General features: G+C 68.6%; 87 protein-coding genes, 1 tRNA gene and 2 pseudogenes (1 of these 90 only partly in view). 62 read left to right on the top strand and 28 right to left on the bottom strand.

Annotated features, from left to right (window positions below; translation table 11 throughout):
• The coding region (locus ACI3KY_RS00920; RefSeq protein ID WP_404928319.1) for a M23 family metallopeptidase at positions 1-431 on the top strand (431 nt) is incomplete at its 5' end.
• Positions 432-496: 65 nt separating this feature from the next.
• On the opposite strand, the gene ACI3KY_RS00915 is transcribed toward ACI3KY_RS00920, so the two are convergent.
• Positions 497-1,030 (bottom strand): inorganic diphosphatase, encoded by a 534-nt coding sequence (locus ACI3KY_RS00915; protein ID WP_404928318.1) that lies wholly within the window; start codon positions 1,028-1,030, stop codon positions 497-499.
• 201 nt (positions 1,031-1,231) lie between these two features.
• Here ACI3KY_RS00915 and tilS point away from each other — a divergent pair, with 201 nt between their 5' ends.
• The 14 genes from tilS to ACI3KY_RS00845 all read left to right on the top strand — a co-directional run bounded on the left by tilS (position 1,232) and on the right by ACI3KY_RS00845 (position 16,607).
• The gene (gene tilS / locus ACI3KY_RS00910) at positions 1,232-2,227 is read left to right on the top strand and encodes a tRNA lysidine(34) synthetase TilS (protein ID WP_404928317.1); all 996 of its coding nucleotides are present in this window, start codon (positions 1,232-1,234) and stop codon (positions 2,225-2,227) included.
• A 53-nt stretch (positions 2,228-2,280) separates the two neighbouring features.
• Positions 2,281-2,832, top strand: coding sequence for a hypoxanthine phosphoribosyltransferase (gene hpt, locus ACI3KY_RS00905; protein ID WP_404928315.1), 552 nt, complete (start codon positions 2,281-2,283; stop codon positions 2,830-2,832).
• Positions 2,833-3,067: 235 nt separating this feature from the next.
• Positions 3,068-5,074 carry an ATP-dependent zinc metalloprotease FtsH gene (ftsH, locus tag ACI3KY_RS00900; protein WP_404928313.1) on the top strand — a complete coding sequence of 669 codons (2,007 nt, stop codon included), beginning with the start codon at positions 3,068-3,070 and terminating at the stop codon, positions 5,072-5,074.
• A 9-nt stretch (positions 5,075-5,083) separates the two neighbouring features.
• On the top strand, positions 5,084-5,683 hold the full coding sequence (gene folE, locus ACI3KY_RS00895; RefSeq protein ID WP_404928312.1) for a GTP cyclohydrolase I: 600 nt from the start codon (positions 5,084-5,086) through the stop codon (positions 5,681-5,683).
• On the top strand, positions 5,680-6,534 hold the full coding sequence (gene folP, locus ACI3KY_RS00890; protein ID WP_404928311.1) for a dihydropteroate synthase: 855 nt from the start codon (positions 5,680-5,682) through the stop codon (positions 6,532-6,534). The genes folE and folP overlap by 4 nt, the downstream gene beginning before the upstream one ends.
• Positions 6,534-6,929 (top strand): dihydroneopterin aldolase, encoded by a 396-nt coding sequence (gene folB / locus ACI3KY_RS00885; protein ID WP_404928310.1) that lies wholly within the window; start codon positions 6,534-6,536, stop codon positions 6,927-6,929. The genes folP and folB overlap by 1 nt, the downstream gene beginning before the upstream one ends.
• Positions 6,926-7,486 carry a 2-amino-4-hydroxy-6-hydroxymethyldihydropteridine diphosphokinase gene (gene folK / locus ACI3KY_RS00880; protein ID WP_404928308.1) on the top strand — a complete coding sequence of 187 codons (561 nt, stop codon included), beginning with the start codon at positions 6,926-6,928 and terminating at the stop codon, positions 7,484-7,486. Before folB ends, folK begins: the two co-directional genes overlap by 4 nt.
• The gene (locus ACI3KY_RS00875; protein ID WP_404928307.1) at positions 7,483-7,980 is read left to right on the top strand and encodes a DUF3180 family protein; all 498 of its coding nucleotides are present in this window, start codon (positions 7,483-7,485) and stop codon (positions 7,978-7,980) included. The genes folK and ACI3KY_RS00875 overlap by 4 nt, the downstream gene beginning before the upstream one ends.
• Positions 7,922-8,503: a PH domain-containing protein gene (locus ACI3KY_RS00870; RefSeq protein WP_404928306.1), complete on the top strand. Its 582-nt coding sequence runs from the start codon at positions 7,922-7,924 to the stop codon at positions 8,501-8,503. The genes ACI3KY_RS00875 and ACI3KY_RS00870 overlap by 59 nt, the downstream gene beginning before the upstream one ends.
• Positions 8,500-10,308 carry a PH domain-containing protein gene (locus ACI3KY_RS00865; protein WP_404928305.1) on the top strand — a complete coding sequence of 603 codons (1,809 nt, stop codon included), beginning with the start codon at positions 8,500-8,502 and terminating at the stop codon, positions 10,306-10,308. Before ACI3KY_RS00870 ends, ACI3KY_RS00865 begins: the two co-directional genes overlap by 4 nt.
• Entirely contained in the window at positions 10,305-11,021 is a 717-nt protein-coding gene (locus ACI3KY_RS00860; RefSeq protein ID WP_404928304.1) for a DUF2520 domain-containing protein, read from the top strand. Before ACI3KY_RS00865 ends, ACI3KY_RS00860 begins: the two co-directional genes overlap by 4 nt.
• Positions 11,018-11,863: a pantoate--beta-alanine ligase gene (gene panC, locus ACI3KY_RS00855; protein ID WP_404928303.1), complete on the top strand. Its 846-nt coding sequence runs from the start codon at positions 11,018-11,020 to the stop codon at positions 11,861-11,863. The genes ACI3KY_RS00860 and panC overlap by 4 nt, the downstream gene beginning before the upstream one ends.
• A gap of 150 nt (positions 11,864-12,013) precedes the next feature.
• The gene (lysS, locus tag ACI3KY_RS00850) at positions 12,014-13,561 is read left to right on the top strand and encodes a lysine--tRNA ligase (RefSeq protein WP_404928302.1); all 1,548 of its coding nucleotides are present in this window, start codon (positions 12,014-12,016) and stop codon (positions 13,559-13,561) included.
• 100 nt (positions 13,562-13,661) lie between these two features.
• The gene (locus ACI3KY_RS00845) at positions 13,662-16,607 is read left to right on the top strand and encodes an AAA family ATPase (RefSeq protein WP_404928301.1); all 2,946 of its coding nucleotides are present in this window, start codon (positions 13,662-13,664) and stop codon (positions 16,605-16,607) included.
• Between the two features lie 75 nt (positions 16,608-16,682).
• On the opposite strand, the gene ACI3KY_RS00840 is transcribed toward ACI3KY_RS00845, so the two are convergent.
• Positions 16,683-16,817, bottom strand: a complete 135-nt coding sequence (locus ACI3KY_RS00840; protein WP_404928300.1) for a hypothetical protein — start codon at positions 16,815-16,817, stop codon at positions 16,683-16,685.
• 37 nt (positions 16,818-16,854) lie between these two features.
• On the opposite strand from ACI3KY_RS00840, the gene ACI3KY_RS00835 reads away from it, so the two are divergent.
• Entirely contained in the window at positions 16,855-23,037 is a 6,183-nt protein-coding gene (locus ACI3KY_RS00835; RefSeq protein WP_404928299.1) for a S8 family serine peptidase, read from the top strand.
• Between the two features lie 85 nt (positions 23,038-23,122).
• Here ACI3KY_RS00835 and ACI3KY_RS00830 read toward each other — a convergent pair whose 3' ends face one another.
• Positions 23,123-24,490, bottom strand: a complete 1,368-nt coding sequence (locus ACI3KY_RS00830; protein WP_404928298.1) for a DUF4192 family protein — start codon at positions 24,488-24,490, stop codon at positions 23,123-23,125.
• 272 nt (positions 24,491-24,762) lie between these two features.
• Here ACI3KY_RS00830 and ACI3KY_RS00825 point away from each other — a divergent pair, with 272 nt between their 5' ends.
• The 4 genes from ACI3KY_RS00825 (at position 24,763) to ACI3KY_RS00810 (ending at position 28,841) form a co-directional block, all read left to right on the top strand.
• A complete protein-coding gene (locus tag ACI3KY_RS00825; protein ID WP_194414835.1) occupies positions 24,763-24,951 on the top strand; it encodes a hypothetical protein in 189 nt (62 codons plus the stop codon).
• A gap of 272 nt (positions 24,952-25,223) precedes the next feature.
• Positions 25,224-26,690, top strand: a complete 1,467-nt coding sequence (gene cls / locus ACI3KY_RS00820; RefSeq protein WP_404928297.1) for a cardiolipin synthase — start codon at positions 25,224-25,226, stop codon at positions 26,688-26,690.
• A gap of 126 nt (positions 26,691-26,816) precedes the next feature.
• Entirely contained in the window at positions 26,817-27,554 is a 738-nt protein-coding gene (locus ACI3KY_RS00815) for a hypothetical protein (RefSeq protein WP_404928295.1), read from the top strand.
• A 558-nt stretch (positions 27,555-28,112) separates the two neighbouring features.
• Positions 28,113-28,841 carry an endonuclease domain-containing protein gene (locus ACI3KY_RS00810; protein ID WP_404928294.1) on the top strand — a complete coding sequence of 243 codons (729 nt, stop codon included), beginning with the start codon at positions 28,113-28,115 and terminating at the stop codon, positions 28,839-28,841.
• A 159-nt stretch (positions 28,842-29,000) separates the two neighbouring features.
• Here the strand turns inward: ACI3KY_RS00810 and ACI3KY_RS00805 are convergent, their stop codons facing one another.
• The 3 genes from ACI3KY_RS00805 to ACI3KY_RS00795 are packed head-to-tail and all read right to left on the bottom strand — an operon-like array spanning position 29,001 to position 30,462.
• Positions 29,001-29,231: a helix-turn-helix domain-containing protein gene (locus ACI3KY_RS00805; RefSeq protein ID WP_404928293.1), complete on the bottom strand. Its 231-nt coding sequence runs from the start codon at positions 29,229-29,231 to the stop codon at positions 29,001-29,003.
• The gene (locus ACI3KY_RS00800; RefSeq protein ID WP_404928292.1) at positions 29,228-29,836 is read right to left on the bottom strand and encodes a hypothetical protein; all 609 of its coding nucleotides are present in this window, start codon (positions 29,834-29,836) and stop codon (positions 29,228-29,230) included. Before ACI3KY_RS00800 ends, ACI3KY_RS00805 begins: the two co-directional genes overlap by 4 nt.
• Positions 29,836-30,462, bottom strand: a complete 627-nt coding sequence (locus ACI3KY_RS00795; RefSeq protein WP_404928291.1) for a hypothetical protein — start codon at positions 30,460-30,462, stop codon at positions 29,836-29,838. The genes ACI3KY_RS00800 and ACI3KY_RS00795 overlap by 1 nt, the downstream gene beginning before the upstream one ends.
• Before the next feature lie 208 nt (positions 30,463-30,670).
• On the opposite strand from ACI3KY_RS00795, the gene ACI3KY_RS00790 reads away from it, so the two are divergent.
• The 3 genes from ACI3KY_RS00790 to ACI3KY_RS00780 all read left to right on the top strand — a co-directional run bounded on the left by ACI3KY_RS00790 (position 30,671) and on the right by ACI3KY_RS00780 (position 34,697).
• A complete protein-coding gene (locus ACI3KY_RS00790; protein WP_404928323.1) occupies positions 30,671-33,196 on the top strand; it encodes an ATP-dependent Clp protease ATP-binding subunit in 2,526 nt (841 codons plus the stop codon).
• A gap of 209 nt (positions 33,197-33,405) precedes the next feature.
• Positions 33,406-33,909: an amino-acid N-acetyltransferase gene (locus tag ACI3KY_RS00785; protein ID WP_404928290.1), complete on the top strand. Its 504-nt coding sequence runs from the start codon at positions 33,406-33,408 to the stop codon at positions 33,907-33,909.
• Between the two features lie 86 nt (positions 33,910-33,995).
• A complete protein-coding gene (locus tag ACI3KY_RS00780) occupies positions 33,996-34,697 on the top strand; it encodes a hypothetical protein (RefSeq protein ID WP_404928289.1) in 702 nt (233 codons plus the stop codon).
• Positions 34,698-34,846: 149 nt separating this feature from the next.
• Here ACI3KY_RS00780 and ACI3KY_RS00775 read toward each other — a convergent pair whose 3' ends face one another.
• A complete protein-coding gene (locus tag ACI3KY_RS00775; RefSeq protein WP_404928288.1) occupies positions 34,847-35,011 on the bottom strand; it encodes a hypothetical protein in 165 nt (54 codons plus the stop codon).
• Positions 35,012-35,638: 627 nt separating this feature from the next.
• Positions 35,639-37,207, bottom strand: a complete 1,569-nt coding sequence (locus tag ACI3KY_RS00770) for an amino acid permease (RefSeq protein WP_404928287.1) — start codon at positions 37,205-37,207, stop codon at positions 35,639-35,641.
• Between the two features lie 187 nt (positions 37,208-37,394).
• On the opposite strand from ACI3KY_RS00770, the gene ACI3KY_RS00765 reads away from it, so the two are divergent.
• From ACI3KY_RS00765 to ACI3KY_RS00740, 6 genes and pseudogenes are all read left to right on the top strand, one after another.
• The gene (locus ACI3KY_RS00765; protein WP_404928286.1) at positions 37,395-38,750 is read left to right on the top strand and encodes a glutamine synthetase family protein; all 1,356 of its coding nucleotides are present in this window, start codon (positions 37,395-37,397) and stop codon (positions 38,748-38,750) included.
• Positions 38,731-39,477, top strand: a pseudogene (locus tag ACI3KY_RS00760) (gamma-glutamyl-gamma-aminobutyrate hydrolase family protein); the annotation flags it as partial. The gene ACI3KY_RS00765 and the pseudogene ACI3KY_RS00760, both read left to right, overlap by 20 nt.
• A 236-nt stretch (positions 39,478-39,713) precedes the next feature.
• The gene (locus ACI3KY_RS00755; RefSeq protein ID WP_404928285.1) at positions 39,714-41,090 is read left to right on the top strand and encodes an aldehyde dehydrogenase family protein; all 1,377 of its coding nucleotides are present in this window, start codon (positions 39,714-39,716) and stop codon (positions 41,088-41,090) included.
• A 10-nt stretch (positions 41,091-41,100) separates the two neighbouring features.
• Positions 41,101-41,874: a 3-oxoacyl-ACP reductase gene (locus ACI3KY_RS00750; RefSeq protein ID WP_404928284.1), complete on the top strand. Its 774-nt coding sequence runs from the start codon at positions 41,101-41,103 to the stop codon at positions 41,872-41,874.
• A 139-nt stretch (positions 41,875-42,013) separates the two neighbouring features.
• Positions 42,014-42,730, top strand: coding sequence for a FadR/GntR family transcriptional regulator (locus ACI3KY_RS00745; protein WP_404928283.1), 717 nt, complete (start codon positions 42,014-42,016; stop codon positions 42,728-42,730).
• 64 nt (positions 42,731-42,794) lie between these two features.
• A complete protein-coding gene (locus tag ACI3KY_RS00740; protein WP_404928282.1) occupies positions 42,795-43,205 on the top strand; it encodes a dehydrogenase in 411 nt (136 codons plus the stop codon).
• A gap of 309 nt (positions 43,206-43,514) precedes the next feature.
• Here ACI3KY_RS00740 and radA read toward each other — a convergent pair whose 3' ends face one another.
• The 3 genes from radA to ACI3KY_RS00725 all read right to left on the bottom strand — a co-directional run bounded on the left by radA (position 43,515) and on the right by ACI3KY_RS00725 (position 47,484).
• Positions 43,515-44,885, bottom strand: coding sequence for a DNA repair protein RadA (radA, locus tag ACI3KY_RS00735; protein ID WP_404928281.1), 1,371 nt, complete (start codon positions 44,883-44,885; stop codon positions 43,515-43,517).
• 207 nt (positions 44,886-45,092) lie between these two features.
• Positions 45,093-46,046: an L-lactate dehydrogenase gene (locus ACI3KY_RS00730; RefSeq protein WP_404928280.1), complete on the bottom strand. Its 954-nt coding sequence runs from the start codon at positions 46,044-46,046 to the stop codon at positions 45,093-45,095.
• Positions 46,047-46,113: 67 nt separating this feature from the next.
• A complete protein-coding gene (locus ACI3KY_RS00725; protein WP_404928322.1) occupies positions 46,114-47,484 on the bottom strand; it encodes an MFS transporter in 1,371 nt (456 codons plus the stop codon).
• Between the two features lie 191 nt (positions 47,485-47,675).
• On the opposite strand from ACI3KY_RS00725, the gene ACI3KY_RS00720 reads away from it, so the two are divergent.
• From ACI3KY_RS00720 to ACI3KY_RS00710, 3 genes are all read left to right on the top strand, one after another.
• The gene (locus tag ACI3KY_RS00720; RefSeq protein ID WP_404928279.1) at positions 47,676-48,521 is read left to right on the top strand and encodes a class II glutamine amidotransferase; all 846 of its coding nucleotides are present in this window, start codon (positions 47,676-47,678) and stop codon (positions 48,519-48,521) included.
• 59 nt (positions 48,522-48,580) lie between these two features.
• On the top strand, positions 48,581-49,441 hold the full coding sequence (locus ACI3KY_RS00715) for an LLM class F420-dependent oxidoreductase (protein WP_404928278.1): 861 nt from the start codon (positions 48,581-48,583) through the stop codon (positions 49,439-49,441).
• A gap of 57 nt (positions 49,442-49,498) precedes the next feature.
• A tRNA-Ser gene (locus ACI3KY_RS00710) sits at positions 49,499-49,589 on the top strand.
• A gap of 400 nt (positions 49,590-49,989) precedes the next feature.
• Here the strand turns inward: ACI3KY_RS00710 and ACI3KY_RS00705 are convergent.
• A complete protein-coding gene (locus ACI3KY_RS00705; RefSeq protein WP_310292995.1) occupies positions 49,990-50,979 on the bottom strand; it encodes a Gfo/Idh/MocA family oxidoreductase in 990 nt (329 codons plus the stop codon).
• Positions 50,980-50,987: 8 nt separating this feature from the next.
• The gene (locus ACI3KY_RS00700; RefSeq protein ID WP_310292998.1) at positions 50,988-51,932 is read right to left on the bottom strand and encodes a LacI family DNA-binding transcriptional regulator; all 945 of its coding nucleotides are present in this window, start codon (positions 51,930-51,932) and stop codon (positions 50,988-50,990) included.
• A 173-nt stretch (positions 51,933-52,105) separates the two neighbouring features.
• Between ACI3KY_RS00700 and ACI3KY_RS00695 the strand changes: the two genes are divergently transcribed.
• The 5 genes from ACI3KY_RS00695 to ACI3KY_RS00675 are packed head-to-tail and all read left to right on the top strand — an operon-like array spanning position 52,106 to position 61,005.
• The gene (locus tag ACI3KY_RS00695) at positions 52,106-53,455 is read left to right on the top strand and encodes an MFS transporter (RefSeq protein WP_404928277.1); all 1,350 of its coding nucleotides are present in this window, start codon (positions 52,106-52,108) and stop codon (positions 53,453-53,455) included.
• Between the two features lie 51 nt (positions 53,456-53,506).
• Positions 53,507-55,963, top strand: coding sequence for a glycoside hydrolase family 2 TIM barrel-domain containing protein (locus ACI3KY_RS00690; RefSeq protein ID WP_404928276.1), 2,457 nt, complete (start codon positions 53,507-53,509; stop codon positions 55,961-55,963).
• Positions 55,960-57,453 (top strand): family 43 glycosylhydrolase, encoded by a 1,494-nt coding sequence (locus ACI3KY_RS00685; RefSeq protein ID WP_404928275.1) that lies wholly within the window; start codon positions 55,960-55,962, stop codon positions 57,451-57,453. Before ACI3KY_RS00690 ends, ACI3KY_RS00685 begins: the two co-directional genes overlap by 4 nt.
• A gap of 37 nt (positions 57,454-57,490) precedes the next feature.
• Positions 57,491-59,761 carry a glycoside hydrolase family 3 N-terminal domain-containing protein gene (locus ACI3KY_RS00680; protein WP_404928274.1) on the top strand — a complete coding sequence of 757 codons (2,271 nt, stop codon included), beginning with the start codon at positions 57,491-57,493 and terminating at the stop codon, positions 59,759-59,761.
• Between the two features lie 44 nt (positions 59,762-59,805).
• Positions 59,806-61,005: a family 1 glycosylhydrolase gene (locus ACI3KY_RS00675; RefSeq protein WP_404928273.1), complete on the top strand. Its 1,200-nt coding sequence runs from the start codon at positions 59,806-59,808 to the stop codon at positions 61,003-61,005.
• A 997-nt stretch (positions 61,006-62,002) separates the two neighbouring features.
• On the opposite strand, the gene ACI3KY_RS00670 is transcribed toward ACI3KY_RS00675, so the two are convergent.
• Positions 62,003-63,622, bottom strand: a complete 1,620-nt coding sequence (locus tag ACI3KY_RS00670) for a class I adenylate-forming enzyme family protein (RefSeq protein ID WP_404928272.1) — start codon at positions 63,620-63,622, stop codon at positions 62,003-62,005.
• Between the two features lie 90 nt (positions 63,623-63,712).
• Here ACI3KY_RS00670 and ACI3KY_RS00665 point away from each other — a divergent pair, with 90 nt between their 5' ends.
• From ACI3KY_RS00665 to ACI3KY_RS00650, 4 genes are read left to right on the top strand one after another with little or no spacing between them, the layout of a single operon-like run.
• On the top strand, positions 63,713-64,606 hold the full coding sequence (locus ACI3KY_RS00665; protein WP_404928271.1) for a branched-chain amino acid ABC transporter permease: 894 nt from the start codon (positions 63,713-63,715) through the stop codon (positions 64,604-64,606).
• A 1-nt stretch (position 64,607) separates the two neighbouring features.
• A complete protein-coding gene (locus ACI3KY_RS00660; RefSeq protein WP_404928270.1) occupies positions 64,608-66,482 on the top strand; it encodes an ABC transporter permease subunit in 1,875 nt (624 codons plus the stop codon).
• A complete protein-coding gene (locus ACI3KY_RS00655) occupies positions 66,482-67,174 on the top strand; it encodes an ABC transporter ATP-binding protein (RefSeq protein ID WP_404928269.1) in 693 nt (230 codons plus the stop codon). Before ACI3KY_RS00660 ends, ACI3KY_RS00655 begins: the two co-directional genes overlap by 1 nt.
• A gap of 28 nt (positions 67,175-67,202) precedes the next feature.
• Positions 67,203-68,429, top strand: a complete 1,227-nt coding sequence (locus ACI3KY_RS00650; protein WP_404928268.1) for an ABC transporter substrate-binding protein — start codon at positions 67,203-67,205, stop codon at positions 68,427-68,429.
• A gap of 55 nt (positions 68,430-68,484) precedes the next feature.
• Here ACI3KY_RS00650 and ACI3KY_RS00645 read toward each other — a convergent pair whose 3' ends face one another.
• From ACI3KY_RS00645 to ACI3KY_RS00630, 4 genes and pseudogenes are all read right to left on the bottom strand, one after another.
• On the bottom strand, positions 68,485-69,249 hold the full coding sequence (locus ACI3KY_RS00645) for an SDR family NAD(P)-dependent oxidoreductase (protein ID WP_404928267.1): 765 nt from the start codon (positions 69,247-69,249) through the stop codon (positions 68,485-68,487).
• A 137-nt stretch (positions 69,250-69,386) separates the two neighbouring features.
• Positions 69,387-70,067: pseudogene (locus ACI3KY_RS00640) on the bottom strand (SDR family NAD(P)-dependent oxidoreductase); the annotation flags it as partial.
• A 2-nt stretch (positions 70,068-70,069) separates the two neighbouring features.
• On the bottom strand, positions 70,070-70,876 hold the full coding sequence (locus tag ACI3KY_RS00635) for an enoyl-CoA hydratase/isomerase family protein (RefSeq protein ID WP_404928266.1): 807 nt from the start codon (positions 70,874-70,876) through the stop codon (positions 70,070-70,072).
• Positions 70,873-71,868: an NAD(P)H-dependent flavin oxidoreductase gene (locus tag ACI3KY_RS00630; protein ID WP_404928265.1), complete on the bottom strand. Its 996-nt coding sequence runs from the start codon at positions 71,866-71,868 to the stop codon at positions 70,873-70,875. Before ACI3KY_RS00630 ends, ACI3KY_RS00635 begins: the two co-directional genes overlap by 4 nt.
• A gap of 58 nt (positions 71,869-71,926) precedes the next feature.
• Here ACI3KY_RS00630 and ACI3KY_RS00625 point away from each other — a divergent pair, with 58 nt between their 5' ends.
• Positions 71,927-72,682, top strand: coding sequence for an enoyl-CoA hydratase-related protein (locus ACI3KY_RS00625; protein ID WP_404928264.1), 756 nt, complete (start codon positions 71,927-71,929; stop codon positions 72,680-72,682).
• On the opposite strand, the gene ACI3KY_RS00620 is transcribed toward ACI3KY_RS00625, so the two are convergent.
• The 3 genes from ACI3KY_RS00620 to ACI3KY_RS00610 are packed head-to-tail and all read right to left on the bottom strand — an operon-like array spanning position 72,655 to position 75,634.
• Positions 72,655-73,485 (bottom strand): SDR family NAD(P)-dependent oxidoreductase, encoded by an 831-nt coding sequence (locus tag ACI3KY_RS00620; protein WP_404928263.1) that lies wholly within the window; start codon positions 73,483-73,485, stop codon positions 72,655-72,657. The genes ACI3KY_RS00625 and ACI3KY_RS00620 overlap by 28 nt on opposite strands.
• Before the next feature lie 2 nt (positions 73,486-73,487).
• The gene (locus ACI3KY_RS00615; RefSeq protein WP_404928262.1) at positions 73,488-74,591 is read right to left on the bottom strand and encodes an acyl-CoA dehydrogenase family protein; all 1,104 of its coding nucleotides are present in this window, start codon (positions 74,589-74,591) and stop codon (positions 73,488-73,490) included.
• Complete coding sequence (locus tag ACI3KY_RS00610) at positions 74,588-75,634, bottom strand: acyl-CoA dehydrogenase family protein (RefSeq protein ID WP_404928261.1); 1,047 nt, start codon at positions 75,632-75,634, stop codon at positions 74,588-74,590. Before ACI3KY_RS00610 ends, ACI3KY_RS00615 begins: the two co-directional genes overlap by 4 nt.
• Before the next feature lie 111 nt (positions 75,635-75,745).
• Between ACI3KY_RS00610 and ACI3KY_RS00605 the strand changes: the two genes are divergently transcribed.
• The 3 genes from ACI3KY_RS00605 to ACI3KY_RS00595 all read left to right on the top strand — a co-directional run bounded on the left by ACI3KY_RS00605 (position 75,746) and on the right by ACI3KY_RS00595 (position 78,745).
• Positions 75,746-76,894, top strand: a complete 1,149-nt coding sequence (locus ACI3KY_RS00605; RefSeq protein WP_404928260.1) for an acyl-CoA dehydrogenase family protein — start codon at positions 75,746-75,748, stop codon at positions 76,892-76,894.
• Positions 76,891-77,862, top strand: coding sequence for an acyl-CoA dehydrogenase family protein (locus ACI3KY_RS00600; protein WP_404928259.1), 972 nt, complete (start codon positions 76,891-76,893; stop codon positions 77,860-77,862). Before ACI3KY_RS00605 ends, ACI3KY_RS00600 begins: the two co-directional genes overlap by 4 nt.
• A 76-nt stretch (positions 77,863-77,938) precedes the next feature.
• A complete protein-coding gene (locus ACI3KY_RS00595; RefSeq protein ID WP_206687653.1) occupies positions 77,939-78,745 on the top strand; it encodes an FCD domain-containing protein in 807 nt (268 codons plus the stop codon).
• A 1-nt stretch (position 78,746) separates the two neighbouring features.
• On the opposite strand, the gene ACI3KY_RS00590 is transcribed toward ACI3KY_RS00595, so the two are convergent.
• The 4 genes from ACI3KY_RS00590 to ACI3KY_RS00575 are packed head-to-tail and all read right to left on the bottom strand — an operon-like array spanning position 78,747 to position 81,729.
• Entirely contained in the window at positions 78,747-79,601 is an 855-nt protein-coding gene (locus ACI3KY_RS00590) for an SDR family oxidoreductase (RefSeq protein ID WP_404928258.1), read from the bottom strand.
• Positions 79,598-80,368, bottom strand: coding sequence for an enoyl-CoA hydratase/isomerase family protein (locus tag ACI3KY_RS00585; RefSeq protein WP_404928257.1), 771 nt, complete (start codon positions 80,366-80,368; stop codon positions 79,598-79,600). Before ACI3KY_RS00585 ends, ACI3KY_RS00590 begins: the two co-directional genes overlap by 4 nt.
• Complete coding sequence (locus ACI3KY_RS00580) at positions 80,369-81,127, bottom strand: SDR family NAD(P)-dependent oxidoreductase (RefSeq protein WP_404928256.1); 759 nt, start codon at positions 81,125-81,127, stop codon at positions 80,369-80,371. It lies immediately after the preceding gene.
• Positions 81,124-81,729, bottom strand: coding sequence for a TetR/AcrR family transcriptional regulator (locus ACI3KY_RS00575; RefSeq protein ID WP_404928255.1), 606 nt, complete (start codon positions 81,727-81,729; stop codon positions 81,124-81,126). The genes ACI3KY_RS00580 and ACI3KY_RS00575 overlap by 4 nt, the downstream gene beginning before the upstream one ends.
• A gap of 75 nt (positions 81,730-81,804) precedes the next feature.
• Between ACI3KY_RS00575 and ACI3KY_RS00570 the strand changes: the two genes are divergently transcribed.
• From ACI3KY_RS00570 to ACI3KY_RS00530, 9 genes are all read left to right on the top strand, one after another.
• Complete coding sequence (locus tag ACI3KY_RS00570; RefSeq protein WP_404928254.1) at positions 81,805-82,956, top strand: acyl-CoA dehydrogenase family protein; 1,152 nt, start codon at positions 81,805-81,807, stop codon at positions 82,954-82,956.
• Positions 82,957-82,973: 17 nt separating this feature from the next.
• Complete coding sequence (locus ACI3KY_RS00565) at positions 82,974-84,149, top strand: thiolase family protein (protein WP_404928253.1); 1,176 nt, start codon at positions 82,974-82,976, stop codon at positions 84,147-84,149.
• Positions 84,150-84,344: 195 nt separating this feature from the next.
• A complete protein-coding gene (locus ACI3KY_RS00560; protein WP_404928321.1) occupies positions 84,345-85,007 on the top strand; it encodes a helix-turn-helix domain-containing protein in 663 nt (220 codons plus the stop codon).
• Between the two features lie 1,363 nt (positions 85,008-86,370).
• Positions 86,371-87,276, top strand: a complete 906-nt coding sequence (locus tag ACI3KY_RS00555; protein ID WP_194414795.1) for a nucleoside hydrolase — start codon at positions 86,371-86,373, stop codon at positions 87,274-87,276.
• A gap of 36 nt (positions 87,277-87,312) precedes the next feature.
• A complete protein-coding gene (locus tag ACI3KY_RS00550; RefSeq protein WP_404928252.1) occupies positions 87,313-88,617 on the top strand; it encodes an extracellular solute-binding protein in 1,305 nt (434 codons plus the stop codon).
• A gap of 124 nt (positions 88,618-88,741) precedes the next feature.
• On the top strand, positions 88,742-89,584 hold the full coding sequence (locus tag ACI3KY_RS00545; RefSeq protein WP_404928251.1) for a carbohydrate ABC transporter permease: 843 nt from the start codon (positions 88,742-88,744) through the stop codon (positions 89,582-89,584).
• Entirely contained in the window at positions 89,581-90,417 is an 837-nt protein-coding gene (locus ACI3KY_RS00540) for a carbohydrate ABC transporter permease (protein WP_194414793.1), read from the top strand. Before ACI3KY_RS00545 ends, ACI3KY_RS00540 begins: the two co-directional genes overlap by 4 nt.
• Positions 90,414-91,343, top strand: a complete 930-nt coding sequence (locus ACI3KY_RS00535; protein WP_404928250.1) for a ribokinase — start codon at positions 90,414-90,416, stop codon at positions 91,341-91,343. Before ACI3KY_RS00540 ends, ACI3KY_RS00535 begins: the two co-directional genes overlap by 4 nt.
• Entirely contained in the window at positions 91,340-92,467 is a 1,128-nt protein-coding gene (locus ACI3KY_RS00530; RefSeq protein WP_404928249.1) for a hypothetical protein, read from the top strand. The genes ACI3KY_RS00535 and ACI3KY_RS00530 overlap by 4 nt, the downstream gene beginning before the upstream one ends.
• Before the next feature lie 51 nt (positions 92,468-92,518).
• Here the strand turns inward: ACI3KY_RS00530 and ACI3KY_RS00525 are convergent, their stop codons facing one another.
• Together ACI3KY_RS00525 and ACI3KY_RS00520 are read right to left on the bottom strand one after the other, a co-directional pair.
• Positions 92,519-93,541, bottom strand: a complete 1,023-nt coding sequence (locus ACI3KY_RS00525; RefSeq protein ID WP_404928248.1) for a LacI family DNA-binding transcriptional regulator — start codon at positions 93,539-93,541, stop codon at positions 92,519-92,521.
• Positions 93,542-93,643: 102 nt separating this feature from the next.
• The gene (locus tag ACI3KY_RS00520) at positions 93,644-94,786 is read right to left on the bottom strand and encodes a hypothetical protein (protein ID WP_404928247.1); all 1,143 of its coding nucleotides are present in this window, start codon (positions 94,784-94,786) and stop codon (positions 93,644-93,646) included.
• 118 nt (positions 94,787-94,904) lie between these two features.
• Here ACI3KY_RS00520 and ACI3KY_RS00515 point away from each other — a divergent pair, with 118 nt between their 5' ends.
• On the top strand, positions 94,905-95,939 hold the full coding sequence (locus tag ACI3KY_RS00515) for a hypothetical protein (RefSeq protein WP_404928246.1): 1,035 nt from the start codon (positions 94,905-94,907) through the stop codon (positions 95,937-95,939).
• Between the two features lie 918 nt (positions 95,940-96,857).
• Here ACI3KY_RS00515 and ACI3KY_RS00510 read toward each other — a convergent pair.
• Positions 96,858-97,904 carry a LacI family DNA-binding transcriptional regulator gene (locus ACI3KY_RS00510; RefSeq protein WP_404928245.1) on the bottom strand — a complete coding sequence of 349 codons (1,047 nt, stop codon included), beginning with the start codon at positions 97,902-97,904 and terminating at the stop codon, positions 96,858-96,860.
• 325 nt (positions 97,905-98,229) lie between these two features.
• Between ACI3KY_RS00510 and ACI3KY_RS00505 the strand changes: the two genes are divergently transcribed.
• The 7 genes in view from ACI3KY_RS00505 to ACI3KY_RS00475 are tightly spaced (at most 55 nt apart) and all read left to right on the top strand, a layout consistent with a single transcriptional unit that may run on beyond the window.
• The gene (locus tag ACI3KY_RS00505) at positions 98,230-99,507 is read left to right on the top strand and encodes an ABC transporter substrate-binding protein (RefSeq protein WP_404928244.1); all 1,278 of its coding nucleotides are present in this window, start codon (positions 98,230-98,232) and stop codon (positions 99,505-99,507) included.
• A 55-nt stretch (positions 99,508-99,562) separates the two neighbouring features.
• Positions 99,563-100,516 (top strand): carbohydrate ABC transporter permease, encoded by a 954-nt coding sequence (locus tag ACI3KY_RS00500; RefSeq protein WP_404928243.1) that lies wholly within the window; start codon positions 99,563-99,565, stop codon positions 100,514-100,516.
• Positions 100,513-101,427, top strand: a complete 915-nt coding sequence (locus ACI3KY_RS00495; RefSeq protein WP_404928242.1) for a carbohydrate ABC transporter permease — start codon at positions 100,513-100,515, stop codon at positions 101,425-101,427. Before ACI3KY_RS00500 ends, ACI3KY_RS00495 begins: the two co-directional genes overlap by 4 nt.
• A 5-nt stretch (positions 101,428-101,432) precedes the next feature.
• Positions 101,433-102,710, top strand: coding sequence for a family 1 glycosylhydrolase (locus tag ACI3KY_RS00490; protein WP_404928241.1), 1,278 nt, complete (start codon positions 101,433-101,435; stop codon positions 102,708-102,710).
• The gene (locus ACI3KY_RS00485; RefSeq protein WP_404928240.1) at positions 102,707-103,741 is read left to right on the top strand and encodes a glycoside hydrolase family 43 protein; all 1,035 of its coding nucleotides are present in this window, start codon (positions 102,707-102,709) and stop codon (positions 103,739-103,741) included. Before ACI3KY_RS00490 ends, ACI3KY_RS00485 begins: the two co-directional genes overlap by 4 nt.
• 2 nt (positions 103,742-103,743) lie before the next feature.
• The gene (locus tag ACI3KY_RS00480; RefSeq protein WP_404928239.1) at positions 103,744-104,928 is read left to right on the top strand and encodes a hypothetical protein; all 1,185 of its coding nucleotides are present in this window, start codon (positions 103,744-103,746) and stop codon (positions 104,926-104,928) included.
• Positions 104,925-105,539, top strand: the start of a protein-coding gene (locus ACI3KY_RS00475; RefSeq protein ID WP_404928238.1) for an alpha-N-arabinofuranosidase. The gene runs 927 nt beyond the window's last position; the window shows 615 of its 1,542 coding nt (coding positions 1-615); its start codon is at positions 104,925-104,927; its stop codon lies off the right edge, out of view. The genes ACI3KY_RS00480 and ACI3KY_RS00475 overlap by 4 nt, the downstream gene beginning before the upstream one ends.

Here is a 105,539-nt window from a genome sequence, read left to right as displayed (position 1 = left end):
GAGCCGTCGTGGGCACCGGCTGGGCTCGACCCTCCTCAGGCTGGCGAAGCTCGGGCTACGGCCCCCGCACCGTGCAGTGCGGCACCAGCTACTGCTCGAGCGGATTCCACCATGGCGTCGACCTCGCGGCCGGTTGCGGCTCGGGCATCTACGCGGCATCCGCGGGGCGCGTCGTCTACGCGGGCCCGAACGGCGGGTACGGCAACTACATCAAGATCGACCACGGCGGCGGCATCGGCACCGGCTACGGTCACATCCGCAACGGCGGCATCTTCGTCGGCGTCGGCCAATGGGTCGGCGCGGGCCAGTTGATCGCGAGCGAGGGAAACACCGGTAACTCGTTCGGCTGCCACCTGCACTTCGAGACGTACGTCAACGGTCGCGACGTCAACCCGATCTACTTCATGGCCGATCGCGGGATCTCGGTCTGAGCCGTACACCCTGAAACGACGAAGAGCGGATGCCGACGGCATCCGCTCTTCGTATGAGACAGCTGTCAGAGCGTGTTCGGCGCGACGCCCTCACCCTGGGTGGCGGTCTGGCCCTCGTGCTCCTTGAAGCGGTCGAACGCCTCGCCGACGAGACGCTCGGCCTCGGCCGCGCCCGCCCACTCGTCGACCTTCACCCACTTGTTGGGCTCGAGGTCCTTGTAGTGCTCGAAGAAGTGCTCGATCTCCTTGCGGGTGAACTCCGGGATGTCGTTCACGTCCTGGATGTGCGCCCAGCGGGGGTCCTTGCCGAGCACCGCGACGACCTTGTCGTCGCCGCCGGCCTCGTCGCTCATCTTGAGCACGCCGACGGGTCGGACGCTGGCGAGCACTCCGGGCGCGAGGTCGAAGTCGAGCAGCACCAGCACGTCGAGGGGGTCGCCGTCCTCGCCGAGCGTGTTCTCGAAGAACCCGTAGTTGGTCGGGTATCCGAACGCGGTGTAGAGGATGCGGTCGAGGAACACCCGGCCGGTGCCGTGGTCGACCTCGTACTTCACGCGGCTGCCGCGCGGGATCTCGATGACGGCGTCGTACGCGCCCATAGTGAAGCTCCTTCGGAAAGACGGTGGGATGCCGCGACAAGCCTAGTCCGGAGGCTCCCGCCGTACCGTTCTCAGGACCCGACCGACCTGCCGCCCGGCGCAACCGGATGATTCCGGCCTCTCAGGGCGAGAACGGGTCCGCCGATCCTGAGAACGGTACGGGCGGGGTCCGAGAAAGGCTCCCGCGGGTACGGTGGGCGGGTGGATGAGCGCCGACCCGGACTGGCCCCCGCCGTCGCCGAAGTGCGGCTGGCCGTACGGCGCGCCCTCGCGTCGCTCGAACCCGGAGCGACCGTGCTCGTGGCGCTGTCCGGCGGCGCCGATTCGCTCGCGCTCGCTGCGGCGACGGCGTTCGAGGCCTCGAAGCTCGGACTGCGTGCCGCGTCGGTGACCGTCGACCACGGACTGCAGGACGGATCGACGGATGCCGCGGCCGCCGCGGCGGCGAAGGCCCGGGCCCTCGGGCTCGATGCCGTCGTGACACGCGTCGAGGTCGGCGCATCCGGCGGGCCTGAGGCGGCGGCACGCGACGCGCGCTACCGCGCGCTCCGCGACGCGGCCCGCGACGCGGGCGCGGCGGCGATCCTCCTCGGCCATACCCTCGACGACCAGGCCGAGACGGTGCTGCTCGGCCTGGCGCGGGGAGCGGGCGCGGCCAGCCTGCAGGGCATGGCCGAGGCCGCCGAACTTGACGGCGTCGCTCTCCTGCGGCCTCTGCTGGGAGTGCGGCGGTCCACCACCCGTGCGGCGTGTGCCGCCGAGGGCCTCCAGCCGTGGGACGACCCGCAGAACGCCGACCGCCGCTTCGCGCGGGTGCGCGTGCGCGAGAGGGTGCTGCCCGTGCTCGAGGCCGACCTCGGCCCCGGCATCGCCGAGGCGCTCGCGCGCACCGCGGCGCAGCTGCGCGAGGACGCCGAGGCCTTCGACGAGATGATCGAGGAGACGATCGAGGACATCGTCGAGCACGCCGAAGCAGGGATCTCCGTCTCTGCGCCGGCCCTCGCCGCCAACCCCGCGGCGCTTCGCCACCGCATCATCCGACACGTCGTCGCGAGCGAGTTCCACGAGAGCCTCACGCGGTCGCAGACCCTCGAGGTGGCGCGGCTGGTGACGGACTGGTCAGGTCAGGGTCCCATCGACCTTCCGGGATGCCGCGCGCGCCGCGTCGGCGGACGCATCGAGTTCACGGCACGCTGAGTCGCAGACGGCGCCCGGCCGGGTGAAAGGCGGCGCCCCTCTAGACTCTTCCCATGCGCGCGGCCGACGTCTCCAGCGACCTCAACGAAGTCCTCGTCACCGAAGAGGAGATCCGAGCCAAGCTCGACGAGATCGCCGCGCGGGTCGACGAAGACTACGCCGATGAGGATCTCCTGCTGGTCGGCGTGCTCAAGGGCGCGGTCATGGTCATGGCGGACTTCTCCCGGGCGCTGAAGAAGCACATCACGATGGACTGGATGGCGGTCTCCTCGTATGGGGCCGGCACGAAGTCCAGCGGCGTGGTCCAGATCCGCAAAGACCTCGACACCGACATCCTCGGCAAGCACGTGCTCATCGTCGAGGACATCATCGACTCCGGCCTGACCCTGAGCTGGCTGCTGGAGAACTTCGCGGCCCGCGGCGCGGCATCCGTGGAGGTGTTCGCGCTGCTGCGCAAGCCCGAGGCCGCCAAGGTCGAGGTGCGCTGCAAGTACGTGGGCTTCGACATCCCGACGGAGTTCGTCGTCGGCTACGGCCTCGACTACGCCGAGAAGTACCGCAACCTGCGAGACGTCGCCGTCCTCGCGCCTCACGTCTACTCGTAGCCCGATCCGCGAGAGTGCACCTGGCGGACGAGGGTGAGGCAGGTTCCCTACCGCTCGTCCGCCAGATGCACTCTCGCCGGTGCACTCTCCCGACCCGACCCGACCTGGGATTACGCCCGGGGCGAATGCACAGTCGACGCCTAGGAAGCGCGCGATACCCTGATTCAACCGTCGACGGGCGCACTCCTGTCCGCGATGGCACGTCGACGAAAGGGGTCGGGCTCTCGCCCGCGCCATGGACTTCAAGAAGATCACCCGCAACCCGCTCTTCTACGTCCTGCTGATCGGGGTCTTCCTCATCGTGGGGTTCTCGCTCATCTCGAGCCTGAACGGTGCGAAGCAGATCTCCACGCAGGAGGGTCTCGAGCTGCTCTCCGGCGAGACCGTCACCGAGGTGGTCAACACCGACGGCGATCAGCGTGTCGACATGAAGCTCTCGAAGGAGTACGAGGGCGCGACGGACGTCCAGTTCTACTACGTCACCGCACGTGCCTCCGAGGTCGTCGACGCGGTCAACGCCGCCGACCCGAAGGACGGCTTCAACGACGCCGTGCCGCGCGCGACCTGGTTCGACGGGTTCCTCTCGCTCCTCCTGCCGATCCTGCTGCTGGGTCTGCTGTTCTGGTTCCTGATGTCGAGCGCGCAGGGCGGCGGCAGCAAGGTCATGCAGTTCGGCAAGTCCCGGGCGAAGCTCGTGACCAAGGAGATGCCGCAGGTCACGTTCCAGGATGTCGCGGGCTCCGACGAGGCGATCGAAGAGCTCGAGGAGATCAAGGACTTCCTGAAGGACCCGTCGAAGTTCCAGGCGGTCGGCGCCCGCATCCCGAAGGGCGTGCTGCTGTACGGCCCTCCCGGAACCGGCAAGACCCTCCTCGCGCGCGCCGTCGCGGGCGAGGCCGGCGTGCCGTTCTACTCGATCTCGGGCTCTGACTTCGTCGAGATGTTCGTCGGCGTCGGCGCGAGCCGCGTGCGCGACCTCTTCAACACGGCCAAGGACAACTCTCCGGCCATCATCTTCATCGACGAGATCGATGCGGTCGGCCGCCATCGCGGCGCCGGCATGGGCGGCGGCCACGACGAGCGCGAGCAGACGCTCAACCAGATGCTCGTCGAGATGGACGGCTTCGACCCGAAGGTCAACGTCATCGTGATCGCGGCCACCAACCGCCCCGACATCCTCGACCCGGCGCTGCTGCGCCCGGGCCGCTTCGACCGCCAGATCGGTGTGGACGCGCCCGACTTCCGCGGTCGCACCAAGATCCTCGAGGTGCACGGCCGCGGCAAGCCGCTGGCGGACGGCGTCGACCTCGAGGTCGTCGCCCGCAAGACGCCCGGCTTCACCGGCGCCGACCTCGCCAACGTTCTGAACGAGGCCGCCCTTCTCACCGCGCGCTCGAACGCGCAGCTGATCGACAACCGCGCGCTCGATGAGGCCATCGACCGCGTGATCGCCGGCCCGCAGCGCCGCACCCGCGTGATGAAGGACAAGGAGAAGCTCATCACCGCGTACCACGAGGGCGGTCACGCGCTCGCGGCGGCGGCGATGAACCACACCGACCCCGTCACGAAGGTCACGATCCTCCCGCGCGGCAAGGCGCTCGGCTACACGATGGTGCTGCCGCTCGACGACAAGTACTCCGTCACCCGCAACGAGCTGCAGGATCAGCTCACCTACGCGATGGGCGGCCGCGTCGCCGAAGAGATCGTGTTCCACGACCCGACCACGGGTGCGTCGAACGACATCGAGAAGGCGACGAGCATCGCCCGCAAGATGGTCACCGAATACGGCATGACCGGCGACATCGGCCCGGTCAAGCTGGGCCAGTCCTCGGGCGAGGTCTTCATGGGCCGCGACATGGGTCACGGCCGCGAGTTCTCGGAGCGCATCGCGGAGCGCGTCGACACGCAGGTGCGCGGCCTCATCGAGCAGGCCCACAACGAGGCCTACGAGGTCATCAACGCCAACCGCGCGGTGCTCGACAAGCTCGCCCTCGAGCTTCTCGAGAAGGAGACGCTCGACCACCTGGAGCTCGCCGAGATCTTCAAGGACGTCAAGCGTCTGCCCCCGCGTCCGCAGTGGCTGTCGAGCGAGCAGCGCCCGCCGTCGACGCTGCCCCCGATCGACGTGCCGAAGCGCCGCGACGAGGCAGGGCTCGCCGCGAGCGTCGAGGCCGAGCAGCCGGCCGCTGAGAAGGCGCCCAAGCGTCGTGCCACCGGACAGGCGCGGCCCGCGACCGCGTAGGCTCGGCCCGTGGCCGTCGATCGTGAGCGTATCGCCGCGCTCGTACGCGAACTGCTGGAGGCGATCGGCGAAGACCCCGAGCGCCCCGGACTGAGGCAGACGCCCGAGCGCGTCGCCGACGCGTACGCCGAGTTCTTCGCCGGAGTGGGAGAGGATGCCGCGGCCCCGCTCGCCCGCACCATCTCGGTGTCGCGCGGGCCGGCGCCCGACACGCTCCCGTCGGGCGCGGTCATGCTGCGCGACATCCTGTTCCGCTCGGTGTGCGAGCACCATCTGCTGCCGTTCCGCGGTCATGCGCACCTCGCCTATCTGCCCGGCGAGCAGGTCGTCGGGCTGGGGGCGCTGCCGAAGGTCGTCGAGATCCTGGCGTCGCGACCTCAGGTGCAGGAGCGCCTCGCGGAGCAGATCGCCGACGTGATCGCGGCATCCCTCGACGCGCGCGGGGTGCTGGTCGTGCTGGAGGCGACGCACGAGTGCGTGACGATGCGCGGCGGCCGGCAGCCCGATGCCTCGACCGTCACGATCGCCGCTCGCGGCGAACTGGCCGAGCCGGCGGCACGAGCCGAGCTGGTCGCCCTGATCGGTGCGTCGCGGGGGATGCGCGCATGACGCTCATCATGGGTGTCGTCAACGTGACGCCCGACTCGTTCAGCGACGGCGGACGGCATGCGGATGCCGAGGCCGCCGTCGCCCACGGACTGGCGCTGCGCGCGCAGGGCGCCGACATCCTCGATATCGGCGGCGAGTCGACGAGGCCCGGCGCCGAGCGTGTCGATCCGCGCGTGGAGCAGCAGCGCGTGCTGCCCGTCGTAGAGGCCCTCGCCGACGCCGGCGTCGTCGTGAGCATCGACACCATGAACGCCTCCACGGCGCTCGCCGCCGTGACGGCCGGCGCGCGCATCGTCAACGATGTGTCGGGCGGCATGGCCGACCCCGACATGCTGCCGGCCGTCGCATCGACCGATGCCGATGTCGTGCTCCAGCACTGGCGAGGCCACTCCGCCGACATGTACGCCCGCGCTGTGTACGACGACGTCGTGTCGGAAGTCGTCCGCGAGCTCCGCGCGCGCGTCGAGGCCGCCGCGGTGGCGGGGATCGCGCCCGATCGGGTGATCGTCGACCCGGGCATCGGCTTCGGCAAGCTCGGTGAGCAGAATTGGCAGACGCTGCGCGGGCTCGAGCGCTTCGTCGCGATGGGTCCGCGGGTGCTGATCGGCACGAGTCGCAAGCGTTTCCTCGCGGACGCCCTCGTCGCCGACCGCGGCGACCTCGCCGGCGCCGCCGAGGCAACCGAGGCCAGGCGCGACCTGGCGACGGCCGTGACCAGTGTGCTGGCCGCGCAGGCGGGCGTCTGGGGGGTGCGCGTCCACGATGTCGCCGCCACGCGCGATGCTCTCGTCATCGCGGAGCGCTGGACCGGCGTGCGGCAGGCCGACCGATCGGGCAGCCGGGAGGGCTGATGGACTTCATGGACGAGATCACGCTGACCGGGGTGCGCGCATTCGGGTACCACGGCGTGTTCGCCGAAGAGCGACGCGAGGGGCAGGAGTTCGTCGTCGACGCGACCCTCTACGTGAGCACGGCGCAGGCGGCGGAGTCCGACGACGTCGCCGACACGGTCCACTACGGCGAGGTCGCCGAGCGCATCGTCGAGCTGGTCGGCGCCGAGCCGCTGAACCTCATCGAGGGTGTGGCAGCGCGCATCGCCGACGACCTGCTCGCGCGCGACGGCGTGAAGATGGTCGCCGTCACCGTGCACAAGCCCCAGGCGCCCATCACCGTGCCGTTCGCCGACGTGTCGGTGACGATCCGGCGGGCCCGGCGTGAAGAGCTCGTCGAGACGGAGGTCGCGTGAACCGCCGCCTCGCGCAGGGCTTCGACCGCGATGTCGAGCGCCATCCGCGCGGCCCCGTGGAAGCCGTCGTCGCCCTCGGTGCGAACCTCGGCGATCGCGCCGAGACCATGACGGCGGCCATCACCGACCTCGCCCGGGTGCCCCTGGTCGACGCCGTCCGCGTGTCGGAGCCGATCGAGTCGGTCGCGATGAAGCCGGACGGACCGGATGCCGCGGCCCCGGCGTATCTGAACGCCGTGGCGATCCTCACCACGCGCCTCGCGCCGTCCGTGCTGCTGGGCTACCTCCATGCCATCGAGCAGCGGCACGGCCGGGTGCGCTCCGCCGCCCGCTCCGCGAGCGAGGCCGGGTGGGAGGATCGCACGCTCGACCTCGACCTCATCGCGTACGGCGATGTCGTCAGCGACGACCCTCGGCTGGTGCTGCCGCACCCCCGCGCCGCCGCCCGCGACTTCGTGCTGGGGCCGTGGCTGACGGTCGACCCTGATGCGGTGCTCCCCGGCGCGGGTCGCGTCGATGAGATCCTTCGCCGACTGGGCGAGGCGGGGCAGCGATGAAGCGCACCGGTGCCGGCGTTCTGGCCATCTCGGCGATCCTCGGCGTCGCCGCGGGGTTCCTCGTCGACCAGTTGCTCACGTCAGCCGGACGCCCCACGTTCACCCCCGCAGTGACGCTGCCGATCCTCCTCGTCCTGCTGGGCGCGCTGGCGATCGCGCTCGCCATCCCGATCCGACGCGCCACGCGCGGCACCTCGACGGCGAAGGTCGACCCCTTCCGCGCCGTGCGCGTCGCGATGCTCGCCAAAGCCTCCAGCATCGTCGGCGCCGCGGTCGGCGGCGTCGGAGCCGGGCTGTGGGTCTTCCTGGCGACCCGGCCGGTCACGCCCTCGCTAGGCTCGTTGGGAGCGGTCATCGCGACGACGGTGAGTGGCGCCCTGCTGGTCGCCGCGGGCCTCGTCGCGGAGCACCTCTGCACCATCCGGAAGGACGATGATGACGAACAGCCCGGAGGCGAAGACCCCGGACTCGAACCCCGCCTCCACGACCACTGAGGCCGGGAGCGGGTTCGACGGCATCGTCGAGCCGCGGTCCGAGAATCGGCTGGTGCTTCAGGGCGGGGTGTGGCACCAGATCTCGCCGAAGTACGTGACGGTGCAGCTGATCTCGACCGGCTCGTTCCTGGTGCTCGTCATCGCGGCCACCCTCGTGCTCGCATTGCTGATGCACCAGCTGTGGGCATGGATCCCGGGCGGCATCCTGACGGTGATCCTCGCCTGGACCCTCGTGATCCTCCCGCGCCAGGCCCGCTCGATCGGCTACCAGCTGCGCGACGACGACCTGGTCTTCCGGCGCGGAATCCTGTGGCAGCGGTTCGTCGCCGTGCCGTACGGGCGCATGCAGCTGATCGACATCACCCATGGACCGCTGGACCGGGGCTTCGGCATCGCGCAGCTCAAGTTCGTCACCGCCGCCGCGGCGACCGGCGTCGTCATCCCAGGACTCGAGCAGACCACCGCCGAGACGCTGCGCGACCACCTGGTCGGAGTCGCCGAGAGCCGGCGCACAGGTCTATGACGTCGACCCCTGAACCCGTCGGAGGATCCGGTACGTCGACCGGCGTGCCCGGCGCTCCGCCCCCGCAGCTGGTGCGGTCACCGCTCAGCGACGGTGAATGGCATCGCCTGCACCCGCTGACGCCGCTCCTGCGCGGCGGGCTGTTCCTCATCGTCGTGATCGGCATCGTGTTCGCGAACCTCCGCGATCGCCTGGTCTTCATCTTCCTGCCGTGGCTCGCGCCCGGCATCGAGGACGAGGTCGGCGAGTGGGAGGGAGCCGGGGGCGACCCGATCGACTTCATCATCGCGAACAACCTCTACGTGCTCGCCGGGCTCGCGGTGCTCGGGGTGCTGATCGTGCTCGTGGCCGTGTTCTACACGTCCTGGCGCTTCCACACCTTCCGGATCACCGGCGACGACGTCGAGGTGCGCAGCGGCATCCTGTTCCGCACCCAGCGCCGTGCCCCCCTCGACCGCGTGCAGGGCGTCAATCTCACCCGGCCGATGATCGCGCGACTGCTGGGCATGGCGAAGCTCGAGGTCGTCGGGGCGGGAGCGGACGCGAACGTCAAGCTCGAGTACCTCTCGACGGCGAATGCCGAGGCGGTACGCGCCGATATCCTGCGGCTCGCGTCCGGCCGTCGTCTCGGCATGACGTCCGGCGCCGCCGCCCCACGGCCGGTGGGGAGGGCCGCGATGCTGAGCCAGACGGTGGGGCGCGAGATCACCGGCCTCATCGAGGGCCCTGAGGCGCCGGTGGCCGAGCTCGAGTCCGTCGTGCACATCCCGGTCGGCCGGCTCGTGGCATCCCACATTCTCAGCATGTCGACACTGGGACTGCTCGTCGCGGTCGTGGCGATCGTGATCGGCGTCAGTCAGGGCATCACCTGGCTGCTGTTCGGCTTCGTTCCCGCCATCATCGGCTACGGCGCCTACTGGCTGCGGTCGATCGTCCGATCGCTGCGGTACGCGATCGCGCCGACCCCCGACGGCGTGCGCATCACCTTCGGCCTGTTCACGACGATCACCGAGATCGTGCCGCCCGGACGCGTGCACGCCGTCGAGGTGACGCAGCCGATCCTGTGGCGCCCCGCGGGCTGGTGGGCCGTCCGCATCAACCGGCTCACCGGTCGCAGCGTCGCCGACAGCAGCACCGACCAGTTCACGACGGCCCTGCCGGTCGGCACCGCCGCCGACGTCGAGAGGGTGCTGCGGCTGCTCCAGCCTGCTCTGCCCGACGACGAGCGGGCGCTCGTCGTGCAGCAGGGCATGTTCGGGCCGGGGGAGGGCGACACCTTCACGAACACGCCGAAGCGCGCGTGGTGGATCCGTCCGCTGTCGTATCGCCGCAACGGATTCCGGCTCACGGGCGACGTCCTGCTGATGCGGCGCGGCGTCGTGTGGCGCAAGCTCGTGATCCTGCCGCTCGCACGCCTGCAGAGCCTCGGGCTGTACCAGGGCCCGCTCGACCGGGCGTCGGGCGTGACCAACGTGCGCGCGCACGTGGTGACGGGCCCGGTGTCGCCGTTCCTGGCGGCGGTCGACCGTGACAGCGCGCTCGCGCTGTTCGACGATGTCGCGCGCGGCGCGGTGCGCGAAGCGCTCGCCGACCGCACGCATCGGTGGGCGCGGGACGAGACGGATGCCGCACCCGTCGCATCCGCCGGATCCACCGCAGCGGACGAGGCCGGCGACGTGTCGTCTGGCTTCGCTCGCTCAACGACCGAACCTCTGATTCCGGTCGTTGAGCGACCGAGCGCCGGCGAGCGAGACGAAACGCGCCGAGCCTCCGAAAGCACGCCGAGCGAGGAGGACCGCGCATGACCCGTGACGGGCGACTCGGAGTCGGGATCATCGGGGCCGGCCGTGTCGGGCCGGTGCTCGGTGCCGCGCTCGGCGGTGCCGGCCACGCGCTGGTCGGGATCACGCAGGGCTCCGACCCGGAGCGGGTGCAGGCGATCCTGCCGGGCGTGCCGGTGCTGGACGCGACGGAAGTCGCGCGGCGGAGCGAGCTGGTGATCGTCGCCGTGCCCCACGATCAGCTCGAGGGACTCGTGGCGGGTCTGGCCGAGGTCGGCGCCTGGCAGCCCGGGCAGCTCGTGCTGCACACGGACCCGGCCTGGGGTGCCGGCATCCTGTCCCCTGCCGTCGCCAAGGGAGTCATTCCGCTCGCCGTCCATCCCGCGATCGAGTTCAGCGGCACATCCATGGATCTGCGGGCCCTCGCGAGCGCGTACGCTGCCGTCACCGCGCCCGGGCCGGTGCTCCCGATCGCGCAGGCGCTCGCGGTGGAGCTCGGCTGCGAGCCGGTCGTCGTCGACGAATCGGCGCGGCCCGCGTACGGCGAGGCCATCGCGACGGCGCGTGTCTTCTCGCGGTCGATCGTGCACCAGGCGGCGGCGCTCCTCGCCGAGGCGGGGGTGCCGTACCCGGGGTCCTTCCTCTCCGCCCTGGCGCACACCACGCTCGACCACGCGCTCGCCGAGGCCGGCTCTGGTCCGGTGAGCGGCGAGCCCCCCGCTACGATCCAAGGATGATCAGCACCATCGACGGGCTTCGTGCTCGGCTCGCCGAGGTCCGCGCGACGGCACCCGAGGCACGCGTCGCCCTCATCTCGACGATCGGCTCCCTGCACGACGGCCACATCGACCTGGTGCACCGCGCCCGTGAGCTCGCCGACATCGTGGTCGTCTCCGTGTTCGTCAACCCGCTGCGCTTCGCCTCGCCGGCCGACTTCGCCGCGTATCCCCGGACCCCCGACGAAGACGCGCGACTGCTCGAGTCCCTAGGGGTCGACGTCGTCTTCGCGCCGGAGACGAAGGAGCTGCTGCCCGACGGCTCGGCGACGACGAAGGTCACCGCGGGCGACCTCGGCCTGCGCTACGAAGGACGCTCGCGCCCGTTCTACTTCGACGGCCTCCTCACGGTCGAGGCGAAGCTGTTGCACCTCGTCCGGCCCGACGTCGCCGTCTACGGCGAGCGCGACCGGCAGCGCGTCTTCCTCGTGCGGCGCATGGTCCGCGACCTGTTCTTCGACGTCGAGGTGGCGACGGTGGACACGGTACGCGGCGACGACGGCCTGCCGATCTCGACCCGCGTCGGAATGCTCGAGGACCGCGACCTCGCCGCTGCAGCCCTCCTCCCGGCGGCTCTGGATGCCGCCGCCGCGAACGCCGACCGCGGCATCGACGCGTGCATCGCCGCGGCGCAGTCCGCGCTCATGGGCGAGTCGCGCATCCGCCTGGAATACCTGAGCGTCGTCGACCCGACGACGTTCCTCCCGGTCGACGAGGGCACTACCGGTCCGGCGCTCGCGCTCATCGCCGCGACGGTGGCAGGCCACCGCCTCATCGACAACGCCGAGATCTACCTCGGCTGACAGTGCCGCGACGCCGGCGGTGGCCGGCGGCGCAGGCCGCGGCATCCGCTCACCGGCAGAGCTGTTCAGCAAGGCCGGAGACGCCCGCCGATAGAATGGCGAGTCCGTGTTGTGCGGAGCATCCCCCACGGAGCACCTGCCGCAGCGCACATGCCATTCAAGGAGCCCATTCCCGTGACCGACACGACCTCGCCTGCCGAGACCGACGAGCCCACCGAAGAGGAAGTCTTCGAGCAGAAGGCCGTGCGGCTGGCCAAGCGCGAGCGGCTGATCGCGGAGCGCACGGATGCCGCGGGCGGGGCGTACCCGGTCAGCCTGCCGATCACCGACACCATCCCGGCGCTGCGTGAGCGCTTCGCCGAGCTGGAGGCCGGAGCCGAGACGGGCGTCACCGCCGCCGTCGCCGGTCGTGTCGTCCTCAGCCGCAACGGCGGCAAGCTCTGCTTCGCGACGTTGCAGGCGGGCGACGGCAGCCGCATCCAGGCCATGGTGTCGCTCGCCGCCGTCGGGGACGAGTCGCTGCAGGCGTGGAAGGAGCTCGTCGACCTCGGCGACCACGTGTTCGTCAGCGGCGAGGTCATCTCGAGCCGCCGCGGCGAGCTGTCGATCATGGTCTCCGAGTGGGCGATCGCGGCGAAGGCCGTCCTGCCCCTGCCGAACCTGCACAAGGAGCTCAGCGAGGAGAACCGCGTCCGCAGCCGGTTCCTCGATCTCATCGTGCGCGATCGCGCCCGCGAGACGGTCGTCGCGCGGGCCAAGGTCAACGCGAGCCTGCGAGCGACGTTCGCCTCGCACGACTTCATCGAGGTCGAGACCCCGATGCTGCAGGTGCAGCACGGCGGCGCCTCTGCCCGGCCGTTCATCACGAACTCGAACGCCTTCGACGCCGAGCTCTACCTGCGCATCGCCCCCGAGCTCTTCCTGAAGCGCGCCGTGGTGGGCGGCATCGACCGGGTCTTCGAGATCAACCGCAACTTCCGCAACGAGGGCGCCGACTCCACGCACAGCCCCGAGTTCGCGATGCTCGAGGCCTACCAGGCCTACAGCGACTATCACGGCATCGCCGACCTCACCCAGGAGCTCATCCAGAACGCCGCCATCGCCGTGGCCGGCTCGACCACGGTCACCTGGGCCGACGGCACCGAGTACGAGCTCGGCGGCCAGTGGGACCGCCTGTCGATGTACGGGTCGCTGTCGGAGGCGGCCGGTCGCACGATCACGCCCGAGACGCCGTTCGACGAGCTCGTCGCGCTCGCGGAGGCGGAGGGCGTCGACCTGCCGCCGCACGCGATCCACGGCAAGCTCGTCGAGGAGCTGTGGGAGCACTTCGTCAAGCCGGGCCTCACCCGCCCGACCTTCGTCATGGACTTCCCGCTCGACACCAGCCCGCTCGTGCGCGAGCACCGCTCGATCGGCGGCGTCGTCGAGAAGTGGGACCTCTACGTGCGTGGCTTCGAGCTCGCGACCGGCTACTCCGAGCTCGTCGACCCGGTCATCCAGCGTGAGCGATTCGTCGAGCAGGCCAAGCTCGCGGCCCGCGGCGACCTCGAGGCGATGCGCATCGACGAGGAGTTCCTGCGCGCGCTGGAGCACGGCATGCCGCCGACCGGGGGCATGGGTATGGGCATCGACCGTCTGCTCATGGCGATCACCGGGCTCGGCATCCGCGAGACGATCCTCTTCCCGCTCGTCAAGTAGCGGGGACAGTCCGGGCGACGGAACACCGCCGCCCGCACGAGCGCGTACTCCCACGAAGGGGCGGTTCGACGCCCGAGGGTGCCAGGTGAGACCATCTCGCATGGCCAACCGCTCGGACGCGACCTCTCCCGTGATCTCCACGCCGCACTTCGTCGGTCGCGATCACGAGCTGGCCGCCCTGCGCGACGCCGTCTCCCGGCCGCCCGCGATCGTGCTCGTGGAGGGTGAGGCGGGGATCGGGAAGAGCCGGCTGCTGCAGGAGTGGCTCGCCGGAGCGCCCACCCTCACCGCCCTGGTGTCGGTGTGCCCGCCGTTGCGGGAGTCGCTGACCTTGGGCCCGATCGTCGATGCGTTCCGGGGGATCGACCGACTCGTGGCGGGTCTAGGGCTCACCGACCTCGCCGGCGCCCTGCGGCCGCTCTTCCCGGAGTGGTCCGGCGACCTGCCGCCCGCCCTCGAGCCTCTCGACGACGCGAAGGCGGCGCGGCATCGCCTGTTCCGCGCACTCGACGAGCTGCTGCGGGCGCTGGGCGTGGACGTCCTCGTCTTGGAGGACGCGCACTGGGCGGACGAGGTGACGCTGGAGTTCCTCCTGTTCCTCACCTCCCGGCAGCGGTCGGACGGACCGAGCCTGGTGATCTCGTATCGTCCGGAGGAGGTCGACGCAGGGTCGCTGCTGCTGCGGCTGACGTCCCGGCTGCCCGTCGGCGTCACCGGCGCGCGGATCGCCCTCGGGTCCGTGGACCGCGACGAGACGGCGTCGCTGGTGTCGTCGATGCTGGGCGGGGAGCCGATATCGGACGCCTTCCGCACCTTCCTGCACGAGCGGACCGGGGGTGTACCCCTGGCGATCGAGGAGTCGGTCCGGCTGATGTGCGATCGCGCCGACATCGTCTTCCGTGACGGACAGTGGGTCCGCCTGGCCCTCACTGAGCTGCAGGTGCCTCCGACCGTCCGCGACTCCATCCGGGAGCGGGTCGACCGACTGGCACCCGCAGCGCAGCAGACGCTGCGTGCCGCAGCGGTCCTGGCCGAGTGGGCGTCGGAGGCCGCGATCGCCGCGACCGCCGGGCTCCCGCCCGAGGAAGCGCGCGCGGGCATCGCCGAGGCGGCCGACGCCAGGATCCTGTCCGGCGACGACCGCGGCCGGTGGCGGTTCCGTCACATGCTGGTCGCCACGGCGGTCTACGAGGCCGTCGCGCGCACCGATCGAGGGCTCCTGCACCGCAGAGCCGGCGAGGCTCTGGAGTCCGTCGATCCGCCGCCCGTCGCGCGCCTGGCCCACCACTTCCGCGAGGCCGGCGAGACCGGGTCGTGGGCGCGGTACGCCGAACAGGCGGCGGCGCAGTCGCTGGCGTCGGGCGACAACACCGCGGCCGTCCTCATGATCGTCGACCTGCTGACGGAGACGGCCCTCCCGCCGGCCGACCGTGCACGACTCGCGCGGACGGCAGGACTCGCGGCTCTGGGGCGGCGGGAGCCGGTCGACGAGGTCTACCACCGCGTCGTGCGCGGCCTGCGCGCGGTGCTCGACAGCCCCGGCCTGTCCGCGCGTGAGCAGGCTGAGGTCCGCAACCCCCTGGGCCGCCTTCTGATCACCGGCGGCGAGGCGGCCGCCGCGCGCATGGAGCTCGAACGGGCGGTGGCGGACCTCGGCCACGACCCCGCCGAGGCGGCCAAGGCCATGACGTACCTGGGCTGGGCCTACGGGTCGCCGTGGCCGGCGTCGACCCATCGACGCTGGCTGCGTCGTGCCGCCGATCTCGCCGCCGATATCGAGTCGCCCGCGGTCCGACTGAATCTGACGGGCAACCGGGCGGCCGCGTTCCTCATGCTCGGCGACGACGAGGCCTGGGAGGTCGTCGCCGAACTGCCGTTCGACGGCGAGAGCGCGCCGGAGCGGCTCGATGTCGCCCGCATCCACACCAACATCGGGACGGGGGCGGTGATGTGGGGCCGGTACGCCGACGCGGAGCGGCACCTCGCCGTCGCCCTGCGGCTCGCCGACGCCGAGGAATCATCGAGGCTGCGCTACAACGTCCAGCTCGAACTCGCCAACCTGGACTGGTTCCGCGGACGGTGGGAGGGTCTGGCGGAACGCAGCGCTGCGCTCGCGGAGGCCAACGCGGATCGGCCGGCGATCCACCTGGCCGGCGTCCGCCTGACCGCACGGCTGGCGGCTGCGGCCGGGCGCCGCCGCGAGGCGGAGGAGCAGTTCCGGTACGTCCTCGAGGAGGCGACGCGGCTCGGAGCCGCCGACGACGTGACCGAGCCCGCCGCCGAGCTGGCGCGCCTGTGGCTGGCGGACGGCGATATCGAGCGGGCGCTGCAGATCACGGATGCGCCGCTTCGGACCGTCCGAGAGAAGGGCATCTGGCTGTGGGCGACCGACGTCGCGCCCGCGCGGGTCGAGACGCTGTTCGCGGCGGGGGATGCGGACGCAGCGAGAGCGCTGACCGAGGAGTTCGGGCGGGGGCTGCGCGGCCACACCGCCCCGGCGCCCCGTGCCGCGCTGGCGCTGTGCCGGGCGCACGTGGCCGCCGCAGGCGACGACCCGGCCGAGGCTGCTTCCGCGTATGCGCGGGCGGCCCGGGCGTGGGGTGCACTGCCGCGGCCGTACGACGCCCTGCGTGCCCGCGAGAGCCAGGCGGTGGCGCTCCTGGCCGCGGGCCAGGTGGCCGAGGGGCGGCAGCTGCTGTCCGTGCAGTACGAAGAACTCTTCCGGCTCGGCGCCCGGGGGGATGCCGACCGGGTCGCCCAGCGGCTGCGTGAGCATGGCGGGGACGTGCCCCGGCTGTGGCGCGGTGGCCGGAAGGGGTACGGCGACCGGCTCTCTCCCCGCGAGCTGGAAGTGGTCCGGCTGGTCGTCGACGGCAGGACGAACCGGCAGATCAGCGAGATCCTCGCCAAGTCGCCGGCGACGGTCGACCAGCAGCTGAGGTCCGCCATGCGCAAGGTCGACGTGACGTCGCGGACCGCCCTCGCCGTCAAGGTGACGGAGGCGGGCATGCTCGACGACGATGACCCCGGAGCCACGCTCTCGTAAAGATTGACGTATTCGCTGGATAGCGACATGCGGGCCGTGTGCCGAAACATGAGCTGCATGTCCCACGTCCCGGAGTCAGCCGCGCGCCGCGATATCGCCGCGCATGACGACTCGAGCACCGAGCCAGATCTGCCCCAGCCGGTTGCCGCACGCCCCACCGACGACTCCGTCGACCCCGACGGTGCCGCCGAGCGCCAGCGCCGCAGCCACGACCCTTACCAACCGCTGTAGACCGGAGGCCCCGCCCATGAGACTTACCGCCATAGTCACGTCGCTCGCCGTCATGGCCGGCCTGAGCATGGGTGCGCCGCTTCCGGCGGCCGCCACGCCGGATGATGCTGCCCCGGACGCCAAGATCGCCACCGACCTCAAGGACCGCTTCGACGAGGAGCCGGTCGCCGACTTCTGGATCACGTTCAGCGTCAACGCCGACCTGGCCCCCGCCAAGGAGATCACCGACTGGGACGAGCGCGGCCAGTTCGTCTACGACGCGCTCAAGAAGTCGGCCAAGGCCTCCGAGGCGGCTGTGGCCGCCGAGCTCGAGGCAGCGGGCGTGAAGTACACGTCCTATCCGCTCGTCAACGCGGTGCTCGTCAAGGGCGGCACGCAGGACCTCGCGCTCGACGTCGCCTCGGTGGGGCAGGTCGCCGAGATCCACGCGACACCCCAAGTCGCACTCGTCGAACCCGTCGACGAGGAGACGCCGACCGAGGAAGGCGTCCGCCCCGACGCCACCGTGGCCGGCGACGCGGGCGTCAACGCGTGGGGCGTGGACGCCATCCGCGCTCCCGAGGCCTGGGCGATGGGAGCCACTGGCGCAGGTATCACGGTGGCCAACCTCGACTCGGGCGTTCAGTTCGACCACCCGGCGCTGGTGTCCAAGTACCGGGGTGCCAAGGCGGACGGCACGTTCGACCACGACTACAACTGGATGGCCACCCGGAGCACCTGCTCCAACGCGCCGTGCGATGACAACGGTCACGGAACGCACACCATGGGCACGATGGTCGGTGACGACGGCACCGAGCACGTCGGCGTCGCCCCGGGCGCGAACTGGATCGCGACCGACGGCTGCTGCAGCAGCTCCGGCGCCGAGTCGCTGCTGGAGTCCGGCTGGTGGCTGCTCGCCCCCACCGACCTGCAGGGCAACAACCCGGATCCCTCCAAGCGCCCGCACATCATCAACAACTCGTGGGGTCAGGACACCGAGCACGACTTCCACAGCTTCTTCAACGCGATCGACGAGGCGTGGACGGCCGCAGGCATCTTCAGCGTCTGGTCGTCGGGCAACACCTCTCCGTTCGCGGCCTGTGACACCGTCTCCTCTCCGGGGGCGGCCCCGAGCGCCTACTCCGTCGGCGCCTACGACGTGAGCGGCAACCTGGCGTCCTTCTCGCGCAAGGGCGAGGGCGAGAACGGCCAGATCAAGCCTGAGATCTCCGCTCCGGGTGTGAGCGTGCGCTCGTCGTATCCGGGTAACCAGTACGTCGAGATGTCCGGCACGTCGATGGCCGCACCGCATGTCGCCGGCGCCATCGCGGACCTGTGGAGCTACGACCCGACGCTCATCGGCCAGGTCGACGAGACCCGCCGCCTGCTCGGCCAGTCGGCCGTCGACGTCGACGACACGTCGTGCGGCGGGACCGCCGGTTTCAACAACATGTATGGCGAGGGCCGGCTCGACCTCCCGCGCCTGCTCGAACTCGCGCCGCGTCAGGGCGGCACGCTGACCGGAGTGGTCACCGCGAACGGCGAGCCCGTCGTCGGCGCGGACGTGACGATCAGCGGACCGTTCACCCGCTCCGTCGGTACCGACGTGGAGGGCCGGTTCTCGGTCAACCTTCCCGTCGGCGACTACCGGCTGAGCTCGAAGGTCTTCGGGTATCTGCCCGCGACCGCCGACGTCTCGATCGCACTCGGTGAGGAGTCCTCCGTCGACCTCGCGCTCGCGGCCGCCCCGAGGCACGATATCCGCGGCACGGTGGTCGACGACGACGGCGAACCCGTCGCGAACGCGGATGTCTCGCTCAGAGGCACGCCGCTCACGCCTGTCCGCACGGACGCCGACGGTGCGTTCGCGCTCGCCGATGTGCCCGAGGGTCAGTACGGCGTCGCCGTCACGCCCAACGCATGCTTCTCGCCCACGTCCGTCCCGCTGACGGTCGCGGCTGAGAACGAGCGGCTGGAGATCGCGGTCGGGGTCATCGTCGACGAGGGCGGCTACAGCTGCGCCGTCACCGAGGGGGAGCACCTGCGCGGCACCGACCCCGTCGCCTTCACGGAGGGCGTCTGGGCGACGGTGGAGCTGCCGTTCCCGATCGCGCTCTACAACGGGAGCCACGACACGCTGGGCATCGGCCTGCGCGGTGTCATCTCGCCCGTCGACTCCACAGGACCGGGCTACGGCGGTGCCGGCGCCTTCCCGTTGGCGGTCGAGACCCCGGTCGAGTTCGCTCCGGGCGGTGGCGTGTTCACAGCGGCGACGAAGCTGGACGGCGAGGACGCGTTCGTCGTCGAGTACCGCGGCGCCAAGCTCTGGTCCTACCCCATCAGGTCGGACTACACCGAGCCGGTCGACTTCTCGGCGACGTTCACCCGCTCGGGCAAGATCGTCTTCGGATACGGCGACGGCATCGGCACCGACGACCCGGTGACGGGCGGCGCCCGCGCCATCACGGGCATCCAGGGCTGGGCCGGCGTGGACGGCATCCGGTTCTCCGACAACGCGCCGGTGCTCGAGGACGGGATGATCGTCACGTACGACCTGCCCGACTGGGGCTATCTCGATGCCACCGTCGTAGACAAGAACGACGGACTGCCGGTGTCCGGGGCGACGGTGTCGTTCACGGACGAGGACGGACTCGTGGAGCGCGTCACGACCAACGGGACGGGTGTGGTGCACCGTCAGCTTCCTGTCGCGGACTACACGATGACCGTCGAGGCGCCGAACTACGTCACCGGGTCGTACGACTTCACCCTCGACGAGCTCTACGCGAAGGCGAAGATCGACGCGCGCCTGACCACCGGCGCCGCCGACCTGAAGGCCGACGGTCTGGACGTCCTGATGGGGACGGACCAGAACGGGGTGGGCTCGCTCACGCTGACCAACACCGGCTCCGCCCCGCTCACGTACGATCTGGGCGAGGTCGAACGCCATCCCGAACTCGATGCTCCCCGCGCCACGACCCGCACGGGGACCGGGGCGGACAGCACGATCGACCTCACCGCCTGGAACGCCGGTGAGAGCGAGATGAAGCCCTCGAACGTCGACGGCGAGGTGCAGGCGTCCGCTGCCGCGGAGGAGACCGCGGCCGCCAAGGTCGGCGCGACGGCCGGCGGAGAGGTGATCACGCGCATCGAGATCCCGGGCACCATCGCGGAGAAGGAGCCCAGCGGTGTCGGCTACGACGGAGACGTGTGGATCCACGACTACGTCAAGCGGATCAACACCGCCTACACGGTGACGGGCAAGCCCACCGGCAAGGTGTTCGACGCGTCGTGGAACCCCGACTACCGGGCGTTCGACATGGCACTCGACACCGAGACGGGCGACATGTGCCAGATGGAGGACAGCCCCGACAGCTACATCCACTGCTTCGACCGGGAGACGGGTGAGAAGACCCGGGAGATCAAGGGCGACTGGTCGACGCTGCCCCTGACCGGACTGGCCTACAACCCCGCCGAGGACGTGTTCTACGTCGGCGGCCGGAGCAACGGCATGATCGGGACGGTCGCGGGCACGTCCCACGAGAACGCCGGCGCACTCCTGTCGTTCTGCGCCCCGCCGCTTCCGGAGATCATGGGCCTGGCCTACAACCAGGCGTCGGACACCCTCTGGTACACGGACCTCACCTCCAACCGCCCCACCCGCCTGCTGCAGGTCGACCCCGAGGACTGCTCGCTCGTGAACGCGTGGTGGTTCCCCGGCATGAAGGTGGGCGCGGGCGGGGGTCTCGAGACGGACTCGACCGGCGCGCTGTGGGCAGTCGACCAGATGAGCGACGAAGTCCTGCTCGTCGACGTCGAGGACGACCTGTTCACCGACCTGCCCTGGCTGTCGCTTTCTTCCAACGGTGGGACCCTCGCCCCGGGCGAGTCGACCACGGTCAAGGTCTCGATCACCTCGAAGGATCTTGACCCGGGCATGCGGGGGGCGAACATCGTCGTGCGGTCGGACTCCGGACGGCAGCCGAAGACCTACATCCCGGTGACGCTCACCACGAGCGCATACCAGGTGGCGGTCGAGGCCGGCGGACCCTCGTTCACCGATGCCACCGGCTTCACCTGGGCTGCCGACCAGGCGGCAGGCGAGGGTACGTGGGGCTTCCAGGGCAAGGACAAGGCGACGTCCACCCGCGCCTCGATCGCGGGCACCGAGGACGACGCTCTGTTCCAGTCGCAGCGCACCACGCCTGACAGCGAGCTGGTCTACACGTTCCCCGACGCGCCGAAGGGCACCTACAACGTCGACCTCGGGTTCGCAGAGACCGAGAAGGCGGACGCGGGCAAGCGGGTGTTCGACGTCCTCATCGACGGCGAACTGGCGCAGTACGCCTACGACGCGGCATCCGCCGTCGGCCCCGACGCGGCCGACTGGCACACCGCGGTCGTGCAGCACGAGGGCGGCCCGCTGACCGTCGAGTTGCGCGGCGCGAAGGGCCTGCGGGCTCCGAGCATCGCGGCGCTGCGCGTCACACTCGACCCGCGTGCGGCGGAGGCCGAGCCGGAGCCTCAGCCCGAGCAGCCGGAACCGGGCCCCGTGCCCGTGGCGCCGGCGGGCCGCTCGTACTCGATGCAGGTGACCGAGGGGCTCTACCGGCAGGGCACCACGGACTCCGAGTGGCACGGCGACGACCTCTGCGGCGTCCTCTGGTTCGACTCCAGCTTCGTGTTCCCGTTCTACGACACGGCCTGGGACGGCGTGTGCGTGACGACGAACGGATCGCTGGTGTTCGACCGGGCGAGCACCCAGGGGAACAACGCGGCGCTGCCGTCGTGGAGCCCGGTCGACGCCATCTATCCGCTGTGGGACGACCTGCTCGTCGACGACGAGGCCGGCATCTACTTCGGGAAGACGGAGGTGGACGGCATCGCCGCCGAGGTCATCGAGTGGCGCAATGCCACCTTCTACAGCGACCGGACAGCCAGGGTGAGCTTCTCCGTCACCCTGATCGCGGACGGCCGGATCCAGATCGGGTACGGCGACGGCGTCGGCGGTGAGGAGCCCCTCACCCGGGGTTCGTCGGCGACCGTCGGCGTGGAGAGCCTGACGCGCAATCCCGCGAGTCAGTACTCCTTCAACGAGCCGGTGCTGACAGAAGGGCTGGGGCTGGAGTACACGCTCCCGGCATCGGGCACGATCGAGGGGACAGTCACCGACAAGAACGACGGCATGCCGATCGCCGGTGCCCTCATCACGCTGCACGGGCCGGCCGGCGACCGGGTCATCACGGCCGACGAGCTGGGCAGGTGGAAGGCTCAGGCGCTGGTGGGCGAGAACACCGTGGAGGTCTGGGCGCCGAACTACGTCACGGCCGGCCAGCCGGTGACCATCGCCGAGAAGGACCAGGCCGAGGTGGTCGACACCGCCCTGACCACCGGCATCGCGACGGTCACCCGGGGCGACCTCGATTGGCTGCTCGGCCAGGGCCGGACGGCGACGGCCGACGTCACCGTCACGAACACGGGCTCCGCCCCGCTCCAGGTCGAGCTGAGCGAGCAGGGGCGCACCGACGACGGCGGGCACGAGGCCGCCGACCTGCCGTGGCTGACCCTCACGGGCAAGGCCGCGGGCGCCACGGTCGAGCTCGGGGTCGGCGAGTCGACCACGGTCACCGCGAAGGTCGACAACGCCGGCGTCGCGCCCGGCGTGCTCGTCGGGGACGTGCTCGTCGCGTCCAACGCCGGCAAGGACGGGTCGCAGTTCCAGCCCGTGCGAATGGCGACCTCTGCCTACTGGCTGGGTGTCGACGCCGGCGGGTCCGGGTTCGTCGGGGCGGACGGCTTCGTCTGGTCGCCCGACCGCGGGCTGGGCTCGGAGTCGTGGGGGTACGTCGGCGGTGCCGAGCGCAGCACCAAGGCCGACATCGGCGGCACCGACGACGACGACTTGTACCGCACCCAGCGGGCGGGCAAGACGTTCAGCTACGTCTTCAAGGACGTCCCTGCCGGGACGTACCGGATCGGGCTCGACTTCGCGGAGATCGACAAGGTCAAGGCGGGCATGCGGGCGTTCGACGTCCTGGTGAACGGAAACCCCGTCCTCCACGATCACGACGTCCAGGCCACCGTGGGGGCGCTCACGGCGGACGCGCAGGAGGTTACCGTCGAGCACGCCGGTGGCGATCTGACGATCGATTTCCGCGGCGAGATCAGCGAGCGCGATCCGATCCTGAATGCGGTCAGCGTGCGCGAGGACCCGCGCCTCTGACCTCGTGATGGGCCTTCGGCCCGTGTCGGAGCCTCCCCCGGTCGTGAACCGCCCGGGGGAGGCTCCGTCGCGACCGGGCACCCGGTCACCGTCTGCTCGCACGCCGGAACGCCCAGTCGGGCAGGTGCCCGGCACTCACGAACGAGAGGACGATCTGCGACAGACCGTGTTCGGCCTCGATCCGGCAGGCGCGCTCGGCGTATGCCGCAGCATGGGTCGAGCGCCCGAGCGCCCATGACAGCCAGGCGCACATGGCGAGGGCGCCCGGCTGCGACGCGCGCGGCGAGAGGGCGGCGGCGTGCCGCGACAGGGCGAGCGCCGCCTCGAGCCGTGACACCTGCGGCTGCTCGCCCTCGCCCCACATGCGCATCGCGAGGTGCGCCGGATACTCCTCGCCGGCCTCCCAGCGCAGCTGTGCGTCGAACGCCTCGTCGCCCTGGGCAAGGTTGCCGCTCCACTGCACGAGCGCGACGTCCCGCAATGCGGGGCGTGCGAGGCACCACACCAGAGCCGCCATGCCGTACACATCTCCGGCTTCGAGCTGCCCGGAGAGGGCGTCTTCGAAGAACTGCGGCAGGTCGTCCAGCCGGCAGACCGTCGCGAGCGCCTGCGGGTCGACGCGCGACGACGCATCGCTGTCGGATGCCTCGTGCTCGGCGGCCCCCGACACCGGAGCCGGAACGGGTCCGAGGTCGCTCGCCCCGGTGCGCGGTGCGGCGCTGCTGGCCGCACCACTCGCCGTTCGGGCGACCGGCCGCCCGAACGAGTCCCGATCGTAGGCCGGCGTCGCGGAAGCCCGTGGCGCCGCGGAAGACCCGTCGCGATGGGGTGCGGCCGGGCGCGGCCGCCGCACTGATCGACCCGAGCCGCCCGCGCCGGCATCCGGCCCACACAGCACCGTGACTGCGTCGCCCAGAGCGGTCATGGCCTTCGCCACGTGCGCCCGTTCCTCGGCCGAGCACGCGGGGAGTTCGGCGCCGGTGGCCTGGTCGCCGTCCGGCGCGGGGACGTCTTCCGAGCCGGCCCAGGTCAACTCATCGAGGGGCCGGCCGGCCGCCGGACGGTCCTCGTCCAGGAACGACGCCCATCCGTCGGCGGCGACGCACAGCAGGTCGGTGACGCGCAGCCCGCACGCGTCGGCGCGGCGCTCGAGCGCGGCGAAGAGCTCGAGGTGCGGCATCCGTGCCTCGTCGTGGAACCGTGCGTCCGTGTACGCGATCGCGGCGATGGCATCGGCCTCCGGCAGGCGGCAGGCCATGCCGGTCACGGTCGCCGCGGTGCGGTCGAGGGATTCGCCGTCGCCCTCGGGCAGGTCGAAGCGCATCGCTCCGAGACTGCTTCCGCCATGGAACGGGATCACCACCAGACTGCGGGTCGGGTGGTAGCCCAGCATGCGCGGGACGACGGACAGGAACTGCGCGGCATCCGCGGCTTTGACGACGGTGGGGGTCATGGACGATGAGCCTCGCGGCGCGTGCAGCCGCACCGGAACCCCTGTGGATGGATCGGGCACGCATGGCTCCCGAAACGGTGCCTGGGGAGGAGAGGCGGGTCCCGCGTAACGGCGGACCTGGGAGGGAATGCGAGTCCCGCCCGACATGCCTGGGAAGGAGAGGCGGGTCCCGCGCGACCGCAGACCTGGGGAAGAGATGCGATTCCCGCGACAACCGGGACCTGGGGAGGAGCCGGCGGCGGAGGGATACCCGCACCGCGTATCCTGGAGACATGGATTACTGGGTCGCGGCGCTGTGGACGCTCCTGCCGACCGTCCTCGTGTCGCTGATCTTCTTCTTCGTGCTGCGCAGCATCGTCCGCGCGGACCGCACCGAGCGGCGGGTCTACGCGAAGATCCAGGCCGAAGAACGCGCCAAGCGCGGACTCCCTCCGGTCGCCCCCGGTCCTGCCGACGGCTGACGTTCACCGCTCTGCGCGCCGGCCCCCACGGCAACTGCGCGCCGGCCCCCACGGCAACTGCGCGCCGGCCCCCACGGCAACTGCGCGCCGACCCCCATCGCCCTGCGCGCCGACCCCATCGCAACTGCGCGGCGGCCTGCTGAGCCGCTGATTGGCCGGCGTCGGCCGCCGCCGCGACATCACCGCCTGCGCGGAGGCGTCGGTCGCCCCCGATAGTGTGAGCAGATCGCCGCCCTTCCGCTCCGTCCGACCCTGTCGAGAGGCACCGCTCGATGATCACCATCACGTTCGATGCGACGTGGTGGGTGGTGCTCGTCTTCGTCCTCGACCTCGTGATCCGTGTGGCGGCGATCATCATCGTCCCGCGCAACCGTCGCCCGACGGCGGCGATGGCGTGGCTGCTGGCGATCTACTTCATCCCGATCATCGGGGTGTTCCTGTTCCTGCTGATCGGCAACCCCCGGCTCCCGCGCAAGCGGCGGCGCAAGCAGGAGCGCATCAACGACTACATCCACGACACCAGCACGTCGCTCGACTTCGGCACGCTGCGGCCGCACGCGCCGGCCTGGTTCACGTCGCTGGTCACGCTGAACCGCAATCTCGGTGCCATGCCCCTCGCGGGCGACAATGCCGCACATCTGATCCCGGACTACCAGGAGAGCCTCGACGCGATGGCTGACGCCATCCGCCAGGCGGAGCGCTTCGTGCATGTCGAGTTCTACATCCTGCAGACGGATGCCGCGACCGACAACTTCTTCCGTGCGCTCGAGGAGGTCGCGGCCCGCGGTGTGACCGTGCGCGTGCTCCTCGATCACTGGGCGAACCGCGGCAAGCCGTTCTACAAGCGGACGCTCAGGCGCCTCACCGACATGGGCGCCGAGTGGCAGCTGATGCTGCCGGTGCAGCCGCTGCGCGGGAAGTACCAGCGTCCGGACCTGCGCAATCACCGCAAGCTCCTCGTGGTCGACGGCCGCGTCGCGTTCACCGGATCGCAGAACGTCACCGACTCGACCTACAACCTCCGCAAGAACATCAGGCGTGGCCTGCACTGGGTCGACCTCATGGCCCGGATCGAAGGCCCGGTCGTGGCATCCGTCAATGCCGTGTTCCTCAGCGACTGGTACAGCGAGACCGATGAGGTGCTCACCGAGCAGATCGACCTCTTCGATGTGACGAGCGGACCGGGCGACCTCGACTGCCAGATCGTGCCGTCGGGACCGGGGTTCGAATTCCAGAACAACCTCAAGCTGTTCGCCGGGCTGCTCTACGCCGCACAGCGCAAGATCATCGTGGTCAGCCCCTACTTCGTGCCCGACGAGGCGCTGCTGCTCGCGATCACGACGGCCTGTCAGCGCGGCATCCATGTCGAGCTCTTCGTGTCGGAGGAGGGCGATCAGGCGATCGTCTACCACGCACAGCGCAGCTACTACGAGGCGCTGCTGCGGGCGGGCGTCAAGATCTGGATGTACAAGAAGCCGTACATCCTGCACACCAAGAGCCTCACCATCGACGACGAGGTCGCGATCATCGGCTCGAGCAACATGGACATGCGCTCCTTCGGTCTCAACATGGAGATCTCGCTGTTCGTGCGGGGCGAGGAGTTCGTGCGCCAGATGCGGACCGTCGAAGACAGGTACCGCTCGCTCAGCCGCGAGCTCACGCTCGCAGAGTGGGAGAAGCAGCCGTTGCGCTCGACCGTGCTCGACAACCTCGCCCGGCTCACCTCCGCCCTGCAGTGAGGCATTCTCCCGGCGGATCGTGACAACTGCGTGACCGTCGGTACTGAGATTTCGGCGCCGGTTGCGACACCATAGGGATGACGGATGCCGCGGGGGATGGCATCCGAGAACCTCAGGAGGCCTCGCATGCCCGTCCGCTCCCGTTCACTCATCGTTGCTGCCGGAATCGCGCTCCTCGCCGCCGGCCTTCTGACAGCCTGTGCCACTCCCGCCGGTTCCGGTGGGACACCCTCGTCGTCCGCCACCACCCAGGGCGACGACAGCGACGAGCAGGAGGTCGGAGCGGCCTGGCTCGACGGCGGCCGCATGATCGGCATCGTCACGCAGGGCAGCTCCACGTGCGTGCCCACCGCCGAGGAGGCCACGTACTCGAACGGCGTGATGAAGGTCACCCTCGTGGAAGCGGCGGGAACCACGGCCTGCACGCGCGACCTCGTCCCGCGCGTCTCGCTCGTCGGGACCCCCGAGGGCGTCGACCCCGCCGACGGTGTCGAGATCGAGGTGACCACCGCGGAGGGCATGCACGGCGACACCGACCTCGAGGGCGTCCCGGATCTCGCCGTCGGCGGCGAGACCGACTACCTGCCGAGCGCCGGCTGGACCGACGTCGACGGCCAGTTCGTGATCCTGTCGTGGGGCTCGTCGACGTGCGCACCCGTGATCGAGAACACCGAGGCGACCGGCGCGAACGAGGTCACCGTGACGTTCGTCACGCCCCCCGCGAGCCAGGTCTGCACGATGGACATGGCGCCGCGCGGCGTCGTCACGGCGGTGAACGGCCTCGAGGACGAGGACGCCGATACCTTCGCGATCCTCACCGGTGCCGAGTTCGACAACGTCCGCATCCCGATCTACCCCAACTGACGCGTGTGATTCCGGATGCCGCGCCCCGCGGCATCCGGAACCAGTCAGTCAGCGCCCACCCGCGCGCCCGCCCGCGCTGCCCTTCTGCTCACCCGTCACGAAGTGTCGCACCGCACGGCACATCGTGACAGGTGAGGCGCTCCCTGCCCGCTGTCTCTCTGCTCGCCTGTCACGAACTGTCGAGGGAACGCGCACATAGCGACAGCCGAACCGGTCGCGGCGGGGTCCGCGGCGGTTCCTCCACCAGTGCAGGCGTGCTGGGCCCTATCCACAGAACTGGCCGGGCGGAGTGATGCCGGCGAGGTGGGGGTACACGCTCGTCGTGTGACGCGACCTCTTCCTGAGCACCTAGGGCCTCGCTTCTCCGTCCACCAGGCGAAGGCTGCCGGAGTAGCGAAGGGACGACTCCGCCGCGGCGATATGGACCGTCCATTCCATGGGGTGCGGGTTCTCCGCGAGGTCGCGCTGCCGGCGAGGCTCGAGACCGATCGCTGCGGGCGCCCTCTTGGCGATGCCGAGCGAGCGCATCTCGCTTCAGCCCTCGCATACGCTCCCCGGATGTCCGAGGGCGAGTTCTTCAGTCACATCACGGCTGCGGTCATTCTCGGAATTCCCCTCCCGTACCGGCTTGTCGCACGGTCGCTGTTGCACGTGTCGGTGTTCCATCCGCGACGACTCCCGCGAAGCACGGGCGTGCGAGGCCATGAGGCGAAGCCGTCACTGGTGGCCATGATGCGCGACGAGCGCACGGGCCTGCGCGTCGCGACGCCGGCGGCGACATGGGCGGGCCTCGGCGCATCTCTCGCGCACCCCTACTACCTTGTTGCAGCCGGAGATGCGATCGTCCGCACGTGGCGGGTGGGTTCACCTCTCGCCACGCTCGCGGATCTTCGGTCCGCGGTCTTCTCGGGCCGCAGGGTCGGCGTGATCGCGCTGAGGGAGGCGCTGCCGCGTGTGCGAGTGGATTCCGCGTCGCGCACCGAGACGTGGTTGCGCCTCGTTCTGGTCGATCACGGGTTGCCTGAACCCGAGCGGAACTACAAAGTGCACGTGGAGGGCATCTACCTGGGCTCTGTCGACCTCGCGTACCCCGCTCTCAAGGTCGCGATCGAGTACGAGGGTGAGCACCACCTTCTCGATCCAGAGCAGTGGGCGCGCGACATCGATCGATACGATGCGCTCCGCGCCGCGGGCTGGATCGTGCTCCAGGTCACGAAGACTGATCTGTTCGTTGAGCCCGGGCGGACCGCGCAGCGCGTACGCGCGGCCATCCGCCGTCGAAGCTGAACTGCGGTCGCGCGGGCTTCGTCCCCTCCTGCTCGCCTGTCGCGAGGTGCCGGGCGAGGCGACACCTTGTGACAGGTGAGCAGTCGCGTGCGCAGCCGCGGTCGTGAGGGGTGAGCGGGTGGCGCAGCGGATGCCGCGGGCCGCGGCATCCGGAATCACTCAGTCCGCGCGCACCAGGAGGTCGCCGATCTCGCAGTCGAGGGCGCGGCAGATCGCCGACAGCGTGGAGTAGCGGATGGCGCGGGCCCGGTCGTTCTTGAGGATCGACAGGTTCACCACCGATACCCCGACCAGCTCCGACAGGCGCGTGAGCGTCATGCCCCGCTCGAGCAGGAGCTCGTCGAGCCGGCAATGGACGCCGGAGGGTCCCTCGTCGTCGGCCGGGGTCATACGAGTCCGTCCGTGTCGCGCTGCAGGCGGATGCCTCGGCGGAACGCGAGCGCGATGAGGCCGAGCACCACCGCAGCGATCCAGATCGGGATCAACGACGCGGTGATCGCCCAGGAATTCGGCAGGAATTCGCCCAGGCCTGCCGCGGCGAGGACGCCGTTGCGTCCGAACGTGTCGAGGAAGTAGACGGCCAGCGCCCCGCCGAACATCGTCCAGCTCGCGGCGTCGAGCAGCCGCGGATTGGTCGGGTCGAAGAACCGCCCCCTGAGGAACCGCAGCGCCAGCGTTCCGAAGAGCGCGATCACCACGAGCCACACGGCCGCGCTCACGATGATCGACGCGCCGAGCGACACCGTGGAGACCACGTTGACGCCCGTGGCCAGCACATCTCCTTCCGTCACGCGCACCGTCGTCACCGGCAAGCCGTTCGCCGGTGCGAAGTCGGCCGGCACGCCGGCGAACGGCACCGCGACCGAGATCCCTTCGCGCGTGAACGTCTCGAACCACCGCACCACCGATGCCACCACCACGATCGCCGCGACCACGCCGGCCACCACGAGCGTCGAGATGATGTCGTTGCGCTCCTTGGTCGTCGTCTCGGGCATCAGACCAGCCCTTCCGTGTCGCGCTGGAGGCGCGCCCCGATGGCGAACGACCCGGCGACGAGCGCCAGCGCGAAGCCCCACCCGACGGGGGCGAGGTTCAGCTCCAGCAGGAAGGTCCCGAAGACGTCAGTCACCTCCGGCGAGGTCGCGGCGAGGGCGTCCACCAGGAACGCGCGGCCGAAGGCGCCGAGAACCTGCCCGAGCACTCCGCCGACCATGACCAGGACGGCGACCACACCGATCGCGGTCGACATCGCGCGGCGGAACGGCCGTGCCCGCATGAGCGAGACGCCCAGCCACCACGCGACGATGCAGACCCCGATCGTCGCGAGCGCGGGGAGGGCGAGCTCCATCCACAGCATCCAGCTGACCGCGCCCGGCAGTGCGCTGAACGTCACGTCGGCGGAGGCGTAAGTCGCGGCCGTGATCTCCGGAACGCCCGAGAGTTCGGGCACGTCGCCGCCGGCCACCGGCATGCGTACCGTCGGTGCGCTCCCGAAGATCGCGGAGGCACCGCGGACGATGGCCACCAGGGCCGCGACCGCGACGCTGATCGCACCCGTCGCGATGATGCCCAGGCTGAAGCCTTCGCCGAGCGAAACATGGGGGCGGGCGGTCGAGGACATGGGATTCACCTCTTCATATCGATAAACGTTGTTATCGAGAAACGATATGCCACACGAGCACCGCGGCGCAAGGCATCCCGCGCCCGAATGTCGTCGCGGCCGCGCTATGCCCACGGCGAACACGGCCGTACGCTCCCGACCGCGTCGTTACCCTCGATGTAAGGCGCAGTGGGCTCAGCAGACCCGCATCGCCCAGGAGGAGTGAATGATGTTCGAGAGATTCACGGACCGTGCCCGTCGTGTCGTCGTCCTCGCCCAAGAAGAGGCGAAGATGCTGAACCACAACTACATCGGCACCGAGCACATCCTGCTCGGTCTCATCCACGAGGGTGAGGGCGTCGCCGCCAAGGCCCTCGAGAGCCTCGGCATCTCGCTCGATGCCGTGCGCGAGCAGGTGCAGGACATCATCGGCCAGGGCCAGCAGCAGCCGACCGGCCACATCCCCTTCACGCCGCGTGCCAAGAAGGTGCTCGAGCTGTCGCTGCGCGAAGCGCTGCAGCTCGGCCACAACTACATCGGCACCGAGCACATCCTCCTCGGCCTCATCCGCGAGGGCGAGGGCGTCGCCGCCCAGGTTCTGGTGAAGCTCGGCGCCGACCTCAACAAGGTCCGCCAGCAGGTCATCCAGCTGCTGTCGGGCTACCAGGGCAAGGAGCCCGCCGGCGTCGCGAGCGGCGCGGGCGAGCAGACCCAGGGCACCACCCAGGGAGGTTCGCAGGTGCTCGATCAGTTCGGCCGCAACCTCACGCAGGCGGCGCGCGACAACAAGCTCGACCCGGTGATCGGGCGCGAGAAGGAGATCGAGCGCGTCATGCAGATCCTGTCGCGCCGCTCCAAGAACAACCCCGTCCTCATCGGCGAGCCCGGTGTCGGCAAGACGGCCGTCGTCGAGGGCCTCGCCCAGGCGATCGTCAAGGGCGACGTGCCCGAGACGCTGAAGGACAAGCAGCTGTACTCGCTCGACCTCGGCTCGCTCATCGCCGGTTCCCGCTACCGCGGTGACTTCGAGGAGCGCCTGAAGAAGGTCACCAAGGAGATCCGCACGCGCGGCGACATCATCGTCTTCATCGACGAGATCCACACCCTGGTGGGTGCGGGTGCCGCCGAGGGTGCGATCGACGCCGCGTCGATCCTGAAGCCGCTCCTCGCCCGCGGAGAGCTGCAGACGATCGGTGCGACCACGCTCGACGAGTACCGCAAGCACTTCGAGAAGGATGCCGCGCTCGAGCGTCGCTTCCAGCCGATCCAGGTCGCCGAGCCGAGCCTGCCCCACGCGATCAACATCCTCAAGGGTCTGCGCGACCGCTACGAGGCGCACCACAAGGTGCAGATCACGGACGGCGCGATCGTCGCGGCGGCGAACCTGGCCGACCGCTACATCTCCGACCGCTTCCTGCCCGACAAGGCCATCGACCTGATCGATGAGGCCGGCGCCCGCCTGCGCCTGTCGATCCTGTCGAGCCCGCCCGAGCTGCGCGAGTTCGACGACAAGATCGCCAAGGTCCGTGAAGACAAGGAGCGCGCCTCCGAGGACCAGGACTTCGAGAAGGCCGCGGGCCTCCGCGACGAGGAGAAGTCGCTCCTCGCCGAGCGCCTGCGTCTCGAGAAGCAGTGGCGTTCGGGCGACGTCGCGACCCACGCGGTCGTCGACGAGGGCCTGATCGCCGAGGTGCTCGCCCAGGCCACCGGCATCCCGGTCTTCAAGCTGACCGAGGAGGAGTCGAGCCGTCTCGTCTTCATGGAGAAGGCGCTGCACCAGCGCGTCATCGGCCAGGAAGAGGCGATCGCCGCCCTGTCGAAGACCATCCGCCGCCAGCGCGCGGGCCTCAAGGACCCGAAGCGCCCGTCGGGCTCGTTCATCTTCGCCGGCCCCACGGGCGTCGGAAAGACCGAGCTGGCCAAGGCGCTCGCCGAGTTCCTCTTCGACGACGAGGCCGCCCTGATCGCCCTCGACATGTCGGAGTTCGGCGAGAAGCACACCGTCTCGCGCCTCTTCGGCGCCCCTCCCGGATTCGTCGGATTCGAAGAGGGCGGGCAGCTCACCGAGAAGGTGCGCCGCAAGCCGTTCTCGGTCGTGCTCTTCGACGAGATCGAGAAGGCCCACCCCGACATCTTCAACTCGCTCCTGCAGATCCTCGAAGAGGGTCGCCTGACCGACGGTCAGGGTCGCATGATCGACTTCAAGAACACGGTGATCATCATGACGACGAACCTCGGTTCGTCGGCGATCGCCGGGGGCCCGGTGGGCTTCCAGGTCGAGGGCAACGCCGGCACGACGTACGAGCGCATGAAGGGCAAGGTGAACGAGGAGCTCAAGCGCAACTTCAAGCCCGAGTTCCTGAACCGCGTCGACGACATCATCGTCTTCCCGCAGCTCGACAAGGATGAGCTGCGCCAGATCGTGGGTCTGTTCACCAAGCGCCTCGGCGAGCGTCTGCTCGACCGCGACATGACCATCGAGCTGTCGGATGCCGCGAAGGACAAGCTCATCGAGATCGGCTTCGATCCCGCACTCGGTGCCCGTCCGCTGCGTCGCGCCATGCAGCGCGAGGTCGAGGACCGCCTGTCGGAGAAGATCCTGCACGGCGAGCTCGATCCCGGCGACCACGTGAAGGTCGACGCGCAGAACGGCGAGTTCGTGTTCGAGCACGGCCCGCGCGGCGAGAAGGTCGCGGTGGGCGTCGTCCACAACGGCGAGATCTCCGCCACGCCGGATCTCGCGGCGAACGCGTAACCGGAATACGAAGAGCGGATGCCGCGGCCCAGCGCCGCGGCATCCGCTCTTCTGTGTCCGCTCGTTGTCGACCAGCCACGTGGTCGAGGATTCAGGAGACACGCCGAAGCCGGCGCCCCGACTGAGGGACCAAGCTGCGATTCGCCTGAATCCTCGACGGGCGGGGACGCGGCGTCCGGCTGCCGGAGCCGGGCATCTACGCTGGACGGGTGGCAGAGTTCACGGTCAGGCCCGCGCGCACGCGCGATGTCCGCCGCATCCAGGCGCTTCTCGAGCCGTTCGTGCAGCGGCGCATCCTGCTCGGCAAGGACCTCGTCGTCCTCTACGAGGCGACGCAGCAGTTCCTCGTCGCCGAAGACGCTGACGGCGAGCTCATCGGCTGCGGTGCGCTGCACGTCATGTGGGAGGACCTCGGCGAGATCCGCACGCTGATCGTGGCCGACGGCTGGCTGCATCACGGCGTCGGGCGGGCGATCGTCGAGGCGCTCGAGGCGAACGCCCGTACCCTCGGACTGTCGCGGCTGTTCTGCCTCACTTTCGAAGTCGACTTCTTCACGCGTCGGGGCTTCACGCCGATCGGCGAGCAGGTGGTGGATCCCGACGTCTACTCCCAGCTCATCCGCTCGCCCGACGAGGGCGTCGCCGAGTTCCTCGACCTCGCGCACGTGAAACCCAACACCCTGGGCAACACCCGCATGATCAAGCGGCTCTGACCGGCGCTCACGGCGAGACTCGTCCCGGCTCGGCGTGTCCGGGCGCGCCGACCCGAGAACACCGGCGCCGCGGTTAACCTGTGAGCATGACCGGCACCACTCCGCGACGCCGCCCCTCGCCGGCGGTGTACCGTCGCCGGCGTCTCGTGCTGCTGATCGCTCTGCTGGTCGTGGCCGGGGTCGTCTGGCTGCTGATCGCCCAGCCGTGGGCGGTCGCCGCGACGGACTCGTCGAAGAAGCCCGACACCGAGCAGTCGCAGGACTCGGCCGAGTCTCTGCCGGTGCCGTCGTCGCAGGCGACCGTCGGGGGCACGGACACCGGCGCCGTCGAGGGCGCCGTGGTGGAGGGCGCGACACCCACGCCCGGTGCGACGCCGGCTGCTGCGCCCTGCGTCGCCAGCGAGATCACGGTCGAAGGCGTGACCAGTGCCGACACCTACGCGGGCGACCAGAACCCGCAGTTCTCGATCACGCTCACCAACAACGGCGCAGACTGCACCCTGAATGTGGGCACGAGCGCACAGTCGTTCACCGTGACGAGCGGTGACGACGTCTGGTGGCGCTCCACCGACTGCCAGAGCGAGCCGAGCGACATGGTCGTGCTGATCGCCGCGGGCCAGACCGTGTCGAGCGCCGCACCCCTCACGTGGGACCGCACCCGCTCGGCCGTCGGCACCTGCGCCGACGGCAACCGACCTCTCGCTCCCGGCGGCGGGTCGTCGTACCACCTCTCCGTCGAGATCGGCGGCGTGGCCTCGACCGAGCCGAAGCAGTTCCTCCTCTACTGAGGGGACCTCCGCAACTCCCGGAGATATCAGGCTCCAGTCCGCAAGGAGTCCGCAGGACCGCCGGAACGGCCCTCGAACGCGACCGCGACAGCCTGCGCACGCGCTGGACTCGCCGAGTGGCTGATCGCAGCCTCCCCACCTTGCTCGGCCTAGGCCGCACGCCGATCTTCGGGGGGCTCGGCGACGTGATCGGTCACAGTTTCCGGCACGCGTCCGTCGCGGTAGCGGATCATCCGGCCTATCAAGAGGCCGATGAGGACCGCCGCCGCGATCCACACGGCAACGCCGATCACCACGAGGACTCCCCAGTCCATACTCGACTCCTCAGCCGATCGGGCCCCTCCGACCTCACGGGTGGAGGGGCGTGTCGTCGTTGTCCACCATCACTCGTAACAAGCCCATTACCTGCCGGGAATGGACCCGAACGGCACGTTTATGGAATGGTGAGATTGACCTTCTGCTGACGATGCCTGGCAACCCCAGTGCCACATGGGCAGTGCGTTTCGTTCCCCAAGCGGGCGCACACCGTCACGGTAGGTCCGGTCCCCCTCGGGCCTTGAGAAGCTGGCAAGCACGGGCCCGAGGGGGACCGCCCTTGAAGCGTCCGTGCGATGCCGGCCGTTCTCCCAGTCCCCAGTGCGGCCAATGAAGGAAAGTGGACCCCAAGTCCCGACACTCGTCGCCGTCTCACCTTAGCTGTCCCCCTTTTGGGGGACAAGAGTATGACGTCCGGTTCACCGCGTGCGACCGCGTTCCTCCACACGACCATGTCGATCGCGCCTCCAGGCCCGTCCCACCCCGACGACCACCACACGGCCGTTCCAGCCGGCGTGACGAAGGGTCGCGGCATCCGTCGCAACCGGTCCTCGTGAAACGACGAAGCGGGGCGGCCCCACGCCGCCCCGCTTCGCCCTCCCACCTGAGGGTCTGGCCGAACTCCTCTAGGTCTTGTCGCCGAACACCTCGGTCTCCATCGCGTCGTAGCCCTCCTCCTGAGGGTCGCCGTGGGTGCCGCCTGAGAGCGCGTACTCCTCCTCCGGCGACAGCACCAGGCGGTGCCGGAAGTAGAGCGCGAACCCGACCAGGATCACGACGTAGACGATGGCGATGGCGACGATGGCGGGGCGGGCCGGCTCGTTGATGAAGAAGCCGAAGAAGATCAGCACCGAGACGGCGCCCGCGATGACGGCGCCGGGGATACCCCACGGGCTGCGGTACGGGCGGTCGGCGTTCGGATACTTGCGGCGCAGAATCACGTACGACGTCATCTGCAGCGCGTAGGCGATCACCGCTCCCCAGATCGCGATGTTCAGCACGATCGCTCCCGCCACGCCGGCGGTACCGCCGAGCGAGTCGACGAGCACCAGGGCGACGAAGCCGATCACCGCGCCGACCACCAGCGCAACCCAGGGAGTCGCGCGCTTGCCGGTGAGCGACAGGAACTTCGGGTAGTAGCCGGCCCGCGACAGCGAGTACATGTTGCGTCCGTAGGCGAACATGATGCCCTGCAGCGACGCGAGCAGACCGATGAGCGCGAACAGGGCGAGCACGGCCGCCAGCTCGTCGCCGACGATCGCCCGGAAGCCGTCGAGCAGCGGCTCGCCCGCGGTGCCGGTCGCCTCGGCGCCGACGACCCCTGTGTTGAGGAACAGCACGAGCAGGCCGGTGATGATCAGGGTCGTCCGGGCGATGAAGCCGGCACGAGGGATGTCGCGCTCGGGGTTGTGCGACTCCTCCGCCGCGAGCGGGAGTTCCTCGATGCCGAGGAAGAACCACATCGCGTACGGCAGCGCGAACAGGATCGGGATCACGCCGTGCGGCAGGAAGGCGGTCTGGCCCGGGTCCGGCGCGATGTCGAAGAGCTTGTCCCAGCTGAACTGGCCGGAGAAGATCGCCATCACCGAGAACACCAGGATGATCGCGATCGAGATGATGGACACGACGATCGCGAATTTGAACGAGATGGCTGCGCCCGCGGCGTTCAGTGCGATGAAGGCGGCGTAGAGGATGATCCACCACACCCACGTCGGCATCGAGAAGTTCAGCAGTTCACTGGTGATCGCGTCGGCATAGGACGCCGAGAAGTACACGATGACCGCGGTCGTCGCGACGTACTCGATGGTCTCGGCGGCGCCGGTGACGAGGCCGCCCCACGGGCCCATCGCGGAGCGCGCGAACGAGTACGCTCCGCCGGTGTGCGGCATCGCGGCGGCCATCTCGCCGATCGAGAAGATCATGCCGTAGTACATGACGACGAGGATGGCGAAGGCGATGAGCATGCCGCCGAAGCCGGCGAAGTCGATGCCGAAGTTCCACCCGGAGAAGTCGCCCGAGATGACGGCCGCCACCGCGAGGCCCCAGAGGCCCCAGACGCCGGCGGAGCGCTTCAGGGTGCGCTTCTGGAAGTAGTCGTGGCCGGCGCGTGTATAGGTCGCTCCCGCGACCTTCGACTGCCGACCGGAAGTGGATGCCGGGGTTTCCGGCGGAGGGGCACTGCTCGCTTGGGACATCGGTCCTCCAGGGATTAGCGAAGGGAGGTGCGCTCGGGTGCGCGGATGCGCTTTTCGCCGATTGTGGTGCCTATTGGTCGGCTGTGTCTACCTTTGAGAGGGAATTTCGTTAGAGTGTGCGGGTGAGCGCGGTTCGGGGGGACCGCGCTCACGAGTCCGTCGGACGTCGACACAGGAGGAGGAGCGGATGCCGGGAAACCTCACCGTCGAGCAGCTGAACGCCGGGATCGCCGCCGGCGACATCGACACGGTCATCGTCGCCTTCGCCGACGCGCAGGGGCGGCTGGTCGGCAAGCGGGTGTCGGCGCGGCTCTTCCAGGAGGAGGTGCTGCCCCACGGCGCCGAGGCCTGCAACTACCTGCTGTCGGTCGACGTCGACATGAACACCGTCGACGGCTACGCGATGTCGAGCTGGGAGACCGGCTACGGCGACATGATGCTGCGACCCGACGTCACGACCCTCCGCCGCGTGCCGTGGCAGCCGGGATCGGCGCTGGTGATGGCCGACCTCACGTGGGAGAACGGCGAGCCCGTCGTGCAGTCGCCCCGCGACATCCTCAACAGGCAGCGCGCCCGCCTGGCAGACCGCGAACTCGTGGCCTTCTCGGGCACCGAGCTCGAGTTCATCGTCTTCGACGACACCTACCGGGATGCCTGGGCCAAGGGCTACCGCGAGCTCACGCCGTCCACGGACTACAACGTCGACTACGACCTGCTCGCCTCGGGGCGTCTCGAACCGCTGCTGCGCGACATCCGTCTCTCGATGGACGGTGCCGGTCTGTACACCGAGGGTGTCAAGGGCGAGTGCAACCTCGGCCAGCAGGAGATCGCGTTCCGCTACGCCGAGGTGCAGGAGACCGCCGACCAGCACGCCATCTACAAGAACGGCGCGAAGGCCATCGCCGACCGGCACGGCAAGGCGCTGACCTTTATGGCGAAGTTCAATGAGCGTGAGGGCAACAGCTGCCACATCCACCTGTCGGTGCGGTCGGCCGCCGGTGATCCCGTGATGGCGGGCGACGGCGCGCACGGCTTCAGCCCGCTCATGGAGCACTGGATCGCCGGCGTGCTCGCGACGCTCCGTGAGTTCACGCTGCTCTTCGCGCCGAACATCAACTCGTACAAGCGGTTCGCGAAGGGGTCGTTCGCCCCCACCGGCATCGCGTGGGGCATCGACAACCGCACGTGCGCGCTGCGGGTCATCGGCCGGGGCCCGTCGCTCCGCGTCGAGAACCGGGTGCCCGGCGGCGACGTCAACCCGTACCTCGGTATCGCCGCGATCATCGCGGGCGGTCTGCATGGCATCGAGAACGAGCTGCCGCTGCCGGACCGGCTCGAGGGCAACGCGTACACCGCGGGCGTCGACCATCTGCCGACGACGCTGCGGGAGGCGGCGCAGCTGTTCGGCGAGTCGGCCATCGCCCGCGCCGCGTTCGGCGACGACATGGTCGAGCACTACCTGAATCAGGCGCGCATCGAGATCGAGGCCTACGACGCGGCCGTGACCGATTGGGAGAGGGTCCGTGGTTTCGAACGGCTCTAGTGTCGAAGGGCGCCGGCCGGTCATCGGCCTGACGACCTACCTCGAGCAGGCGAAGCAGGGGGTGTGGGACGTCCGCGCCGCGTTCCTGCCGCAGCAGTACTTCGACGCGGTGACCGCGTCGGGCGGCATCGCCGTCCTGCTTCCGCCGCAGCCCGAGCCCGACACCGCGGCCGCCAGGGTGCTCGACGGGCTGGACGGGCTGATCCTCACCGGGGGACTCGACGTCGACCCGTCGCTGTACGGGGCGGAGCGGCACCCGCTCACGGATCCCGCACGCCCGGACCGCGACGCGTGGGAGCTCGCCCTGTTCCGCGGCGCGGAGGAACGACGGATGCCGGTGCTCGCGATCTGCCGCGGGCTCCAGCTCGTCAACGTGGCGCGGGGCGGCACGCTGCACCAGCACCTGCCCGAGGCGCTCGGCACCGAGCGGTTCCGCATCGGCCGCGGCGTGTTCGCGACCAACGAGGTCGCCGTCGACGAGGGGTCGCGTCTCGCGGAGCTCGTGGGCGCCGGAGGTCTCGACGTGCACAGCTACCACCACCAGGGCATCGACCGGCTGGGCGCGGGGCTCGTCGCCACGGCGCGCACCGATGACGGCCTGGTGCAGGCGTTCGAGTCCGACGGCGACGGGTACGTCCTCGGCGTGCAGTGGCACCCCGAGGAGAATCGCGAGGATCGCAGGCTCTTCGCGGGGCTCGTGGCCGAGGCATCCGCCTATGCCGAGTCGGCTTCCCGGTCGTCGAGCGAGACGGAAGGTTCCGAGTCAGGTCCCCGGTCGTCGAGCGAGCGAGGAACGAGCGAGACGGAAGGTTCCGAGTCAGGCCCCCGGTCGTTGAGCGAGCGAGGAACGAGCGAGACGAAACGCACCCAGTCGGCTTCCCGGTCGTTGGGCGAGCGCGCTTCGACGAGCTCAGCGACGGCGCGCGGGACGGCTCGCGCCCAGCCGTCGAACGGGGTGCTCGCATGACGTCCACCTTCACCGTCATCGACCCGACGACCGCGCGGCCGATCCGCGAGATCGCGCGCGCGGATGAGGCGCAGACGGATGCCGCGATCGCGCGTGCCGTCATCGCCCAGCGTTCGTGGGCGTCGCTGCCGCCCGTAGCCAGAGCGGATGCGCTACGAGCGTTCGCCCGCGTCGTCGAAGCGCATGTGGAGGAGCTCGCGCAGCTCGAGGTGCGGAACTCGGGGCACCCGATCGGCTCGGCCCGCTGGGAGGCGTCGCACGTCGCCCAGGTGCTGAACTTCTACGCCGGCGCCCCCGAACGCCTCAGCGGACAGCAGATCCCGGTGGCCGGTGGGCTGGATGTGACGTTCCACGAGCCCTACGGCGTCGTCGGAATCATCGTGCCCTGGAACTTCCCGATGACGATCGCGTCGTGGGGCTTCGCGCCGGCGCTCGCCGCGGGCAACGCGGTGGTGCTCAAGCCCGCGGAGCTCACGCCCCTCACCGCGATCCGGCTCGGCGAGCTCGCCCTCGAAGCGGGGCTTCCCGAGGGCCTGTTCACGGTGATCACCGGGTCGGGCTCTGTCGTGGGGCAGCGGTTCGTCTCGCACCCCGACGTGCGCAAGGTCGTCTTCACCGGCTCCACCTCGGTCGGGACGGATGTCGCGGCCGGCTGCGCCCGCGAGCTCAAGCCCGTGACGCTCGAGCTCGGCGGCAAGAGCGCCAACATCGTGTTCGCCGACGCGGACCTCGAGAAGGCGGCGGCCGCCGCACCGGGAGCGGTGTTCGACAACGCGGGACAGGACTGCTGCGCGCGCAGCCGCATCCTCGTCGAGCGCTCGGTGTACGACCGTTTCCTCGAGCTGCTCGAGCCGGCGGTGCAGGCGTGGCGTGTCGGCGACCCCGCAGACGAGGGCACCTACATGGGGCCTCTGATCTCGGCATCCCATCGCTCCACCGTCGCGGGATTCCTCGACGGGGCGAACGTCGCGTTCCGCGGCTCGGCGCCCGCTGCGGACGACCCGGCACTGGGCGACGGCTTCTGGTTCGCGCCGACCGTCGTGCTCGCGGAGCCGCACGACCGCATCGCGCGCGAAGAGGTGTTCGGCCCGGTCGTCGCCGTGCTGCCGTTCGAGGACGAGGCGGACGCGATCCGCCTCGCGAACGACACCGCCTACGGTCTTGCCGGCTCCATCTGGACGGAGAACCTCGGCCGCGCCGTGCGGGTGTCGCGCGGCGTCAAGAGCGGCGTGCTCTCGGTGAACTCGCACTCGTCGGTGCGGTACTGGACGCCGTTCGGCGGCATGAAGGCGTCGGGGCTGGGCCGGGAGCTCGGGCCCGACGCAGCGGAGCACTTCACCGAGACCAAGAACGTCTTCTTCGCGACGGAATGAGAGGAACAGCATGGACCTGACCCAGCGACTGAAGGACAGGGTCGCGATCATCACCGGCGGTGCCTCCGGCATCGGCCTCGCGACCGCGCGGCGCTTCGCCGCGGAGGGCGCGCGCGTCGTGATCGCCGACCTCGACCCGGCGACCGGCGAAGTCGCGGCGGATGAGGTCGACGGCGTGTTCCGCGCCGTGGATGTCGCGGACGAGACCCAGGTCGACGCCCTCTTCGACGGCGTCGCTGCGGAGTTCGGGCGCATCGACATCGCATTCAACAACGCGGGCATCTCGCCCGCCGACGACGACTCGATCGAGACCACCGAGCTGCCCGCATGGGATCGCGTGCAGGACGTCAACCTCAAGAGCGTCTACCTCTGCTCGCGCGCGGCGCTGCGGCATATGGTGCCGGCCGGCAGCGGCTCGATCATCAACACGGCGTCGTTCGTGGCGCTGCTCGGCTCGGCGACGTCGCAGATCTCGTACACGGCGTCGAAGGGCGGCGTGCTCGCCCTCACGCGTGAGCTTGGTGTGCAGTTCGCGCGACAGGGCATCCGCGTGAACGCGCTGTGCCCGGGGCCGGTGAACACCCCGCTGCTGCAGGAGCTGTTCGCGAAGGACCCCGAGCGTGCGCAGCGCCGGCTCGTGCACGTGCCCATGGGGCGTTTCGCCGAGCCCGAGGAGCTCGCGGCCGCCGTCGCGTTCCTCGCCTCGGACGACGCGTCGTTCATCACGGCCACCGCGTTCGTCGTCGACGGCGGCATCACCAACGCGTACGTCACCCCGCTGTGAGCCTGACCATGTCGAGCCCGCGTGCCACGACTCCGCCTCGGGCTGAACTCCTGATGACGGCAGCCGCACGAGTCCGCCGCCCGGCGCGGCCTGACGCACGATTCAGGCGGAGTTGCGGAACGGATGCCGGGGCCCGGCGATGACCGACGCTCCCTTGCACGAGGTGCGCAGGGCCGTCTACCGGCCGGTGCGCGAGGGCAATGCGCTCGAAGACACCGTCGCCCGTCTGGTGCAGACCATCCGTCTCGGCGTCGTCGCGCCGGGGGAGTCGCTGCCCTCGGAGCGGGAGCTCGCCGTGCTCTATGCCGTGAGCCGCGACACGGTGCGCGAGGCGATCCGCGAGCTCGCCGACACCGGCTACCTCGTACGTCGGCGCGGCCGGTACGGCGGCACGTTCGTCGCCGATCCGCTCCCGCAGCCGCCGCATCCGCGCGACGTGACGGCGGCCGAGCTCGAGGACGTGCTGGGCCTGCGTCGCGTGCTCGAGGCCGGAGCCGCCCGCGCCGCCGCCGGCCGCAGTCTCGACGCCGCCGCGCGCGACGAACTGTGGGCGCGGTACGAGGTCGTGGCCGAGGCATCCGAGACCGACTATCGCCGGCTCGACACGCTCCTGCACCTGTCGATCGCCGAGCTCGCCGGCATCCCGTCGCTCGTCGCGCTCGCCGCGGAGAACCGGGCCCGCGTCAACGAGTGGCTCGACACGTTCCCGCTGCTGCCGCGCAACATCGAGCACTCCAACGTGCAGCACGAGCGCATCGTGACTGCGATCCTCGCCGGGCGACCGGATGCCGCGGAGGCGGCGATCCTCGAACATCTCGCCGGCTCGGAGGCACTGCTGCGCGGGTTCCTCGCCTGATCGGTCCGCTCTGCCACGCGGTCTGCGGGGCGATCACGCCGGAACCGCTGATTAGGCTGGACGGGTGGCAGGCAAGAAGCGCGCGAACAAGAACAAGGAACCGCTGGAGTTCCGCAACACCCAGCTCGCCGACGCGCTGCAGACGCAGGACATGGCGGCCGTCGCCTTCGCGCTGCGGCACGGTCCGACGGTCGCCCCGCTGATGCGCCCCGGCGATCGCGACAACCCGCTCGACGTCGGCGAGGTGTGGACGTACCGCGACCCGAAGACCGGCGATATCGCGCTGCTGCTGTTCAGCGATGCCGCGCACAAGCCCGCCTCGCTGCCGCCCGGCGTCGCACTCCAGTCGCCGGCATGGCTGCGCGCGTTCCTCGGCGCGCACGAGGACGAGATCACCACCGTCTTCTTCGACATCGCCGGCCCCCACCCGCTGCAGGCGTCGCCCGCCGACCTGATCGCCGCGCTCGACGCCTGACGCGTCCGGTGCCGAGCCCTCACCGGGTTTGGGGCGCGTCGCGCCCGTTCGGGGCGCGTCCGGTGCGCCCCGAACGACGATTCTGCGCCCCAAACCCCTGATGCGCCGGGTGGGCGTCTGCGCGACAGAAGTCAGACTCTCCGGGCGAGCGGCTTGCCTCCCCGGGGTCGACGGGGCAGACTCGCCGGGTGGACTTCCTGCTCGTCGGAATCGTGTGCGCGTCCGGACTGGTGCTCCCCATCGTGCTCGGGTACGTCGACCCTTCGCGTCGGCGCCGGACTCGGGGTCGCTGAGCGGACCCGGCGAACCTCAGAACTCGGGGACGTCTTCCCCTGGCCGGCCCTTGGATCGAGCCCGCACGTCGCTGACGGCGCCGCCCAGCGACCCTGAGCGGTTGTCGATGACGTCTCGATACCCCAGACGCGCGCCTTCGCTGCGCCGCTGCGTCGCCTGGGTGACGGGCCGCACCTCACCGGCCAGGCTCAGCTCGCCGACCGCGGCGATGTGACGCGGAATCGTCCATCCCTCGACTGCGCTGGCGACGGCGAGCGCGATGGCGAGGTCGGCCGCCGGTTCGGCGAATCTCACCCCTCCGACCGTCGAGACGTACACGTCTTGATCAGAGGTCTTGATCTTCATCCGCTTCTCGAGCACCGCCAGCACGGTGGCCACGCGCGCGGCGTCGACACCGTTCACGATGCGTCGCGGGTTGCCCGATTTACTGTCGATCGTCAGCGCCTGCACCTCGACCGGGAGCGCGCGACGCCCCTCGAGGGCGATCGACACGCAGGTGCCCGGCTCGGTGCTGCCGTGTCCCAGGAACAGGGCGCTCGGATCGGGCACCTCGGCGATCCCGGCGCCGGTCATGTCGAAGCATCCCACCTCGTCGGTCGGCCCGAACCGGTTCTTGAGCGCCCGCACGAAGCGCAGGGACGTCTGCCGGTCGCCCTCGAACTGGCACACCACATCGACCAGGTGCTCGAGGATGCGGGGGCCCGCGATCGACCCGTCCTTGGTGACGTGCCCGACGATGATCGTGGGGATGCCGCGGTCCTTCGCGACGCGGATGAGCGTGGCTGCCACCTCGCGCACCTGTGACGGATGCCCGGCCATGCCTTCGGACAGTGCCGACGACACCGTCTGCACGGAGTCGACGATGAGCAGGTCGGGTGCGACCTCGTCGACGTGACCGAGGATCGTCGCGAGATCCGTCTCGCTCGCCAGGTAGAGCTCGTCGTGGAGGGCGCCCGTGCGCTCCGCCCGCAGGCGCACCTGCGCCGTCGACTCCTCCGCGCTCGCGTACAGCACGCGCCGTCCCGCGTGGGCCGAGCGGGCCGCCACCTCGAGCAGCAGCGTCGACTTGCCCACCCCCGGCTCGCCCGACAGCAGGATCGCCGCACCCGGCACGAGCCCCCCGCCGAGCACCCGGTCGAACTCGCCGACGCCGCTGGTGCGCCGCGGTGCGTCGGCGGTGTCGATGCGGGTGATGGGCTGCGCGGTGCGACCGGCGCCCGGGGCGACGGGGGTGATCGAACGCAGGATGCCGGTCTGCTCGGCGGCCTCGACCACCGTGCCCCACTGCTGGCACTCGCCGCAGCGCCCGGCCCACTTGAGCGTGGTCCAGCCGCACTCGGTGCACCGGTAGGGCGCGGTCTGCGTGGGGCGTCTGGCAGCGGGCATGGCTTCAGCGTACGGCGAGGTGACGACATGACCCGGCCGGCGGGCGGGGCGTCGCTCGGTCAGTCAGCCGCTGTGGTCAGCGGGGTCGCGAGCGCTCTCCCGCCGCGCCTGTGAACCGGTGCGCACGACGTCCCCACCGACTCGTCGATGCACGACGAGACAGGCGATGACGGATGCCGCGAGCCGCGGCAACCCCTCATCTCAGTGTCAGTCGCGCAGCGAGTCGGCCACCTGCTTCAGTGCGTCGGCCGAGGCGTGGAACAGCTCCAGCTCGTGCGCGTCGAACTGCGTCTCGCGGATCGGCACGGCACCCGCGGCGCTGACGATCGACGGCACGGACAGGGCCACGCCGTCGACGCCGTGGAAGCCGCGGAGCACCGGCGAGACGGGCATGACCGCGCGCTCGTCGTTGAGGATCGCCTCGATGATGCGCGCGCTCGACAGCCCGATCGCATAGTTCGTCGCTCCCTTGCCCTGGATGACCTTGTAGGCCGCATCGCGCACGTCGATGGCGATCTGGTCGAGCTCCTCGACCGTGAGGCGGTCGCCGCGGGGCGTCACCCATTCCAGGACCGGGACGGTGCCGATCGTCGCCTTCGACCACAGCGGGAACTCGGTGTCGCCGTGCTCGCCGACGATGTAGGCATGCACGCTCGAGGTCGAGACGCCCGCCCGCTGGGCGAGCTTCCACCGCAGGCGAGACGTGTCGAGCACGGTTCCCGACGCGAAGATGCGCTCGGACGGCAGCCCGGTGTCTTCCTGGGCCAGCACGGTCAGCACATCGCAGGGGTTGGTGACGATGACGTAGATGGCGTCCGGAGCGGCGCTGAGCAGCTGCGGCATCATCTTCTTCATGATCCCGGCGTTGACGCCGGCCAGCTCGATGCGCGTCTGGCCCGGGTCCTGCTTGGCGCCCGCCGTGATGACCACGACGTGCGAGCCCTCGACGACCGACAGGTCGCTGCCGCCGATGATGTCGCTCGTGCCCGTGAACTGGGTGCCGTGTGCGAGGTCGAGTACCTCGGCCTCCACCTTCTCGGTCGCGATGTCGTACAGCGCGACGTGGCGGGCGGAGCCCCGGATCAGCGCGGCGTACGCGGCGCTCGAGCCGACGCTGCCGGCTCCGACGATGGTGACTTTCGAGTTCTCGATGACGGCCATGCGGCCAGTCTTGCAGGGCGCGGCGCCCAGACCCAGCCATGCCGCCGGTGGCGGCGTCCGTCGTCCGTCAGGGTGAGGGCGAAGCGGCGGGAGTCCGTACCGGATTGCGGATGCCGAGGAACGATGTGACGCCTCCGGCGATCATGAGCGTCGCCGTGACGATGGCGGCGCGGTGGAAGCCCTCGAGGTCGAGGCTGCCGCCGACGATGGTGGCGAGCAGGGCGACGGCGATGAGTCCGGCGACGCGCGCGACGGCGTTGTTGACGGCCGAGGCGATGCCCGAGCGCTCCGGCTCGATCGCGCCGAGGATCGCGGAGGTCAGCGGTGCGACGGTGAGTGCGAGGCCCGCACCCATCACGATCATGCTCGGCAGGATCTGCCACCAGTACGAGAACTCCGTGGTGGTCGTGAGGAGGAGCAGTGCGCCGATCCCCATCGTGATCGGGCCGACGGTCATGAAGAACCGCGGACCCCATCTGCCGCTGAGCGCGCCGACGCGCGAGCTGAACAGGATCATGAGGATGGTCATGGGCAGGCTGGCCAGTCCGGCGAGCGTCGCGGGCAGCCCGGCGCCCTCCTGCAGGTACACGACGACGACGAGTCCGTTGAGGGCGAGCGCCCCGTAGATGAAGGCGGTCGCCACGTTGCCGGTCCAGAAGTTGCGCACGCGGAAGAGGTCGAGCGGCAGGATCGGGTGCCGCGTGGTGCGCTGGCGGAGGATGAACGCCGTGAACATGCCGGCGCCGAGCACGAGCGTGAGCCAGATGACGGGGGAGCCCCAGCCGAGGTTGGGCTGCTCGATGAGGGCGTAGACCATCCCGCCGAGACCGAGCGTGCACAGGGCCGCGCCGATCCAGTCGATCGAGGCATCGGGATGCCGCGAATCGCGGAAGCCGCCGCGCGCCAGCAGCACGAGCGTCACGGTGATCGGCACCACGTTGATGAGGAATGCGAGCCGCCAGGAGACCAGGTCGACGAGGATGCCGCCGATGAGCGGCCCCACGATCATCGCGGACGTCGTCATCGCGGTCCAGATGCCGATCGCGCGGCTCTGCGCGGCGCCGGTGAAGTTGGAGGTGATGAGCGCCAGCGAGCTCGGGACGAGGAACGCGCCCGCCGCCCCCTGGACCGCCCGCGCGACGATGAGGAACTCGGCGGTCGGTGCGGCCGCGATGGCGATCGACGCGATGCCGAAGCCGATGAGCCCGATGCGCAGCACGAGGACGCGGCCGTAGGCATCGCTGACGGAGCCGGCGACCAGGATGAGCGCGCCGAGTGTGATGAGGTACGCGTCGACGACCCACTGCTGCGTCGTGATCCCGCCGCCCAGCTCTTCGCTGATCGAAGGAAGGGCGACGTTGACGATCGTGCCGTCGAGGAACGCCACGAAGGATCCGAGCACGGCGATCCACAGCACCGCGCGCTGGACCGTGCTCATGCGGCTCGTCGGCGCAGAGGTGGGTGTCGCCGCGGAGGCGGGCTCGTGATCGGTCACCCGCCCCACGCTAGACCCGGTGGACGACACCGAGGGCGGCTTGGCCCGATGCGGGGTATCGGCCGGCGACAACGCCGCCCTACGATGGCGACAGCGCCGCGCCGCGGTGTCGACGGGCGACCCCGGGAGCTGCGATGTGCCGCTGGCTGGCTTACACGGGGGAGCCGCTCCAGCCGGCCGCCCTCATCCTCGACGCGCAGCACTCGGTCGTGGCGATGGCGGAGAACTCGCCGCTGGGCGCCGAGACCGTGAACGGCGACGGCTTCGGGTTCGGCTGGTATCCCGTCGCGGGTACGGATGCCGCGGGGCCGCGGCATCCGTTCGTCTTCCGCAGTATCGAACCGGCGTGGAATGACCAGAACCTCCGGGAGATCAGCCGGGCCGTCGTGAGCCCGCTGTTCTTCGCGCACGTGCGGGCGGCTGCGGGGCCGCCGATCCAGCAGACGAACTGCCACCCGTTCCGTCACGACAACTGGCTGTTCATGCACAACGGCGCGATCTCGCAGTTCGGCCTGATCAAGCGCGAGCTGGCGCTCGCCGTCGACCCGTCGCTGTATCCGCTGATGCAGGGCACGACCGACAGCGAGGTGCTCTTCCACCTCGCGCTGACCCTCGGTCTCGCGGACGATCCGATCGGTGCGGTCGGGGCCGCCATCCGCCGGGTGGAGGAGGTCGGCCACGCCGCCGGCGTGCCGTTCCCCATGCAGGGCACGCTCGCCGTGTCGGATGGCGAGACGCTGTGGGCGTTCCGCTACTCGTCGCAGGGCCGCTCGCGTTCGCTGTTCCACTCGGCCGACGTCCACACGATCCGGGCGATGTACCCCGACGCTGAACGGCTCTCGCTCTTCGGCGATCACGCGCGGGTGGTCGTGTCGGAGCCGCTGAACGACCTTCCGGGCGTCTTCCTCGAGGTTCCGGAGTCGACCGTCGCGGTGCTGGACCCGGAGGGCTACCACCACGAGGCGTTCCTCGACGCGTGAAGCGCGCGAGGGTTAGCCTGACCGTGCAGCGGACCGAGCCGCGCGGACGGAGCATGCACATGGACTACGGGCTTCACATCGCCGACTTCACCTGGCGCAGCGGCGCCGCTCACCTGGGGCCCGCGCTCGCCCAGCACGTGCGCAACGCCGAGGCCGCCGGCATCCGTCGCATCACCGTGATGGACCACTTCTGGCAGCTGCCGGGTCTCGGTCCGGTCGAGCACGAGATGCTCGAGGCGTACGCCACCCTCGGGTTCATCGCGGCCCACACCGAGACGGCGATGCTGCACGCCCTGGTCTCAGGCGTGATCTATCGCCATCCGTCGCTGCTGGCGAAGCAGGTCACCACGCTCAATGTGCTGTCTGGCGGTCGGGTGGGCCTCGGCATCGGCGCCGCCTGGAACGAGCAGGAATGTCGCGGGCTCGGCTTCCCGTTCCCGCCCGTCGCCCGGCGTTTCCGCGAGCTGGAGGAGACGCTGCAGATCTGTCTGCAGATGTGGTCGGACTCGGAGGGGCCGTACGAGGGCGCGATCTGGCAGCTGGAGCGCACGCTGGATTCGCCGCAGAGCATCAGCCGCCCGCATCCGTATCTGCTGATCGGCGGGGGCGGCGAGAAGAAGACGCTCCGTCTGGTGGCGCAGTACGCGGATGCCTGCAACCTCGGTGTGAGCGGCGGCGGCCTGCCCACGCACAAGCTCGACGTGCTGCGCAGCCACTGCGACGACGTCGGCCGGAACTACGACGACATCGAGAAGACAGCCATGATTGCGATCACCCCCGAGTCGACCTCCACGGATGTGGCGGCGCTCGCCGAGTCGCTCGCGGGAGTCGGCTTCACGGCGACGTACGTGTACGCGGTCGGGATCGACGAGCCGGAGCGGGTCGTCGACGTGATCCGCGGTGCCATCGAACGCGGCTGATTCCGCAGGCTCGGCGCCGATTCGCGGCATCCGTCGACGTGTCGTAAGCTTGTCGGCGGTGACGTGTCCGAGCGGCCGAAGGTGCAACTCTCGAAAAGTTGTGTAGGGTAACCCCCTACCGTGGGTTCAAATCCCACCGTCACCGCCATTTTGGGCCAGATCGACGTCCTTCTCGGACAGCCTCGATCTGGCCCATTCCTTTTGGATCCGTCTCGTTCCGTGTCATATGTGGGCATGGCCGTGGTCAGGGGTTTTCCCGAGCAGACGAGACCGTTGAGAGCGATCGTGTTGAGCGGGAACGAGACCGACTCAGACAGCCTGAGAAGGATCGGGAGGGACGTCGGATTGTCGTCGAGGTCGGCCGTGCCCACACTTTGCCCACACGATTTCACGTGGGCATGTTGCCCACCGGAGACCGAGGTTTCAAATCCCTCCGTCTCCGCTCTCGAGTGCCTTTCACAGACGTTCACCCGGGTTGGGCTATGCCGAGGCGGCATTCTTGAGCGATCTGCCCCACGCCGCCCCCATGGGTGTTAGCGCCGCCGGGCTTACGCGTTTCGCGGACTCATCCCCGCGGCGGTGTAGATCTCGTCGAGAGTGCGGATCTGCTGAACAGCGGCCGCGGGAGTAGTTTCCACCGCGATCGTTCCGCGCACAGCGTCGCGGAACGCCTCGAGTTGATAGGAGTAGGTCGAGCGTTGTTCGGTGCGCTCACGGCGACTGCCGTGAGCGGCCTTGACGGTGATGCGAGTCCCCATCTGCGGGTGGTACGGGAATGAGACACGCATGGTGCCCTCGTCCCCCCACACCGACAGCCCCATGGAGATGAGGCTGCGTGACCAGATGGAGGACACGATCTGCCCAGTCATGCCGCTGTCCCAGCGCATGGTTGCCTCCATGCGCCGGTCGATATCGCCGCGTGGCCAGGCTCGCGCATCCGTGACCGCGGGTGCGATGCCGAACAGCTCAGTGAGCGCGCGTACCGGGTAATACCCCACGTCGAGCAGGCCGCCGCCACCCAGGTCCGGATTCCAACGGATGTCGCGGCCGGGAGCAATCGGGACGCAGAACGCGGCGCGCGCGGATCGCGCGCGGCCGATCTCACCTGAGGCGATGATCTCCCGCAACCGCCCGTACAGCGGGTGAAAGTGGGAATGGTAGGCCTCCATGACGACTCGGTCCGATGCGGAGGTCTCGTCGGCGACACGTTGTGCGGCGGCGGCATTGCTGGTGAACGGCTTCTCGCAGAGAACGTGCTTCCCGGCTTCGACCGAGGCGATCGTCCATTCCGCGTGCAGCGCGGCAGGGAGCGGGACATAGACCGCGTCGACGTCCGGATCGGCGAGCAGCGCATCGTATGACTGGTGAACATGACGGATGCCGCTTGTCGCGGCGTAGGCGGAAGCGCGACCGCGATCGCGGGCCGCGATCGCGGTCACCTCCACTCCCGTCATCTGATGAGTCGGCGTCAGCAGTGCGCCCTTCACAATGCGCGCGGCCCCGAGCACGCCGATCCGGAGAAGGCCGGACGAAGTCACGCCGGGCCTCAGGCCGAGTCGCCCGGTATGACCCGAAGGTTGATATCGGCCATCGGGGGCACGTCGGACTGGCCGAGAGCGCCGAGAGCCGCGGCCACGGTCATGTGGGCGACCGCTGTCAGGTCGTAGCCGACGGTCGTAAGGCGCGGGTTGGTTACGCGCGAGAGCGGTGTGTGATCCATCCCGATGAGTCCGATGTCATCCGGAACCCGCCATCCGCGAAGCCCGGCCGCCGTGAGGAGAGTAATCGCGATGTCATCGTTGTAACAGGCGACCCCGTATCCCGGCTCCAGAAGGTCGAGCGCGGCGCCGGCGTCGTCGAGATCGATCCCGAGGCCGATGACGGTCGGCGCGGGAAGCCCGGCGGCGGAGCACACTTCCGCCACGGCGACTTCGCGGTCGGTGCCGTAGGGATCTTCCCTGTTGTCGCGAAGGTGTGCGAACGCGAGCCGTCGATATCCGCGGCTGACCAGGTGTTCGGCCTGGATGCGCCCGATCGCGTCGTTGAGGTCTCCGCCCTCTGCGGTGTCGAAGCCGGGGATATCCCGCTCGACCAAGACGGCCCGCTCAGCGTCCGTGAACGGCTGGAGCGACAGGACGGCGCGCGGCTTCATCCCGGCCAATATCCGGTCGAGCGACGAGGGCGACTGCGTCGACAGTCGCAGCACGAGCGTGAGACCCTTCCGGGCCAGGAGCTCGGTCGCGGCGTCGAAGATGTCCTGCAGATTGCCACCGAACGTGGTGTTCGGAACCAGTGCGACCACGAAGTCGCTGGTACCGGTGCGCAGCATGCGACCGGCTGTGGAGGGCTGGTAGCCGAGTTCCTTGGCAGCCTCGAGCACGCGTTGCGCCGTGTCGGCAGCGAATCGGTCGGCATGACCATTCAGAACCTGGCTCACCGTTGCGCGGGAGAGCCCTGCGTGCCGCGCCACATCCGCACTTGTCGCCGCCATGTCGTCCCCCTCTGCACGTTGGTCGCAGTCTAGCGCGTTATCTCGTGACAATCGCTAGTTGACACGTGATAACCGCTCGTGGTCTACTCAGGTTGTCACGTGGTAACTGACCTACCCCGAAATCGATCCACTTGACTGGCCGGGCATCCGGCCCCGATGACAAAGGAGTCCTCATGTCGGATAACCCAAACGCCGCCGCACCCGGCGCTGCCACCTCGCCTGCCCAGCAGGCGCTCGCTGCAGACACTCAAGCCGAGAACACCGCTACCGGAACGCTTCGCACCCCCGTATCCAAGAAGTGGATCACGCTGCTGCTGGTCGGCATGTTCGGCGCCTATGTCGCCCTGGTCGCGCCGATCGGCCTCTCCCTCTCCCTCCGCGTCCAGGAGCTCGCCCCGTCGAACGTCGAGATCCTCGGCTACATCATCGGCATCGCTGCGCTCGTCACGACGATCACCGGTCCGCTGGTCGGTACCTGGAGCGACCGCACCCGGTCGCGACTGGGGCGACGCCGCCAGTTCGCACTGGGGGGTGGCATCATCGGCTTGCTCGGTCTTGTGGTCATCGCCACCGCCGGCACAGTGCCGGTACTTCTCGTGGGGTGGATCATCACCTCGATCGGCTGGAGCAGCGCCATGAACTCGCTCATTCAGTCGCAGGCGGACCGTCTGCCAGAGGTGCAGTATGGGCGCGTCGCCGGCCTGAGCGGATTCGTCCAGATGGTCGCACCTGTTGTCGGGGTGGGGCTGGCGAGTGCGTTCATCGGCAACAACTACCTGGTGTTCCTGGTTCCCGGTGCCGTCGGCGTGGTCGCGCTGCTGTGCTGGTTCCTCTTCGTCCCGGAGCGAGACACACGCGACGCGGTGTTCGCCGAGCGTCTCAGTGCAGGCAAGGTCCTTCGCGGCATGGTGTTCAACCCGCGTCGCTACCCTGACTTCGCGTGGAACTGGCTAGCCCGCCTGATGTTCATGACGGGTGTCACTTTCACCACCACGTTCACGTCGCTTTTCTTCGCATCGCGGCTCAGTCCTGACGGTCAGGTCGCCGATATCGGCGGGATCATCCTCATCATGTCGATGGTCAGCCTCGTAGTCACCGGCGTCGGCGCACTGCTGGGCGGCTTCCTCTCCGACAAATTGCGCCGTCGCAAGATCTTCGTGCTCGGTTCGGGCATCGTCTACACCGTCGGTGCGATCACCTTGGCGATCGGTGGAAGCAACTTCGCGGTGCTGCTCCTCGGCTCCGCCTTCACCGGTGTCGCCCTCGGCGTCTTCTCGGCTGTCGACCAGGCTCTGGTGCTCAATGTCCTGCCCGAGAAGGACACGGATGCCGGTCGGTTCCTGGGGATCAACGGCTACTCGACATCCATCGCGCAGGCGGTCGCACCTCTACTGGCCGCACCGCTGATCATCATCGGCGTCAGCGGCACCGACAAGAACTATGGGCTGCTGTTCATCGTCGCCTCGGTGCTCACCGTCGTCGCGGGCATCCTCGTGCAGTGGAAGGTGAAGAGCGTCCGCTGAGGATCGGCCGCTCTGACCACTCTCGAAGCCTTCCCACGACGGAGCTGAACCATGACCACGAGCCTGTTCACCGATGGATGGACCTTCTACCGCGGCGACGATGCAACCGGCGCGGAGTTGCGACTGCCCCACGATGCGATGATCGGAGAAGCTAGATCCGCCGCCGCGGGCACCGGCAACCATGGCGGCTTTTTCCCCGGCGGCGTATATCGCTACCGCAAGGTGTGGCCTGCCCCCGACGACGCGAACGAACGGGAATACTCGCTGCGGTTCGAGGGAGTCTACGGAGTCACCCGCGTCACGGTCGACGGCAGGGAGGTTGCCCGCAACGACAGCCCATACCGCGAATTCACCGCAGCGCTCGCCAGCATCGCCCCTGGTCAGAGTGCGGAAATCGAGGTGCACGTCGACAACAGCGCCGCTCCGAACAGCCGGTGGTACACGGGTTCGGGCATCTACCGGCCGGTATGGCTGGTGTCGGCAGGTGCCGTGGCCATCGCCCCGGATGGCGTGCGCATCGTGACTCGAACCGTGCGCACCGGTCCCACCCACACCGACGCGACGGTTCAGGTGACGATCCACGTCGATGGCGTGGTGCCTTCGGGCGCCACGGTGATCGTCGACTTCGAGGACGATGGCCAGGCCGTTGCCCGCAGCGAAGCGGAGGTGACGGATGCCGCGACCACGGTCGAGGTCCCCATCACTTCCGCAAAGCTGTGGTCGGCCGAGCAACCGCACCTGTACGACGTGCGCGTGCGCCTCGTCATCGACCAGGAGACGGCCGACGAACGGCTGATCCGCACCGGCCTGCGCACCGTGGAGGTCGATGCGCGGCATGGTCTACGCATCAACGGCGAACGGGTGCTGCTGCGGGGCACTGCGGTGCACCACGACAACGGGCCCCTCGGGGCGGCCACGTTCGCGTCGGCCGAGCGGCGCCGAGCACGGCTGCTCAAGGAGGCCGGCTACAACGCCATTCGCAGCGCCCATAACCCGCTCTCGCGGGCATTCCTCGACGCGTGTGACGAGCTCGGGCTCTACGTCATGGATGAGCTGACGGATGTCTGGTTCCGCCCGAAGACTCCGCACGACGGCGCCGAGCGGTTCCGTGCGCAATGGCGCGATGACGCTGCGTCGATGATCGCAAAGGACCGCAATCGCCCTTCGGTGATCATCTACTCGATCGGCAACGAGATCGCCGAGTCGGCCACCGAGGACGGTGTGGAACTCGCCCAGCAGATCCATTCGTACTTCGCCGACGCCGATCCTACGCGTCCCACCACGATCGCCGTCAACCCGCTGCTGGCCATGATGGCCGCCCGGGGCAAGACCTCCGCGCACGGGGGGGATGTCCCGCCGGAACGCCGGCCCGCTACCAGCACGCTCGCCAACGAGGTGACGGCAAGGATGGGTCGGCTTATGGTGCTGGCTTCGAAGCTTCCCGCGGCAGACAAGGCCACCCGGGATGTCTTCGCCGCAGTCGATATCGCGGGATACAACTACGGCTTCGCCTCTTACGTCGGCGCTCGGCGTCGGTATCCGAACCGGGTCATCGTCGGCACCGAGTCGATGCCCGGCGATCTTCCCGCCATCTGGCAGCGCGTCACGTCTGTGCCGGGAGTCATCGGCGACTTCGGGTGGACCGGGTGGGACTATCTCGGCGAAGTGGGCCTGGGCTACTGGACCTACGGTGCCGAGACCGGCGGCATCGCCAAGCCCTACCCGGGCATTCTGGCCGGGTGCGGCGTCTTCGACATCACCGGAACCCCGGGCGCGGCTCTGCTCCTCGCCCAGGCCGTATGGGGCATCAGCCAGCGGCCGGGCATCGCGGTGCGGCCGCTGGACAAGACAGGACAGCGCCCCAACAGAACCCCCTGGCTGTCGTCCGATGCGCTGCCCAGCTGGTCCTGGCGCGGCCACACCGGCCTCGCCGACGTCGAGGTCTACTCCGCCGACCACGAGGTGGAGCTGCTGCTGAACGGACGCTCCCTCGGGCGCCGCAAATCCGGCCCCCGTAGCAGCTACGTCGCCCGGTTCCGCACCCAGTACGAACCCGGCGAGCTGACCGCCGTCGCCTACCGCGATGGTCGCGAGACCGGCCGCAGCACCCTGCGATCCGCCGGTGCCCCGCGACTGCGGCTGCGTGCCGAGACCGACGAACTGTCCAGTCCGGACGACCTCGCCTACATCTGGCTCGAACTCGCCGACGAAGACGGCATCGTCGACGTCGGCTCGGAGGATCGGATCGCGGTGAGCGTCGCCGGCCCTGGGACGCTCACCGCCCTGGGCAGCGCCGCACCTGAAACGACAGGCAGGTTCGTCGACGACGAGACCACCACGCACCGTGGCCGCGCGATCGCCATCATCCGGGGCACTGCCCAAGACGGTCCGGTCACCATCCACGCGGCATCCACACGCCACGGCGAGGCATCCCTCACGCTGCACGTCACTGCCGCCGCCGCGGTCCCCGCGATCAGCGTCGCCGCCCCTGGAATGGAGTCATCATGACCGCATCCGAGCCCATCCTCGCGGGCTTCTACCCGGACCCATCGATCTGCCGGGTCGGTGACACGTATTACCTGGTCAGCTCGAGCTTCGAGTACCTGCCCGGCATCCCGATCCATGTCAGCACCGACCTTGTCACGTGGACGCTTGTGGGCAATGCACTCACCCGCGAAAGCCAGATCGCTGAGCACCGTGGGTACCCCAGCGCAGGAATCTTCGCCCCCACGATCCGCCATCACAACGGCACGTTCTGGATCATCGGCACCAACGTCAACGACATCCCACTCGGCCGCGGCCACTTCCTGATCCACACCAGCGACCCAGCAGGACCGTGGTCGGACCCGGTCCACATCGCCGGCGCGATCGGCATCGACCCCGACATCGTCTGGGACGACGACGACATCGCCCACGTCACCTGGTGCTCCCTCAACCCCGAGCAGCCCGGCATCCAGTCCGCCCCGATCGACACCACCACCGGTGCACTCCTTGCGCCGCCGCGGCAGCTGTGGCAGGGCAGCGGGCTGGCCTTTCCCGAGGGCCCGCACCTGTACCGCATCGCCGACTGGTGGTACCTGCTGCTCGCCGAGGGCGGCACCGAGCGCGGTCACGCCGCCACGATCGCCCGCGCACGTACGCTCGATGGCCCGTTCGAAGCGGCACCGCACAACCCCTTCCTCACGCATCGGAGCCTTGCACACCCCGTCCAGAACACCGGACACGCGGATCTGATCGAACTCGCCGACGGCACATGGGCGGCCGCCCACCTGGGCGTGCGACCGCGCGGACAGACACCCGGCTTCCACGTGAACGGACGCGAGTCGTTCCTTGTCGGCATCGACTGGATCGACGGCTGGCCCGTCGTCGACGAGACCCGTTTCGCCGTTCCGCCGGTCGACCGCTCGTTCGCCGACCACTTCGCTGGCTCTGATCTGCACCCGCGCTGGCTCGGCGTCGGAAGATTCCCGGCATCCTTCACGCGCCCGAGGACGGGTGGCGGACTCCTCATCGATGCGGATGCCGGTGAAGGGCGCGCCCTGATCGCGGCCCGCGCCACCGATCTCGTATGGACAGCGTCGGCACAGTTCACCGCCGAAGCCGGCACCGGACGCTTCCTGCTGCTCATCGACGACCGCAACTGGTACGGGCTGACCTACGACGGATCCACCGTCGAGGCGACTCTGGCGGTCGGCCCTATAGAGCACAGCGTGGGCCGCCACGACATCCCGGCGGGGGTCGTCCCCACACTCCGGATCCGCGCGATACCCGCCCCCGTCCTTCCACACGGCGTTTCACTCGAACCCGACCTCATCGAGCTCGCGGTCATCGTCGAAGGTGCCGAGCGTGTCTTCGGCGCGTTCGACGGCCGATACCTGTCCACCGAGGTAACCGGCGGCTTCACTGGCCGGGTCTTCGGTGTTCAGGCGCTGACCGGCCAGATCGAGCTTCGCGAAATCCACTACGCGCCGACCGCCGAGTCGGCGTCGACCGCCTGAGCCACACCGCGCCGTCGTGCCTACATTTGAGGAACACATGACCACCCCGCTCTACCGCGATGCCACCGCATCCCCCGAAGACCGCATCGCCGACCTGCTCTCGCAGATGACCATCGAGGAGAAGGCGGGGCAGCTCACCCAGTACTTCTACTTCGGAGCTCCAGAACTGCCGGAGGGCTTCGACATCGAATCCCTGCCGCCGGAGCACCGCATGTTCCTCGAGCAGCCGAAGATGGTGGAGGCCGCGACCGGCGATGGTCTCGTCGGCTCCGCCCTGTTCGTAACCAACCCGGCGACCATCAACCGGTTGCAGCGCATCGCCGTCGAGAACACACGCCTCGGCATCCCGCTGCTGTTCGGCTTCGATGTCATCCACGGTCTGCGGACCATCTTCCCCGTTCCGGTGGGTCTCGCCGCCAGCTGGGACACGAACCTCGTCGAGGCCGTGCAGGCTGTCGCAGCGCGGGAAGCCCGGGCCTCCGGCATCCATTGGACCTTCGCCCCGATGATCGACATCGCCCGAGACCCGCGCTGGGGTCGCATCGTGGAGGGCGCCGGGGAAGACCCCGTCCTCGGCTCCGCAATGGCGGCCGCGCAGGTGCGCGGCTTCCAAAGCGACCTCGGCTCCGACCGCGTCCTTGCCGGCCCGAAGCACCTCGCCGGCTACGGCGCCGCCCGCGGCGGCCGCGACTACGACGATGCCGAGATCTCCGACGCCGAACTGTGGAACGTATACCTCCCGCCGTTCCAGGCGGCAATCGACGCAGGAGCCGTCAACGTGATGAGCGCCTACATGGACCTCAACGGCGTCCCGGCGTCCGCCAACCGGTGGCTCCTGACAGACGTGCTCCGACAGGAGATGGGCTTCGAAGGCTTCGTCGTCTCGGATGCCAGCGCCGTCCGTTCGCTCGAGACCCAGCACTTCGCCGCAGATCAGACGGATGCCGCCGCACGAGCCGTCAACGCCGGCCTCGACATGGAGATGGCGATGTCCGACGCGGCTTTCGCGAATCTGCCCACGGCGGTCGCCGACGGCCTCGTGAGCGAGGACGCCGTCGACAACGCGGTTCGTCGCGTGCTGCAGGCCAAGTTCCGGCTCGGGCTCTTCGAGAACCCTTTCGTCGACGAGAACGCTACCGCCGCCGTGCTGGACGCGACGGCCCACCGCGAGCTCGCTCGCACCGCCGCAGAGCGCTCGATCGTGCTGCTCAAGAACGCGGGCAGCGCACTCCCGCTCGACGCCGCTGCGCTCGGCTCGATCGCCGTGATCGGTCAGCTCGCCGACAGCAAGCGCGACCAGCTCGGCCCGTGGGTATTCGACCACGACACCGCCGAGACCGTCACCATCCTCAATGGGCTGCGATCCCGTCTCCCCGGCGTGACCGTGACCTATGCACCGGGCGCCGGGATCACGGAACGGGTGTTCCCATCGGAGTTCGACAGGGCTGACCCGACTGTCGCCGCGACTCCCGCCGACTGGGATGACGAGGCCGAGATCACGCGGGCGGTCGAGCTCGCGGCATCCGCTGACGTCGCCATCGTCGTGGTCGGGCAACGCCAGAACCAGGCGGGCGAAAAGGCCTCCACCGCTACGCTCGACCTGCCCGGACGCCAGCTCGAGCAGCTTCAGCGCATCACCGCCACCGGCACGTCCGTCGTGCTCATCGTCGTCTCGGGCCGGCCACTGGATCTGCGGTGGGCGGACGAGCACGTTCCGGCCATCGTGCAGGCCTGGTATCCCGGCACGCGCGGCGGGGACGCGGTCGCGGCCGTGCTCCTCGGCGACGTGTCGCCGGCCGGCCGGCTCCCCTTCACCTGGCCGCGTCACGCCGGGCAGGTTCCCCTCGCATACGCGCACCTGCGCACTTTCCAGCCGGAGGGCCAGGGCTCCCGCTACTTCGAGGGGGAGAGCACTCCGCTGTACCCGTTCGGACACGGCCTGTCCTATGCCGACTTCGACTACACCGACCTGCAGCTGGACCAAGAAGAGATCGCGGTCGGTGACACGGCATCAGCATCGTGCACGGTACGCAACTCGTCGAACCGGACCGCGGACGAGGTCGTGCAGCTCTACATCCACCAGCGCCACGGCACCTCCTCCCGACCGGTGCGGGAACTCAAAGGATTCCAGCGCATCACACTGGCCGCGGGGGAGCAGCGCACCCTCACATTCCCTCTCGGGCCCGAGCAGCTTCGCTACTGGAGCGCCGTCACACGCGGAACCGTGCAGGACGCGACGACTATCGACGTCTGGGTCGGCGGCGACTCGAACGCCAAGCTCAGCACGACGCTCCGCATCAACGACTGACACGGGCGCGGCCCAGACCGCCGATCGACACCGAAGGACGACCAATGACTGAAGCATCGACCGCAGCATTCCTGTGGGGAGCGGCGACGGCGCCCCACCAGATCGAGGGGAACAACCTCAACAGTGACTGGTGGGTGTATGAGCAGCGGATGCCGCACTTCAACCCCAGCGGCGACGCCGTCGACAGCTACCACCGCTACGAAGAAGACATGCGCCTTCTCGCTGACGCGGGGCTGACCGCGTATCGGTTCGGCATCGAGTGGGCACGGGTCGAACCGCTACCCGGAGCATTCTCGCTCGCGGAGCTCGCGCACTACCGTCGCATGATCGACACCGCGCTGAGTCTGGGCCTCACTCCGGTGGTGACCCTGCACCACTTCTCCAGCCCACGCTGGTTCATCGAAGAAGGCGGATGGCTCGGCGACACTGCCCTGGAGCGCTTCAGCGCGTACGTCACCCGCGTGTGCGACATCCTCCACGACGTCCCGTGGGTGTGCACCATCAACGAGCCGAACATGTTCGCGTTCATGATGCTCATGGCGGGCGCGATCAACAGCGACGCCGTGCCCGAGATGGACACTCCGACGATGCAGGAGGGCGGCTTCGTCCTGCCCCTTCCCACTCCGGCCGCCACGCAGCGCCTCGTCGAGGCGCACCACGCCGCTCGAGCAATCGTCCGGGAGCACACCACCGCGGCGGTCGGGTGGACGATCGCGAACCTTGCCCTGTACGCCGCCGCACCCGAGAACGAGCAGCGCCTCCGAACGGAGCGTTACGCGCGCGAGGATGTGTTCCTAGAGGCCGCCCGTGGCGACGACTTCGTCGGCGTGCAGGCGTACTCCACGCAGGCCGTCGACGACAACGGACTCGTCCCGAATCCACCGAGCCCCGACAACACCCTCGTCGGCACCCCCTATCGCCCGGACGCACTCGGCATCGCCGTCAGACACGCGTGGGAGGTCACCAGCGGCGTACCGATCCTGGTCACCGAGAACGGCATCGCCACCGCCGACGACACCCGGCGGATCGCTTACACCTTCGAGGCACTCCGCCACCTCTTCGACGCCATCGACGACGGACTCGACGTCTGCGGCTACCTGCACTGGAGCGCGCTGGACAACTTCGAGTGGGGCCACTGGGAACCGACGTTCGGGCTCATCGCCGTCGACCGCACCACCTTCGCTCGTACGCCCAAACCCAGCCTGGAGTGGCTCGGAGAGGTAGCCCAGCGCGGGCGACCGTAGGCGACACCCCAGTCCCGGCCCTCAGGTGCCTGGAGCACCTGATGCCCGCCCCCCGCGGTGCATTGCTCAGTTCCGCAGCGGTTTTCGGGCAGGTTACGCCAGACGCCCAAAAGAATTTCGAGGATGCCGATTCGGTGCGCTCCCCAAGTGCATGCAAGGTGTGGAGTGCGGCCCACGGCAGCAAGGAATCGGCTGGTGGAGGCTGCCGATCCGCGGGGTTGCGCCGCAGTCCGCGGTCGTGGAGACAGGGGGAACGGAATGCCGATTTCACCCTGCAAGCGCGGAGTCCTCGTAAGCGGACCGAGCCCTCGAGTCCCTGCGTTCTGGATGGCCGAGGCGCGACTCAGGCGCTCGGGTGTTGTTGCCTTCAGATGAGGTGTGGTGAGACGCTTAGCGGACAAGACAATACGTCGTCCGATTCGTCACACGAGTTCGCGCGCGCGGGGAACACGTGCCCACATGGTGCCCACGGACGATCACGATTGGTACGGGTCCAGAGGGAACGGCAGCAGATCCTCGGCGGTCGCAAGCCGCGTAATTCCGCGGTTCTCGGTTGAGACGGGTTGAAATGGATCGAACCTCTTTGGGTTCAAATCCCACCGTCACCGCCAGAAAAACCCCTGATGATCAGGGGTTTTTCCATTTGCGTAACCACAGAGTGCCCACGCCATGCCCACATTTGGCTGCGATTCCACCGCCTCAGAGGCGAGCGTCCGCGCCCAGGTGCCGGACTTCATCGAACGGAGATTCCGCCTCAGTTCGCGGAATTCCGCGAGTCTGAGATCATGCCGCTGATGGCATGCGGGCACAAGCGGCTGGGATCCGCCGTCCCTACCGTGGGCATGTTGCCCACCGTAGGTCGAGGTAGCTCCGTCCGTCTCCGCCCTTGAGCCACACTCAGCGACGTTCGCGCGGTCAGGTCATGCGGATGCCAACTTGCCAATGCCCCGGCTGTGTCGCCGCCGCGCGGCATCGAGTCGGTCGAGCGGCGCCGCGGTCACCTGCCGTCAAACAGGGCGAGCATGGCGCGTCTGTCGGGCTTGCCGGTGGCGTTCACCGGGATTGCCTCGACGACGACGACGAGCTCTGGCGTCTTCTGCTTCGCGACGCCGCGGCTGGTCATGAAGTCCGCGAGCGCCGCGGCAGTGACGTCCTCCCCACCGACGATGACGGCGCCGATGCGTTCGCCGAGTCGCCCGCCCGGAACTGCGATGACCGCGATCGCCTCGATGCGAGGATGGGCGCGCAGGTGGTCCTCGATCTCGCGCACGCTGAACTTCTCGCCGCCGCGATTGATGATGTCCTTGGTCCGGCCGCTGATGCGTACGTACCCGTCGGTCCCGAGGCATCCGACATCTCCCGTTGTGAACCAGCCATCCTCGCTGATCGCCCCCATAGCAGTGTCCGCCCGCACATAGCCCAACATCATCTCCGGTCCGCGCAGAAGCAGGTTCCCCTCATTGCCGGGCTCGAGGTCGCGGCCGCCGTCGTCGACGACCCGCAGCTCCACGCCCGGTGCGAGGCGGCCGTCCGTCTCGGCTCGTGCCCACAGCGGGTCGAGTTCGTTGGCGAGCGTTGAGGTGGGCAGCTCCGTCATCCCCCATGCGCGATATGCCGCGATGCCAAGACCGTCGGCGTCCCGGATCAGTTCGGGCGGTACGGCCGCGCCACCGCAGCAATACTGGCGAAGACTCGACGTTGTGCGACCGGATGCCGCGTACGCCGCCAGTAGTTCACGAAGGAACGGCGTCGCGCCGGCCATATAGGTGCCGCCGTGACGTTCGATGAGTTGGACGGCCTCGGCGGCGTCCCATCGGTCCATCAGGATCGATGCGCCGCCTACGCGCGTCGGGATGAGGAATCCCTGCAGCAGGCCGGTGATGTGGGTCATGGGGGAGGCCATGAACATGCGGTCGTGGTAGGTGATGCCCCACTCCGTGACGCAGGAACGCAGTTCGTGCATGAGTCCGGCGGTGGAGTGCACCGCCCCTTTCGGCGCCGCCTCGGTCCCCGACGTGTAGAGGATGAGCGACGGGGCGTCTGCTGGAGCGGGCTCCACGGTCGGTGGCAGCGTCCCCGATCCGTCGCCCTCAGCGTCGAGCCAGCCCGCGTGGGCGCCTTCTGCGAGCAGGCGCACGCGAGGCTCGTGCCCGACCTTGGCGAGCACCGCATCGAACTCTTCCGGAAGGCGCCGTCCTCGTACCAGCGCGTTCGTGATCACGGCGACAGGACGGGATTGCTCGACCACCGCGGCGAGCTCGCGGGCGCCGTAGATCGGGACGATCGGGCTGCTGACCGCGCCGATGCGCCAGATCGCCGAGGCCACCCATACCGCTTCGGCGTCCGTCGGCAGCATCCAGCAGACCGTGTCTCCGCTCCGCACTCCGTGGGCGACCAGGGTGCACGCGACCGCCAACGCGCGTTGCTGCAGCTCCCCGTAGTTGAATTGTCGCGTCCGGGTGATCACCGCGATCCGGTCGGGCATGGTCCGGGCGCGGTGTTCGAGCATCCAGCCGAGCCGCTCGTCGGTGTGGAATCCGTGCGAGCGCCAGGTCTCTTCGATCGCTCGTCGCGATGTGGTGGAGAGCTGCCTGGCTTCGGGGGTTTCGGTCGTCATCGTCCGTCCTCAACGGTGAAAGGGATGAGGTTGCAAATCCTCTAATCTTTATATAGTTTAAAACCGCTTCCCGTCATCGTCGACTTCGAGGTGGAACCCGAATACATGGACCAGTTCATCCAGTCGATTCTGCTGCCCGGGCTCTCTCAGGGGGCGATATACGGCCTGATCGCCGTCGCATTCGCGGTGCTCCATCTGACGACAGGTGTCATCAACTTCGGCCATGGCCAGCTCGTCGTGCTCGCTCCCATCGTCATCCTGCTGAGCGCGGCAGCGGGCGTGCCGGTGTGGCTCGCTTTCCTCTTCGGGTTCGCAGCCCTGCTCATCGCGGCGCTCGTCACGGAAGTCGTCGCGATCCGGCCTTTCGTCCAGTCGGGCTCCGCGGTCTCGTGGATCCTCTCGACCTTCGGCGTCAGCATCGTGCTGACCGAGATCCTCGCCATTCCGGCGGGCGGAGAGGCAACGTACTTCCCATTCGGCATCCCGTCCACGCCCTTCACTTTCCTCGGCTTCCGCGTCTCGTGGGCGGAGCTGGCGACCCTGCCCGTGCTATTGCTCGTCGCAGCGGCGCTGCTCGTGTTCTATCGTCGGACCCGCGTGGGCCGCGAGCTTCGCGCCGTCGGGCAGGACGTACGAGGTGCGGAGGCCCTGGGCATCTCGCGGGCACGTGCGTCGCAGATCACCGTGCTCATCTCGGCCGTCATCGCGGCGATCACCGGATACCTCGTGGCGTCCTCGCAGATCCTCATGCCCAACCTGGGCATCTTCTTCCTGTTCTACGGCTTCGTCGCCGTCTCGATGGGCGGGATGAGCAGCGTCCCGGGCGCCGTCATCGGCGGCGTGGTGGTCGGGCTGGTGAGCCAGGGCGCCGCCGTGTACATCGGGCCGCTCTACGGCAACCTCGCAGTCTTCGTGCTGCTCGTCCTCGTCTATGTCGTCAGGCCGCACGGGATCTTCGGCTCGCGGCCGGTCCGGGAGGTCTGAAATGGCGCGTTTCCAAGAGAACCTCCGCACCGGCAGCTATGCGGTGCAGGATGCTGTCAACCGAGGCCTCGACCGCGTGCTCGATCGACTGCCGGCGCCGCTTCGCCGGGTCGCCGTGATGCCGTCCGTCCAGGGACTCGCGATGGTCATCGCCGCACTCACCATCCTGGTCATCTCCGGACCGATGTCGTACCCGGCGTACGTGGTGCTTCTCATCTGCGTCTACCTCGTCTCGGTGTACGGCGTGAACGTGACGATCGGTTTCTCGGGCGTGCTTTCGCTCGGTCAGGGCGCGGCGTTTGCGGTCGGCGCGTACGTCGCCGGCATCCTCGCGGGCACCTATATGTGGCCCATCTGGCTCACCCTGCCCCTCGCACTGCTGAGCGGCGTCGCCGTCGGGGCGCTGGTCGGCTTGCCTGCCGGCCGACTCGCGGCTCTCGGCCTCGCGATGCTCTCGCTCGGAACGGTGCTGGTCGTCTCCGACATGCTCGTCGCGCTGGACGACCTCACGCGTGGCCACGGGGGCATTTCCGGCATCACTCCGTTCCTCTCGTTCGACCCCAGCAGTTACGTGCTGTGGGAGTGGTTCGTGCCGCTCGTCATCATCGGCATCGCATTCCTCGCGTTCTGGTTCCACGCGCGCTATCGCACGAGCCGCATCGGGCGCGCGACCGCGGCCGTCCGCGATGAGTCGATCGGAGCATCCGCTCTCGGCATCGGCGGCTATGCCACGAAGGTGGCCGCGTTCGCGGTGGGCTCGGGGATGGGCGGATTGGCAGGCGCGCTGTTCGCGTACCTGTCGGTCTATATCTCACCCGACGCGTTCCTGCCGTCGCTGTCGATCCTCTTCCTCGTGATGGCGGTATTGGGTGGTCTGGGATCCCAGCTCGGTCCACTGGTCGGTGTGATCATCCTTGTGATCGTCCCGCTGATGCTCGCGCCCTACCCGCACGTGAACATCATCGTCTACGGCGTCCTGCTCGTCCTCCTCATGCGCCTGCGCCCGCGCGGACTCTTCAGCCGCACCGCTGCGGCGGCCGACCCGGTCAGAGCCTCACTCCGGCTCGACGACACAGCCGCCGGACCCGAGACCGCGGCATCCCAGACCGCCGAACCCGCGGTCGCAATCGCGCCGAAGAACGTGATGTTGAGGGTCGACGACGTCAGACGGAGCTTCGGAGGTGTGAAGGCCGTCGACGGCGTGACCCTCGCGTTGCGTGAGGGGGAGATCCTCGGTCTGATCGGACCGAACGGCTCGGGCAAGACCACGATGCTCAACCTCATCGGCGGCTACTACCGCCCGTCGGCGGGCAGTGTCGCGCTCGATGGCGTAGACATCAGCCGCGCGCGCCCGCAGGAGAGCGCGCGCCGCGGCATCGCCCGGACTTTCCAGACACCGAAGACCTTCGCCGGGATGAGCATCGACGAGCACATCGAGATCGCAGTGCAGCGTCAGTTGGACGCCTCGGCTGAACGGGTCGCGGCGTGCCGGACCGCCGCGCTCGCACTCCTGGAGGCGGGCGGCCTGAAGCCCGACGACCTGAAGATGGGACGTCGCGAGAGCCGGTTCCTCGGCCACGGTCAGTTACGGTTCCTCGAGGCCGCAATGGCGGTGGCGCGGTGCCCCAAGGTGCTGCTGCTCGACGAGCCGGCCGCCGGGCTGTCTGCGTCCGAGATCGACGCGCTCGAGACCATCGTCAAGGAGGTCGCACGCGCCGGGGTCGCAGTGATCGTCGTCGAGCACCACCTGGAGATGGTCAGTCGCCTGGTCGACCGGATCGTCGTGCTCGACCTCGGCCGGGTGCTGTGGGAAGGGCACCCCGACGACCTGCACGACGCTGAAGCGGTTCGCGCCGCCTACATGGGGACGGTGTGATGGGAAGCGAACTGGTCGTCCAGAACCTGACGGTGCGATACGGCGCCGTCGTCGCGGCAGAGGGCGTGACCTTCACCGTGAAGCCCGGCGAGTGCGTCGTGCTGCTGGGAGCGAACGGAGCCGGGAAGACCTCGACGTTGCACGGTATCGGAGGGCTTACCCCGTCGGTCGGCAGGGTTCGCCTTGGCGATGTCGACCTCGGCCACCTGTCCGCAAGCAGGCGGGCACGGGCGGGACTGGGCCACGTGCTCGAAGGCCGCCATGTGTTCCCGGACATGACGGTGGCCGAGAACCTGGACGTCGCGCGACCGCGATCCGGATCCAAGCCGCCGGTCGAGCCGCTTGAGCTGCTCCCGGAACTCAAAGAGCACCTCAACCGAGCCGCCGGCAGACTCAGCGGCGGTCAGCAGCAGATGCTGGCCATCGCGCGGGCCGTCGCCGGTGCGCCCCAGGCGATCATGCTCGACGAGCCCACCAACGGACTCGCACCGAAGCTCGTCGCACGAACGACCGAGATCATCGCGACCCTGCGCGACCTCGGCTACGCCGTCCTCGTGGTGGAACAGCGCCTCGAGGTCGCGCAGAACCTCGCGGCCGACGTGCTGGTCCTGCGGCACGGTCACATCGTCCACGAGGTGAACGGCACGGATCCGGAGCTGCCGGATCTGCTGCACGCCGCCTACCTGTCCTAGACGGCACCCGACAAACCGAAGGAGAAACATGTTCCGCACCAAGAGCAGGCTGCTGGGAGCAGTCTTCGCGGGAGCACTGGCGCTCTCGCTCGCCGCGTGCTCGAGCGACACCGGGGGCGGCGCCGCGGCGCCGGGTGAGAGCACCGCCGAGCTCCCCGACAAGCTCACGATCGGATTCGTCGGCTCGCTGACGGGTCCGCTTGCGGCATCCGGCATCAACTCCCTCGCGGGATTGAAGGCTGGCGCCGAGTACGCCGAGACGCTGCACGAGGGGATGACCATCGAGGTCGTCGAGCGCGACACGGCAGGCGAAGCCACGGCCGCCGTCGCGCAGACACGCGAACTCGCCCAGGCGGGTGCGACCGCGATCTTCTTCACGACCGAGGCATTCCCGGCCGTGCAGGACGTCCTCAACCAGGTCAAGATCCCCGGCGGCACGTCCGGCGGCATCGCCGCGGTGCTCCCCGAAGTGGGCGATTCGAACCGCTACAAGTACGCGTTCTCGACGGGCGCCGGCAACGCCGGCGAGACGGCGATCACGCCGCTGCTGGACTACGCGTCGCAGTTCGGGGACAAGATCGGACTGGTCGAGGACGCGTCGGCCTTCGCGGTCGCGCAGGCGGACCTCACGGAGGAGATCGTCGCCGAGGACTACCCGGACGTCGAGCTCTTCCGCGTAAGCTTCCCGGCGTCTGCGAGCGATGCGACGGCGCAGCTCAGCACGCTGCAGCAGGAGGATGTCGATGCGGTCGTCATGTGGCCGTATGGCACGCCTGCGGTGACGGTGATGAGTTCGTTCGACAAGCTGGGCTGGTACCCGCCGACTGCCGGCACACTGGGCCTCGGAACGCCGGCGATTGTGGAGGCCACGCCCGCCGAGCTGGCGGAGAACCTCGCAGCCGGACCGATGGCGAAGACCTTCCTCGACCCGGATCTCGACACCACAGGTGTCGTGTCTGAGTTCGTCACCCGCTACATGGAGGCCCTCGACAAGACGGAGTTCACGCCGCTTGACACGGTCGGCGCGAACAGCTTCGACTGGTCGGTGCTTATCGCTCAGGCCGTGGCCGACACCGGCAAGACCGACGGCGACTCGATCAAGTCCTTCCTGACCTCGGGTGAGGAGTTCATCGGTGCCAACGGCGTGTACGTCTTCGGACCCGACAAGCGCATCGGCATCGACGCGAGCGAGCTGCAGCTCTACCGGTCGACCGAGCCGTGCTCGCCCGAGGGCATCTGCGTCCCCGTCGAGTAGACGACCCCGCACGAAAAAGAGGTCCCGCCTGCGGGCGGGACCTCTTCGCGGGGCATCAGCGCTCAGACAGAGGATGCCGGTACGGCGGGCCGGCGAGAAGACCACCGTCGACGGGATACGACGCCCCCGTGCAGAACGCGGCCTCGTCGCTCGAGAGAAACCCGACGACCGCCGCGACCTCCGCCGGGTCGGCCACACGGTACAGCTGAGGAAGACCCACCCCCGCGGAGCCGGACTCGGCACGCTTCGTCGGCGCGGCCGAGGCCCACACTGCGGTGTCCGTCGGACCCGGGTGCACGGCGTTGACACGGATGCCGAACGGACCGCCTTCGATCGCCGCGGCCCTCATCAGACCGACCACGGCGTGCTTGCTCGTGATGCACGCACCCATCCCGCCACTGCCGCGCAGACCGCCGGTCGAGGACGTGATCGTGATGACGCCGCCCGCGGTCTGCTCGCGCATCACCCGCATCGCCCGGGTGGTGCCGAGCCACACTCCGCGGACGTTGACACTCATGACCGCGTCGAACGCGGTGAGCGGGTAGTCGTCCATCGGCGCGGCTGGGCCGAGGATGCCCGCGTTGAGGAAGGCGATGTCGACACGGCCATGACGAGCCACGCACTCCGCCACGTAGTCGTGCTCCGGCTCCGCGTCGGCGACGTCGGCCGGGAAGGGTTCGAAGGCCGGTCCGAGATCGGCGCGCACGGACTTGAGTGCGACGTCGTCCGTGTCCACGCCGACGACGGTGGCGCCCTCGGCGACGAACATCCGGGCCGCTGCCCTGCCGATGCCGTTGCCGGCGCCCGTGATGACCGCCACCCTGTGGTCGAACCGGCTCGCTGCCCCGCCTCCGCGACGAGGGCGGCGGCGATATCTTCGACCTGCCAGCCTGTCGGCGAGGCCGCGAGCGTGCGTAGTGACGAGCTGTACCGGCCGAGCGTCGTTCCGTCGAACCGCAGCACGGCACCGGTCATGGGAGCGCTGGCATCCGACAGCAGCGCCGTCACGAGGGGGGCCACCCGCGACGGATCGGGCATCGGCGGCCGGTCGGTTCGATGATCTGCCAGAGACATGCGAGTGAGCCCGAGCGGTGAGATCGCGTTCACCCGTACCCCGTGCGCAGCGCCGGCCAGCGCCCAGTTAGCGGTCATCGCGGCGACGGCGCCTTTCGATGCACCGTACGCGCTCATTCCGGCGATGCCGTCGCGGGCGCCCGAGACAACGGTCACCACCGAGCCGCCGCGTCCTGACTCGACCATGGCGCGCATCGCGTGGCGTACGGTGAACTGCACGCCCAGGATGTTCACCTCGGCGATGGCACGCAAACCGTCCTCGTCCTCGTCCCACGGGTCCGCGTTCCGCATGATCGCAGCGTTCGCCACCACGCCGTCGACGCCGCCGTACTCGCGCAGGCAGCGTTCGGTCAGGGCCTGCGCTACTGCCCAGTCGGCGACAGAACCCGTCACGGCGACGGCATGGCCGCCCGAGGCGCGGATCGCCTCGACCGTCTGCTCGGCGGCATCCCCATCGATGTCTCCGACGACGGCCGACGCGCCGGCCTCCGCGGCGGCGATCGCGTACGCACGGCCGAGGCCCTGCCCGGCACCGGTGACGATGATGCGCTTCGCCGCGAGCACGTTCAGTCGCTCCCCGCCCAGCGTGGCGCGCGCTTCTCGAGGAATGCTCGCGGACCTTCGTTGGCGTCGGGATGCGGCCAGTGATCCTGGACCGCCTTCCAGCCGGCGTCCATGTGGCGTCGCATCAGGTCGGCCTCGAAGTCGCGGATCACGGCTCGGGTGACGCGGACTGCTTCGGGAGAGCCCTCTGCGATCCGTTCGCCGAGAGCGACCGCGTGCGCCAGCAGGATGTCGGCGGGGACGACCTCGGAAACCAGCCCGGCCTCTTTCGCGCTGGCGGCGTCCAGGGCCTCGGACCGGCCGAGCAGTGCCATTCGCACGATGACGTCGCGACGGGCCCTGAGCATCAACTCCACCGGCTCCATGCCGCTGACCTGACCCACGGTGACGTGCGGATCCACGAATCGTGCCGTGTCGGCCGCTACGCAGAGGTCGGCATCCGCGACGAAGTGGAGACCCCCGCCGGCGCAGACCCCGTTGACCGCGACGATGACCGGCACATCGAGGTGGGGGCCGGGAACGAAGGACAGCTCCTCTGCGGCGTCGCGCCCGATCCGGGTGCGCGGCTGGGCGAGCATGCCGGCATCAGCGCCCGCGCAGAACGCGTTGCCGGCGCCGGTGACGATCACCGACCGCACCCAGCCGGCCGCGGCCACGCGGCGCCACAGCGATCGCAGCTCGTCCATCATCGGCTCCGTCAGCGCGTTCGCACGAGACGGCCGATTGAGCGTGACGATGAGAGAGGAGCCAGCGGAGCCGAGGAGGAGATCATCGCTCTGGCGGAGTGCGGCGAGGCGATCGTCGGTCACAGGGGAGTCCTTTCGGAGGAGGCGAGTTCTGCGGCGGCTCGCCGATGATCGGGGACGTCGCACGCGTCGAGATACTCCGCGGCCAGACGGCGCGCGAGCTCGTCGACCGGCGGCGTGTCATGGATGAGCTCGATTCCCTGTCCGGCAGACCACAGGTCGCGCCATGGGCGCACGTCGTCCGGAAGGTGCTCGTGGCCCCGGCTCGTGGGCTCGGGAAGTGCCTCGATGTCGATGGCGTGGTGCTCCAGCGAATCCAGCATCCAGTTGGCGGGCACACCGTTCACCTTCGCGGTGTAGCGCAGTCGCCTCGAGTCTCCGCTGACGATCCACTCCTTCTGCAACGGGTTCGCACGCGACTCCACGGTGGCGGCGAAGCGGGTTCCTACGAACGCCAGGTCGGCCCCGAGAACCTCCGCAGCGCGTACGGCGGCGCCGGTGGCGACCGCGCCGGCGAGCGAGATCGTGCCGTCGAACATCGACCGCAGTCTCGGGATGAGCGCGAGATGGCTCACCGTGCCAGAGTGGCCACCGCCTCCCGCGCCGATGCAGTTGAGCCCGTCCACACCGGCGGCGATCGCCTTCTCGGCGAAGGTCACCGAAGTCGCGTCGTGGTGCACGAGCAGGCCGCGCTCGTGCGCGAGTCGCGTGATGACGTCGGGTTTTCCCACCGAGGTGATGACGATGTCGACCCCATATCTCGCGCAGGCGTCGAGGTCCGCCGCCATCTCGTCCTCGGGGAGTGTCGTCGGGATGTTCACCGCCAGCGGTCCGGGGTGGCGCCCCCGAAGATCGCTCGTCGCCTGGCCGGTGTCGCGGATGCGGCACAACCAGTCCGCGAATTGCTCGGCCGTGCGGGCATTCTGGCGGGGGAAAGCCCCGATGAAGCCACAATCGCGGGCGGCGGCGACCAGCTCAGGCCCCGAGATGAGGAACATCGGCGCGCAGACGATCGGAAGCGTCAGCCGTCGCGCGATGTGATCGGGGAGTGTCATCGTTGATTGCCTCCGATAATTACATCAATCATTATAGAGATTACTGAGAAAGGCTGCCATGACCGATCACATCCGATTCCGAGTCCGTGTCGTCGGCGGCGTGATGGTGCTGACCTTCGACCATCCTCCGACGCGCAACGCGCTCGATCGGGTCACACGTGGGCGCCTTGTCGAGGCGCTGCGCGAAGCGGATGCCGCACCCGACGTCCGCGCGATCGTGCTGACGGGCACCGATCCAGCCTTCTCGAGCGGCGTCGACGCGAAGCAGCTCCTCGGCGACCCTGACTACACGCGTCTGCCGGTCGATCCTGCCGCCGCGCTGCGGGCTCTGGCGACGCCGACGATCGCTGCGGTGAACGGCTCCTGCGTGTCAGGGGGACTCGAGATCGTCCTCGCCTGCTCGATCGTCATCGCCTCCACCGAGGCGCGCTTCGCAGACACCCACGCCAAGCTCGGACTCACTCCGGGGTGGGGTCTCAGCACTGAGCTGCCCGCCGCCGTGGGGGTGTGGCGAGCACGGCAGCTGACGCTCACCGCACAGCCCATCGATGCCCGCACCGCGTACGAGTGGGGTCTCGTGAACGAGGTCGTCGACCATGGATCGCTGCAGCGTCGCGCGCTGGACCTCGCCAGCGCGATCGCGCAGCTCGACGCCACGAGCATCGGGAATGCGGTGCGGCTGTACGCCGACGGCCAGCAAGCGTCGTTGGGCGCAGCCCGCGCCGTCGAGCGCGCCGCTCTGGACGGCTGGGCGGTGGACCGCTCGTCGGCTCGAGCGGCGTTCGATCAGAGGGTCTCGCCGCCGTCGACGTAGATGACCTGCCCCGTGATGAACGAAGCCAGATCGCCCGCCAGGAAGGCCGCGAGCGCGCCGAGTTCGCGGACATCGCCGGCGTGATGCATGGGGATCCGCTCCCGGAGCCACGCCTGCCCCTCTTCGCTGTCATGCAGCGCCTTGGACATATCGGTGCGGAAGTGCCCCGGCGCGATCGCGTTGACCGTGACGCCGTACTCCGCCCATTCCTTTGCCAGCGCCCGCGTGAAATGGATCATCGCGCCCTTGGCGACCTTGTAGGGGCCGGACAGGTTCGGCGTGCGTCCGACGGCGCTGGAACCGATGTTGAGGACGCGCCCCCACCGACGCTGCAGCATCCCGGGACCGACGAGGCGGATGAGCTGCAGGGACGCGCGCACGTGGGTGTCGAAGATCGCGTCCCATTCGTCGTCGGCCATTCCGACGCTCGCCGGCCCGGAACCCGGCTGCCCCACCGCGACACCGTCGTCGACCGGTAGGGGGATGAAGGGGCGCTTCAAGTTGACGCCGGCATTGTTGACGAGGATGTCGATCCCGCCGAGTTCTGCGAGGACCGGCTCGACCGCGGCCGCCACCGCGTCGGCGTCCATGAGGTCCGCGGGGGCTGCGACAGCATGGCCGCCGGCGGCATCGATGAGGGAGACCGTCTCGGCAATCTGGTCTGCGTGGCGGGCCAGGATGACAGTGCTCGCGCCCGCCTCTGCGAGCGACAGGGCGATGGCGCGGCCGATGCCGCGGCCGGACCCCGAGACCAGCGCGGTGCGTCCCGCCAGCGGACCGGACGGTTCGGGCAGATCCGGCATGTTCATGCTCCCTTCGGCAGGCCGAGGACACGCTCGGCGATGATGTTGCGCTGTACCTCGGAGGTGCCCCCGTAGATCGTCGCCGCCAAAGACTCGAGATACTCGTCAAAGCGGTCGAGGGGGGCCTCGTCCTCATCTGTTCCAAGCTCCAGCGCCAGCGCGGCGGCGCGCTGCACGGACTCCGATCCGAAGAGCTTCAGGATGCCCGATACCGGCGAGTCGATCCCGGCGGTGCGGGCACCGACGCTGCGCATGCCGGTGAGACGGATCGCCTCGGTGTCTGCGAGGAGTCGCCCCAATCGCTCGTTCGCGTATGACGGCCCCGCAGGGTCGTCGAGAACCGGAGCCAGCGCGCGCTGCATCTCCAGCCAGTTGTGGACCCAGATCATGTCGCGTTCGTGCTCCAGGGCCGACACTGCGACGCGCCATCCTCCGTTCAGCTCGCCCAAGAGCCGGTCGGCGGGTACTTCGACATCGTCGAAGAACACCTCGCAGAAGGACTCAATCGACGGTCCGGCGGTCCGGATTCGTCGGACGGTGATGCCGGGAGAGTCCATGTCGACGATCAGACAACTGATGCCCTGGTGCTTCGGCGCAGTCGCATCCGTTCGCGCGTACAGAGTGCACCAGCGTGATCCGTCGGCCTGCGTCGTCCACACTTTCTGGCCGTTGACGATGAACACGTCGCCGCGGCGGACGGCGGTCGTGCGCAGCGAGGCGAGGTCGGAACCCGCGCCGGGCTCCGACATCCCCAGCGCCCACCACGCCTCGCCCCGCAGCGTCGAGCGGAGATACCGCTCCTGTTGCTCGGGGGTGCCGAATGTCCGCAGCGCCGGGGCGACCACCCCGGCCGCCTGGATGTTCATCTCCCGCGGGATGCGCAGCCGGGCGCCCTCGATACGGATGGTGAGCGCCTCGGTGCGCGGCAGGTCACGCCCGCCGAGGCCATGAGGCCAGTCCGGGATGAGCCATCCCTCGTCGAACATCGCGGCCTGGAACCTCCGGCGCAGGTCTTCGTCCTCGCGGTATCCCGCATAGGCGACCGCGTAATCCTTGGGGAGGACGGTGTCCAGGAAGGATCGGAACTGCGTCAGCGAATCGGTCATCGCGCTCCTCCCAGCGCTTCGGCCGCGACGGCGGCATAGAGTTCCCCCGGATTCCCGAGCAGCGGGATCGTGTGCCGTGCGCGGCGAACCGCCAGCGGGCTGTCGGACTCGAAGGTCAGTCCCATCGCTCCGAGCAGCTGTGTCTGCAGTGCGACGCTCTGGGCCGCGGCATCCCCGGCGGCCGCCTTCGCGAGCCGTGACAGGCGGGACCCCTCGGGGGAGACGCGCGAGGCACCGAGGGCCACAGCGCTACCCAAAGCCAGGCTCCGCGCGCGCTCAACCAGGACATAAGTGTCGGCGACCTGATGTTTGACCGCCTGAAAGCTCGCGATCGGGCGCCCGAACTGTTCCCGTCCGAGGGCATGGGTGATCGCCCCATCGAGGGCGCGTGCGGCGACGCCGATGAGCTCCGCAGCCACGCAGGTGCGCGGCGCGGCCAGGACGACGTCGCGATGCTCGGCGCAGGCGTGTTCCCGCGAGGGGATGTCGTCGAGCGCGAGCCGTGCGAACGGGCGAGATGGGTCGACGGCGGGGAGGATGTCGCGGTCGACTCCCGCGAGGTTGAACACGTGGACCACGCTCGTTCCGCCGGCCGATTGGACGGCGACGGCGATGTCCGCGCCGGCGCCGTCGAAGACGTGCAGCGCCCCGCCCCGGATGCGTGCGAATGCAAGCCGCGACGAGGCGGTCGTCTCATCGAGCACCCCTGCTGTGAGCAGCACCTGTGCAGCCATCGCGTGGCTCAGTAAGGGGGCCGGCAGCAGGGCGCGGCCGGCCTCCTCGAGGAGGGCGGTGAGATCCACCAGCGTGCCGAGGCCATCGAGTTCCTCGGGGATGCCGATCAATGTGTAGCCGTGCTCGACGAGCGGCCCCCAGAGATCCGGGCGCGGGTCGCCGTCGTATGTGAGGCGAATGTCATCAGCCGAGAACAGCGCTGCGAAATGGTCGCGAGCGGCCTCGACGATCGCCTGAGTCTCTTCGCGCGGGACGTAAGCGTCCCAGTCGATGGCGTGATCCGTCACCGTTGACGTTGCTTCATTCACGAGCGTTACTCTATCAATCCTTTATATGATTAGACCGCGGTCTTGCTATGATCAACCGGATTACTCTGTAATCTTTATAAAGTTAATCGACAGATCACAAGGTGGTGATACGTGCTCGACTACCGTGAACCCGAGTCCGTCTCGCGGTTGCGGTCCGACCTGCGTGCTCTCATCGCAGAGCACCTTCCGGCCGACTTCCTCGGCGCGTTCACGCCGGACCCCGCAGACTTCGCCCTCACCGAGGCGTTCTCGCGCGCACTCGGAAGGCGTCAGCTGCTTGCGTCAGCCTGGCCTCGCGAGTTCGGCGGGGCGGCGGCCGACGTCTGGGAGCAGACGGCGGTCCGCGAGGAGATGTGGGCGGCGCACGAACCGCGCGGCGCCCAGTACATGGGCGTCAACTGGGTCGGCCCCGCGATCATGCGTCACGGGACCCCTGCCCAGCAGGCGCAGCACCTGCCCGCCATCGCGGCCGGCGAGGTCGTGTGGTGTCAGGGATTCAGCGAACCCGGTGCCGGCTCCGATCTGCCGGCGCTGCGTACGAAGGCTGTCAAGGTCGACGGCGGATGGTCCATCACGGGGCAGAAGGTCTGGACCTCGTACGCGCGCATGGCCGGATGGTGCTTCCTGCTCGCCCGCAGCGGGCCGGCCGGTGGCCGCAAGAGCGGCATCACCGTGTTCCTGATGCAGATGGACCAGCCGGGCGTCGAGGTCAGACCGATTGGAGCGATGCTCGGCGAGCATCACCTCAACGAGGTGTACCTCGACAGTGCCTGGGTGCCCGACGACCAGGTGCTCGGCGAGATCGGCGCGGGGTGGGACGTCGTCGCCGAGGTGCTCGGATTCGAGCGCATCGGCATCGCACGCTACGCCCGCTCGGAACGGCTCCTGCGAGAGGCGCCCGAAGCGTTGGCCGACCGCTGGCATGACCTCCCGGAGTCGCTGCGCGAGCGATGGGCGGCCGCCCTCGTGCGCGCGCGCCAGGCTCGGCTGCTCGCCTATCGGCTCGTGGGTGCGAACGAGTCCGAGCTCTCACCGCTCTCCGCGGCCGCCTACCGCATCGTCGTCACCACTCTCGACCAGGAATCGGCGGAGATCCTCATGGAGATGCTCGGACCGGATGCCGTCGGAGCGACGCCGCAATCGACGTACTTCGAGCGCGAGGTCGAGGACCACTGGCGGTACTCGCAGGCGGCCACCGTCGCATCCGGCACCGTCGAGATGAACAAGCAGACGATCGCCAAGTCTCTGGAGCACACATGAACTCGTCCCTCGCCGAAGAAGCCGTCGAAGTCGCCGAGGTGCTCCGGGAGAACATCGCAACCGCGGGGGGCGTCGACCTCCTCCGACGGGCGGTCGATGATCCGGCGGTGCGAGATGTCGCGGGTGATCTGGTGGATGCCATCGGCCTCTGGGAACTCGAACCCCTCGAGGACCCCCTGCAGCTCGAGGTCGCGGCTGCGGCGAGCCAGGCCGCCGGCTTCTATGCTCTGCCGTATCCCGTGACCGAGCGGTTCGCCAGATCCGCGGGCGGCGAAGCCACGGCCCTCGTGGGCACGGAGCCGACCGTTCTGGTGGCGCACGGTGACCTCCCGCTGGACTGGACCGGCGTCGAACCCGACGGCTTGCTGCACCGCCTCACCCGCGATTCGGCCCCCCTTGGCACGAAGCTCGCACCGTTCGCGGTCCGAATGGCGTCTGAGCCGACGGGTGAGCGGGCGCCCGCCGCGGCAGCGCTCGGACTGACGCTGCAGTCCTGGTGGCTGCTCGGCCTGCTCGAACACGCGGTGGCAGATACGGTGCGCTACACCCGCGAGCGGGAGCAATTCGGCCGGCGACTGATCTCGTTCCAGGGAGTGGGATTCCAGCTTGCCGACATGGCCGTCGCCATCGAGGCGCTCGGCGAACTCGGCAAGTACACGTTGTGGCGCATCGCCACCGCAGGCGACGGTTCGCTCGTCGACGCCGTCGCGCTGCGGTCGGCTGCTCAGGGGGCCGCGTCGACGGTGCTGCGTGGCGCGCACCAACTGCATGGGGCGATGGGCTTCACCGACGAAGTCGACGTCTCATGGCTGTCGCGCGCATCGCAGCTGGTGCGTCGGCTTCCCGAGGGCGCCCACAGCACCGCTGCGCGCTTGGTGGCGCTCATCGACGCGGACGGATGGGCCGACTTCGGACATGCCGACGCGCCTACCGCGGAGCGGACGGCGGAGAGTGTTCGCTACGCGTAGCGTGTTTCCGAGAGCTCGAATCGCATAACCGTATAAGGTTTGCGAAGAATCGAGTTCCACGAGGTGAGGCGCAGGCGTGAGTGAATCGGGCACGAGCCAGGGCGCGCGGTTGGGCTTCTCGCCTCGCGTGGCGGAGTCGATTGCAGCCGACCTGCGCAAGCGCATCCTTCGCAGCGAGTCGGACAACGTGCCCCTTCCGCGTCAGGACGACTTGACGGCACAGTACGGCGTGAGCGGCCCTTCGCTGCGCGAGGCTCTGCGCATTCTCGAGGCCGAGGGGCTGATCACTGTGCGCCGCGGCAAGTTCGGCGGCGCCTACGTCCACAAGCCCAGCTGGTCGTCGGCCGCGTACGCGTTCGGGCTCTCGCTGCAGGGGCAGGGCGTCACGGTCGCCGACCTCGCCGCCACCATCCTGACGCTCGAACCGATGTGCGCCGCGGCCTGCGCCGCACGGGCCGACCGCGGCGAGACGATCGTTCCCGCGCTCGAAGCCAGCCTGACCGAGACCGAGGCCCACATCGGCGACGGCGCGCGGTACTCCGCGGCTGCACGCGTGTTCCACGACATCCTCGTCGCCGGCCTCGACAACCAGACGATGCAGTTGCTGGTGCGCAGTATGGTCGCGATCTGGTCGATCCAGGAGCAGATCTGGGCGGAGTCCGCCAATGCCGCGTCCCAGTACCCCGGCGTCGAGCCGCAGAAAGAGTCGTTCCGGACCCACGCAGCGCTGGTGCGCCTCATCGCCGAGGGCGATGTCGAAGGCGTCACAAAGCTCGCTACGGCGCACCTGCGGGCCACGCAGGCCATCGTCTTGGAGCGATACGGCAACGAGGTCGTCGACGGCTCGTCGCTCGCGGCGGTTCAGGCCTTCAAGAGCCTCTGACTCAGTCCAGGAAGAAGTCGCCGTCGAGGTCCTCGTCCCGGCCGGAGTACGCGTAGCGCGAGAAGTCGGTAATACCGGCTTCTCGTAGCACGTCGTCGTCGATGAGTAGCTGCCCGGTGCGCGCCCGGGACCGGGTGGTGAGGATCGCGTATGCAGCGTCCGCCATGATCTCCGGTCGCCGCGTGCGGGCCAGCGCTTCGTCGCCGCCGAGCAGGTTGCGCACGGCATCTGTCCCGATCGTGGTCCGCGGCCACAGCGAGTTCGCCGCGATGCCTGCCGACGCGAACTCCGCGGCGATCGTGAGCGTCACCAGGCTCATGCCGTATTTCGACAGGAGGTAGCCGGGAAACTCGGCGAGCCACCGCTGCGACGTGAGATTCAACGGCGGGCTGAGCGTGAGCACGTGAGGGTTTTCGCTCTCACGCAGATGCGGAAGGCATGCCCGGGTGAGCATGAAGGTGCCCCGGGTGTTGATGTCCTGCATGAGGTCGTACTGCGCCGGCGTGAGGCCCAGCGTCCCGCTCATTCGCAGTGCGCTGGCGTTGTTGACGCAGATGTCGATGCCGCCGAAGGAGTCGACCGCCGCGGCGGCGGCCGCAGCGACGTCATCGTCCGATCTCACGTCGCCGACGACGGCGAGTGCGCGTCCGCCGGCGGCCTCGATCTGGGCGGCGGCGTCGTGGATCGTGCCGTTCAGACGCGGGTCGGGCTTGTCGGTCTTCGCGAGCAGCACGATGTTGGCGCCGTCGCGGGCCGCGCGCAGCGCGATCGCCAGGCCGATGCCCCGGCTGCCGCCCGACATGACGATCGTCTTGCCTTCGAGCGTGCCTGGGACCTGGAGCGAGGGCGGGGTCATGACTGCTTGTCTTTCTGACGATGTGCGAAGCGGCGGATGAGCGATGCTGCTGATGTGGATGCCGCCGCGACGAGCGCCGCCCGTTCGGCGTCGAGCGCGGCCGCGTACTGACCCTCGGTGTCGCCGCGCAGCAGTCGTCGGGTCGCCGACATGTGCGCTTGCGAACGGCCGGTGGCCGATGAGGCGAGCTCCGCTGCGCGAGCGGCGGGATCCGTCTCGACGACCTCGGCGACGAGGCCGGAGCGCGCGGCGGTCGCGGCATCCATCACCCCGCTCAGCGCACTCATCTCGGCCGCCCGACCGAGGCCGACGACGCGGGGGAGCAGGAACGAGACTCCGCTGTCGGGGGTGAGCCCTACCGCCTCGTAGGCGGTGAGGAAACGCGCGCGCGGCGAGGCGATCCGCACATCGGCGTTCAGTGCGAGGCCGAGTCCGCCGCCGGCCGCTGCGCCGTCGATCGCTGCGATGATCAGCGCATCCAACGAGGCGAGCAGGAGCAGCCCCTCATGGAACGTCTTGGCGAGCCGGTCGAGGTAGGTGGAGAGGTCGGGCGCCTCGCTCATTTCGCGCACGTCGCCGCCGCCGCAGAAGGCGCGCCCGCGCGCCGCGATCACCACTGCGGCGGGTGGCTGTCGCTCCAGGTTTCGCATGTGGTCCCGGAATCGGCGCGCGACGGCGAGGTTGATGGTGTTGGCTGCGTCGGGACGATTCAGGGTCAGATGCGCGACGCCGTCGGCGAGCACCAGTTCGACGGGATCCGACATCATTCAGCTCGGCGCCATGCGCAGCGCGCCGTCCATACGGACGGTCTCGGCGTTGAGGTAGTCGTGCTCGATGATCATTCGCGCGAGCTCAGCGAACTCGTCGGGTCGAGCCAGGCGCTGCGGGAAGGGGATCGAGGCGGCGAGCGACGCTCCCACCTCCGGCCCGAGGCCGGCCAGCATGGGTGTGTCGACGATGCCCGGTGCGATGGTATTGACGCGGATGCCGACCGCGGCGAGGTCCCGTGCCGCGGGCAGCATCATGCCGACCACGCCACCCTTAGACGCGGCGTACGCGACCTGCCCGATCTGGCCCTCGAACGCCGCGACCGAGGCGGTGTTGATGATGACCCCCCGCTGCCCGTGCTCGTCCGGTTCGGTCTGCGACATGGCGGCGGCCGCGAGCCGCAGCACGTTGAAGGTGCCGACGAGGTTGACCTCGACAGCGCGACGGAAGAGGTCGAGATCATGCGGGCCCTTCGCGCCGAGCACCTTGCGCGCCGGCGCGATGCCCGCACAGCTGACAACGATACGAAGAGGTGGTTGGTCGGCCGCGATCGAGTCCACCGCGGCCTGCACGTCGTCGGCACTGGTCACGTCCGCGGCGACGTAGCGGATGCCGGGGGCAGGTGCCGCGTGGTCGACGGCGGCCGGCAGATCGAGAGCGACGACTTGCGCTCCCGCCTCGGCCAGACGGCGCGCGGTCGCGGCGCCCAGGCCGGATGCGCCGCCCGTGACGAGGGCTGAAGTGGTGGCGATTTTCATGCTTCTCCTGCTTCGTCGGAGGGGTGAAGACTGCGGACGATGAGTTCCGCGAGTGCGCGGTAGGCCGCCGAGTCGTCCAGTCCGGCGGTGGTCTCGATCTCGCCGCGATGGATGGCTTCCATGACCTGTGCGGCGACGGCTCCAACGAACGCGGCGTTCTGGTCGCCCGAGGCTGCCTCGTGCACCAGCGACTGCACTTTCTCGGCGGCGGCTCGGGTGTTGGTCTGGTATATCTCCCGGGTGGCCGGCCAGGCGTCGAGGTCTGCGAAGAAGGTCGCCGACGCGGGGGCGAGCTGTTCCGAGATCGCGACCAGATAGCTCCGGATCTGCTCGAGCGGATCGTCGATGGTGCGTAGGAGCCGAATCTCGACGCGGTCCGCCGCGCGGCGGAAGAAATGCCTCACGCCGGCCACCACGATCGCCTCCTTCGAGGGGGCGATGCCGTAGAGGGTCGTCTTGGAGCACTGCAGCTCACGTGCGAGATCCTCGACGCTCGCATCGGCGAAGCCCTCGCGCAAGATGACGTCCACCAGCCGCTCCAGCAGCGCGACGCGGCGCTGGGTCTGATTCGACGCAGTCGCCCTATCGCGAAGACGTGTCATACTCAGCAGAGTACCAGACTCGCTGATCTAGTACTGATCGCAGTACTGAAATCAAAAGATTAAGAGGATTGCGCTGTGAGTTCAATCGCCGAAGCCACGTCTGAGATCGCCGACGACCTCCTCTCGCTCACCGCCGACATCTGCGCGCGATCCCTTGCTCCGTATGCGGCGGCGGCTGAGCAGGCCGAGCGATTCCCTCGGGAGCAGTTCCGTACGCTGGGTCAGGCCGGCCTGCTGAGCCTGCCGTACCCGGAGCAGTACGGCGGGGCGGCGCTTCCCACAGAGCTGTACCTCCAGGTGTTCGAGCTGCTCGGGCGTACCTGGGCGTCGGTCGCCGTCGGCGTCAGCGTGCATGCGTTGGCTTGCCTGCCGATGGCGAGCTTCGGAACCGACGAACAGAAGCGCCGTTGGCTGCCATGGATGCTCTCGGGCGAGACCCTCGGCGCGTACTGTCTGTCCGAGGCGCACGCGGGATCGGACCCCGCCGCGATGCGCACTCGCGCGACCCGCGTTGACGGCGGCTACGTCCTCGACGGCGCAAAGGCGTGGACTACACACGGCGGCGAGGCGGACTTCTACACGGTGATGGCGCGCACGTCGCCCGATCCGCGAAGCGGGATCTCTTGCTTCTTCGTGCCCTCGGACGCCGTGGGGCTCTCGGCATCCCCTCCCGAGCGCAAACTCGGTCTGACGGCTTCGACGACCGCCACGGTCAACTTCGATGGGGTCTTCGTCCCCGACGACCGGGTCATCGGCGGCATCGGGGAGGGGCTGCGCATCGCCCTGGCGGCGCTCGACTCCGGCCGGCTGGGGATCGCGGCGATCGCAACCGGCCTCGCGCAGGCGGCACTGGACGAGTCGGTCGCCTACGCACGGGACCGAGAGGCGTTCGGCCAGCCCATCATCCGACACGAGGGTGTCGGCTTCATGCTGGCCGACATGGCCGCGACGGTCGAGACAGGTCGCGCCATGTACCTCACGGCCGCGCGGCGACGTGATCGTAGGCTCCCGTTCACCCGCGAAGCGTCCATCGCGAAGCTCGTCGCTACGGATGGAGCCATGGCGGTGACGATGAACGCCGTGCAGGTCCTCGGTGGCGCCGGCTATACGAAGGACTTCCCCGTAGAGCGGTACATGCGAGAGGCCAAGGTGATGCAGATCTTCGAGGGGACCAACCAGATTCAGCGCCTCATCATCGCGCGCGACCTCGAGCGCGCGGCGAGCTGAGAGAGAAGGAACGCGTGATGCAGACAGCCGTGATCGTGGATGTCGTCCGGACGCCGTCGGGTCGGGGCAAGCCCGGAGGTGCGCTCGCCACCATCCACCCCGTCGATCTCGCCGCGCGGGTACTTTCGGCATTGCTCTATCGCAACGGGCTCGAATCCGTGCAGGTCGACGACGTTCTCATGGGGTGCGTGAGCCAGGTGGGAGAGCAGGGAGCGAACATCGCCAGACAGGCGGTGCTGGCCGCGGGCTTCGACGAGAGCGTGCCGGCTGCAACGATCGACCGGCAATGCGGATCGAGCCAGCAGGCCGTGCATTTCGCAGCGCAGGGAGTGATGGCTGGTGCGTACGACATCGTCATCGCCGCAGGTGTCGAGTCGATGAGCCGCGTCCCGCTGGGCTCCTCGGCCGCAGGTGCCCCGCCTGCGCCGGGCCTGATGGGCCGGTACCCCGCGGGACTCGTGAACCAAGGCATCTCGGCCGAGTTGATCGCCCAGCGCTGGGGGCTCTCGCGGGAAGTGCTCGACGCCTATTCCGCACGGTCTCATCAGCGCGCGGCGGCGGCCGGGGCCCGCGGGCTGTTCGACTCGCAGTTGGTCTCTGTGGACGTGGCCGGCAGCGAGGTCGACGTCGACGAAACCATTCGACCGTCGACGACCATCGCCGGCTTATCGGCGCTGTCGCCGGCCTTCCGCACCCTCGAGACCGAGGCACGGTTCCCGCAGCTGTCCTGGCACGTCACGGCGGGGAACTCCTCACCGTTGACGGATGCCGCGTCGGCTGCGCTGATCATGAGCGAGAGCCGAGCCATGGAACTCGGGCTACGGCCGCGCGCGCGGTTCCATGCGTTCACGGTGGTCGGGGACGATCCGGTCATGATGCTCGCTGGCCCCATACCGGCGACCCGGCGAATCCTTGAGCGCTCCGGGCTGGCAATGGACGATCTCGATGCGTACGAGGTCAACGAAGCGTTCGCCTCAGTTCCCCTCGCGTGGGAGCGTGAGCTCGCCGCAGACCCCGAGCGGCTCAATCCCTGGGGCGGTGCGATCGCCCTCGGTCACGCCGTGGGAGCCTCCGGTACGCGACTCCTCGGCACGCTGCTCGCCCACCTCGAGCACACGGGCGGCCGGTACGGACTCCAGACCATGTGCGAAGGAGGCGGCATGGCGAACGCGACAATCATCGAAAGACTCTGACGTGACAGAGGAGGAGATGGCCCGCACGACGATCAGCAGCGCAGTGGGCTGGATCGAGCTTCACCGTCCGCGGAAGCTGAACGCCCTCAGCGCTGCGTTCGCAGGCGCGTGCGACGCAGCCGAGCGGAAGGACCGGATGACCCCTTCCGCTCAGACGCCCCGCCGCCGATTCTCTGACCGGTGAAGGTCGCCGGTATGGGGCAGTCGCATGAGGATGTGGCACACGGCACCGCACTGGGCTTTCGCGCGGGCTGCCGCTCGCGTGGCGGGTGCCCTCTCCATCAGTCGGCGACGCTTTTGACTTGCGTGGAAGCTGAATTCGCCCGCCGGGGAGACTACGCGATCGCTCGCCTGCCGATCGACGAGCCGGTGGCTCGCGTCAAGGCTGTAGCAACACCGCAGTCGAGCCGCGTGCAGGAGCGCGCGCGTGAACGTCGTGAATCGATGCGGAACCCTCGAACGGGCGCGCGGGTGGGGAAGCGGGCATCCTCTGAGCCGCCGCATGGCACGACGGCGCGGTATCTGCGAGGTTGTCGGAGCAGCGGTGACTGCCCACGGAACGCTGATGATCTCAGTTGTGTGGAGGCTCGCAACGCCGCAAGGCGCAATCAAGCGCGAAGGAGGGGCGTCCCCGCGTACCGGGCATCCGTCGATGCGACCCAGGTTGCAAGAGTGATAAGGACCCTGCCCGACACCGGGGTGAGCCTGCGGAAGTTCGCGAAGGAGAGCGGGGTTGGCCGCACCACGGTTGCCGGCCTCGCTAATGGGAGCGTCCCCAGAGTCCATCCCGACACGCTGGCGCGACTCGCTCGCGCCCTGGATGCGATCCGACCCGCGATGGAGAAGGAGAGGGCCTAGAGTCGCATCCGTTCGGCTCCATGGGGCCCAATGCCCTGGACGCGACGAAGTCGTGGCGTCCGCCGCTGCAGCCCCACGTGCGCACATCGCCGCGTGCCTGGACCGCACGGCGCCACTGGTGGAGTCGGGCGGGGGAGGGGTCGGTCCGTAGTGAGGTCACTCAGACAGGTCGCGCTCGTGGCGCTGAGATGCGAGGCAACAGAGAGTATCGAATGAGGCGATCGAGGCGGATGGATGCGCTCAGCTTGCGCGCCGATTACGTCCGGCTGAACGACCTCCAGCATCGCTGAACGTGCCACACAGGACCGCGAACCGCGTCGAATCAACTCGACTGACTACGAAAGGCCGTGGACGCCATCCCGGCGGCCGGGTTCAACTCCCCCTTTCTGGATGACCGAGGCGAGACTGATACTCGGGTGTTGTTGCCGCGACATGAACTGCGGTGACACGCTTAGCAGACAAGACGATTACGTCGACGATCGGTCACGCGCGTAACGCCGGGTAGAGAACTCGTGCCCACATGGTGCCCACAGATGGTGACGGTTGGTACGGGCCCAGAGGGAACGGCAGCAAATTCTCGGCGGTCGCAAGCCGCGAACTTCCGACGTTGAGACTGGCGGTGATGGATGTAGCCTCTTTGGCTTCAAATCCCACCGTCACCGCCATTCGAAACCCACTCAAACTCATCAGACTGATCGAGTTGAGTGGGTTCGTTCTGTTTGCATCCAATTCAGTTGGTGCCAGGATGTTGCGCCTCACCAGCGATTCGTTGGGCCTGAGCCTTGACCCGCCGTTGCACACCATCGGAGGCGCTTCGCGATCGACTGAGCACTCTGTCTGATCCGCGTGAGTCCGCGGTTCCGTAGCAGCAGGTTGGCAACACCTGCCGAGTGTGGGATAGCCGGAGTCGGCGCAACATTTGCTGGAGGCCGGAGGCCAGCGGACTGACTCGGAGTCGAAGTCGCGTTCGCGGGTTCCGGACGTCCGGACCCGCGGAATCCTCGTATGTTGCCCTTGTGTCGCCTGCGGCGCGTGAGCGGCGCGCCTGTCCCCCGTCCCCCATGGGCATCAAACCCACGGGAGGGGCGTGACAATGCCTTCCGCAGTCGGTCCCGCTGCGACCGTCTGTCTGCCCGCTTGGGGGCCTTGTCCCAGTGGCCGTGGAACACAAGCTCCACTGAGCGGTGGCCATCCTCGCTGGGCAGAATCTGGATCCTGCGATCTGGCCACGCCGCACGGCGCACATACGGACCCCACACCAGCGCAACTCGAGTAGATTCTGACTTGCAGGCGCAAATCTACACGAGTAGCATCGTGGACGATCGACCCAGCGACCTACTTTGGTCTCGCGAGTTAGGAACAGATGAGCCAGTCACCGCAGACTGCCCACACACCGGTGGACAGCATTCTTGAAGAGTTCGTCCTGGACACCGACATCGGTACGGACGTGGACGATCTCCTTGCGCTGTCGATGGTCTTCGGCTCTCCCGAGCTCGCCATTCGTGCCGTCACGACCGTGTACGGCGACGTAGCCTTGCGGGCCCGCATAGTGGCGAAGACCTACTCGGCAGCGGGTCGGCCGCAGCCGCCGATCGCGCCGGGGTTCGCTGAGACGCTGTCGGGACGCGACGTGTGGTGGCCAGGCCACGAGGGGGCGACCATCACCGACCTCGACGCGCAGACCTATCGCTCCGACTCTTCAGCCATCGAGCTGTTGGCTGCGAGCCCGACGGTCCTGGCGATCGGGCCGCTGACCAACATCGCCGTCGCGGTGCGGCGCCCGGAGTGCGTCACCGGACGAGTCGTCCTCATGGGCGGTGAGTTCGCAAGCGGCACCATCGAGCACAACATCCGCTGTGACGTCGACGCGGCCCGTGCGCTGTTCGGCGCGGGCCTGCCCGTCGTGGCGGTCGGGCTCGAGCAGACCGGCCGGGTCCGTCTCGGGCACGAGGAGCTCGCGCGAATCGAAGCGGCGGGCGCCCTCGGCGAACTGGTCGGCAGAGAGATGAAACGGTTCTGGGAGTTCGCCGAGCAGGACTACAACGTGCCACACGATCCGATCGCGGTGCTCACCCTTGCGCGCCCCGACCTGTTCGAGTTCACCTCGGGCACCGTGACGGTCGCCGACGACGGCGTCACCAAGTTCCGCGCCCACCCGGACGGCGTCCACACGATCGTCACCGATATGGACACGGATGCCGTGGCATCCGAGATCACCCGACGAATTCTCGCCGCGGCCGGGATCGCCGCTGCGCGAATCCATTCCTGAACTCCACCCTGCAAACACTCGATGAGGAGAGAATCCATGCAGAAGAACAGAGCACTTCAGGTGTCGTTCGTCGCCGGTGCAACGCTGGCGGCTCTGACGCTCAGCGGCTGCGCCGGTGCGAACCCGAGCGACGGCGCAGTCGATGGCGACAAGGTCACCTTGACGTTCGCCAATGCGGATCCGGCCGAGACCTGGGCGAAGGTGATCGACGCATTCGAGAAGGAGCACCCCGACATCCATGTCAAGCAGCTCAACATCCCCTACGCGCAATACACCAGCACCATCAACCAGCGCCTCGGTGGAGGCGGAGGCGGCATCGACGTCATGGTGGTCGACGCCGGTGGTGCGGCGATGGATTGGACGAACCGCGGATTCCTCGCCGATCTGAGCAACCTCAAGGATGACGCGGTGGCAGCTGCTGTGTCCGAGAGCATGGTCACCGCCCGGGAGGTCGACGGCGTTCTGCGCGCGATCGAACCGTGGACCACATCACAGTTCCTCTACTACAACACCGACCTCTTGGAAGCGGCCGGAGTCGAACCGCCCTCGAGCGACCCGAGCGAAGCGTGGACGTATGAGGAGCTCACGCAAGCCGCCCGCGAAGTGAAGGAGGCCGGAGTCACCGAGTATCCGTTCCTCTTCGACCAGTGGGACAGCTATTACCAGCTCCAGATGGTCGGGCGGTCTGCCGGCGGGGGCGACGGCATCGACGAGGAGGGGGTCGTCGACTTCTCCAATGCCGGGTGGCAGAAGGCGCTCACCTGGTACCACTCGCTGTTCGAGGAAGGGCTGTCGCCTCGCGGCATCACCAACGACAAGAACGGCGCGCTCTTCCAGAACGGAAAGGCCGCGTTCATGATCTCGGGCCCGTGGGGCGTCGCGGTCAACGAGGCAGGCGACATCAACTGGGGCGTCGCGCCCGCACCGTACTTCGAAGGGGGCGAGGCTGCCACCTCGACCGACTCGTGGGGTGTCGGCATCGCGGAGAAGACCGAGAATCGCGAAGCCGCCGACGAGTTCCTTCGGTATCTGACGATCGACCCCACCGGAAACGCGGAGTCGGCAGAAGTAGCGGGCATCACGCCCACCAACAAGGAGGCGTATGCCGAGTACGCGGAGCGTGTCAGCGCCGTCGCGGGCGAGGCATCCGCTCCCTTTGGCGCGATCATGGAGTACCAACTCCAGAACAATGCCGTTCACCGCCCGATCGTCGTCGGCTACAGCGTCTTCGAGCCAGGGGCGAACCTGATGTTCTCGGACATCCGCAACGGCTCCGATCCGGCCGAACGCGCCGCTCAGGCCGACAAAGAGATCACCGCTCAGATCGAACGACTGAAGTAAGGCACCTATGAGCACCACGATGCAACGGCATCGGGAAGGGGCGGCGGATCCTGCCGGGTCCGCCGCCCCGCTTCCTCCCGGCCGACGAAAGACACGTCGAAGCCGCGCCGCCCGGACGACGCTGATGGCGCTGCTCATGCTCGCGCCGGCGCTTCTGGCGCTCGTGTTCATGCGCGTGCTGCCGATGATCACCGCGGTCGGGCAGAGCTTTCAGACCACGTCGCTGGCGACCGGTGTTACCTCGTTCGCCGGCATCGAGAACTATGCATACCTCTTCACGGATCCGGGCTTCCACTCGGTGCTGTTCGTGACTCTCGTGTTCAACCTCGTCCTGAACCCGGTCATCGTCGTGCTCTCCGCTGCGCTCGCACTGCTGACGGTGCAGAATGTGCCTCTTGTCGGTCTCTGGCGCTCCCTGATCTTCGTGCCTGCGGCCGTTCCCGGCGCGGTGGTCGCGCTCATCTGGTCTACGGCGCTTCAGCCGGACGGCCTGGTCAACGCGATCCTCGAGACGGTAGGGCTTCCGCCGCAGCCCTTCCTGACGTCCGCGAACCAGGCGGCCTTCTCGATCGGGCTGATGGTCACGTGGGGCGCCATCGGCTATTGGATGATCTTCATCATCGCCGGACTGAAGGACATCCCCGACAGCCTCTACGAGGCGGCAGCTCTCGACGGCGCCGGATGGTGGCGTCGACTCTTCGCCATCACCCTGCCGCTCCTCAAGCGCCCGATGTCCTTCGTGCTCATCGCCTGCACGGTCGGATCGTTCCTCATCTTCGCGCCCGTGCAGGTGCTCACCAAAGGTGGGCCGAACGGTGCGACGAACTTCATCATGTACGACATCTACAACCGCGCGTACCTGCTCAACGATCTGGGCGTCGGTCAGGCCGAGGTGGTCGTTCTGATGCTGCTCCTGTCGGTCATCGTCGCCATTCAGTTCCGTCTCCTCCGGGAGGACAGGCCATGAGGCGCTCTCGCGGTGCAACGATCACGTTGTCGATGGCGGGAGGACTCATCGCCATCGCGGTCTTCCTGCCCCTGTGGTGGGTCTTCGTGTCTTCCACTCGCCCGGGGAACACCTACGTCGAGAACATGACGCCGCTGTCGTGGCTCGCATTCATCCCGTGGGGCGGCGACCTGACGAATTACGCCGGCCTGTTGAGCGGTCCGTTCGTCGTGGGGTTGTTCAACAGCTTCCTGGTGGCGGGCGCGACGATCCTGTTCGGCCTGATCATCGCCGTGCCGGCCGCCTACGCGCTCGCAACACTGCAGTTCCGCGGGCGCGGACTGATCTTCACCTTCATCGTGATCGTCGCCATGATCCCCTTCGACGCGATCGCGATTCCGCTGTCCGCGCTGTTCCAAGGCTGGGGCCTGTCGGACTCGTACGCGGGTCTGGTCCTCCCCGCCCTCGCCAACGGCTTCGCGATCTTCGTGCTCCGCCAGTTCTTTCTCGGCATCCCATCTGAGCTGATGGATGCTGCCGAGGTCGACGGTCTGGGCACCCTCGGAACCCTGTGGCGCATCGTGCTGCCGCTGTCGAAGCCGGCTCTCATCGGCGCCGGGATGATGCTCTTCCTCTCTCAGTGGCAGGCGTACCTCTGGCCGCTCCTGATCGGCACATCGCCCGAACGGCAGCTGGCGCCCATCGCGCTGGCGAACCTCAGCACGATGTTCACGGTCGATCTCGGACAGATCCTGGCGGGGTCGTTCGTACTCAGCGTGATCCCGATGATCCTTCTCCTGTTCTTCCAGAAGCAGTACACCCAGTCGCTCTCGACGACAGGACTCAAGGGATGAACCTCGATGTCGTCGTGGTTGGCTCGCTCAACCTCGACCGCACGTACACGATGCCGGTGCTCCCCGATGCGGGCGAGACTCTGCACGCGACGGGAACCATGGTGTCGTCCGGAGGAAAGGGCGCCAATCAGGCGGTCGCCGCGTCCAAGCTCGGCGCACGCGTCGCGTTGGCGGGCGCTGTCGGATGCGACGACGCGGGGGATGCCGTGCTGGGCGCGGTCTCCCGGGCAGGTGTCGATACGTCGCTGGTGCGCCGCATCCCCGATGCGCCCACCGGTGAGGCGGTCATCCTCGTCGATGGCGAGGGCCGGAACTTCATCGTCGTGACGGAGGGCGCCAACGCGGCCGCGGTTGCGCCGGAGCCATCGGCCGCGGTTGAAGCGAAGGTCGTCGTCGGCGGGTTCGAGGTTCGCGACGAGAGCGTGATCGGAGCCGCCGCGCTCGCGGAGTCCGTCGGGGCGCTGTTCGTCCTCAATCCCTCCCCGTTTCGTCCCCTGCCTGCGGCGATCGCGGGACGTGTGGACGTTCTGGTCGTGAACGAGCATGAACTCGCAGAAGCAGCGGGGGTGGACGTCGACACCGAGTCGGACGCCGTTCTGGCGAGCGCGCGTGCCGATCTGGGGGCGGCGGCCCTCGTGGTCACCCTGGGCGCCCGGGGAGCGGTGGCCGTCGCAGACGACGGCTCCGTCGTGCGTGTGCCCGCCGTCACCGTTCAGGCCACCGACACGAGCGGAGCCGGCGACGCGTTCATGGGTGCGCTGGTGGCGCGAATGGCGGCCGGTGCGTCGATGGTGGATGCCGTGGCCTTCGCTGCTGCGGTCGGCAGCTACTCGGCGACCAACCCCGGCACCCAGCTCTCGTATCCCACGCTCGCCGAGCTGGAGGGCTGGATGGTGCTCCCGCCCGCCGTGAGGAGGCGGATGTGAGAACACCCGTGATCGTGGTCACCGATCTGTACCAGCCCCCGGAAGACCCCGGCGACAACTTCGACATCGTTCTGCCCTTCGCGTGGGACCGGATCGATCTCCGCGCGGTCGTTCTCGATGTCTCGGTGGAGAAGCGCGACTCGAAGCGCGAAGGGGTGCCCGGCTATCCCGGTCCCCGTGAGCCCGGCATCATCCCGCTGGCACAGCTCAATGCCCTCTTCGGCGCATCCGTTCCCTCAGGAGTGTCGCCGTTCGCGCGCATGCGTCACGGCGAGGATGAGATGCGGGATGCCCCTCCCTTTCAGCAGGCAGGGCCTGAACTCATCCTTCGAACCCTGTGGGAGTCGGAGCGACGCATCGAGATCATGTCGTTCGGATCTGCCCGGCCGATCGCGGTGGCCTTCAACCGCGAGCCCGATCTCTTTCGCGAGAAGGTCGCGCGGATCCACCTCAGCGCGGGCTCCGAGACGCTCGACTATCTCGAATGGAACGTCTATCTCGACCCGATCGCCGTCACGCGGCTTGTGAGGTCGGACCTCCCGATGGCGCTCTACCCTTGCGCCACTGCCGTGGACTGCTTCTCGTACGGCACGCACAACACTCTGTGGTGGCTGGAGGACTTCACCTGGCTTGACAGTTTGGATCCCGCCGTGCGCCGTTACCTTCTCTACGGGCTTGGCGCCTCGACCAGGATCGACTTCCTGCGCGCGCTCGATGAGGACCCACCTCACGAGATGGTCCGCCATGTCTATGGCCGACGCCACGCGGTATGGGAGACGGCGGCGTGGGTGGAAGCATCCCGCTCGGCCATCGTCCGTCGCGAGGACGGGACGCACGCGATCATCGGTCGAGAGGAGGTGCTGCCGAACGACACCGTGATTCGCAACGAGCTCGTGCCGGCACGGCGCGAGGCGCACGACTCGGGCCTCTATCTGTTCGACATCGAGGACTCCGACGGTCGAACGACAGTGTTCACGCGCGATGACCCCCACCAGTATGAGACGGCGCTGCGAGACGCGCTCCCGCGGCTGTACGCCTCGTTCGTCGCCGAAGGATGGCACGGAACCGCGACCGGCCGCCTGGCGGATGGGCCGCGAGTGCCGTACGCCGGCCCGCTGCACTGACCGCCCTCGGGACCTGCCGACGTTCGACGCGCGGTCAGTTGGGGGCAGGTTTCAGTCAGCGTGTGGCATGGGCGGACACCCGCAGGAGTCGCGAACGACCAACGTGACGGGGATCCTCGTCTGCACCGGCTGCTCGGGAGTGAGCACTGCGGCAAGGGCCGCCGATGCGAGCGCCGCGATCGGCTGCTCGATGGCGGTCAGCGGGGGATCGCTGAAAACGGCGTCATCGGTGCCGTCGAACGAGATCACCGCCAGGTCTTCGGGCACTCGCACGTGTGCCTCGCGCGCGGCCGCGAGAAGGCCGAGGGCCTGTACGTCGGATGCGACGAAGACCGCGTCGGGACGATCTGGGCGGGCGAGCAGCTCACGCCCGGCGTTCAGCCCGCCCGCGCGCGTGAAGTCCGAGCGGACGAGCAGGCCGTCGGTGCTGAGCCCCGCAGACGCGCACGCGTTCATCCACCCCTGCAGACGCGCGTCGGCTCCCGGAAGCGTAGCGAAACCGCCGATGTGCGCGATGCGCCGTCGACCGTGGCAGACCAGATGCTGCACAGCCTTTTCGGCGCCGCCGAGGTCGTCGACGATGATCGACGTCTGCCCGGGCTGAACCCGCCTGTCGAGGTACACCGTTCGCGTGCCCCGTACGTCGGCTTCGGAGTTCGGTTCCAGGCTCGTGATGATCAGGCCATCGATCTGGTGACTCACAAGCGACTCGATCTGGGCTCGCTCGCGCTCCAGGTCGTTGTTCGCGTCCCCCAGCATGAGCGCGTAGCCCGCGGTGAAGGCCTGGTCGGACAGCTCCCGCGCGAGGGCGCCGAAGAAGGTGTTGCTCACGTCAGGGACCACGACCCCCACGGCGTGCGCCCGTCGGAGCTTGAGCGCCCGCGCGAGAGCGTTGGGCCGGTAGCCGAGCTCGTTCATCGCGTTGACGACGCGCTCGCGAGTCGCCTCGGCGACAGGCCTCGGACCGTTGTTGACGACGTAGCTCACGACAGCCGTACTGACGCCCGCGAGCTTCGCGACGTCGGTGCGCGTCGCGTGCCGGTGCTCGTCTTGGCTCTCGCTGAGTGTCGTCATGGGATCCGCTTTCTGCTGGGTTCCGAGGATAGTCGCTGACCCGCGACGGCAGGGGAGCGAGCCGGCCCCGAACGCGGGGGTCGGTGCCGCCTCGTGGGAAGGTCAGCGCCTCTTCCGCAGTTCGCCGTCGATCGACCAGAGGTCGTAGGAGTAGAGCGAGTCGCACGTCGCTTGACTCCAGTCCTGGTCATCGACCGTGGGGAGGCTGGAGCAGCTCTTCGTGAAGACAACCGTGACGTCATCCTTCGCGGCGAGGTTGCCCTTCCAATCACGTGCGAATCCGGCGTTGTGGTTGCGCGGGAAACCGGTCAGCGACTCATCGATGTCGCCCGCGGGCGTCCACACTCCGCGCCCCTTCACGAGGTCGTCGGCGTCGATTGCGGCGACCTGAACGGAGGGTCCGATCCACCATGGATTGTCCGTCGGATACGGGTGCTGCTCTCGCACCGTCAGAAAGCGGTCGCCTCGCTTGTCGTAGACGAGATCGAAGCCGTTGAGGTAGTCGGGCGCGCCGTCGGTGCCGGTCAGACCAGCCGTGGGCAGCAGCCTGGGTTCGCTGATCTTCGCCGACTCGGCAGCGGGGAGATCCACCGACACGACGAACGCACGGGTGCTGGTGTCGCCTTGCGTATAGCCCAGCAGCACCGTGCCCGGCTTGCCGGGCATGCTCACGGCCGTCGGCTGCCCGGCACCCCACTGATCGGTTCGATCGAACGTCACGACCGGATCCGGGAGCTTCACCCACGGGCCCTCCGGACGGTTCGCGAAAGCGACCCCGACCTGGTTGTGCGCGCTGGCGTCGAGATCGTTGCCGAGGTAGAACATGGCGAGCCCGTACGTCGTGCCCTGGTAGCTGAACCTGCCCGCTACGACGCTCGGATCGCAGACGTGGAAGCTGTCCCACGCCGGAGACGGGGACGCCTGCAACACGGAGCGCGAGTCGACGACGACGCCGTCGACGATCTTCGTCAGGTAGATGTGGTCCTTGATCACCCGGAAGTCGTCGTTGTGGCAGCTCCAGATCCACTCGGTCGCTCCGTCTCGGATCACCGATGGGGCGTAGGAGTAGTACCCGTCGGCCGGTGCATACACCTCGTCGATGGACGAGGCGTCCCACTCGACAGGCGGTGCTCCGGTGTCAGCGAGAGCCGGGCCGCCGATCAGCGAGGCCGCGGTGACGGCGAATGCCGTCGCGCCGATGGCAAGAAATCCTCGACCGATGTGACGAGATCGTCGGTGCTTCATTGCGCTCCTTGTCTTCATGGCTACTCGTGTAGATCTTCATACTACTCGTGTAGATTACGGTACGCCAGGTTGCGATGAATCGAAGGAGATCGTCATGAAAGCACTCAGCCGGCTCTGCGTGGCGTTCGTCGTCGCCACCGTAGTCATCCTTGGTCCTGCCGCATCGGCGTCGGGACTCGGCGCGTGGTCGACACCGACGTTCGTGTACGCCGCCAGCTCGATTCAATCCCCGGGCTACTCGTACGCACCATCAGCTATCGCCGGAAGCACCGAGCGCTACTACACCTGTCACAGCCGGGTCAGCGGCGACGTCCGTGATCATGCGTTCCTCACTAAGCGGAGTGGCGGATCGGTCGCGTCGAGCGCCTCGGCGCTCGCACCGTCGGCTTCGGGATGGGACTCTTATCACCTCTGCGATCCGAGCGTGATCCGGGTGAATGCGACATTGGGCGGGCAGTCGTACACCCACGCGATGTTCTACCTTGCGAATGACATGAACTGCTCATGCCACAACCAGATCGGAGTGGCGTATTCGAACAGCCTCGATGGGCCGTGGGTGCGGTACGGCTCACCCCTTGTCCCCTTCAAGGCGGGAGAGCCCTCCTCCGATTGGGGAGCGGGTCAACCAAGCGCTACGACCATCGATGCGAACAGCGGCACAGCGGTTCTCACGTGGACCGAAGGCTACGGAGGGCCGAACAAAGGAAAGATGGCGATGGTCGATCTCGATGGCGCCGCCCCGGTGGTGACCGGCGTGCACGACATCACGACCTCGGGGTTGATCGACGCGAACGGGAACCCCGATGACTTGAACAACTTCGACATCGTCTACTCGCCCCAACGCGATCGGTTCTACATGGTCAGGGAGCGGCACCCCTACCCGGCGTCGAGCCCGAACTACATCTCGACCGCCGTCGAAGTCCTGAGCACTCCGGGCAGCGACATGTGGGGTGGGACAGGCACGTGGACGGTCGAAGGGGTCATCGACAGTTCCGTCTCTGGCGCTGCTCGTACGCACAATCCCGGATTCCTGCGGACGGAGTACGGCACGCTTCCGAATGAGAACGAGATCACTGTCGTATACACGACGGCCACTCTCGATCCAGGGTCGCTCTGGTCCTACGCACTGTCCCGGACGACAGCGGCCCTCTGAACTCGACCCGGTCCATATGACGAGAGCAACGGCGTGAGGAGATCCCTCGAGCGTGGCGTGGCGTCGCCGTCAGGTAGATGCGATGCTGAAGCGGCGATGCCTCGACCGGGACCGACCCTCGGTAGCGGGTAGCATTGCGAACCGCTCAGCAGCGGACATCGTGGCAACGCAATGGCAACAACTGAATCAGTTCCGCTGCGATTCACCTGATCGAGCCGGCACATCGAGTTGATCGGATCAGCGTGAATCCAGGTCTCAGTATCGGATCTGACGTCGGGCTTGTGGGTTCAAATCCCACCGTCACCGCCAATCGAAACCCACTCAAACTCATCAGACTGATCGAGTTGAGTGGGTTTCGTTCTGTGTGGGCGCGATTCAGTTGTTGCCAGGATGTTGCCAATGACCTGGAGTTCTTCCATCGCGAGCCTGGACCGCGGTCCGAGGCTCTTCACTAGGCGGATCTGCGATTGACTGCGCAGTCTGCCCCGGCCGCGTGATTCCGTGAGTCCGTGGCAACAGTCTGGCAACAACTCCGGACTCGCGAGGTTCCGGATTCCGCTACGCGCGCCGGCGCGCAGAACGGCCTGCCGGTGGGGCCGAACCCCACGGGAGCGTCGACGCTCCGCAATCAGCTCGATCCATCCCGATCAGGTCAGCGCGGGCGGTGGGGCTGCCGCTCGTGCCCGTAACTGGATCCTCGGGCTCTTGCGGTGGTCGCAGCACCTGCTGAGTGGACAGTGTTGTGAGCGACGTGCCTTTTGTCGGCGGCGCCCGAACTCTGAACGCTTTCGGCGCGCTACTGTCCAGTTTTCGAGCGCCGTCGACACGTCACCGTCGTTTTCGCCCAGATCAGCGCCACTTTTGTGGCGCTGATCTACGTTTGAGTAGAAAACTAGCCAGCTGGCAGGACGCGTGTCCTTACCGAGCATCTCCGGTCTCGCGATGGTCTGCTTGGGTGACCGCCGTCGATACTCTCTCGACGATGCGGAAGGGCGCTTTGATGAGCTCGGGTGAGCGCTCTTCGGAGCGACCGCCGATTCGGTCCAGCAGCAGTCGCACTGCGGTCTGAGCTATGAATTGGCGTCCCGGGTTCACGCTCGTCATCGTCGGTGCCGAGTAGCGCGTCTCTTCGACGTCGTCGAATCCGATCACCAGGATGTCGCGGGGGATGTCATATCCACGCACTTGCAGCTCGTGCATCGCGCCGAGGCCTAGCGTGTCGTTGAAGGCGAAGATGGCGTCGGGCCGGACGCCGCGATCCAGCACTGCGGCCATCGCCTGGGCCCCTGTCGACCGGTGCCACAGCTGCGCCTCACCGTAAAGCGCATGGTCGTCAACAACCCCCGCAGCAGAGAGCGCCTGCCGGTAGCCTTCCAAGCGGAGAGCGGCGGAGCCCACCTTCTCCTCCGGATGCACGCCGATCGCCGCGATACGCGTGCGGCCGAGGCTGAGCAAGTATGTCGTCGCTGCGCGGGCGGCCTCGACGTTCTGCATCGTGACGTGATCGAATCGCGGACTGAAGATCCGCTCGCCGAGCAGGACCAGGGGTGCTTCCGCAGGAAGAAGATGCTCGTCCTCGGGCCCGAGCGCGAGCGGACTGTAGAGCAGGCCGTCCGTGGTGTGTCGACGTTGCCCGCGGAGGGCGTCAAGTTCGCCGCCGCGGTCGCCTCGCGTGCGTTCGATGACGACGGTGAGCCCGGCGGCATGGCCGGCATCCATGATCGCGTCCGCGAGTTCGGCGAAATAGGGGAGCGACAGTTCAGGGAGGGCGAGGCCGATGACTCCGGTCGCCCCGCGTCGCAGATTCCGGGCCGACACGTTCATCTGGTAGTTCAGTTCGCGCAGAGCCGCCTCAACACGCAGGCGCGTCTCTTCGCGGATAAAGGGATAGCCGTTGATGACGTTCGATACGGTCTTGGCCGACACGCCAGCCCGCTCAGCGACGTCCCGCATGGTCGATGCCACTTTGCGTCCTTCCTGCATCCATGCGTGCGTGCCTACTCCGCTGATCTGCGGCCTTCAACGCATTCTTCATCGATGAAGGCAGGCTGTCAAGCGCCTATTGACCGGCGTCAGCTGGTCATGTACCGTTCCACTTGTTCATCGATGAAGAACAAAAGCCCGCTCGACCCCGCGAAGGCTGGGTCCACGAGCGGTCAAACTTGCAAAACGCCCACGATATCGCGTACCGCAGGCGCATCCCGACGGCCGAAGTCCTACATCGATGAAGTTCACTTCGCAGGCGTCGCCGGGATGCCGGCGGAGAAGCATCGCTATCAAGGAGGACAGCATGATCAGGACGCACAGCAGGAAGCTGGCGGGCATCGCCCTAGCGGGAGCGGCGGCCCTCACGATCACCGGATGCACGGCCGCAGGCGCGGGGGACGACGGCGACGGGCCCGTCACCGTTAGCGTCTGGCACGGGTTCACCGAAGCGGACGGGACGGTCGTCCAGGAAATCGCCGACGAGTTCAATGCTTCTCAGGACGACTATGAGGTGGCGATCGAAGTCAACCCGTGGAACGTCATCACCGACAAGCTGCTGCCCGCGGTTTCGTCGGGCAACGGCCCCGATGTCGTGGTGCAAGGCGTCGACTCGGGTCAGGGCTACGTCGACCAGGGCGTGTTCCAGTCGATGCAGGGCTTCTACGACGATGCCGAGAACGAAACCGACTCGTACTACCAGCATGTCGTGGACTACGGCGTGTACGACGGCGAGGCCTATGCGGTTCCCATGGGCTACGCGCCCTTCGCCGTTTGGTACAACACCGCGATGTTCGAGGCAGCCGGCGTGACTGAGATGCCCCAGACGTGGGATGAGTGGATCGATCTCGCCGAGCAGCTCACGGTCGACGAGAACGGTGACGGCACTCCTGAGATCTACGGCCTGTCGGTCGCCGACAAGGAGACGACGTTCATCCCCACCTGGCTCGAGGCAGGCGGGGGCGAGGTGTACGAGGACGGCGAGGTCACGCTCGACACGGCCCAGAACGTGGAGACCCTGCAGTGGTGGCGCGACGCCTACACGCGCAACTGGGGCCCGACCAACATCTCGCTCGCAGAGTCGGTCGACGTCTTCAAGGCCGGAAAAGCCGCCATGGTCGTGATCGGGCCGTGGATGATCGGCATCGCCGACAGCGTCGGCCTCGATGTCGGCGTCTTCGAGGTGCCGGCTGGGCCGGAGAAGGTCGCCGCGCAGGCGGCGGCGAACTACTGGTGGCTCACATCGCAGGCGGACGACGAGGCGACGGCGGGCGCGTACGCGTTCCTGCGCTACTTCAACTCCCACGACGCGCAGGTGAAGTGGGCGCTAGAGGCGAACTACCCGCCGAACCGCACCGACATCACGGCCGAGGAACTCGCCGAGAACCCGTACGTGGAGACGATGCAGGCGTTCACCGAGAACACCTACGTCCGCCTCGCGGGCCTGCCTGGTGGGGTGACGGACGTCAACGCCGAACTGGACACGCTGTCGGTCCACATCACGCAGGGCACCGGTGGTGACGTCGGCACACTCGTCGGCGAAACCGACGCCGCGCTCACCGACACCCTTTCCGAGTTCGAGTGAGCTCGGGCCGGTGGCCGCGCTAGCGGCCACCGGCCGGCACCTCTGAGGAGCACCAATGACGACGACATCTCCACCGCGGCGGCGCTATCGGCCGCCGCGCCAGCTCGGCGGGAACGGTCGAGCCATCCAGCGACGCGAGCTCAAGCTCACCGGCAAGGCGGGGCTATTCCTCGCGCCAGCCCTGCTGGTGATCATCGCGTTCGTCTTCGTTCCGGCATTCACGGCGCTGTGGACCTCGCTGACGGACGCGAGCGGGTTCGGCGACGCCGACTGGGTCGGGCTCGACAACTACATCGAGGCGTTCACCAGCCCCGAGGTGCTGCGTGCGATCCTCAACACGGTGCTGTACGCCGCTATGTACGGCCCTGCTGTGATCATCGTCGGGCTGGCCGCGGCGCTGTTGCTCAACCGCAGCGACATCCCGTTCCGCGCCTTCTTCCGCACCGTCATCTTCCTGCCATTCGTCATCTCGATGGCCGTGGCCTCGCTGGCCTGGAACTTCCTCCTCGACCCGAACCTCGGTCTGATCCCGTACTGGCTCAGCCAGGTCGGCATCCAGATGGAGGACGTCTTCTCGTCGACGACGTGGGCTCTCCCGGCGGTGACGGCGGTCGCGGTCTGGAAGAACTTCGGGTACTTCATGGTCATCTTCCTCGCCGGATTGCAGGGCATCTCGGCGCACCTCTACGAGGCGGCGAAACTCGACGGGGCCGGGCCGTGGCGTTCGTTCTGGGCGGTGACGCTGCCTGGGCTGCGCGGCACCATGACGTTCGTCATCATCTTCGCCATCATCGGTGCGTTCCAGGCCTTCGACCAGATCTACATCATGACCCAGGGCGGACCGGACCACGCGACCGAGACCATCGTGTACCGCATCTACACCGACGGATTCCGCGACTTCAAGCTCGGATTCGCATCCGCGCTCTCGTACATCCTCCTCGCCATCACCCTCGTGCTGGGCCTCATCCAGCTGCGGATCGGCGCGAAGCAGGAGAAGGAGCTCGAATGACCAGCACGCTCAGTGACGGCGCCGCTCTCACCTTCACGGAGTCGGTCACGACGTCCACGCGCGCACGGCGCCGGCAGGTCGGTCGCCCCACGGTCCTCAGCGGCGCGACAGCAGTCATCGGCCTCATACTCCTGACGCTCGTCACCGCCTTCCCGGTCGTGGTCGTCACCCTCGCGGCGTTCTCGCCGGAGGCCGAGGTGAACTCCTGGCCGCCGACGCTGGTGCCGTCGACGTTCACCCTGGACAACTTCGCCGACCTCGCGTCGCGGATCCCGGTGCTGCAGCAGTCCTGGAACTCACTCGTGTTCGCAGGCGCCGTCACGCTCTGCTCGCTCGCCTTCAACGCGTTGGCCGCCTATGCCTTGGCTCGCATGGAGTTCCGGGGGCGCACCGTCATCTTCACGCTGCTCGTCGCGACGATGATGATCCCCTTCCAGGCACTGCTGGTGCCCATCTACCAGCTCGTCGCCGACCTCGGGTGGGTCAACTCGTTCCTCGGCCTCGTCATCCCCCGCGCGGCTGACGTCGCAGGCATCTTCCTCCTCCGGCAGTTCTTCATCTCGCTGCCCCGTGACCTCGACTCGGCCGCACGGATCGACGGCGCGGGTGAGTTCCGGGTCTTCTGGTCCATCATCCTGCCGAACGCGAAGCCCGCACTGCTGACGATGGCCTTGTTCCATTTCGTCGGCAACTGGAACGACCTGCTGTGGCCGCTGATCATGACGAGCGACTCGTCTGTGCGGCCGCTCACGGCGGGCCTCGCCCTCCTCACCGGCTCCGCGACAGGCGCGGCGCCGTACAGCGTGATGATGGCGGGCGCCCTGGTCGCGATCCTGCCGCTCGTCATCCTCTACATCGTCATCCAGAAGTGGTTCATCGAGGGCGTCGCCCTCACCGGAATGAAGGGCTGATCAGCGTGAAGTGGTTTCAGGATGGAAGGCTGCATTTCGGTCTCGGGATCGAAGACACCTTCGTTCCGCAGTCCCGGCCGGGCGAGCGTGCGATCGACGAGTACGAGTTGACCGAGCACTACCAGCACTGGCACAGCGATCTGCAGCTGGCCTCCGACGTCGGCGCGCAGTTCATCCGCTGGGGTATTCCGTGGCACCGGGTGAATCCCGCGCAGGGCGAGTGGGACTGGGAATGGGTCGACCGGGTGCTCGCGCGGTTCGCCGAGCTCGGCATCCGTCCCATCATCGACCTGCTGCACTACGGCACCCCCCTGTGGCTGGAATCGGAGTTCGCGCATCGGGACTTCGCCCGGCACTTCGCCGAGTATGCGGTGGCGGCGGCAGAGCGCTACCGCGACACGGTGACGGACTACACCCCCGTCAACGAGCCGATGATCCACGCCCGGTTCTCGGGCGACATCGCGTACTGGCCGCCCTACCTCTCAGGAGAGCGGGGCTACAACACGATCGCGATCGCCCTCGCGGAGGGCTTCGTCCGCGCGCAGCGCGGGATCGCCGACGTGCTCGGCGACAGGGCGACCTTCGTCCACGTCGACGCGACGGCGCGGTTCGCGGGGGATGTCACGGGCGCGCATCGCCCTCTCGTCGAACTGCAGCGAGCGCAGTCGTTCCTCGTCGAGGACCTGGTCTCCGGCGGTGTCGGCGAGGGCCACGCGCTGATCGCGAGCTTGCGCGCGACGGGTGCGACCGATCAGACGCTGGACTGGTTCGCGACTCAGGCTGTGCGGCCCGACGTCATGGGCGTCAACTACTACCCCCGCCATTCGACGCAGCTCATGGAGGAGGGCGTCGTTCACGACGGGGGATTCATCGACCCGTGGCCCACCCAGGACGACGGAGTGCGGGGCCTCGAAGAGCTGCTCGTCACCTACGCCGACCGGTACGGCGCGCCCGTCATGCTCACGGAGACCTGCGTCACGGCATCCGTCCCGGAGCGCATCGCCTGGCTCGAGGCGTCGGCCAAGAGCGTGCGCGGGCTGCGTGCGGCCGGCCGCGATGTCGTGGGTTACACGTGGTGGCCGCTGTTCGACATGTACGAGTGGACGTATCGCCACGCCGACACACCCCGCTCGGAGTCCTTGCTGACGATGGGCCTGTTCGACCTCGTCGAGTCGCCGGAGGGGCTGCTGCGCCGTGAGAACCCGGTTGCGGATCGCTTCCGCCGGCTCGCCACCGATGCTGCGGCCAACGCGCCCGTCGGCGCAAGAGAGGCCGCGCGGTGAGCCGATCCGACGTGGATCGTCCGTATGAGGCGTATCTGTTCGCGCATTTCACGGGCGAGGACGCACTCGATGCCGAACAGGTGCACTTCGCGGTGAGCCGCGGCGAGACGCTCACGGAGTGGGACCTGCTCGCCGGTGGCGCACCTGTGCTGCGCTCTCATGCCGGCACGGGCGGGGTTCGCGATCCGTTCCTGCTGCGCCTGCGCGGCGGTCGTGGATTCGTACTCCTCGCCACGGACCTGCAGGTCTACGGCATCGGTCACTTCCGCGACGCGCAGGAGCACGGGAGCACGTCGCTCCTGATCTGGGAGTCGGATGATCTGGTCAGGTGGGAGGGACCGCGGCGGATCCAGGTGATCGCGCCGGAGCACGCGGGCAACGCGTGGGCGCCGGAGGCTGTGTGGTGCGACGAGGCCCAGACCTACGCGGTCTACTGGGCCTCCAACCTCTACGACGAGGCAGCTGCCGAGCGCCGCAACACCGACAGCTACAACCGCATGATGATCGCCACCACAGACGATTTCGTGGCCTTCAGTGAACCCCGTGTCTGGATCGATGTCCGCCGCGGACCGGGCTACGGGATGATCGACTCGACGGTCGTCCGGCACGGTGATGCCTACCATCGGTTCACCAAGGATGAGCAGCCCGAGATCATGCAGGTCTTTCAGGAGTGCAGCCCCGAGCTGTTCCCAGAGACGACGGATGCCGCGGCGTCCGCGTGGCAGCTCGTGGCCGAACGGATCGGGTCCGGGCACGTGAGCCACAGCGAAGGCCCGATCGTGGTGCCGTCCCTCGTGGATGACCGCTGGTTCCTGCTCCTGGACTGGCCGCCGTACGGCGGCGGGGGCGGTTACGTCTTGTTCGAGACCGATGACCTCGGTTCCGGTCGTTGGGCGCCCGCCGACCGACTGCCGCCGCGCTTCCGGCACGGCTCGATCATCCCGGTCACGGCGGCCGAACGCGAGCGTCTGCTCGAGGGATTCCCTCCGGGTGTCCCCGCGGCGGCCGGACTGCGCAGCGAGGCGAGGTGACCATGGGGCGTACCGGCCATGATGCCTTCACCGTTGTGCGCCACGGCGGGCCGGGGGAGACCGGTCCGCTGTACACGCGGCTGCTCGCCACCGACCCGGCCGGCGAGCACGGCGGCGCGCTGCTGCTCACTGCCGAGGTCTACCGGGATGCGGGGGATGCCGGCCCGGTCTTCCCGATCTATCGGAGTGTCGACAGCCGCCAGTGGGAGCTCGTCGCCGAGGTTGCCGACACCGCATACGGCGTCGGCAACCGATACCAGCCTGTGCTCTACGAGCTGCCCGCACCATTCGCGGGGCTGCCGGCGGGGACGATCCTGCTGGCGGGGAGCTCGATCCCCTCCGACATGTCGTCGACCACGCTCGTGGTCTATTCGAGCGTGGACGGCGGGTACACGTGGGACTACCGCAGCACTGTCGACGCCGGTGGGCCCGCGCAGTACGACCCGTCGCCGTCGGCGACCACGACCGCGGTGTGGGAGCCCTGTCTCGAGCTGATCGGGGATCGCCTGGTCTGCTTCTACGCCGACGAGAGGCGCAAATCGGATGGGATGCTGCAGGTCATCGTGCATCGCGTGACCGGCGATCTGGTGAGCTGGTCGGAGCCGCACCTCGATTTCGGCGTCGCCGACCGGTTCACACGCCCCGGCATGTTCGTGACAACCGGACGAATGCCGGATGGCATGCACCGCGGCGTGCTCGAGATCGTCGGCCCTCGCGAGGTGCCGATCCAGCTGGTCGAGTCGGCTGACGGGCTCGACTGGGGCGCGCCCCACGAGGTCGGCATGACGCTTGCCGCGTCGGACGGGACCTCGCTCTCGGGCACGCCGAACATCCATTGGCACCGCGAACCAAACGGCTCGGTCACCGTGGTGGCCACCGGACGTCACAGCATCGCCCCGGACGGGCGTGAGACGAATCACGCGCTCGTGAACCTCGACGGCGGGTCCGGCCCGTGGCAGTCGTTCGAGCTGCCGATCGCCGCCGAACGCCGGCTGGAGGGGGATTCGTCGGGGTACAGCCAGTCCGTGCTGTGGAATTCCGCGGGTGAGCTCGTCCAAGCGACCACGATCCGCAACGACTGCGACAGCCACGACATCGTCGTTGCCGTGTGCGCCGAGCCGCCCTGGGCCCGCCGCGCCCCCGCATCCACCTCGACCCATTCCGACACCGCGAGAGAGCACGCATGACCACCGCACACCTGACCGTTGACGCCCACTTCGCCGTCGGACCCGTTCGTCGCGCCTTGTTCGGCGGATTCGTCGAGCACCTCGGTCGGCACGTGTACGACGGCATCTACGAGCCAGGGCATCCATCCGCCGACGAGGAGGGATTCCGTGCCGATGTCGTGGAGCTGGTCAGAGAGCTGGGCGTCTCGACGATTCGCTACCCCGGCGGCAACTTCGTATCGGGCTTTCGGTGGGAAGACAGTGTCGGCCCGCGTCAAGATCGTCCGCGTCGACTTGACCTCGCGTGGCACTCGACGGAGACCAACGAGGTCGGCCTGCATGAGTTCTCTTCGTGGCTCGACAAGGTGGGCAGCGAGCTCATGCTCGCTGTGAACCTCGGCACGCGAGGCACGCAGGAGGCGCTCGACCTGCTCGAGTACGCCAACATCCCGGGTGGGACCGCACTGTCTGAGCGGCGCGTGGCCAACGGGCGGACCCAGCCCTTCGGTGTCAAGACGTGGTGCTTGGGCAACGAGATGGATGGACCGTGGCAGCTCGGACATCGGTCGGCAGACGACTACGGCAAGCTGGCTTCACAGACCGCGAAGGCCATGCGGCAACTGGATCCGGAT

Origin of the sequence: Microbacterium sp. ZW T2_14, from assembly GCF_044987405.1 — a bacterium.
Classification (GTDB): domain Bacteria; phylum Actinomycetota; class Actinomycetes; order Actinomycetales; family Microbacteriaceae; genus Microbacterium.
The sequence above is the reverse complement of the archived record's forward strand: the minus strand, read 5'-3'. Positions and strand labels throughout refer to the sequence as shown.

Bases quoted from the DNA above. Each gene is read 5' to 3' on its own strand.
- ACI3KY_RS00915 (WP_404928318.1), bottom strand. From the start codon at position 1,030: ATGGGCGCGTACGACGCCGTCATCGAGATCCCGCGCGGCAGCCGCGTG.
- hpt (WP_404928315.1), top strand. From the start codon at position 2,281: ATGCGCGCGGCCGACGTCTCCAGCGACCTCAACGAAGTCCTCGTCACC.
- ftsH (WP_404928313.1), top strand. From the start codon at position 3,068: ATGGACTTCAAGAAGATCACCCGCAACCCGCTCTTCTACGTCCTGCTG.
- folP (WP_404928311.1), top strand. From the start codon at position 5,680: ATGACGCTCATCATGGGTGTCGTCAACGTGACGCCCGACTCGTTCAGC.
- folB (WP_404928310.1), top strand. From the start codon at position 6,534: ATGGACTTCATGGACGAGATCACGCTGACCGGGGTGCGCGCATTCGGG.
- ACI3KY_RS00875 (WP_404928307.1), top strand. From the start codon at position 7,483: ATGAAGCGCACCGGTGCCGGCGTTCTGGCCATCTCGGCGATCCTCGGC.
- ACI3KY_RS00870 (WP_404928306.1), top strand. From the start codon at position 7,922: ATGACGAACAGCCCGGAGGCGAAGACCCCGGACTCGAACCCCGCCTCC.
- ACI3KY_RS00865 (WP_404928305.1), top strand. From the start codon at position 8,500: ATGACGTCGACCCCTGAACCCGTCGGAGGATCCGGTACGTCGACCGGC.
- ACI3KY_RS00860 (WP_404928304.1), top strand. From the start codon at position 10,305: ATGACCCGTGACGGGCGACTCGGAGTCGGGATCATCGGGGCCGGCCGT.
- panC (WP_404928303.1), top strand. From the start codon at position 11,018: ATGATCAGCACCATCGACGGGCTTCGTGCTCGGCTCGCCGAGGTCCGC.
- lysS (WP_404928302.1), top strand. From the start codon at position 12,014: ATGCCATTCAAGGAGCCCATTCCCGTGACCGACACGACCTCGCCTGCC.
- ACI3KY_RS00845 (WP_404928301.1), top strand. From the start codon at position 13,662: ATGGCCAACCGCTCGGACGCGACCTCTCCCGTGATCTCCACGCCGCAC.
- ACI3KY_RS00835 (WP_404928299.1), top strand. From the start codon at position 16,855: ATGAGACTTACCGCCATAGTCACGTCGCTCGCCGTCATGGCCGGCCTG.
- ACI3KY_RS00830 (WP_404928298.1), bottom strand. From the start codon at position 24,490: ATGACCCCCACCGTCGTCAAAGCCGCGGATGCCGCGCAGTTCCTGTCC.
- ACI3KY_RS00825 (WP_194414835.1), top strand. From the start codon at position 24,763: ATGGATTACTGGGTCGCGGCGCTGTGGACGCTCCTGCCGACCGTCCTC.
- cls (WP_404928297.1), top strand. From the start codon at position 25,224: ATGATCACCATCACGTTCGATGCGACGTGGTGGGTGGTGCTCGTCTTC.
- ACI3KY_RS00815 (WP_404928295.1), top strand. From the start codon at position 26,817: ATGCCCGTCCGCTCCCGTTCACTCATCGTTGCTGCCGGAATCGCGCTC.
- ACI3KY_RS00810 (WP_404928294.1), top strand. From the start codon at position 28,113: ATGTCCGAGGGCGAGTTCTTCAGTCACATCACGGCTGCGGTCATTCTC.
- ACI3KY_RS00805 (WP_404928293.1), bottom strand. From the start codon at position 29,231: ATGACCCCGGCCGACGACGAGGGACCCTCCGGCGTCCATTGCCGGCTC.
- ACI3KY_RS00800 (WP_404928292.1), bottom strand. From the start codon at position 29,836: ATGCCCGAGACGACGACCAAGGAGCGCAACGACATCATCTCGACGCTC.
- ACI3KY_RS00795 (WP_404928291.1), bottom strand. From the start codon at position 30,462: ATGTCCTCGACCGCCCGCCCCCATGTTTCGCTCGGCGAAGGCTTCAGC.
- ACI3KY_RS00790 (WP_404928323.1), top strand. From the start codon at position 30,671: ATGTTCGAGAGATTCACGGACCGTGCCCGTCGTGTCGTCGTCCTCGCC.
- ACI3KY_RS00780 (WP_404928289.1), top strand. From the start codon at position 33,996: ATGACCGGCACCACTCCGCGACGCCGCCCCTCGCCGGCGGTGTACCGT.
- ACI3KY_RS00775 (WP_404928288.1), bottom strand. From the start codon at position 35,011: ATGGACTGGGGAGTCCTCGTGGTGATCGGCGTTGCCGTGTGGATCGCG.
- ACI3KY_RS00770 (WP_404928287.1), bottom strand. From the start codon at position 37,207: ATGTCCCAAGCGAGCAGTGCCCCTCCGCCGGAAACCCCGGCATCCACT.
- ACI3KY_RS00765 (WP_404928286.1), top strand. From the start codon at position 37,395: ATGCCGGGAAACCTCACCGTCGAGCAGCTGAACGCCGGGATCGCCGCC.
- ACI3KY_RS00755 (WP_404928285.1), top strand. From the start codon at position 39,714: ATGACGTCCACCTTCACCGTCATCGACCCGACGACCGCGCGGCCGATC.
- ACI3KY_RS00750 (WP_404928284.1), top strand. From the start codon at position 41,101: ATGGACCTGACCCAGCGACTGAAGGACAGGGTCGCGATCATCACCGGC.
- ACI3KY_RS00745 (WP_404928283.1), top strand. From the start codon at position 42,014: ATGACCGACGCTCCCTTGCACGAGGTGCGCAGGGCCGTCTACCGGCCG.
- radA (WP_404928281.1), bottom strand. From the start codon at position 44,885: ATGCCCGCTGCCAGACGCCCCACGCAGACCGCGCCCTACCGGTGCACC.
- ACI3KY_RS00730 (WP_404928280.1), bottom strand. From the start codon at position 46,046: ATGGCCGTCATCGAGAACTCGAAAGTCACCATCGTCGGAGCCGGCAGC.
- ACI3KY_RS00725 (WP_404928322.1), bottom strand. From the start codon at position 47,484: ATGAGCACGGTCCAGCGCGCGGTGCTGTGGATCGCCGTGCTCGGATCC.
- ACI3KY_RS00720 (WP_404928279.1), top strand. From the start codon at position 47,676: ATGTGCCGCTGGCTGGCTTACACGGGGGAGCCGCTCCAGCCGGCCGCC.
- ACI3KY_RS00715 (WP_404928278.1), top strand. From the start codon at position 48,581: ATGGACTACGGGCTTCACATCGCCGACTTCACCTGGCGCAGCGGCGCC.
- ACI3KY_RS00700 (WP_310292998.1), bottom strand. From the start codon at position 51,932: ATGGCGGCGACAAGTGCGGATGTGGCGCGGCACGCAGGGCTCTCCCGC.
- ACI3KY_RS00695 (WP_404928277.1), top strand. From the start codon at position 52,106: ATGTCGGATAACCCAAACGCCGCCGCACCCGGCGCTGCCACCTCGCCT.
- ACI3KY_RS00690 (WP_404928276.1), top strand. From the start codon at position 53,507: ATGACCACGAGCCTGTTCACCGATGGATGGACCTTCTACCGCGGCGAC.
- ACI3KY_RS00685 (WP_404928275.1), top strand. From the start codon at position 55,960: ATGACCGCATCCGAGCCCATCCTCGCGGGCTTCTACCCGGACCCATCG.
- ACI3KY_RS00680 (WP_404928274.1), top strand. From the start codon at position 57,491: ATGACCACCCCGCTCTACCGCGATGCCACCGCATCCCCCGAAGACCGC.
- ACI3KY_RS00675 (WP_404928273.1), top strand. From the start codon at position 59,806: ATGACTGAAGCATCGACCGCAGCATTCCTGTGGGGAGCGGCGACGGCG.
- ACI3KY_RS00670 (WP_404928272.1), bottom strand. From the start codon at position 63,622: ATGACGACCGAAACCCCCGAAGCCAGGCAGCTCTCCACCACATCGCGA.
- ACI3KY_RS00660 (WP_404928270.1), top strand. From the start codon at position 64,608: ATGGCGCGTTTCCAAGAGAACCTCCGCACCGGCAGCTATGCGGTGCAG.
- ACI3KY_RS00655 (WP_404928269.1), top strand. From the start codon at position 66,482: ATGGGAAGCGAACTGGTCGTCCAGAACCTGACGGTGCGATACGGCGCC.
- ACI3KY_RS00650 (WP_404928268.1), top strand. From the start codon at position 67,203: ATGTTCCGCACCAAGAGCAGGCTGCTGGGAGCAGTCTTCGCGGGAGCA.
- ACI3KY_RS00630 (WP_404928265.1), bottom strand. From the start codon at position 71,868: ATGACACTCCCCGATCACATCGCGCGACGGCTGACGCTTCCGATCGTC.
- ACI3KY_RS00625 (WP_404928264.1), top strand. From the start codon at position 71,927: ATGACCGATCACATCCGATTCCGAGTCCGTGTCGTCGGCGGCGTGATG.
- ACI3KY_RS00620 (WP_404928263.1), bottom strand. From the start codon at position 73,485: ATGCCGGATCTGCCCGAACCGTCCGGTCCGCTGGCGGGACGCACCGCG.
- ACI3KY_RS00615 (WP_404928262.1), bottom strand. From the start codon at position 74,591: ATGACCGATTCGCTGACGCAGTTCCGATCCTTCCTGGACACCGTCCTC.
- ACI3KY_RS00600 (WP_404928259.1), top strand. From the start codon at position 76,891: ATGAACTCGTCCCTCGCCGAAGAAGCCGTCGAAGTCGCCGAGGTGCTC.
- ACI3KY_RS00590 (WP_404928258.1), bottom strand. From the start codon at position 79,601: ATGACCCCGCCCTCGCTCCAGGTCCCAGGCACGCTCGAAGGCAAGACG.
- ACI3KY_RS00585 (WP_404928257.1), bottom strand. From the start codon at position 80,368: ATGATGTCGGATCCCGTCGAACTGGTGCTCGCCGACGGCGTCGCGCAT.
- ACI3KY_RS00580 (WP_404928256.1), bottom strand. From the start codon at position 81,127: ATGAAAATCGCCACCACTTCAGCCCTCGTCACGGGCGGCGCATCCGGC.
- ACI3KY_RS00575 (WP_404928255.1), bottom strand. From the start codon at position 81,729: ATGACACGTCTTCGCGATAGGGCGACTGCGTCGAATCAGACCCAGCGC.
- ACI3KY_RS00565 (WP_404928253.1), top strand. From the start codon at position 82,974: ATGCAGACAGCCGTGATCGTGGATGTCGTCCGGACGCCGTCGGGTCGG.
- ACI3KY_RS00560 (WP_404928321.1), top strand. From the start codon at position 84,345: ATGGGGCAGTCGCATGAGGATGTGGCACACGGCACCGCACTGGGCTTT.
- ACI3KY_RS00555 (WP_194414795.1), top strand. From the start codon at position 86,371: ATGAGCCAGTCACCGCAGACTGCCCACACACCGGTGGACAGCATTCTT.
- ACI3KY_RS00550 (WP_404928252.1), top strand. From the start codon at position 87,313: ATGCAGAAGAACAGAGCACTTCAGGTGTCGTTCGTCGCCGGTGCAACG.
- ACI3KY_RS00545 (WP_404928251.1), top strand. From the start codon at position 88,742: ATGGCGCTGCTCATGCTCGCGCCGGCGCTTCTGGCGCTCGTGTTCATG.
- ACI3KY_RS00540 (WP_194414793.1), top strand. From the start codon at position 89,581: ATGAGGCGCTCTCGCGGTGCAACGATCACGTTGTCGATGGCGGGAGGA.
- ACI3KY_RS00535 (WP_404928250.1), top strand. From the start codon at position 90,414: ATGAACCTCGATGTCGTCGTGGTTGGCTCGCTCAACCTCGACCGCACG.
- ACI3KY_RS00525 (WP_404928248.1), bottom strand. From the start codon at position 93,541: ATGACGACACTCAGCGAGAGCCAAGACGAGCACCGGCACGCGACGCGC.
- ACI3KY_RS00520 (WP_404928247.1), bottom strand. From the start codon at position 94,786: ATGAAGCACCGACGATCTCGTCACATCGGTCGAGGATTTCTTGCCATC.
- ACI3KY_RS00505 (WP_404928244.1), top strand. From the start codon at position 98,230: ATGATCAGGACGCACAGCAGGAAGCTGGCGGGCATCGCCCTAGCGGGA.
- ACI3KY_RS00500 (WP_404928243.1), top strand. From the start codon at position 99,563: ATGACGACGACATCTCCACCGCGGCGGCGCTATCGGCCGCCGCGCCAG.
- ACI3KY_RS00495 (WP_404928242.1), top strand. From the start codon at position 100,513: ATGACCAGCACGCTCAGTGACGGCGCCGCTCTCACCTTCACGGAGTCG.
- ACI3KY_RS00480 (WP_404928239.1), top strand. From the start codon at position 103,744: ATGGGGCGTACCGGCCATGATGCCTTCACCGTTGTGCGCCACGGCGGG.